Origin of the sequence: Paenibacillus sp. FSL R7-0297 (assembly GCF_038009025.1) — a bacterium.
Taxonomy (GTDB): Bacteria; Bacillota; Bacilli; order Paenibacillales; family Paenibacillaceae; genus Paenibacillus_AQ.
Genome location: NZ_JBBPAQ010000001.1, coordinates 1,437,441 through 1,552,783, shown reverse-complemented (window position 1 = coordinate 1,552,783; position 115,343 = coordinate 1,437,441). Strand labels below are relative to the sequence as shown.

Sequence of the window (115,343 nt, the reverse complement as noted above, 5' to 3'; positions counted from 1 at the left end):
AGTGAGAACAGCGTCGTTTTACCGCCGCCGCTTGGGCCGACAATCGCTGTCACCTGGCCCGGCAGCATCGTGAAGCTTATCTTGTTCAGCACTTTCTCGCCCGTTTTGTATCCGAAGCTGAGGTCTTCCACATCGATTGGGCCTTCCCCGCTGCCAGCCTCTTCTACACCTTCATACACTTCTTCCTCTGCCGCAAGCGTCTCGATAATCCGCTCCGAGGCACCTTTGGCCTTCTGAAGCTGCGTGAAGAATTGAGTCAGCTGGGTCAGCGGCATAATAATCTGGATCAGATACAGAATGAAGGCCACCAGCTCACCGGCGGTCAGAACCCCCGAGGACACCTGCATTCCGCCATAGCCGATAATCACCACAAGCAGCATCATGAAGACGAAGGAGACCAACGGGCTGATCATCGCACTGATTTTGCCCTCACGGATGCCGAAGGACAGCAGGTTCATAATTCCTTTTCGTCCGGCCTCATACTCCTTCTGCTCGGCTCCGGAGGATTTAACCAGCCGGATTTCAGACAATACACCGCTAAGTGTGGCGGTGAAGGAGGCTGTCTCATCCTGTGTGCCTTTTGATATTTTGTACATCTGCCGGCCCAGCGGTACCAGAATCAGCGCCGACAGCGGGAGGACGGTGAACAGTACCAGCGTCATTTTCCAGTTCAGGAAGAGCAGGACAGAGATTGAACCGACAATGGAGATCACGCCGGTAAAGAGGCTGGCCAGATGCTCCGAGATCAGTGTCTTGAGAATTCCTGTATCATTGGTCATCCGGCTGACGCTTTCACCTGTCCGGTTCTCATTGTAATAGGACACAGGCAGCACAAGGAATTTGCGCCACAGCCGGTCCCTAAGTCCGGCGACAATCTTCTGCCCGACCGCATTCAGCAGATAAATCGAGACACCGCCGGCAAGGGTCTGTGCGATGAAAGCTCCGGCAATTCCGGCAATCTGCAGCTTGCTGACGGAAGCCAGCGAGAAGCCGTCGACCAGGTTCTTCGTGAACATTGGAATAACAAGACCCACCAGGGTCGAAATCATACTGAGGCCCAGAGCCAGTGCCAGCAGCATGTAGGAGGGTTTGGTTTCATGCAGCAGCTTCAGGAACGGCTTCATCGCTGCTCCCTGCTTCTGCGGTGCTTGAGTGTTCTTCATGGTTAATCCCCTTTTCCGGCGGATAGATGTCAGGAACAGCTGATGTCCCGCTTCCGCCTTCCAAACTAGAATAACTGTGCTTTGTAAACTGAAATTAAACTGTTAATTTTCCATTGATTTGTAATTCCCTATATAAGTTGGTTTGTATCCCTTTTCAACAAATGTTACAGTGATAGAAGCGGCAACTTCTGCCGTTCTAAGGATTCAAGGCATCTGGCGGGAAAGGAGTGCAAAGTTTGCGGGAGAACCTCGATAAGCAGCTGTCTTTCACCTCTCTTAAATGGTTCAACTTCTTCGTGTATGGAACGATTGTCCTGTTCACCAGCTTCTTTCCGCTATATCTTCAGATCATGGGAATGAATAAGCTGGAGATCGGGAGCCTGATGTCGGTAGGTGCGCTCGTCTCTATTATTGCCAATCCCTTCTGGGGTATCTGGAGTGACCGTTATCAGAATATCCGGCGGATTGTCCTGGTCATGCTGACCGGCACGCTGGTCTTGTCCCAGCTAGTCTTTCAGGCGAATACATACGAGATGATATATATTTCTATTCTGTTCTTCTACTTCTTCCAGGGGCCGCTGTTCGCCCAGAGCAATACCATGATCCTCAGCTATATCGACGGTACCAGCCAGCGGTTCAGCTCATACCGGCTCTGGGGATCGTTAGGCTGGGCGTTTACTGCCATACTGGCCGGACCCGTGATTGAATGGGCTGGTGTTTCTGTGCTGTCTTATCTCTTTGCAGCACTGCTGTGCGCGGCGATGATTGCTCTGATCGCTATGCCGAAGCTTGATCATTCTATCGGAATCGCTCCCTTGCCATTCAGGGGACTGCGTCAGATCTTCTATAATCCGTTCTTCCTGTGCTTCATCCTCTTCGGCATTCTGGTCTCTATCCCGAATACGATGAACAACACCTTTGTGTCACTGTACATCACAGAGCTGGGGGGAAGCAAGACCATGATTGGGCTGGCGGTGTTCCTCTCTTCCATTCTGGAGATGGGAGTGCTGCTCTTGTGCAATTATATTCTTAAACGTAAAATCTCTGTACTGCTGGCCTCCCTCACGTTCGTCAGCGCCCTGTTCTTCCTGCGCTGGTGGATGATGGCCGATGCAACCACTCCACTACAGGTTGCCTTCATTCAGGTGCTGCACTGTATTACCTTCGGCGGATTCTTCTATGTCGGCACCCAGCTTACTATGCTGCTCGTTCCAAGGGCTTACCGGTCCTCGGGACAAGCACTCTACACGCTTACATGGAGCGGAATATCCGGCATCCTCGGCGGCGTACTCGGCGGCTGGATGTATCAGAATCTCGGAGTGCAGACGATGTATCAGTCCGGTGCGCTCCTCGCCCTGTTCGGCACCATCGGCTTTGGTCTCATGTGGCTCTTCTTCATCCGCGGCGGCTACCGGCCTCCGGCAGATCCCGAAGACGGAGCGGCAGAGGAGTAGCGGCGGGACCCGAGGTAGGCGGGACCGTTCGATTCACAGCACACAGCAAACAGGCTTGGCTTCCCGTACGGGAGGCCAAGCCTGTATTCATTCATGGAGAGTCTAGCCTTGTTTGGGCTGGAAAGAGCTCTTCAGGGAAACCACCAGATTGAATACCAGATGCTCCGGTGATGAATACTTACTGTCTACATTAAAATAACCATGGCGGAAGAATTGGAACTTGTCCTGCGGCACACTGTCCTTCAGGCCCGGTTCGACGAAGCCCTGAATGATCTCGATCGATTTCGGGTTAAGCTGATCCAGGAAGGTAGGCTCCGGCTTGCCTTCAGCAGCTTCCAGACCTTCGATTTCGGCCTCGGTCTCAGCTTCTTCTGCGGAGATCAGCGGCTCATAGAGACGGAATTCTGCCGGTACCGCCTGGCTCGCATCTACCCAGTGCAGCGTTCCCTTGACCTTGCGTCCGGTGAATCCGCTGCCGCTCTTCGTTTCAGGATCATAGGTGCAGTGCAGCTCAATAACTTCTCCGTTCTCATCCTTGATGAACTCGTTGCACTTGATGAAGTAAGCATTCTTGAGCCGGACCTCGTTGCCGGGGAACAGGCGGAAATACTTATTCGGCGGAACCTCCATGAAGTCATCGCGTTCAATATAGATTTCACGGGAGAACGGAATTTGGCGGTTACCCATTTCCGGGTTCTCCACATTGTTCTCAATCTCGAAGTATTCGGTTTCGCCCTCAGGATAATTCGTAATAACTACTTTCAGCGGCCGCAGCACAGCCATGGTCCGGGGTACCGTCAGCTTAAGGTCTTCACGGATGAAATGCTCCAGCATCTGCAGGTCTACGAGGCCCTGGCTCTTGGAAATGCCGGTCTCATGCACGAAGCTGCGGATCGCTTCCGGGGTATACCCGCGGCGGCGCAGTCCTGATATCGTCGGCATGCGGGGATCATCCCAGCCGTCGACATGGCCTTCATCCACCAGCAGCTTCAGCTTACGCTTACTGGTAACGGTCTGGGCGAGGTTAAGGCGCCCGAATTCATATTGATGCGGCGCAGCCGGCATCTCGCATTCCGCTACAACCCAGTCATAGAACGGGCGCTGGTCCTCGAACTCCAGCGAACAGAGGGAATGGGTAACATGCTCAATGGCATCTTCGAGCGGATGCGCGAAGGTATACATCGGATAGATGCACCATTCATCGCCGGTATTGTGGTGATGAGAGTGAGAGATACGGTAAATGACCGGATCGCGCAAATTGATATTTGGAGAGGACATATCGATTTTGGCGCGCAGCACCTTCTCGCCGTCCTTGAATTCGCCTGCCCGCATGCGGTGGAACAAGTCCAGGTTCTCATCGATACCGCGTTCACGGTAAGGACTGTTCTGTCCCGGCTCCGTCAGCGTTCCGCGGAATTCACGGATCTGCTCTGCCGTGAGATCATCGACATAAGCTTTGCCCTTCTTGATCAGCAGTTCGGCCCGCTCGTACATTTCACCGAAATAATCCGAGGCGAAACGCAGCTCTTCCCATTCGTATCCGAGCCACTTCACATCTTCCTGAATGGAGTTCACATACTCCGTGTCTTCTTTGACCGGATTGGTGTCATCGAATCTCAGATGGGTCTTGCCGCCGAATTCATCAGCCAGTGTAAAGTTAATCCAGATCGCCTTGGCATGTCCGATATGTAAATAACCGTTCGGCTCCGGCGGAAAGCGGGTGACCACTTCCTTAACCTTGCCCGAGCGGAGATCTTCGGTAATGACGTTCTTAATGAAATTGGAGGGTGTACCCTGGTTCTCCACAATGATCAACCTTTCGTTCTGTATTATTACTACTTCCTTGTATAAACATGTTTCCTATTAATATACCCGTTAGACAGGGAATGTTCAATAAAAGTTAACCAGAAACGGCACTCCTGTCCCTGATGTACAACGTATCTGTCCCGGTGAAACTAAGCCGCCTTTAAGATCCAACAGCGATGAAACTGCATCTTTGACTTCTCTCCCGGCGATAGAGTAGCATGGATCATATAGGATTACCGAGAAGAGGAGGGTACCCATGAAACCGATCAAACTGCCCAAAGAGCAGCGGGAATTGATCACCGAGAATATCCGCGCATACTTCGAAGCCGAACGCGGGGAAACGATTGGCCATCTTGCAGCAGATAATCTGCTGGAGTTCTTCCTGAACGAGCTTGGGCCGGCTGTCTATAACGGGGCACTGAGTGACTGCCGGACACTGGCCTCACAGCGCATGCAGGCGCTGGAGGAAGATATCTACGCTCTGGAGTGGAAAAAGCGTTAGGGCAGAAGACTATACCTTACGCTGCAGAGGGGGAAGCCGCATGTTTAATTATGTCATTGATGAAGAGCTGAAGCTGAAGCTGCTTATGCCAGAGCATGCCCGCCATATGTACGCCCTGGTGGAGCGCTCACGCCACCGGCTCAGGCAGTGGCTGCCTTGGGTGGACGGCGTAGCCGAGCAGGCCCACCTGACTACTTTCATCAAGAATGCCGTGAAGCAGGGCAGTGACAATGGCGGCTTCACGGCCGGACTATGGGTCCGGGAGGAATTAGCAGGGATCATCGGGTATCACGAGATTGACTGGCACAACCGGTCTGTCGGTATTGGCTACTGGCTGGGTGAAGGTTATGAAGGCAACGGCTACATGACCAGCGCCTGCCGGGTATTCGTGGATTATGCCCTGCTGGAGCTGGAGCTCAACCGTGTAGAGATCCGCTGCGCCACGGGTAACACGGCAAGCAGGGCCATTCCCGAGCGGCTCGGATTCATCTTCGAAGGCGTGATCCGCGAAGCGGAGAAGCTGCCCGCAGGTTATGTGAACCACGCAGTCTACGGTCTGCTGCGCAGCGAATGGAAGCTGCTGGGCTGACAGCAGATTGTAGCTTCACGCTCTGCGGGAAACGGTGCCGTCCGGTTCAGGGACGGCTTCGTTTCAGCTAATGGGCAATAAGGGCAGCAGTTGGATAACCTTTCGTCTAACAAGGCTGAAACTAACTATTATAGTTGCTGTTTTTCCACTTGTTTCCGGTTATTTACTAGAAGTCGGCGAATTACGATACGTTTTTCTACTCGTTTACTTGCAGGGCAGGGTTGGTGGCTCAGCTCTACTCCCTGCTCCACCAGCTACACCCGCACCACTAGCTCTCCGCGCTATCCGCAGCACCCAGCCAGCCCCGGAATTTCTCCCGGATGCCGGCTGTGAGGCTGTCCAGCCGGGCTAGCTCGTCTAGTCCGGTCTTATCCTTGCGCCCGTGCTCCATTGAGTACAGCACCTGCTTCACAGGGAAACTCCCCGCTCCGCTCTCCCGCTTAATAATCCGGTCACCGGATGCAATCCTGCCTTCACGCAGCACGCGGAAATAGAACCCGCTGTAACCGGTGGACAGCACCCGAGCAGGCATATCCGCCGGTCCATGCTTCTGCGAGAGCTTGAAGCAGGGGAAACGCGGCTGGCTTACCTGCAGCAGTGCCGTACCAATCTCAAAGACATCCCCGATGCATACCTCGGTCTCTAGAAGTCCGCTCACTGTGATATTCTCACCGAATGCGGAGTAGTCCAGCTTCCGGCCAAGCAGCTCTTCCCAGTAGGCATAATGCTCAACCGGATAGACGCAGACAGCCTTGTCGGGGCCCCCGTGGTTTACCAGATCCGCTTGCCCGTCCCCGTCGAAGCCTTCCGCATGAAGCTCCAGCGGACCTGTGACCGGCAGCTTGTAGATTCCCGTTTCCAGCGGTTTGCCGCGGTAATCCACGGTCTTCGGCTTGCCTACATTAAGTGAGACGACTTCCATCTTCATTCCTCCTCGTCCAGCATGCAGCTCATGAATACCTCATCTACATATCTTCCGCCCAGATAGAACTCCTCCCGCAGCCGTCCCTCCTCCTCAAATCCGCATTTGCGGTAGAACGAGAGTGCCGGTGTATTGCAGGAGAGCACACGCAAGCGCAGCTTACGGATTCCATTCTCTGCGGCATGGCGCTTGATCTCTGCGATCAGCCGGCTGCCTACACCCAGGCGCTGGAAACGCGGATGTACGGCAATATTAACCTCGCATACATGGCGGTTGCTCTCCATTCCGCTAGGACAGCCGAAGCCGACATACCCGCATAGCTCCCCGTCCTGTAAGGCTACAAGCTGGGATCCGGGCGGTGCATGCAGCAGATAATCCTCCCGGGAGCGCCACATCAGCGGACCGGGTGTTGTCTCCTCTGTCCAGATCATATTATCGAGAATGATCAGCTCACGGGCATCCCTGATTTCAGAGGGACGGATAGTGAAAGCCGAATCCCTGTTTAGTTGTTGCATAACCTTTACACCCCTTGCCTTGCTAAGCAGATAATAAAAGGATTAGTTACAGCGCAGCCGTTTATGCAGTATTGCTCCGGGTCTTCACAGTCCCGCGGTTAACGTAGGCATGGACCGCGAAGAATCCCACGGACAGAACCGCCATCCCGCAGGCCAGCCAGCCTGTCGGCGCAAGGCCCCCTCTGTCGAATTGAATCCCCATCAAATACGGGCCGATAACCCGGCCGACCGCGCCGATACCGCCGCTAAGCCCGAGATAGAAGGGCGCACTGCGCTGGGCATGCTCCGAGATGAAGGATGGCATGGCCGGTGAGATCAGCATCTCACCCAGTGTAGCCAGCACCATCGCCAGCAGCATGCCCGGGTAGCTCGGCATGAACAGTATGACCGCATACCCGCCCAGATAGAATACGGCGCTTGCTGTCATCTGCGCAGTAGAAGTCCCTGCGAACCAGCGTTTGATCAGACTGACCAGCGGCTGCGCGGCAAAGATAAGTACGCCGTTTAGCGTCCAGAGGAAGCCGTATAACTGCTTCGACCAGCCCTCTGAAATAATAAACGGCGATACTCCGGTATTCCAGATCGAATTGCCGATCAGCAGAAACATCGAGCCAATAGCCATGTAAAGATAAATCCGCGTATACCCCAGCAGCTTCCAGCCTGATGCTTCCCCCTGCGGGTGTTTCTTCTGTATTTTCTCGTGAGACGGCGGTGGCGCTGCCCCCACCCTGCGCAGATAGACAAAGAAGAATCCGGCAAACACCGCCGAAGTCACGCCGTTCAGCACAAAGCTCAGCATATAATTGCCTAGGAATCCGCTAAGTGCGGTACCCAGTGCTACCCCGATATTATTCGAGACATAGACGATATTGAACAGCTCTCCGCGCTGCTCCGCGAACCTAAAGCCGATAAAGGCCTGAATAGCCGGGAGAGACAGGGAGTTGAACAAACCCATCAGGCCCATAACTATAATGAATATACTCCAGCTGCCGCTTGCCCATGGAAGAGCAAACAGGGTCAGCGCGTTCATAGCCAGTGCTCCGACAATCAGGCGGTTTACCCCTACCTTGTGATACAAAGATCCGCCCAGCAATTGCCCGGCAATTCCCCCGAGGGATTGGACCAGCAGAACAATTCCCGCATCTTTCATACTGCGTCCCAGCTCATCAAATACATACATCGTAACCAGAGGCCACATCAGCGCACTGCCGGTTGCATTAATGAGACTGGCAATCAAGAATACTTTGACTTCCTTCGGATAGGCCTGCAAAAATCTCATAACTTGTCTTTCATCCCCTGTAACATAGGTGTCATTAATCCATCCAGTATCATCTGAAAACAGGAGGAAGGGCAAGTTCCTGCGTTAATGCTTTATCACATAGAATCACTGAATTCACTGTCGCGATATTCCTAATCACTTCACGACTGAAGTGCTGTTTATATTCTATAACCTCATCTTCTGCACGTAAAGAAAATAGGTCGATATGACCTGATTCGTTCCCCGCAGGCCGGGGTAATAGTGCATATGAAACACTCCCTATTTATTCGCCGTGAATCCGATTTCGTTCCCCCGAGTCGGATATGCACGGCGAATTTTGTTGTGCCCTGAAGTTATTCCAGGCAGAGTCCGGGTTACAAGTAGAAACGGCTGCGCCGTCCCTAAGAGGACGGTATCCGTTTCAGCGAGAAATAGAAGGATAAGTTATCGTGTGAAACATACAAATTCTTATATTTACACAAAAAACACTTCCTGTCTCTCTGCGATTCCCATAAAACAGGGTGCCGAGAAGCCAGGAAGTGCTTGGGCCAAACTATTGAACATGCCGGTCATCACCGGCGGATTATGAATTAAGCGTGTTTCTTCACACCTGCAGCGGAGATTCCTTCAACAGCCGTTACAGCTACCGGCTCCTTACGCAGGTAAGCCATCCAGTAAGCCGCTGCGACGAAGATCGCGCCGCCCGTAAGATTGCCCAGCCATACCGGGGCAAAGTTGGCGAAATACTGCGCCCACGTGAAATGTCCTTCGAAGATGGCAGCAGGGATAAGGAACATGTTAGCTACAACGTGCTGGAAGCCGATGGCAACAAACGCCATTGTCGGGAACCAGATACCGAGGATTTTGCCGCTGAAATTATCTGCTCCATAGGAGAGCCACACTGCCAGCGCCACGAGCCAGTTACAGCCGATCCCGGAAATAAAGGCCTGCAGGAAGGTCGCATCAATCTTGTGCTCAGCCATACTCACCAGCTTCTCCAGATACACCCCGTCCGATGTAAGGCCAACGACATGACCGAAGAAATAAGCAACGAACAGGGCACCTGCCAGGTTGCTGAGTGTAATCAGCACCAGGTTCTTAATCACTTCCCAGAACGAAATCTTCTTCGCAATAAAAGCAAGCGGCACCGCCATCATGTTGCCTGTCAGCAGCTCTCCTCCGGCAAGCAGCACCAGTATAAGCCCTACCGGGAATACTGCAGCTCCGATGAAGTTAGCGATAGACCCCCACTCGGCAGGCGCACCTGCAATGACACGAATATCCAGCAAAAATCCAAGCGCAATAAACGCTCCTCCCAGGAAACCGAGAATAAGTACAGTGCTGAGCGGATTGTGCGCTTTCTTGACTCCGTTCTCTACCGTTACTTCGGCGATCCCCTGCGGTTTGTTATAAGCCATGATTCCTATCCCCTTCTAATTACTTAAAATTTGTTCCTTTATGCCATTGTAACGTGATCACAATCACATTAACGTGATAAAAATCACTCTCGGAAAACCTAAGTGAAAGTTTTCACTGACATGTCAAATTTACCATAAAAGCTTAGGCGGCGGAATATTTTTCTCGTTCGGACCCGGAATTAATAGTTAAAAACACAAAAAAAAGGAGCCCTTAACGGGCCCCGCAATATCAGGGGGTTTAGACATGTACTGGTTCTTTAACGGCAACTGTCTTGGGCAGTGCCTGAAGTCCTGCAGTGTTCAGGAAGTTCCAAGGCTTGTTGTAGTGCGGCTGGAAGAAGAAATCAATGAAGGCCAGCTGGTCCACGGTCATTTTATTCTGAATACAAACCGATACGGTATTGATCGACTGCGTCAGATCCATCTTGGACATAATCTGTGCCCCAAGAATGCGGCGGGTCGCACGTTCAAATACGACTTTTACCTGAACCTGCTCGAATGTCGGCATAAACTCCGGACGGTAGTTGTCAATTAGCATTACACTTTCAGCATCCATACCCTCGGCTTTGGCGGCATCCTCGGTAAGTCCTGTACCGGCAATATTGTCTTCATAAATCTTGATGCCTGATGTTCCCTGCGTGCCCATATAAGGAATCGTGTTCGAGACCAGATTGCGGGCTACCAGGGTCCCCATGCGTACAGCGTTCGTGGCGAGCGGAATATAAGCATGTTTGCCGGTCGGGTTGTAATGAATCGCACAGCTGTCACCAGCGGCATATACATCCGGCAGGCTGGTCTGCATGTAATCGTTGACCATAATCGCGCCGTTCGGAAGCATATCAACTTGACCCTTGAGCAGCTCTGTATTCGGACGGAAGCCGATGCAGAGAATGACCAGATCGGTTTCATGCTCTCCCTTGCTTGTAATGACCTTAGTCACTTTGCCGTTCTCTCCGGCGAATGCTGCAACCTTCTCTCCAAGCGCAAGCTTGATGCCGTGCTCTTCAAGAGATTGTTGAATCGGAGCCGTAAATTCCTCATCCAGATATTTGCTCAGAATGCGGTCTTCCCCGTCGATCAGGGTAACTTCCTTGCCGTTCATCTGAAAAGCTTCAACCAGCTCAACGCCGATATAACCGGCTCCGACTACTGTAATTCTTTTCACCTTCTGCGCTTGTTCAATAATGGTGTTGGAGTGATTATAATTCTTCGAGAGCAGAATCCCCTCCAGCTCTATACCTTCCAGCTTAGGCACAATCGGCCATGAGCCTGTTGTCATAATCAGCTTGTCGTACGTATCTTCAAATTCTTCGCCTGTAGCGAGGTTGCGGGCCTTCAAGGTTTTGCGGGCGGTATCCACATTCGTCACTTCATGGCGCATCTTCGTTTGCACACCCAGTGCTGCAAGCTGTTCCGGGGAAGAATAGAACAATCCCTGCGGGTCCTTGACGACTCCCCCTACGTAAAGCGCAATGCCGCAAGACAAGAACGATATGTTATCGTTGCGCTCATAAACCGTAATCTGGGCATCCGGGTACAGCTGTGCGGTATTAACAATGGCGGCGGTTCCGGCGTGTGTGCATCCAATGACTGCTACTTTCATGATTTCTTCCTCCTCCAATTTACAAGCCTGTTTCTCTGTTGTTGTGATTAATTTCACTTTATATACTGATTATATTGTGATATTTATCACATTACAAGTACTTTTGTGAATTTTCTCACATTGTTCACAATTTCAATTTTTAATTATCTGCACGGGTTTTCTTTTCGCCTTGCATTAGTTTCCCCCGCCAGTAGGACATTATGTCTGTCAGCAGCAGGAAGCAGCAGGAAGCAGCAGGAAGCAGAGTTAGGGTGCGGAACTGTAGACATTTAAATCTGTGTAGCAAAAAAAGCCCCACTTCACCGCAACCTTCTGCGGACCAAGTGAGGCTCTATCTAATGGATGGATGGCTGCCGCCTGCCTGCGGCCAAAAAACCTTTTATTCTAAACCGGAAATCACACCATCTTCATCAACCTGCAACCCTTCTGCGGCTGGTTTGGCGGGAAGTCCCGGCATTGTGACAATGTTCCCTGTGATGACTACAGCAAAACCTGCGCCAAGGGACAGCGTAATATCCCGGACACCCATGGTGAAGCCTTCCGGTGCACCAAGCAGCCTCGGCTGATCAGAGAAGGAATATGGCGTTTTGGCCATACAGACCTGAAGCTGGTGCAGGCCCAGCCTGTCAATCACAGCCAGACTGCGTTTGGCTGCCGGAGAAAAGGCCACTTCTGCGCCATGGTAGATTTCGGTGACGATTTTATTGATTTTGGACGGGATATCCAGGTTGTCTTCATACAGCGGCGCGAACTTTACGGCCTCTTCCCGGTCCAGCAGCTTCTTCAGCTCCTGCGCCAGTTCCAGCCCGCCTGCGCTTCCCTCGGCCCATACCTTGGAGATAGCCGCAGGCACACCCAGCCGGCGGCAGGCCTCCAGCACATCGTTAATCTCCGCCGGGGCATCTCCTTCAAAGTGATTGAGGGCAACGAGTACAGGCACACCGAATTTGCCAAGATTCTCAATATGGCGCTCCATATTGGACAATCCGGAGAGCAGCGCCGCCCGGTTGCCGGCATACAGCTCTTCCTTGCGGACGCCTCCGTTATATTTCAGTGATTTCACTGTAACCACCAGCACTGCGGCAGAAGGGGTCAGGCCGGCCTGGCGGCATTTAATATCCATGAACTTCTCGGCACCAAGATCTGCGCCAAAGCCCGCTTCAGTCACTACCACGTCTGCGAGCTTCAGGGCATAGCGGGTTCCGATTACACTGCTGCAGCCGTGGGCAATATTAGCGAAGGGTCCGCCATGCACAATCACGGGCGTGCCTTCAATCGTCTGCACCAGATTAGGCTTGACCGCTTCCTTGAGCAGTGCAGTCATCGCCTCTACAGCTCCTATATCCTTGGCGGTTATTGGCTGTCCCAACGTATCATAACCGATCAGCATCCGGCTCAGCCGTGTTTTGAGATCCGCGAGGTCATTGCAGAGACACAGCACAGCCATAATCTCTGAAGCCGTCGTGATCTGGAAGCCGCTCTCCCGCACCGTCCCGTTGCCGTCGCCAAGACCGGTCACAATATTCCGCAGGCTGCGGTCATTCATATCCATCACACGTTTCCATACTATCCGTTGCGGGTCCAGGTTCAAGGCGTTGCCCTGAAAAATATGATTATCGATCATCGCGGAGAGCAGGTTATGCGCAGAGGTCACCGCATGGATATCCCCGGTGAAATGCAGATTGATCTCATCTGCCGGAACAATCTGCGCCTTGCCTCCGCCGGTTGCGCCGCCCTTCATGCCCAGGCAGGGTCCAAGCGAAGGTTCACGTAGTGCCGCTACCGTCTTGATTCCCGCCACATTCAGCGCCTGGGATAATCCGATGGTCGTCAAGGTTTTGCCTTCACCCGCCGGTGTAGGGTTAACTGCCGTAACCAGGACCAGCTTGCCGTCCGGTTTGTGCTTCAGCTCTGCCCACAGGGACGGCGACAGTTTGCTTTTATACTTACCATACAACTCCAGATGCTCTTCATTGATTCCTGCTGCCGATGCTACCTCTGTTATTAACCTCATGCCTTTATGAAACCCTCCTGCCGTTATTATCCTGCACCCCATAATTCTTTATGCAATCTCCGTAGATGAGTGAAACATTCCTCTTCAAAGGATACAGGGTCTCTGAAAAGATTCAAGGATAATTTTCATACGGGGGATACTTCCGTCTATACAGCCAAGCAGAAACGGCTTGCTTAGATATCAAAAAAAACCCCGGACAGGGTGCGCGTGCACCAAATCCGGGAGCGGACTATTTTGTGACAAGCCATACTTATTTCAGCAGAGATTCAATAAGGTCCTTCATACTCTCCGGTGATTCCTTCGGCTCCACACGCGCCACCACATTACCGCTGCGGTCTACCAGAAACTTCGTGAAGTTCCACTGGATATCGCTGCTCTCCCCGTCACCCGGCTGCTGGCCCTTCAAATATTGGAACAGCAGGCTTGCCTCCGGCCCATTCACATCTACCTTGGCAAACACCGGGAAAGTAACGCCGTAATTGATCTGACAAAAGGCTTCTGCTTCCTCACTGGTACCCGGCTCCTGTCCGGCAAACTGGTTGCAGGGGAACCCCAGCACAACAAGCCCTTGATCTCCGTATTGCTCGTACAGCTTCTGCAAATCTCCGTATTGCGGGGTAAGCCCGCACTTGCTGGCCGTATTGGCGATCAGCAGCACCTTGCCCTCATAGTCCTTAAACGGCACTTCTGTACCCGAAGGTGTGACTCCGGCAAAACTATAGATCGACATCCTGCTTCGCTTCCTTTCGGCTGTATGTTCGTATTTACCCTGGCGGCTTATAGAGTTCATGCCCTTATGCGGCTTATGCAGCTCATGCATCACTAAGGGCATTCCTCTTTATTTTATCCTATTGGCAGCGTGATACAAAATTTCAGGCTCCGATTGCGTTGCGGATGGCAGCAGCAAGGATAATCGTTAAGTGAGCAGCCCACTTTGGGCCGCATTGTACTCGGTTTTTCAAGTACATTCGGTGCGACCCCCTTATCCCGGAGTCCTCCGTATAAAATCGGTACTTGTCGTAGCCTTGCTCTTTATTTCGCTTTTTCTCTCGGCCAGAAGAAGCAGGACTGGTCTTCTAGGGTCAGCACCCACTCCGCAAAGGTAGCTGGCGGCATGTTGCGAAGACTCGTATGCATTCTGCGGTTATTGTAAAAGTCCATGTACCGGTCCACGGCTTCATAGGCCTCTTCGAACGTGTCGAAGGCCTCTTTGCGGAACAAATCCCGATCGATATTGCTGTGGAACGATTCAATAAAAGCATTTAAATCCGGCGTTCGAGGCGGAATGCGTTCATGGGTCATCTCCCAGCTTTCACACATGTCGCCAAACAGATGGCTGATGAACTGGGGGCCGTTGTCGGTGCGGATCACCGGGCGCGCGCTGCCAGGGGCGCAGTGTTGCTCCATGGCGCGTCCCAGCGTCTGGCAGGCGTGCTTGGCCTCACACGACGATCCTCGGTGATACCCGACGATAACCCGGGTAAACACATCGATAATGCTCAGGACGAAGAAATGCCGGTCCCGGCCCGCCACATACCCGTATTTAATGTCCATCTGCCAGAGCTGGCCCGCTCCGGTAATGACTCGGTTCTCCGGCAGCTTCCGGGGATGCTTAAAGCGCTTCTGACGCTGGGGCTGCAGGATCTCCAGCGCCTGACACAGCCGGTAGCTTTTCTTGTGGTTGAGCCTCAGCCCGTGCTGGTTCCACAAGCACTTGGCCAGCAGTTTGTACCCGTACACGTGCTCTTCTCCAGCGACCAGTTCCAGGAGCATTTCCTGGATCTGCTCGTCGCTAATCTTCTCTCCCGACTCGGTCAGGGAGTAGCCGGGTAGGGGTCTTCCACGCCCCTGGGGGACGGCCTGCGCCTCCTGCTTCTTGCGTTTCTTACGGTCGTAGTACGTAGACTCTGCTAGCCCCACGAGACGGAGCACCAAGGCTGCGGTATTCCCCTGCTTAATGAACATATCGGCTACCTCGATTTTTTCGGATAAGCAGGGGTTGGCTTTTTTAGCAGTTCACGCAGAATCTCAATCTCTAACTCCTTTTCACCGAGCATCTTGACGGCCTTCTCATATTTCTGCTCGACGTCCAGCAGGCGCTTCCGTTCCTCCACCTGGTCCTGGGGATACGGATGATCTTGCTCCCCATGGGCTTCCCGGTAATCCCTCACCCACTGATTCACCGTTGATGGAGTCACCCCATACTTTCGGGCAACCACCGCCGCCTTAATGCCAGACAACACCTCTTGCGCTGCCTTCTCTCTTGTTCCTGTTAAGTGTCCCATTCCGTTCATCCTCCTCCTGTATCTAGTCTACATTTTTGTGGGGGAGGACTCCAACTTCTTTAGGGGGCTGTGGAGCATTGGGCTGGTTCACCCCGCAGTAACACATTGTATTCGGTTTTTCGCATACATTGAGCTCGTTTACCTTTGCAGTGACGCATTGTACTCGGTTTTCCGCATACATTGGGCTCGTTTACCCCGCAGTGACACATTGTACTCGGTTTTTCAAGTACATTGGGCTCATTTACCTTCGCTGTGACACATTGTACTCGGTTTTTCAAGTACATTGGGCTCGTTTACCTTCGCAGTGACAGATTGTACTCGGTTTTTCAAGTACATTGGGCTCGTTTACCTTCGCAGTGACAGATTGTACTCGGTTTTCCGCATACATTGGGCTCGTTTACCCCGCATTGACACATTGTACTCGGTTTTTCAAGTACATTGGGCTCGTTTACCCCGCATTGACACATTGTACTCGGTTTTCCGCATACATTGGGCTCTCGTTTACCTTCACAGCCAGCCCACTTTCAGCGGATTTAGGGTACAATTATGCTCTTCAGCTTCATATCCAGCGGCCCTGGAAAGCTACACCCTTCGCGTCAGCCCGCAGGCTTCGGCAATAAGCCGGAGGGATGCCAGCTTATCCTCAAAGCTGTGAATATGCGATGAAATCATCAGCTCCCCGCATTGATATTCTTCCGCCAGCGCCTGCAATTGCTCCCTGACTTCCCTCGGCGACCCTACGACCATCCGCTTACGGTTATCCTTAATGGAGAACCTGTCATAAGGTGTATATGTATAATTCATAGCAGTTTCTACAGAAGGAGTGGCGGTGGAGAGATGCTCTTTCTCCAGCAGTACCAGCGACAGATCCATGCTGGCGGCCAGGCGGTCGGCTTCCTCAGAGGTTCTGGCACAGACAGCAAAAACTGCCACCAGCGATTGTGGCGTTGCAGCAGCACGGGATGGAGCGAAGCTATCCGCATACTCCCGCACCGCTTCCGCACCCCCGTTCCCGTTGATAAACCGGGCAAAGGCATATCCGGTCCCCAGCCGGGCGGAGAGCGCCGCACTGGCACTGCTTGAACCCAGCAGCCAGATTTCCGGTGCTGTACTCACGGCAGGTGTAGCCTGCAGTCCGGCATAGCGGTGTGGAGGTTCCACAGCCCCTGTCTCATCAGACTCATGCAGAAAAGCAATGAGCTCCTTAAGCTGCTGCTCATAACGGTCTATATCCTCAGGATTCACACGGTTATCCTGCAGCGCCCTGGCGGACAGCGCACTGCCGCCTGCTGCTCTGCCCACACCCAGATCGATCCGCCCGGGATACAAGGCTTCCATGACGCGGAAGTTCTCGGCGACCTTGTAAGCACTGTAATGCGGGAGCAGCACAGCTCCTGAGCCGATGCGGATCTCCGAAGTTACAGCAGCCAGATGAGCCATCAGCACCTCCGGACTGGAGCCGGCCAGTCCGGGCGCCGCGTGATGCTCAGCAACCCAGAAGCGGTGATACCCGAGACGCTCTGCTTCGCGGGCCAGCAATGCTGTCTGGGCCAGTGCCTCCGCAGGCGAGCTCCCTTCAGACACCGGCGATTGATCCAGAATGCTTAATTTCATATAGGATCAGCTCCAATGGGTTGGATTTTGTCTTCGGCTTTAAATATATCTTGGAGTTTTGCGGCAGTAATCATCATATTCCTGTCCGAATACAAGTCTTAGATGTTTCTCTTCCTGCAGTATCAACAGGTGAATAGCTAGAACGTTAAGCACCAGAATGATCAGGGTCAAGAAATTGGGATACATCAAATACAAACCCGAGAACATAAGATCAAAGCCGACAAAAGCAACGTTCCGGCTATATCTATACACCCCCCGGGTGATAAGCTTAGTCGTTGCAGACTTATCTATCCCGACTCTCCATGAGGTACGCATTGATGTCATAGCGAGAATGAACACTGCACATCCTAAACTAACTATACCCACACCGGCGAAGTTAACAACCGGAAGATTATAATGCCGGCCTATAAAATCGACAAAATAAGGTTCAGCTAATGACATAGAGAACCATGTAGCCCCCCAAATGAATGTAGCTATTTTAACTAATCGTTCTGTTAATTTTATTCCGGAGCTTTTCTTGCCTTTGGCCAGCACATTGGCCTTAATGCTGTTCTTTCTGTACAGAATCACAAGCTTTAACACATAAGAAACCAGGAAAATACAGAATACAATCAGGGATAAAATATTAAGAGTACCCATTATAAATTCACTCCCTCAAACATATGAATAGTTGATCATATATTAAATTAATTGTATCCCCTAACCATTTACTTGTCAAAAGCCTTCCGCGCAGATGAAAAGGCGGTCCCGTTACCGTCACGGAACCGCCTAAGCTGAAGCGGGATAGCTGATAAGCCGCTGGTGTTCATCATTTAAGAATATACTGGCTGCCTCTTAATGCTGTACCATCTTCACCAGCATATGCGCCAGCCGGTGGCGCTCTTCTTTGTTTCCGGCCTTCCACAGCTCCAGCAGCAGCTTCTCCTCCCTGTTGCGGGGCTCTTCGTACGCCGCCAGATAATCGGCGATTTTCTCGGCAGCCACAGCCATCTGCTCATCGCTGAGCCCGATTTTCTGCGCTAGGTGGATGCGCTTTCCCAAGTAGCTTTTGAAATCCTCGAAATTGTTCAGGATCATTTCCTTCTGCCCCGGCTCAATCCGGTCCAGCGCATCGTTCACCCGGTGCATCGTCACACTTCCGTCCTTGCTCACCACATGATTATGTTCAGACATACAGAACACCTCCCATTTATTAGTGTGCGGTTTCCCACTAATTAACCAGAGGCCCCGCGGGTGAACCAAACGAAGCCCGCCGAAGGATATAGTAGGATTGATCATCATCCCGTGACACACCGCCTTCCTGCGCAGACTGGAACTTGTCAGTACTCTCCTGGCACGGGCTGCTAGTGACGCGGACTGAGAATCGCTTATTCGGACAGAACGGCCGTATTTACAGATCAAGCGGACTCAGAATCCCTTATATATCCGCAGATCCTCATTTCAGACAAAAACACATATGATAACGGAATCTCAGTCCGCTTCGGCGCCAATATGATGATTAATGGAGAAATAAGCGCTTCTCAGTCCGCTTGCGTCAGGTTCAGCTATTCAACTATATAAACCCCATTTAGCAACAACCTTACAAGAATAAACCGCAATGCAGCAACAACCCTACAACTACCGTTCAGCTGCTGTGTGGGACTGGAGGAATACATCAATTCCATAAGCTTGATTCGTTGCCGGCAGAATGAGACTCTTTAGGAAGCACTGTAGACATTAATGTTGTACGTTCTGCAACTTTGATTCCTTGATAGCAGGGCGTTCGGGCGGATTGTTGTATAAACTACAAGAATAATCCTGATAAACCCCTTGAACACAGTGAAATACTTCCTTTTATACAACATTTTGGACTTGCGCCGATAGGATGAGGGAAATGTTGTATTTTGGGCAGGATTTTGTATAAAGTTACTCTATTTCTGCCCCAGATAGCTGATGATTCGGTGAATTCCAACGACAACTACAGCAACCACGGTAAATACGTAAATATGGCATTACGGCAATAGCAGACGCCCGGAAGTCCAACTATTCAGAGGGTGAAGGATAGAATATAGAATAAAACCACAAAAAGACCCCTTGAACCATGGGGTCGGCTGTACATCGATTTCACATTAATTCGACACCGGAACGGCATCATAATATTCTTCGAGGGTAATCCCTCTCTCCGATACGGACGCGGCAATCTCCTTCCCTACATAACGGACATGCCAAGGCTCATAAATATATCCGGTGATCGCCTGCTTGCCTTCGAGGAACCGTATAATATATCCGTATTCAGCGGCATGATCCGCAAGCCATTCAGCTTCCTTCGTACCGGCAAAGCAGCTTTCGGCCGCACATTTGCCATCACTGCCGGACAGGTCTATCGCCAGACCCGTCTGATGCTCGCTGTGTCCGGGCAACGCACTGTAGGTACGGGCTTTCTCTTCACCATCCCGGGCTACATAGTTATTGAACAGCCTTCTCTGGGTCGCTTCCGAACGGTAGCCGGATACGCCGGCCAGATAAATACCGTCCTTCTTCGCTCCGGCAAACATCTCCTCCAGCGCCGTGGCAGCTTCACGCCGCAGCATCCGCTTCTCGATCTTCTCCGAGAAAATAAAAGGCACATCAGGATAGACCAGATCGGCCGGCTTATATTTGTCAGGCAATCTGTACTGCTTATTAACCATAACCGCGATGCTCTCCGGTTCGGCGGCAACCATCTCTGCGTCACCATTACTGCCCGAATCCGTAGCCGCCGGCTTATCCGTAGGGGCAGGCTTGTCCGTAGGGGCAGGCCTGTCCGTTGGTTCCGGAGCCCCGGCCGCATTATTCTCCCCGCTCGTTGAATCCGCCGGGGCTTCAGTTACAGCCGGCTCTGGCTCAGCCCCTGTATTATTGCCGGAGCCCTGCTCCTGGCTGTCCGGATCTGCGTTTGGCAGTGCTGAAGTCTCCGGCGCCGTACCCGGCCCTGCCCCGAGATCGGTACCTGTATTTATATTCGTTCCGTCTTCCCGGGAAGCGGATGGGCTAGTATACTTCCCGATTCCCCAGCCGACAGCAATGACAACGATGAACATGATGACAATCTTGGTAGTTCTGGACATATGCGGTTTCGTTCCTCCTAAAAATCTGTATTCTTCCCAAAAGCCTAGTCTGGTAAACATGAATGCTAAGCTATGCCAGCTTCCCGTACAGATCTTCTTCTGATGTGAAGCGGAGCTGTTCATGCATTTATTAGACAGGCTGAAGGGCCGAAATGTTTCAGTCCGGGCTGATAAATGTGCAGTAGCCCCTTAAAACAAATATTACCATAGAACAATTAGCCGATACGCTAACCGCCCTATGGTAACAAGTTTCACTTATGAATGTAAAGCGCCTTTATCTGGATGAGCCGCGTCCGCCGCGTGAACCGCCGCCGGAGCCGCCACTGCGTCCGCCGCGCGATGAGGTTCCGCCGCTGCTGCGTCCGCCCGAGCTGAAGCCGCCTTTGCCGCCCTTGGAGCCGCCGCCGGCACTATAACCGCCGCGTGAGCCGCCGCCCTTGGTAGCGGGCGCGCCTGAGCCGCCGCCTTCATTGCTGCGGGCTACATGCGCCCGGAATTTCGGGCTCGACTTCGCTCCGCCCGGGTTGTACCCGGCACCGGAGCCGGCGCCCTTCGAAGCACCATAGCTGAATCCGCCGGCATCCGCGCCTCTGGATACATTGGTGCTGTAGCCGCTGCTCGGGCCGCCGCTTCTGGCACCGCCACCCTTATTGCCGCCGCGTCCGCCTGCGGCATTCGCTCCAGCGGCATAACCCGGAGCCGGGCTGCTGTCGCCGCCGCTGGCGAAGGCGCCGTAGCCGCCGCCCGGTCTTGGCTTCGCCGCGCTCTTGCCGGCGGAGTCGCCGCCCCGCGGAGCCGCAGCCGCGCTGTACGCGCTGCGCTTGCCGCCACCGCCTGCCGCGTCCTTACGGCTGCGGCTTCCGCCTTCCGCAGGCGCACCCCAGCCGCCTGCTTCCTTGCCGCCGCGTCCGCGTCCGCCCGGACGCCCTGCGGCTTCCGCGCGCGGAGCACCGCCGCTGCGGCCCTGCCCGCGGCCGCCGCGTCCAGCGCGCGCCGCTTCAGGCGCTGCGCTCTGCCGCCCGCCGCGCGGCGAGCCGCCGCCTTGCACAGAGGTGAATTCGCCAACGCCGAATTCATCCTTCTCGTACCGGCGGCGGTCCAGCCGCTGGGAAATGCCGTGCTCGATCAGTTCGAGCCCGGCGCGTTCACGCGGCGAAGAGAACGTGATCGCAAGGCCCTTGCCTCCGGCGCGGCCCGTGCGGCCGATCCGGTGAATATAGCTGTCCGCATCCAGCGGAAGATCGTAGTTGAAGATGTGGGTGATGCCTTCCACATCAAGCCCGCGGGCTGCTACATCCGTAGCAACCAGCAGCTGCAGCTTGGCATCGCGGAACCGCTTCATGACGGCTTCGCGTTTGCCCTGGGACAAGTCGCCGTGCAATTCGTCGCAGTCATACCCGGCTGCCTGCAGCGCTTCGTTCAGCTTGATGGCCCGGCGTTTGGTCCGGCAGAAAATAATAGCCAGATACGGACGGTCCCGCTCAATCAGGGCAATAAGCGCTTCTTCCTTATTGCGGTCAGAGCATTCCACCACCTGCTGGCGGATATTGTCCAGCGGAATTGGAGACCCGCTCTTGATAATGATATCGAGCGGTTCTTTCATATAATTCGCAGCCAGCCGTTTGATCGGGTCCGGCATTGTCGCAGAGAACAGCATCGTCTGGCGGCGGTAAGGCACAGCCGTAATGATCGTCTCTACATCCTCCAGGAAGCCCATGTGGAGCATCTGGTCCGCTTCATCCAGCACCAGCATCTTCACGCCGCCAAGGTCCAGCGTCTCCCGGCGCAGGTGATCCAGCAGCCGTCCCGGCGTTCCGATAATCAGATGTCTGCCGCCTTCCAGCTTGCGGAGCTGCTTCTCCACATCCTGTCCGCCATAGACTGCCAGAATCTTCACTCCCGTATGCCGCGCCAGCTTGCGCGCTTCTTCGGTAATCTGCAGTGCGAGTTCACGCGTCGGCGCAAGAATAAGCGCCTGCGGATAAGCCGCCTCTACCCGGATCTTGTCCATAATCGGCAGCAGGAAAGCCAGCGTCTTCCCTGTTCCCGTCTTAGCACGGGCGATAACGTCCAGACCCTCTACGAGCGGCGGGATCGCTTCTTCCTGCACCGGCGTCGGTTTCACGATTCCCTGCCCCTTGAGCAGATCGTTTAGTACTTCAGAAACTCCTAATTCTTTAAAACCCGGCAATTGCTCCACCTCACTATTTTCCCTAAGTTTTCACTTCATAACTTATATTCATCCATTTATCGGAGTAATGTACGCATTCACAAGGCTTGGCCTGCGGCATAAGCCCGTTATCAGGCGGCAACGGCTGCACCGTCCTGCATAGTGTGCTGTGCCAGGACAGCCAGTCCAGTTATCGCTCTCAGGTATCCGTATCAAACAAAAGCGGAAGAACCCCGTTGCCGGAGCCCTTCCGTTCCACTGGCCCGCAAGGCTGCAGTCGAAGTTCGGTTTCTGGGGCAGCAGCGATCCACCGGACATTCAGACGGCACTCCATTTGCGTTCCATTACACTTTAATTTTGGGCAAGTTATCTTAATATATTGTACTTGATTTCGCGCAGCTTGTGTGCATCTGGGGAAGAATAATTATTTCCCGGGCTTATCCCGCTAGAATCTTCCTGATTTGAATATCGAGAACAGCAGCCATACAATCATCAGCATAGCGATGACGGAGCCGATCTCCACGATGGGGAAATCCCAGAGCAGCGAAGGCTCGCCGCGCAGAGAGGAAGCCACAATCAGACCGGCCATAATAATGCTGAAGGCCAGCAGCACGATACTGAAGGAGAGCCGGTTGCCGACCCGGCTGAACTTGTGCTCCAGATTCTGGAGCTCAGGGACCCCAATCTCCACCTTGAGCTTCCCCTTGCTGAGCAGCGCGGAGAGCTGCCGGGCCTGGGCAGGAAGCTCCACCAGACTCTCGGCAAGATCGGCTACTCCGCCGAGCAGCTTGCGCTGAAGCCGGCTTCCGCTGAATCGCTGCTTCACCAGCTGCCTGCCGAACGGCTCGGCCATCTGCACTATGCTGAAGGCCGGATCGAGGCTGGCGACCATGCCCTCCAGCGTCAGCATCGTCTTACCCAGCATCGCGAGATCGGGCGGAATAACCAGCTGGTGCTTGCGGGCAATGCTGAACAGATCATTCAGCGCCTTGCCGATGCTGACCTGCTTGAACGGGATATCATAATACTGCTCCCGCAGCCGGTCCATATCATCGTGCAGTGCCATACGGTCGGCATCCTCCGGAATCACACCCAGCCGCAGAATGGCACGTACCATCGAATCGGTATTCTTGCGCATCAGTGCGATCACGAGCGCGGACAGCCCATCCTTCATTTCCTCGCTCAGCCGCCCGACCATCCCGAAATCAATCAAAGCCAGCTTGCCGTCCTCCAGCACCATGACATTGCCCGGATGCGGATCGGCATGAAAGAAGCCATGGATAAAAATCTGGTTCAGCATCATCTCTACAAGCTGCTGGGCAATAGTCTTGAGCTTGACGCCCTTGTTCAGTAGCTCATCCCGGCGGTTCAGCGTAATTCCGTCCACGTATTCCATCGTCAGCACCCGTGTGGAGCTGAAATCCCAATAGATGGCCGGTATATATACATTATCCTGGGCAGACAGATGCCCGGCTATACGTTCGGCGTTGCGCCCTTCCTGGGCATAATCAAGCTCGGCCATCAGGGCACGGGAGAACTCCTCGACCATCCGGGTTAATCCGTATTGTTTGGCCCAGTCCATCTTCCGCTCAGCCAGGACGCTTAAATCCAGCAGAATTTCAAGATCCCGGCTCATGGTCCGCATGACACCGGGACGCTGAATCTTGACCGCGACACTCTGGCCGCCGTGCAGGACGGCCCGGTGCACCTGACCGATGGAAGCTGCAGCAAGCGGATTGTTCTCGAAGTACTCAAAGACCGCATCCATATGCTGATCGAGTTCCTGCTCGATAATATTGCGGGCCGTCTCCGCCGAGAACGGCGGCACATTGTCCTGCAGCTTAATAAGCTCTTGTATAATTGAATCCGGCAGCAGATCGGAACGTGTACTGGCGAGCTGGCCCAATTTGACAAACGTCGGCCCCAGATCCTCCAGCACCCGGCGGATCCGCTCCCCGAGTGTTACACTTTCGTGAACCTCCTGCGTAATAATCCGGCGCGGAAGGGACAGAAGATGATAAAGGCCCAGTTCCTCCACCATATAGCCGAAGCCATGACGCATAAGCGCCATGGCTATTGCCCGGTACCGGCCGGCATGTCTTATGCGGACTGCCATTTATTCCGTGTGCGTTTCCGGCACGACATCCTCCTGGGTGCGGGGAGCCGTATGGCCCTCCAGCTCGGCCACGCGGCGCTCAAGCACAGCGATGCGCGATTCCAGTCCGGCAATGTCTCCTTGAACAGGCACCTTGAGCTCCCTTAGCACCTTCTGAACCTGCTCATGTACAGCGGATTTGAAGGTACCGCGTTCTTCTTCACCGCGCTCCACCAGCCGGTCAACCAGTGCCTTGGATTCCGATGGCGCAAGCTCGCCCCGCTTGACGAGTTCATCTACGACCTTTTCAACCTTTTCCTTGCTGACAATGGTGAGGCCCACTCCTAAAGAGATTGCTTTCTTGAACAAATCACTCATGGTACTTCCCTCCCAAAGATTCCAGTTATGGTTAGAGTATACCCCTTAGCGGGCCAATTCACAAAATAACCCCACAAAGTGGGGCCAAATCTTCGATGATTACTCAGGTACTTTGCGGGGACACCGAAAATATATACTGTCTTTCATAAAAGTCCGGGTTATCTGGGAATCCGTGCCGCCCAGGTGGCTGCGCGCAGAATCAGCTGGCGGACTGCCGGATGTCGGAACGACGGCTCATGATGGCCGGGCATCAGATAGACAACCCGTCCCTGACCGTAGCTGTGGCACCAGGCCGCAGGCAGCAATTCCCCGTCCGCTTCATATTCAAGCAGAATCTTCTTATCGGTGAAGGGGTCGAACTCGAAACGGTACGGCTCTTCATCGAGCTGGAAATCCTCAATGCCTTCGGTGATATCATGTTCCCGCACCTTGAAATTCAGCGGTGTATAGGGAGGATGTCCGGTGAATCTGCCGCCGATCAGATGTGCCAGCTCATACCGCTTCGCCAGCGAAACACCGGTATGCAGGACAATCAGGCCGCCGCCGCCGCTTACATAACTCAGCAAACCCGCCGTCTGCTGGGGAGATACGGTTTCGTTCCATAATTCGTTATATGCAATGCAGAGATCATATCCTGCCAAATGTTCGCTTAACAGCAGCTTTTTATTCTCCGAGCACTGTACGGTCAGAAGATCATTCAGAATCTCGCTGACCTGCTTGTCTACGCCTTGCAGCGGGTGAAACCTCGGGTGGGTATAATCGCCAAGTAACAGGCATTTTCTCTTATCCATGGGTCTCCTCCTCCTTATTTCTTTATCTTTGTAGTGGAACGTTGCCTATTCCTGTGCCGCCCGGCCGGGTGCTACCGGTTACCGGGAAGCCGCGATATACCGGCCCAGCTCTACGAACATGCTGCCCATCCGTTCATGCTCCGGCATAATGATCCGCTTCACGCCCTCTTCCTTGAGGGCTTCAGAGGTAAGACGGCCGACAGATACAGCCAGCACCTTATCCTCGAATGCCTGAACGAGTTCTTCCAGCCTGCCCTGGTCCCGCGCATACTGCGCCAGGAAACGGAATTGCGGAGCACTTGTGAAGGCTACCGCATTCACCCGGCCTTCTGTAATATCCGCCAGCAGCAGGGCCAACGCTCCTGGCTCCGGCTGCGTGTACCGGTACGGCTGTACCCAGCTGACCTCTGCTCCCGCATGCTCCAACCACTGGACCAGATGCGGGGCGGACTCTCCGTGCAGCTGCAGTCTGACCCGCTTGCCCTGTAAATCCCAATCCTGCAAACCGCGGATCAGCCCTTTGGTGCTGCCGTCATCGTCGCGCACCACGGGCTCCAGCCCCCGCTTCTTCAAGGCATTGACTGTCTTATAGCCGCGCGCAGCAATAGGTGAAGCGGAGAGAACTTCCAGGAAGCGGTCCGCAAGCTCCAGCTTCGCGGCCATCTCGAACAATGCGTCGAGTCCCATTCCGGTCGTCAGAACTGCCAGGTCCGGCGGCTGGTCTGTCCAGGCGGTCAGCCCGTCACGCAGTGCAGCATCATCCAGAAATGACGTCCCCTGGGCGGGACGGTGCAGCGCAGTCCCACCCATATTCTGTATCAGCTTTGCCATTTCTTCCGCCTTGCGCGGACCCGCCAGGGCAATGGTAATGCCCTTCAATTGCTCTGCCATGAATGCTTCTCTCCTTCGTCACCCCATATTATTGCTTATCAGTATACTTGCAAAAGGAGGTAAAAGGGAAGACCGCAGCGCATTTTTAGCTTCAGGAACTCCGCTGGTCTCCGGAACCACCGCTACCTTGCCGGACGGTATCCGCTGCACCCGGAGCCTGATTTCCCGGATATAATTTGAATTTGCCGACCAGCCGCTGCAGTTCATCGGCAAGATGGCTCAGATCTGCCGAGGAAGACGCGATCTCTTCCACTGATGCCAGCTGCTGCTGGGCAGCAGCGGAGATAGTTTCGGTATTGCCTGCCGCCTCCTCGGTGATCCCGCGGATCTCTCCGATGGCCTTCTCCATACTATCCGCTTCTTCCGTCAGCGTATGCACAGCTCCATTCATCGCTTCAATTTTCTCCGCCGCCCCTTTAACCGCCCTGCGGATCCGTGAGAAGGAGCGTCCGGTCGTATCGACCGCCATAATGCCTTCGGATACCCGGTTCTTCGCATACTCCATGGTAGCTGTAGCCTGGATCATCTCCGCATTAATGGAAGTAATCTGTTCGGAGATCATCCTTGCCGACTTCTCTGATTCTTCAGCCAGCTTGCGCACCTCTGAAGCCACAACCGCGAAGCCGCGGCCCTGCTCGCCTGCTCTGGCCGCTTCAATGGAAGCATTCAGGGCCAGCAGGTTGGTCTGCCGCGAGATCCCGGTAATTACACCGACAATCCCCTGGATCTGTCCGGTCCGCTCATTAAGCTTATCAATGACCCCGCCCAGCTCCTCTACCGTTTCATGAATCCCGTTGATCTTATCGACTACGCTGATTACAGATTCATTCCCCTCCGAAGCAGAGAGCGAGGTCTTGTCCATCATCGCCGATACTTGCTCCATAAACCCCGAAATATGCTCTACTTCGCTTGTAGTGGCAGCCGTACTTATCATTCCTTTATTGACACTGTTAACCTGGCGTTCTGTTCCGGCCGCTACCTCCTGAATCGCTATCGTAACATGCTCTATCGCTTTGGTAGTCTGCTCGGCCCCCGCTGTCAGTTCCTCTGCGGATGAGGAGACATTGTCGGTCATCTCCTGTACACCGATAATCATCTGCCGCAGATTGCCGACCATCAGGCGGAAATTCTCAGCCAGCAGGCCAATCTCATCTCTGCGGAAGTCCCCGATATCCTGCGACAGATCGCCCCCGGCGATTAGCTCTGTCGCTCTGCGCAGCCGCACCAGCGGCTTCAGGATCGATGAGACATTGAGGTAGATAAGGACCAGCGCCAGCAGTACAGAAACAGAGATTACAATGAATACCGTCTCCCGGATATCACTCGTCGCACGGGTAATCTCATTCTTGCTGATCGTCCCCCCGATTCTCCAGCCGGTCAGCTCATTCACCATGAAGGTCATCTTCTTGGATGAATCTTTATAGTCATAATCAAAGCTGCCGCTCTCACCTTCGAACATTTGCTTCACGAAATCAAGCGAGGACTCCTCGCCAATAGTCTCAGTCGGGTGAACCAGGAATTTCTTGCTGCTGTCGATAATTAGTATATAGCCTTCTTCGCCTACCTTGATATCTGTCAGATCAGCCAGCGAAGACAGGTTCAGATCCAGACCCACTACCCCGTTCCCGCCTTCGAGCACTGCTGAAATAGCAATGGCCGACTCTTTATTCACGGTCTGAAATACCGGAGAGATCACAATCCCGCTGCCATGCTTAAGGGCATTGATATAAGCGTTCTCCTTGCGCGGGTCATAGCCGTCCGGCAGCTGGATATCGGCCGCACGGATACCCTTGCCTTTACTGGTTCCGGCATAAATATCAAGTACATCGGAATGCAGTTTGGCATACTCCTTAAGTCTGGCCTCCAGTACAGGCGCGGCCGCCCCCGCCGCTTCATTGTTAATAGAGTCCGCCGTGAGCTGTGCAGCAAAGTAGTTAATATCAGCAATTTTGGATTGAATGTTTGCATCGATAATCTCGTTAACCGCCACTACACTTTCCGTGGCATTTTGGGTGAGCTGCTCCCCGACTTCACTGCTGGCAGATTGATAGGTCAGCCAGCCTATAATGATGCTAGGTACAAGCAAAACAAGCAAATATGTAAGAATTAGCTTCGTGCGGATGGTCAGACGCGCCTTTTTATTCATATGATGGGCTCACACTCTCTTTCTTTATGGGTCTTAAGCACGATAAATCTGCAGACTCAATATATAATTAAATATCGCCGCTGGAAATCCTCTTTTCTTCAAGAATTCATTATTATTCTCATATGTTGCTTAATAATTTTCATAGATACACAGCAAAAAACCGTTTTTATGAAAACGGTCTTTTGTTATATTTATTCTTTTCACTAGTGCGAATTCTTATTCCGGCAGGCTGGACATACGCCTCCAAATACAACATGTGTATGGGTGATTGAATACCCCGTATCCTCCGCTACCGTGTCGATCCACGCCTGCGGAACCTGACTCATCACTTCATCCACGGCACCGCAGATTTCACAGATAATATGCTGATGGTCGTCCAGACGGGCATCATATCTGCTGGCTGCCTCTCCGAGCTTCAGTTCACGGATCATTTGTTTATCCGAAAGATACCGCAATGAATTATAGACGGTCCCATAGGCCAGGTTATGCCCCTGCTCTACAAGCCGGTTCATTACCTCGGCAGCAGTAGGATGGTCATGGGAATTACGGACGATATCATACACGGCCTGACGTTGAGAGGTTAAGTTCAGCGTTCTCATCTTTATCATCCTCTAACTTGTTTTTAGATCAAGTATAAGTCCTGATGCTGGAAGCGTCAATGCACGGGACACTATTTGATCATTCCCGAGTATTTCACTTCCACGTCGGCTTTCACCTCGAATTTCAGACGGGGATACAGGCTCTCCCATACCGCCATTTCCGTGTCATTATTCCAGTGCCGTGCCCCGTAATGCAGCCCCCAGCCCAAGGGATCCATTCCGCTGTCCCGGATTTTCAGGAGCAATGCAGTAACAGCCTGGCTAAGCTCCGTCCCTCCGGCGGCGGCAATCTTCTGCAGCATATGATGAGTGATCATCTGCACCGTACTGTTCTCTTCCAGGATCGCACGGATTTTAATTTGGTAGCGAATGGCCGGTTCCCCATCCTGCCTCGTCACAATCCGGTAGCTGGAAGAACTGCTCTCCGTATAGTACTGATACATTCCGTCGCCTAAACGGGCGGGAAAGTTCGTGCGCAGATTGGAACGGGACAGCAGATTGAACAGCCGGGTCTCATCAGGTGAGAGGACAAGCTTGATCTTACTCTTATCCAGCAGAGCAATCTTGTCGATCAGGAACTGCTCCTTCCCCTGTGCCTCGATAATCGGCAGTATGGGATCTATACCCTTCTCATAAATACTCCGCATCAGCTGATAGGAGTATACACTCGAGATAAAAGGCGACTCTGTGCCTTGTCCGCTCATAGCCAGAATCAGCGAGTTGGACGGAATACGCTCAGAGGGCGGCTTGACCTGCAGCACTTCAAGCGCTCCCGGCTTTCCTACCGCAAAATTAAGAATCGACTGGATATCTCTGCGCCTCATCGCCCAGTCTGTCACATGCCGGATATCTTTGGCGGCGATTTGCTCGCCCAGAATCAGCGTCTTGCAGTGGACATAGTCCAGCTCCTTCTCTACTTTGGACTTCATTCTCCGCAGCGCTTCAGAGATGCTCTCTGATTCTTCAGTGACGATCAGCATCTTCTCATCAATCTTGGTAACATCCCCTTGAGGGATAGCCAGCTTCAGGCTTACCTTGAACGTCCCCTCCTCCTTACCGGGGTCTATCCCGATGGCTACTACAAATATTCTCCGGTCAATATCTTTGAAATTGCAGCCTGTCAATACCATACACACCAGCAGCAGGAGAAGGATGACTCTGCCACGCATGCTTCTCATGCTCTCCGCCCCCTCACAACCCAGTAGCACCAGAACAGCAATCCAACCATCAGCAGCTCTCCGTACCAGCGGATATGCAGCAGGAATACACCAAGCATATTAAGGTTGTATTGATCCAGACGCAAGAGGGCAACCGCTCCTGCAGCAAACAGGCTCAGGATAACAATTTCCTGCCAGAGCTTTGTCTTAGGCTTCCCGGATGTGGAGGGAAGCAGGCTAAGGAACAGCTCTTTGCCGACATGCCACTGGATAATGGCACTGACCAGCGATAAGGTACTGTAGGCGAAATAGAAGATATACAGCATGCGTTCGATCAAAAAAGCTTCAACACGGATACTGTCCGCCGTCGTGAACCAGGTATACACATGCCGCTCGATACCGATTGTCCCATGATACCCTATAGGCACGAAAAAAGTGACCAGCAGCATCAGGAAACCTTCCAGACTGAGGATCCATATATGCTTAAGCTTCAGCCCATGAAATACCCGGTTGAATACCGCCATATTAATGTAGCCGCTGAACGTAAAGGTCGCTGCTGCCAGGCTGTTCATATCCGGAGCATGCAAGGAATGGGTCATTACCTGGAGCACAGCGTCCCAGCTGAAATCCGGATTAATCACTGCCTTGACCATCGTATACAGGATTAAGGGCAAGGTGATGGCAAGCGTAACCTCCAGTCCATAGAGAAGTGACAGTGAATCTATCCGGGAACACAGGCAGACGAGCGCCAGGAACCCAAACATTACCGCATAAGGACCTGTATCCGGACTGATAAACCGCAGTGTAATATCCACGAAGGACAGCAGGATAAGCGCCCCCGCCATATACCAGAGCACCGCATATACCAAAATCAGCGGAGAAGCCAGCAGCTTTGGCAACGCAGATCCGAAGATTTCCGGCAGTCCCTGCCCAGGAAATTTATTAATGACTTTGGTGAACAGGTAGATGAATAAAGTGCCCACAGCCACTGCAACGAGAATGGAGGACTGTGCACCGTCGAAGCGGGCATCGATCAGCTCCCGGGGGGTGAAATTAACGATATTGATCAGGGTATTCATGAGAAAAAGGCAATAGAAATAGCGGCTCTTGGCCCTCATTGTCTACCGCCTTTCTTCCTCAATGCAGTTCCCAGCGTATCGAGAAAAAACAACTTGAAATACGGCTGGCCGAAGCTGCGCTGGCTGCATAAATACATGGTAAAGCCTACGAGGCAGACGACAACACCAACGAGTCCCAGCACCGCTGCCGCCATGACAAAGAAATATTTCAGGACGCGGATGGAGAAGCTCATCATATTGAGGGGAATCAGGAAATTCGATATCGCCACTACGGATACGAGAATAATCATAATATTGCCGATCAGCCCTGCTGCAGTGGCGGCTTGTCCCAGAATCAGACCTCCAACCGTTGTGGCCGTCGGGCCAATGGCTCTGGGCAGCCGCAAACTCGCTTCCGTCAGAAATTCCATCATGATCATCATAAGAATGACTTCGACAAAAGAAGGATACGGCACAGTAGCCCGGCTCCCCCCGATTAAGAGGGCAATCTGCACACGAACAATCTCTGGATTGTAGGAGGTAAAGGCAATATACAGGGCCGGCAGCCACAGCGTCATGGCCACACCGAGAATACGCAGCATTTTTAAGAAACGCCCTACAAAAGGCAGTTGAATCTTGTCATCCATGGCCGTGAAGAAATCATTGAAGATCGAAGGAAGCACAATCGCATACCCTGTGGTATCCAGCAGCACCGCTACTTTGCCTTCAGCTAAATTGAATACCACCCGGTCGGGCCGCTCTGTAACAATCGTTTTGGGAAAAATGCGCAGCTTATCGCTGCTGATATATTTCTCCAGCTCACCGGCAGCCTGCAGAACATCCAGCTTCAGCGTGTCCAGCTTCTCTTTTAATTCGGCCAGAACATCGTGATTCACTCTGCTTTCGTCATAGAGTATAGCCACTTTGGTCTTGGACACGTTGCCGATAATGGTGAATTCCATCTTCAGTTCGGAAGACTGATAACGCCGCCGGATCAGGTTCAGACTAACCGCCAGACTCTCACTGAGCGCATCGGAAGGTCCCTGGCTGATACTCTCCGTAATAGTCTCCTTGACACTGCTGACCTCAATCTTGAGCGCATCGAAGAAGCAGAGCTTGCCAGAGCTGCCTATACAGGCATAACCGCTTAGCAGAAGATCCAGCGCGCGCGTCCCCTCCGTAACTTCCTCACTCCCGGGATAGTCCGCGATGTAATTATAGTACGCTGACGGATTGCCCATCTCGTAGAACGGCTTCACGATATTCCGGCTGACCGTCAGTCCATCCGTAATACTCTTGATATACAGCAGGCTGACCTCTCCCGAGGGAACAGCCATGATATTGTCCTCAAGGTCACCGAAACCGCTCAGCTGTCCCCTGATCCATTCCAGGGTCACTCCCTGCTTATGCACTTGTCCTGACATGGATCATTCTCCCTCCAGGCCCGAATTGCCGGGAACTTCCCCTTATTTTGGCACTGTCGCCCTCATTTCATACACCCGCTGCCGGATCGAGGCGTTTCTTTTGCCGGGAGTGTGGTAATAAATGAAATGAATAATGACTAATGGAGGGATCACTTCATGAATTCACAGGATCACCGCTCGCAAGGTCTTCCGCAATTTCCGGAATCATTATGGAGGGGCAGTACAGAACTGCCCTCTTTTCCGGAGCTTGCGGAAGATCATGTCACAGATGTAGCCATTGTCGGAGCAGGCATTACGGGTATTACGACAGCTTATTTGCTGTCCAAGGCAGGGTATAAGGTCACTCTGCTCGAAGCGGGAGAGATCCTTGGCGGCACCACCGGCTTCACCAGCGCCAAAATCACCGCCCAGCACGGAATGATCTACAGTGATCTGCTGAAGCACTTTGGGGAGGAACAGGCCCGGCTCTATTTCCAGTCAAACAGTGAAGCGCTGGAGTGGATGATCGCTACGGCTGAAGAAGTGGGGCTGTCCTGCGGGTTGACGCGGGAAGCTGCGTATCTGTATGCCGATAGGGGAGATGAGAAGACGCTCAAGCAGCTGGCTGCTGAATTCGAGGCATACAGTAAGCTTGGACTGCCGGGAGAATGGCTGGACCAGGTTTCGCTGCCACTGAGAGCAGGCGGTGCGATCAAGCTGCCTGGACAAGCCCGTTTTCATCCGCTGGAGTACCTGAAGGGGCTGCTGCAGGTCGTGCTGGACAAGGGCGGCAAGGTATATGAGCATACGATGATCGGGGAAAAGGTCGATACGGACGGGCATCTCACCCTCTATACCGAAGGGGAGAAGTTCAAAATTAAATGCCGCCATGCCGTGTCCGCCTCCCATTTCCCATTCTATGATGGAGGCTCCCTCTATTTCTCGCGGCTGCACGCGGAGCGGTCCTATTGTCTGGCTATTGAGCCGGAAGCTGATTATGAGGGCGGCATGTACCTGAGTGCCAGTGAACCTACCCGCTCGCTGCGCGCGGTGGAATGGGACGGGCGGAAGCTCGTAATCGTCGGCGGTAATAACCACAAGACCGGACAAGGCATCTGTACCTTCGGCCACTATGAGAATCTGGAGAAGTTTGCGGGAGAATTGCTCGGCATTCGCAGCATTCCCTTCCGCTGGTCGGCGCAGGATCTCATCACTCTGGACCGGGTCCCCTACATCGGCAAGCGGGCGGAGGATGAAGAAATCTATATTGCCACAGGCTTCGCCAAGTGGGGAATGACCAGCGGGACGCTGGCTGCACGCCTAATTGCAGATGGGATCCTGGGAAGCAGCAACCCTTATACAGAGCTGTACGATCCGACACGCTTCAAAGCTAATCCGGGCATCAAAAATTTCATCGTGCAGAACTTCTCGGTCGCCAAAGAGCTTGTAGCCGGAAAAGTGGAGATTATCCATAAAAAAACAGAAGATCTTGCACCGGATGAAGGGGCCGTTGTTTTCCATGACGGCAAACGGGTTGGCGGCTACCGCGACCCTGAGGGCAAGCTGCATCTCGTGGACAGAACCTGCACACATATGGGCTGTGAATGCGAGTGGAATAACGGGGAACGCTCCTGGGATTGCCCGTGCCACGGCTCCCGCTTCTCTTATGAGGGCGATGTGATCGAAGGACCGGCCACAGTCCCGCTTAAGAACCTCACAGCCAAGCAGTAAGCCTGCTTCATATACAGTAGTGTACAGAGCATACAATTAGAATGGACTGTCTTGTCCCTCTTCGCCTGTCCCGGCGTGATTGTCTCTGTCCGCTCAGGTATAATAGGCTTATGTTCATCCAATATATAGAATTTTCTATCTTAAGGAGCGTGACGACAGGTTATGGATTTAAGAGGAACCAGTATTGTAATTACAGGTGCAGGTAAAGGGATCGGCAAAGCTCTCGCGATGGCACTCGCTAAAGAAGGCGCTAACCTGGGGCTTATCTCCAGAACTTCAGCAGATCTGGAGGCACTGAAGTCGGCATTGACTGAGGTATATGACATCAAGGTCAGCATTGCTGTAGCTGATATTGCGGTGCGTGAGGAAGCAGAGCGGGCGGTTGTGGCCCTGCAGAATGACCTTGGCCCGTTCGACGCACTTATCAACAATGCCGGGATTGCCCAGTTTGGCACCTTCCTGGAGATGGACCCTGCTGACTGGGAGCGCCATATGCAGATCAATCTGTTCGGCACTTATTATGTAACCCGTGCGGCACTGCCTGCTATGATTGAACGTTCCAGCGGTAACATCATCAATATCTCTTCTACGGCAGGAGAACGCGGCTTCGCTACAGGCTCAGCCTATTGTGCTTCCAAATTCGCTTTGATGGGTATGACGGAAGCGCTGGCGATGGAGGTCCGCAAGCATAATATCCGTGTCGTGGCACTAACCCCCAGCACCGTCAACACAGGTCTGGCCACCGGTGCCGGCCTGAAGATCGGTGATGAAGACCGGATGATGCAGCCCGAGGATGTGGCCGAGCTGACGCTCGCTGCCTTGAAGCTTCCAGACCGCGTCTTCCTGAAGACCGCTGGCATCTGGACGACTAATCCGCAATAACAATGGCAGATTACACCCACACCCTATGAGGAGGACTTGGCATGCTGGTAGTAACCAACACGATTAAGATCAAAGAAGGACATGGCGAAGCACTGGCCTCGCGTTTTGGGGCAGACAATGGGGTGCAGAGCATGCCCGGATTTATCCGCATGGAGGTCTGGCAGGGCGCGCCCAAAGAAGGCGTGGAGGAGCTGAAGATCTGTACTGTCTGGGAGAGCGAGGAAGCCCTAAGCGGCTGGACGTCCAGTCCCGCCTTCCGCGATTCGCACCGCGGGGCCGGCCGGAATGAAGCCATTGTCGGCGCCTCACTCGACAAGTATGAGCTGCTACTCAGCCGAACTCCCGGTAACTGAATCCAGCCGTTATACGCATATACACAACAGGGATGCCCCGCAGCCTTTAAGGCTTGACGGGGCATCCCTGTTATTGCTTCTGTAGTTCACAACCCGGTTATTCGCGGCCTGTTGCCGGAGACTCGCCCACGTCCTGATGCTTGCCCGGCCAGAAGGCCCGGCGGCCCAGAAGCACGGTGATGGCCGGAACCAGGAACGGCCGGACCACGAAGGTATCGAGCAGCACACCAATCGCGGTGATGATACCGAATTGCACCAGCACCTGAATCGGCAGACTCGCCAATACAGCGAAGGTACCTGCCAGAATGAGTCCGGCGGAGGTGATTACCGATCCGGTTTCGTTCACGCCTTCGGCGATGGCCTGCTTCAGCGGCATAGCTTTACGCTTTTTCCAGATATTCGAGATCATGAAGATGTTATAATCCTCGCCCAGCGCTACCAGGAAGACGAAGGAATAGAGCGGAATTGCGCCTTGAATTGCATCTGCACCGAGCAGATAATGAATAATAATCCAGCCCAGACCGAGTGCCGAGAAGAAGGAGAGAATTACCGTAGCTACCAGATAAATGGTCGCCACTACAGATCGGAGATAGATCAGCAGCAGCACTGTAATCATCCCGATAACCACCGGTATAATCAGATCAGTATCCCGTTCCCCGAGCTCCTTGGTATCATACTGGGTAGCGGTCTGTCCGCTAATCCATACCTTATCTTGCGCGTTCTCTATTCCCGACTCCGCCAGGGCCTGCTCTACAGTAGCCTGGAGTGCCGGAATGTGATTCATCGCCTCGATGGAATACGGATTAGCCTTGAATTCAATATCATAGGCAGTGATGTTCTTATTAACGGCCCCCTGCTGCGGATCAGATACCACGTCCACATAGGACAGGCCGCCCAGGATGACCTTCAGATCTTCTCCGCCGCGCAGGCCCTCTGTATCCACCATCAGCTTGGCCGGTGCCAGCTCTCCGGGAGAGAACTGCTTGCCGATCTGGTCGAACCCTTCACGCGATTCCATATCTTTCGGGAAGGAGGATAGGATATCATAGGTGAATTTAATTCCGCTGGAGAACGAGGCCAGGATGCCCAATACCACCACGGTTACTCCCACGATCGCCCATGGCCGGGAAATGACAAGATACCCGATTCCTTTTTTGGGTGAACTCTTCGGCTGCGGTACCGGCTTCCCCTTGGCCTTGGCCCGCTCAATCTCCATTTGCGGAGTGCGCGGAACGAACGGGAAGAACGAGGTTCGACCAAAGATAGCCAATAGTGCCGGAACCAGCGTCAGACTGGCAATCCCCATAATGAGAATAGAGACACTGAACGGAACCGCAAAGCGGTGGTACGCCCCGTATTTGGCCAGCAGCAGCGCGAAGAGCGCAAGCACAACTGTGAATCCGCTCATGGCGATCGCTCCGGAGGAATGGGTGATTGCACTCAGCAGTGCACGCCCCTTGTTCTCCTCAACCTTCAGCATCTGGCGGAACCGGGAAATCATAAACAGGCAGTAGTCTGTCCCCGCCCCGAAGAGCAGCACCGTCATAATAGATACGGCCTGCGAATCCACCGTAATCCAGCCTTCCTCTGCCATCTTGCCAAGCAGCGGGCTGGTTACACCGTAAGCAAAGCCGACTGCAACCAGCGGAATCAATGCCAGAATCGGCGAACGGTAGATCAGCAGCAGGAAGACCAGCACCAGTATTACGGTTGCGATCAGCAGTGCAACATCAGCATTCTTGAATAAGCCTGTTGCATCTACCGATATCCCGACTGGACCGGAAACCCTAAGGCTTAAATCGCCGCTGTCTTGCTTGGCTGCAGAAGGGTCTGTGCCAGTTTCAGCGCCGATCAGCGTCTTCATCTCGGTCAGTGATTCGCCGAGCTGTTCACTGTCTGCCTTCTTGTCAAACAGCACTGGTGTGACGATTGTACTTCTATCCTCCGACAGTGAAGCCTGCAGCGCCTGTGGCGGCAGCTGACCAAGCGGCGGAACGAAGTTCTGATGCGCGAGCGGCTGCTGCTCAAGCTTGGAGTATACAGCAGTTATATGTAGGAGATCTTCCTCTGACAATCCGCCTTCACGATGCCATACCAGCAAGGCCGGTACGCCGCTTCCGGCAGGGAATTCTGCCTCCGCAAGCGCTGCTGCGCGGACAGATTGCGAATCCTCCGGCAGGTTGGGCGCGTTATTGACAACCTGCGAGTTCACCGAAGGCCAGATCATAGTCAAAGCCCCTACAACTGCAATCCACACCAGAAGGGTAATCCATTTTGTTTTGCCTCCTGCTACCCATTTACCGTAGCCTGACATTCCTTTCATCCTCTCTCCCATCCGCAAGCCCAAAATGAGCCGCGGGTCATTTTACTATCCTTATCATATATACCTTAAAAATTTTAAGCAAACCTTTTTTCTAAAGCAATAGATAGTAAGAGTTACAGTAGACGACATTGCCTCAAGAAACCCCTGATTCATTACGTCTAGAACGGGTGAGCACCGTTGTCTCTATTTCTATTATTATCTGGAAACTAGTATATGATACCCAAGGGAAAATAGATGGCTCTACTTAAGCCGCGCGGCATGATTCTGCCCGAAATGTTGCCTTTTGTACAACAATTTTGATTTTAGACCGATTTAACGAGGGGATTGTTGTATTTTATGCAGGATTTTTAAGCGAATAGTCCATTTACCGCCACCTAACTCCAGCTCAACTGACCGTATCTAGTAAAAGCCCCGGCGTTCACGCAGACTGCCTGCAGTGAACGCCGGGGCTATGAGCTAAGCTGAGGGATACAGCCGATTGTTAAAATACATCTTCACAGTACATTTTAGAAGAGATGTTTGGAGTAATCTCTACAGTTTACCCGCGGTCATATACCGTTTAGCCCACGTCCGGAAGATCATCCCCGGAGAACTGGCTGTTGTAGAGGTCGGCGTAGAAGCCGCCTGCTTCGAGCAGCTCCAGGTGGGTGCCCTTCTCAATCACGCTGCCCTGATTCATAACCAGAATCAGATCCGCATCACGGATGGTGGACAGGCGGTGAGCGATGACGAAGCTGGTTCTGCCGTTCATCAGCGTATTCATAGCCTTCTGGATCTGCACCTCCGTGCGGGTATCGACGCTGCTGGTGGCTTCATCCAGAATCAGGATTGAAGGATCAGCCAGGATTGCCCGGGCAATGGTAAGCAGCTGCTTTTGCCCTTGGGAGATGTTCGAGGCTTCCTCGTTCAGGATCGTGTTATAGCCTAGCGGCAGCGTGCGGATGAAGTGGTCGGCATGCGCAGCCTTGGCTGCCCGGACCACATCAGCTTCCGTAGCCCCTTCGCGGCCATAAGCGATATTGTCACGGATGGTGCCGTTGAACAGCCAGGTATCCTGGAGCACCATACCGAACTTGCTGCGCAGCTCGCTGCGCTTCATATTGGTGATGTTGACACCATCGATCACAATCTCCCCGCCGCTGATCTCATAGAAGCGCATCAGCAGGTTGATCAGGGTCGTTTTGCCGGCTCCGGTTGGACCTACAATGGCAATGGTCTGTCCTGGGCTGACCTCGATATTCATGTCTTCAATGAGGATAGCATCCTCTTTGTAGCCGAACTTCACGTGGCGGAATTCCACGGAGCCCTCTTCGGCATCCACTGGACGTTTCGCAAGTGAAGTCCCCACTTCAGGAACTTCCTCTTCTTCATCCAGCAGTTCAAATACACGTTCCGCCGAAGCGATGGTGGACTGGATGATGTTGGCGATATTGGCCGTCTGCGTAATCGGCATTGTGAACTGGCGCGAATACTGGATGAAGGCCTGGATGTCCCCGACATCAATTGCTTTTTTGGTTACGAAGATCCCGCCGACCACACAGACGAGCACATAGCCAAGGTTCCCGATAAACATCATCAGCGGCATAATAATCCCGGAGATGAACTGGGATCTCCAGCCGGAATTGTACAGGTCATCATTAATTTTGTTGAAGTCCTTCAAAGAGTTCTTCTCACGTCCGAACGCTTTGATAATACGGTGTCCGGTATACATTTCCTCAACATGACCATTCAGCTGTCCCAGCGACTTCTGCTGGCCGATGAAATAGGTCTGTGAGCGTTTGGTGATCAGCATAATGACCACGAAGCTCAGCGGCAGTGTTACTATGGTAATCAACGTTAGCCACGGGCTGATGGTCAGCATCATTACTATGACACCAATAATCGTCACAATGGACGTAATAAGCTGGGTCAAACTCTGCTGCAGGGTAGTACTGATATTGTCTACATCATTGGTCGCCCTGCTTAATATTTCCCCGTGTGTCCGGGAATCGAAGTACTTCAGCGGCAGCCGTTCAAGCTTGCTGTTGATCTGTTCACGCATATCATAGACGACCTTCTGCGCCACACCGGCCATTACATACTGCTGTATATAACTGAACAATGCGCTTAACAGATACAGTCCGGCCAGGAGAATCAGAATATCATTAATATAGCCAAAATCAATCTCCGCTCCAGGTACACCCATCAGCTTGCCATAGGCGCCTTCAAACAATTTGGTGGTAGCTCTACCCATTACTTTAGGGCTGAAAATGCTGAATATGGTACTGGCAATCGCCATCACAAACACAATAATCAGCTGAACCTGGCGCGGGCGCAAATACCGGGTCAGGCGCCGCAGCGTTCCTTTGAAATCCTTGGCTTTCTCAGCCGGCATTCTCATGCCCGGACCGCCGGGTCCTCCGCCTGGTCCGAAGCCCCCACCTGAACGCTGCGGCGGTTTCATGTTTTTATTCTGCTCACTCATGCTATTTCCTCCTCTGACAACTGCGAGGATACGATCTCGCGGTACACCTCATTGTTATCCAGCAGCTCACGGTGTGTGCCCATTCCAACAATCTCACCGTCATCCAGTACGATAATCCGGTCTGCATCCATAACCGTACTGACACGCTGTGCAACAATAAGGACTGTAGATTCTGTAGTCTCGCCTTTAAGGGCAGCACGCAGCTTGGCATCGGTCTTGAAGTCAAGCGCCGAGAAGCTGTCATCAAACAGATACACTTCCGGTTTCCGTACCAGTGCACGGGCTATGGACAAACGCTGTTTCTGGCCGCCGGAGACATTGCCTCCACCCTGGGAGATTTCCGAATTGAAACCGTCCTTCATGGCCGTTACGAAATCATAGGCCTGGGCCACCTTGGCGGCATGAAGGATTTCATCGTCAGTAGCGTCCTCTTTCCCGTAACGGATATTCTCGTTAATGGTACCGGTGAACAGCACGGCTTTTTGCGGGATATAACCGATCTTACTCCGCAGATCCTCCTGCGTCATCTGGCGTACATCCACTCCATCGACGCGGATCGAACCTTCAATAGCATCATAGAATCTTGGAATCATGTTTAGCAGCGTTGATTTACCTGACCCTGTTCCGCCGATAATAGCTGTAATCTCGCCGGGGCGTGCACTGAAGGTAATCCCGGACAGTGCAGGCTGTTCAGCCCCCGGATAAGAGAAGGTTACATTGTCGAACTCCACAAAACCACGCATTCCGTCACGGCCGTCCGCATGGGTAGCCGTAGCTGTAGTCTTCAGGTCTGCAGTTGTCGGATCTGTAATTTCAGGCTGCATATCGAGGACTTCATTGATACGCAGTGCAGAGGCAGAGGCTCTTGGAATCAGGACAAACATCATTGAAACCATGATGAGGGAGAACATAATCTGCATTGCATATTGAATGAAGGCCATCAGTGAACCTACCTGGAGATCACCGTCTCCAATCCGGATTCCACCATAATAGAGGATGGCGATCATGGAGAAGTTCATTACGATCATCATCAGCGGCATCAGTCCGGCCATAACTTTATTCACTTTGATTGCAGTATCCGTCAGATCTGCATTGGCCAGACTAAACCGCTTATTCTCATGCTCAATCCGGTTGAACGAGCGGATGACGCGGATACCGGTCAAATGCTCTCGCAGCACAAGGTTTAATTTGTCCAGCTTGATCTGGATGGCTTTAAACAGCGGAAGTCCCTTCATTCCAATGAAGAAGATCGCTCCAACCAGCAGCGGAATCACCACTACAAAGATCAGCGAGAGCTTGGCATCTTCAGACACCGCCATAATAATCCCGCCGATCATCATCATCGGAGCACCAATCATCATGCGAAGCATCATTGTTAATACGGTCTGGACTTGTGTAATATCGTTGGTAGTACGTGTAATCAACGAAGCCGTACCCAGCTTGTCGAATTCATGCAGCGTGAAATTCTCGACATGGTTGAACATCCGTGACCGGGTGTTCTTACCGAAGCCCGCTGCTATCTTAGCCGACAGATAGCTGGCAACAATGGAGCAGGCTGCACCGCCGGCCGCTACGAGCAGCATGAAGCCGCCGATTCTCCAGATGTAATTCTGGTCGCCGTTCACAATCCCCCTATCAATAATGTCACTCATCAGGGTCGGAAGATACAAATCTCCCATGGACTGCAGGAATACGAGAATCAGTACTGCGGCTATTGCCAATCGGAAGGGTCTCAAATGCTTTAGTAATTTAATCAAGTTTCTCATCTCCGTTCATTTGTAACCGGTCTAGATTTGGCGGAGGATTGTCTTTCATGAAGGCATGTACTTTAAGCAGCAGCTCTGCCAGCTGATCGGACTCTTCCTCACCCAGATACTCCACCATTTTGTTAAGCGTGGCGTCCATATGCTTCTTGGCCTTGCGGGTAATAATTTTCCCCTGTTCCGTCAACTTGATGCGTACCACTCTCCGGTCGGAGACGTCGGCTTGCCGTTCCACCATGTGCTTAGCCTCCAGACTGTTGATCAGCTGTGTGACCGTAGGCGGAGTCAGCCCCAGAAAGCGGCTGATTTCAGAAACCTTGAGTCCTACATCAGATGAATGGGACGCCCGTGCAATACATATCAATAAAGTCATCTCACTTGGCTTATGACCCTCCACGGAATGATACAGGTGGCCTTTGCGCAGCTGCCGGAGTGCGGAGAAAAGCTTGTGTCCGACTGAATTTTCATCTTCTCTATTTATCCCAATGTTCCCACCTCTTTTTTAGTTAGGTATACAAATAATTAAACAATATATTAATTAGGCTACCTAATTATATTTTCCGGGCAATACTTTGTCAATTCCTGAATTCGCTATCAATTATTACAGATTGAAGAACGCAGGTTGACGGATGTTTGTGCTTTTTTCACATAATTACGCATAAATGCTCCCGCGACACGGATGGCCGGGGAGTGATCCTTAGATAAGGCAATGATAAAGTTAAACTACGCCAAAACGGGGGCTCTCATGATCAGTAATTTCCTCACGCTGTCTTACCTCCCGTAGCAGCTCCCTGTAAGCGGTCTGCTGGGTGTCGGAGGAGGCGTCCCTGTTCAATTCGAACAGGGTCACACAATTAATGAAGTCCTTTCCGCTATTCAGCCTGACGGTTAGCCGCAGACATTGAATAATATAGTCAATTCCTTTGGAGTACTGTTTACGGGAGATATAATACATGGCTATCTGGTAATAGAGACGGTACACACGGTCTACATTAATCGGGTCCTGAAATTGTTCAAAACGCAGCATCTCCCTGGAAAAGCGTGACAGCACAGCGTCTGCAGAGAATCCGAAACGGTTGGCCGACTCCAGAATAATGACCATGCCGGATAGAATTTCACCGGGATGCTCTGCCAGAAAAGCTATATATGCCGGCAGCTCCGAAGTATTGCCCATTAATATCTCAAGGGTAAAGCTATTGGCTACAGCAAACAGCCGGAAGCTATCCACGGCACTGCGCCCTTCATCATCCAGCAGCTCAAACCATCCCAGATCTGCATACCCGGCGGTGTATTTCTTGGCCTGCTCATATTCTCCCTGCTTAGTAAGCGCCGAAGCCTTCAATAGATAGCCATGGCCATAATAGACTACCAGCGGGCGTTCCGCCTGGAAAGCCTCCACCCGTTTCCCCTTGCTTCTGCGCAATTCCTCCCGGTAGATCCCATGGGTTAATGCTCTCAGCTCATCGGCATATTTCTCTACATCCTTCCAGCGGTGCAATGCAAAGCATACCTTCGCCAGCTTAAGCAGCCCGTCCAGCTGCATGTCCTCGGGAAGCAGACCGCGGAACGGCTCAAAGCGGATTACAGCGCGCAGCTTCTGTTCCATGTCCACATCAGGTGTAGACTGCAGGGATTTGAACATACGATACTGGCTGATGGCCATCCGTTCCGAGTAGCTATCCGGCTCATTCTCTACAATAAGCCTGTAGAACACGACCGATTCCTGTGTCTTGCCGCTGCAGAACAGCCTCTCCGCTACCGTATAGATGATATCCAGCGGTTTAGGATATTCCATAATCCTGCTCAAGACTTCATCAATACACTGCTGCTTGCCAATTTCGGCACAGCGGACCAAAAAAGGCTCCATACGGCGGCGTGAAATTCTGTCCTCACTAAAGCACTCTTCCACAAATAGCGGATACAGCCAGCCCTCCGGGAATCCGAAGGCCCGGGTCATCGAATCCAATTGTCTCAGAGAAACCGGCTTAGGCGGATTACCATGAAGGATCGCACTGAGACTGCCGCGGTTCAGTCCGGATATTTTGGCAAATGAGGCAAGATTATGGCCCGAGCGGGATAAATTTTTCTCAATTTCTGTTCGTAGCGTAGTCAGTTTCGCCTCCACCCGGCACCTCCTCAAGGATTCACTTGTACCCCTTCTATTTATTGCCATTATAGGTGATGACTATTGAAAGCACAACAAAATGGCCCCACATAGTGAGACCTCAACATCCAGACGCTAACTGGAGTTATTGTATAAATTCAGACTACTGCTGCAAGGCAGCTTTATTTCTGATCCGCTGGTTTATGGTGTTCTTGGTGTACCCTGCTGCCCCGTTCTTGCGGCTGCGCAGACTCTCCATCATCAGATTCTGGGCCAGTACAATATATCCGTCCAGCCGCTGGCTGAGTTCCAGAACCGCATGATCACTCAGACTCCGCTCCTGGGCCACCTCCAGCAATTCACTTCTTAAGTTCTCTATAGTAAGAAACAGCTCATCTTCTCTGTAATCCCTGCTCTGGTTATCGTAAGAATTCTGGTAAAGGTTCACGGTTACTCACCTTCTCTCTATCAACTTCTCCCTTATCATAATTCATGATGCCAAAAAACATATTTTGAAAAAAAAGAAAAAAACGTCGTTTACAGTTCCCCGAGCACTTTCATCGCGAAGGCGATCCACTCCCGAGCGGCGAAGGACAGATAACGGTCTCTGCGCCAGATCATCCCCAGCTGCCAGGGAATCACAGGCTCGGTCATTGGGATGACAGCGATCCGTGAACGGTCCATATCCCGGCATATGGTCTCCGGCAGTAGCGCAATGCCCATTCCTGCAGCTACCATCCGGCTGATCAGATCCCACTGCGAGCTCTCATAGACTACCTTAGGCTGGAAGCCTGCTTTGACACATTCCGAAATAATCCGGTCATGCAGGGCGAAGTCCTCCCGGAACAGCACGAATTCCTCTTCTGCCAGCTCTTTCAGTTGCACATTCTGCACCCCGTCCAAACGGTGTCCTGCGGGAACCAGCAATTGCAGTTTCTCCTCCACAAAGGTGAAGCAGTGAAACTTGGCTTTGTTGACAGGCAATACAATCGCCCCGATATCAATCAGGCCGGCCTCCACATCATCCTCTACCTTTTTGGCGCCGTCTTCATGCAGCCTTATCGTCACCTCCGGGTAACGGCGGTGAAATTCCCCGATGACAGCAGGGAAGAAACTGGCACCTACCATAGGAGGCAGTCCAATGCGGATATGACCCTGCTTCAGATTGCGCAGACTATCCAGTTCCGAGGAGAGGCTCGTGAAGGACTCTACAATATTCTGCGCCTTAACCAGCAGTAGCTCGCCTGCATCTGTCAGACGGATGCTTTTGCCTTCCCTGTAAAATAGATCCGCCCCCAGTTCAATCTCCAGATTGCGGATCATCTTGCTGATCGTGGGCTGGGTAATGTACAGCGATTCCGCCGCTCTGGAGAAGCTATTCAGCCTGGCCGCCTGTACGAAATACTCCAGTTGTCTGATGTCCATACCGGTAACCTCCATATATAGATGAAAAGAATGTGAGATATTCAATCTATTCATTGTACCTATGAAAGAAAAGGATGTAAACTTTCAGTAAGACGAAAGGAAGTAATCGCTATGAAAAAGATCGCCTTAGGCTTACTGCAGGTAGCCGGACTTACCGTCTTCTCCCTGCTGGTGAATACGTTAACCTCATTTCTGCATATTCCGCTTCCCGGAAGCATTATCGGGATGATTCTCTTATTTCTGCTGCTGGAATCCGGTGTGATCCGGCTGAACTGGGTAGAGGTTGGCGCCTCTTGGCTGCTTGCTGAGCTGCTGCTGTTCTTCATCCCTTCCGCTATAGGTGTTATGAAATATTCGAAGCTGCTCGAGGCAGACGGTCTGCAGGTGCTGGCGGTTGTACTCGTAGGTACGTTTGCTGTAATGGCCGGCTCCGGGGTACTCACGGGTGCAATTTATAGAATAAAGGAGCGTAGAAGCTCATGATAACCGGATTATTATTTCTTGGACTCACCGTCGCTGTCTACCTCCTGGCCAAACGCATCTATGCCTCCAGCGGCAAAATGTACACTTCCCCGCTGATTATTACACCGCTGCTGATCATCGCCTTTCTGCTGATGACGGGCAGCTCCTATGAATCTTACAATGCGGGAGGCAAATGGCTATCGGACCTGCTTCAACCGGCGACTATCGCCTTTGCGATCCCACTCCATAAAAACTTCAAGGTACTCAAAAAGCACGCCGCCGAAATTGCGGCAGGCGTGCTGTCAGGAACGGTTATTGCCGTGATCTCATCCATGCTGCTGGCCAAATGGCTGCATCTTAGCGGTGATCTGGCAACCAGTCTGGTGCCTCGCTCGGTGACCACACCGATCGCCATGAGCATCTCACAAAGCATCGGCGGTGTTCCCAGCATTACAGCGGTCTTCGTCATTCTGACCGGTGTACTGGGAACGATGATGGGACCGTCCGTGCTCCGCCTTTTCCGCATTGACAATGAAATTGCGCGCGGGGTATCGCTGGGAACCGCAGCGCATGGTACCGGCACGTCCAAAGCCTTCGAGCTGAGTTCGCTGACCGGCACCATCTCCAGTATCGCGATGATTCTGACGGCGCTGTTCTCTATCGGGCTTGCGCCGGCACTGCTCGCGGTTTTCCTCCACTAGGCCGCCCCGGCTTGGGCCATAGACCGGCAGCAACGGCGAAAGCCATGCTGCCGGTCTTTTTTCTACATAGTAACCATACATGCCTCCTACAGCTTCACCGGCAATCCGCTCTGTGCGGAGGCATAAGCTGCGCAGGTCACCTTCAAGGTCTTATATCCGTCCTCATAATCGCTGAGAATGCGGGAACGGTCTCCGGTCCGCACAGCATGCAGGAATGCTTCGCTCTCCACCGCGTAGGGGTTACCAGTGTTCTTGAATTCCTTGCTGGCTCCGCTGCGGACTTCCAGCAGACGTTCCGGGTTCCAGTCGAGCATTCCGTTATCATTGTAGAAGCTGATGCCCGCTTTACCTACTTCTCCAGGCAGCACGCAGGTGTTGGAGATGCTGGCAATGATGCCGCTCTCCAGCTTCAGGGACACTGTACCCACATCGGACACAGTCACCCCTTCATGCTTCTCATGCATAATCCGGTTGCCGAACATCCCATAGACCTCCGTTACCTCACCGGCCAGATAACGCAGCAGGTCGACGATATGCGTAGTCTGCTCCGTGAATTGTCCGCCGGACTGCTCCTGGTTGCGCCACCAGGCCACGCCCGGCATACCGCCCATCCATTCTCCGACGATCATCCCTACCTTATCCGAACTAAGCGATTGCTTGAGCCGCTGGATGTTCTCCTGATACCGGAAATGATAGCCGACGGAAGTCAGCAGCTGATGCTCCTTAATATCCTGCAGCAGGCTGGCCGGAATGGCCGTGCTTGAGCCCAGCGGCTTCTCAACAAAGAAAGGGATATCCCTTCGAATCAGCGTCCGTTCAATCGCCCCGTGTGACTGTGGAGGCACACAGATATAGACGGCATCCAGCTTGTGCGCATCCAGCATCTCGATAATATCCCCATAGCCCTCGGCTCCGTAAGGACGGGCCATGTCCTCACCCTTTGGCTTGCTGCTGCCGCAGACGGCCTTCAATGATACATCCTCCATCCCTGCCAGCAAATCCGCATGCACCTTGGAGAACCACCCTGTTCCGACTATTCCGATATTTAGCGTCATGTCCTTACCTCCTGTTGTCTATGAATGCCTTTTCATTCGATTATACCCGCTTATGCCATGACAAAGTAGTCCCGCCACTCCTCGGGGAGCAGTTGCCGGTAAGAACTCTGGAGAAAACGGTCATCCGCCAGCACAATAATGCCGCTGTCGTTCTCGCTGCGGATCAGCCGGCCCCCTGCCTGCTGCACCTTGCACATGCCCGGGTAGACATAGGCGTAATCGAATCCGTTCTTCCCCTGCGCTTGAAAGTAGCTCCGCAGCAGATTGCGCTCCAGCCCTACCTGCGGCAGGCCGACCCCGACCACCATCACACCATTCAGCCGGTCACCCGGCAAATCCACCCCTTCGGAGAAAATCCCGCCCAGCACAGCAAAGCCGAGCAGGGTATCCGGATTGTCCGGGCGGAACGCCGCAAGGAAGTTCTCCCGCTCGGTCTCGCTCATCCCGCTGCCCTGCAGCAGGGTAGCGACTTCAGGGTATTTCTCAGTGAACACTTCATATACATTCTTCAAATAGAGATAAGAGGGGAAGAAGACCAGGTAATTCCCTTTCCTTGAGACCATCCCTTTCAGTGCATCGCTAAGCGGCTGTAAGGAGGCGTCCCGGTCATGGTAGCGGGTGGATACCGGAAGCACAGATACCTGCCACTGCTCTTTATGAAAAGGCGAGGACAGGCTCAGGCTATAGTCCTCCTCATCTGCGCCGATCATATCCCTGTAATAGGAGAGCGGCGAGAGCGTGGCAGAGAACAGGATTTGGCTGCGGAAGCTCCCACCCATCTGCTGCAGCAAATGCGACGGATCGAGATTGAACAGCTTCAGGTACACATCACCGCTGCGCACTTCCGCATAGGTCATGTAACGCTCATCATAGGTCTTGAACGTACGCAGCATCCCCTGCACCGCATAGTACGTATCCAGCAGGCTGCCGGCTTCCCCCTCCGCCGGCGGAGTGATCAGTGAGGAAGAATGCAGCAGCTCCAGTTCGGCTTCGGAAGCGAAAAGCTCGAGCAGCTCCGGCAGCTCTGCGTGATACTCCTTCCATTCTCCAGCCCCCTTGTCCCCGCAGCTTTTACGCAGCGCAATGAAGAAGGCATTTACGGCCTTCGCCGCGCTGCTTAGCCGCGGATTCACTGTTTTGTACTGCCGCTGAAGTGCCAGGAACGGCGCCTTGGTCAGCGAGGCGGAGTACATCTCCCGCCCCCGGTCTACCAGATTGTGCGCTTCATCCACAAGCAGCACAGTTTTTTTCTTCCGCTCCTCGGACAGCCGCTTCAGGCTGATCCGGGGATCATAGATATAATTATAATCGCAGATAACAATGTCGCAGGCGTAGGCGGCATCCAGAGAGAATTCGAACGGGCACACCTCATGCTTTCGGGCATACGCGGCAATGATCTCGCGCGTCATCAGCATTTCGTGCTCCAGCATATCGAGCATGGCGGCATTGATCCGGTCATAGTAGCCTTCGGCAAAAGGACAGGAATCCGCGCCGCAGCTTCCATCCTCACGGAAACACGCCTTCTCCTTGGCCGTAAGCGTAATCACATGCAGATGCAGCCCCCGGCTGTTCAGCATCATCACCGCCTCCTGTGCCGCAATCCGTGTAACTGTCTTGGCGGTCAGATAGAAGATGCCGGACACCTTGTCCTCTCCAAGGGCTTTGACCGCCGGGAAAAGGGTGGACATCGTTTTGCCGATGCCTGTGGGTGCCTGCGCGAAGAGATTGGCCCCCTCTGCAATCGAAGTGTAGACTGCAGCAGCGAAATGACGCTGGCCGGGCCGGTAACCCGAGAACGGAAACGACAAGCTATGGATGCTCTCTCCCCTCTTCGCCTTGTAGCGGACCATCATTTCAGCATATGGCGCATACTTGGCTACCGTCTCTTCAGCAAAGGCTGTCAGCTCTTCGCGGGTCATTTCCCTGTATAGGCTGTACTGCTCCTCACTTCCCCGCTGCACATAGGTTAACTTAACCTGTATTGCCTGGAGATCCAGATCCTGCGTGAGGATATAGGCATACATGAAAGCCTGTGCCCAGTGTACCTCCCGTCCTTCCAAGGCGGAATCCGGCGTTCCGGCGATGGATTTGATCTCCTCCACAGTCAGGCTGCCGTCCCCGGCTGCAAGCAGGCCGTCGCAACGCCCGTCGATGATGAACAGCAGATCCCCATGCGGAATCTCCGTTTTTAAATATACCTCTTTGCGGTCCGCTTCCTTATATTGCTTCTGAATCAGCTGATGGCTGCGCGTACCCTCCACCATAGCCGTACCGCTGCGGAATCCCGGCTCCAGACTGCCGCTGCTGAAGGCATATTCCACCAGTGCCCTCACGGACAACGCGATTTCTGCATAGCTCATCATGCAACACCTCCATTAATTCCCGGTTTATTCTTTTGACTCAGATGTCATTTTCGTCCGTTATCAAGGATTTAAGCCTGCCTGAGGGCGTTACCGGCCCTTGGATTCATTCAGGATTGATTTTACGCTTTCCCCAAAGGGTATACGGCGGTTTCTGATTTTTGACATTCCTTGCCTGGCGCTGCATAATAGGCTTTATTAATAATGGTATTCTTTTGTCCTCATGCTGCTGTTTCCTCCCAGCCGGGAAACATGTTTATTCTTAAGAAAGAAGGCGAAGCTGTGTCATCCGTAACGATCAAACGATGGTTGCTCAAGCCATTTGTGTTCTTCTCTATTATTTTCGTCCTTAAAAGCCTTTTAGCCTGGGGTGTCATTTTTGAAGACCTGCAGTTCTGGAAATCGGTACTGACTGAAATCCCTTTTGTCTGGGCACTTTTCTTCCTGATTGAGCGTTTTGCCTCCAAACGGAAACTCGGATATTACATGACGGTTAATCTGCTGGTTACCGCCATCTTTTTTGCCGCTATTATGTACTTCAAATATTACGGGGTTATTGTCACTTACCATGCGGCAGAGCAGGTGAACCAGGTCACTGCGGTGCGCAACAGTGTATTCTCACTCATGGACCCTTATTATCTGCTGATCTTCACCGACATTATCGTCCTTGGCTTCTACTTCTTCATTAACAAGAACGGACGCAATTACAAGAAGGATACCATCAACCGCCACAACGGAAGAATGCTGCATGTCGTCCTGTTCGCTGTTTCACTCGGACTCTGCCTGTTCAATATTCTTCCCAACAAAGCAAGCATGAACGAGATCAAGAAGGCCCAGGAAATGGGTATCCTTAATTATGAAGCATATACTATCTTTGCTCAAGATAAACCAGAGCTTGTAAATGCCAGCGAGATTACGCAGGACACCATTAATCAGCTTAAGGGAATTGATTCTTCAGCAGTATCCCCGTATGCCGGGGCTGCCAAGGGCAAGAATCTGATTATTATCCAACTGGAGTCCTTTCAGACTTTCCTGATGGGCCTTAAGATAGACGGACAGGAAATCACACCTAATCTGAACCGCCTGATGGAAGACAGCCTGTATTTCAACAACTTCTATCAGATGGTCGGCCAGGGCAATACTTCAGATGCAGAATTCGTAGTTAACTCATCCTTCTACATTCCTCCGCAGGGTGCAGCTACAATGTCTTATGTGGATAAGGAAGTGCCAAGTCTGCCGCGTCTGCTGCAGGCCAACGGATATCAGACAGCCACCTTCCATACGAATGATGTGGAATTCTGGAACCGCGGCGAGCTATACAGCTCACTGGGCTGGGAGCATTATTACGATCACAAGTTCTTCGGGGACGAGGACACCTTCTTCTTCGGGGCTTCCGATGAAATGCTCTACAGCAAAACTGCTGATAAGCTGAAGGAAATGAAAGACGGGGGACAGCCATTCTACGCACAGGTGATCTCCATGTCTGCGCATCATCCGTTCACTATCCCTGCAGAAAAGTACAAAATGAAGCTGCCTGAACGTTATGAAGGCACGTTCGTCGGAGACTATATCCGGTCGCAGAATTATGCTGATTATGCCTTCGGGCAATTCGTAGATGAACTGAAGGCGGACGGAATATGGGATAACAGCCTGATTATGGTCTACGGCGACCATATGGGACTGCCCATCTACTCGCTTGATCACGACGATAAGGAATTAATGAAGGAAATCTACGGTTATGATTATGCCTATGCGAATATGCTGAATATCCCGCTGCTCGTTCACGGCAAGGGATTGGCGGCGCAGACACTTGAGCAGGTGGGCGGAGAAGTGGATATTATGCCTACTGCTGCCAGCCTGCTGGGTGTATCGATGGATAACAATATTCATTTCGGCCAGGATTTGCTCAGCCAGTCTTACAATCTGCTGCCTCAGCGGTATTATCTGCCTACTGGCTCGTTTATCGCCAGCTCCGGCCTGCTGATTCCGGGCAACAGCTTTGAGGATAATACACAATATCCGCTTGCGAGCGGCGGTCATGCTCCGGCCGGCACCGAGGATGAATATACCCGTGCCTTACGGCTGCGCCAGTTGTCGGACAGCTATGTTACACAGCTGCCGGACAAAGAACCGGCTGAAGAATAGTTCTGAGTCTGTCATAGAACCTACAGAAATAAGCCAGCCTCCCGAAATTAGGGGGCTGGCTTATTGTATATACTCCATGGCTGCTATCACTGTTCAAGGATTATCGTTCCTGCTTCTCCAGCAGCAAATAATAGTGTGCGAAATTCTCGAGCTCTTCTGGCTCAAGTATGGATAAATGCTCTTCCAGCAGCAGCATCGACCGGTGTTGCGCTTCTTCCAGAACTCCTTGCCCCTTACCCGTTATCGTCACGATTACCGCCCGGCGGTCGTTCTCATCGGGAACGCGCGCAATCAGCTCCAGCAGTTCCAGACGGTCCAGCATTACCGTGACCGCACTGGATTTCACCTCCATTTTATCGGCCAGCTGAATAACCCGTGCCTGTTTCTCCTGAGCGATCATATGCAACAGTCCAAATTGCGGAACCGTTAACCCTAATTCCTTATGCAGGGACATCTGCGACATTATTTTGCGTTGCACCTTCCACATGGATATGCCCACGCGTTCGATCAACGGATTGATATCTTGCGTCATCCCTTCAGCTCCCAGTCCGTTTGTCTTATTCCAAGCGTACCATTATCTTGGCTACAGATTCAATGCTTTTCGTTTACACAAATCATCATTCTCCGACACAAAAATACTTTATTCTGGCTGATGCCTTGGCATCAGCGATGCGCTATAATCGTAGCAGTGATAAGAACTCACTTAATATACTTAGAGTCAGGGCTGGTGATCATTTTTATGAAATTGGCAACAAAATTAACGTGGATGATGCTGATTGTACTGCTTCTGGTCGGATCATCCATTGGCTTTTTCGGTTATAATGCTGCTTACAAGCAAATCGATGAAGCCGCAGGAATTGAACTGGTAGGCTGCGCCAATATAACTACCGGCCTCATTGATCCCGCCGATATAGCCGCTCTGGCTGCAGGCGATACTAGCAAGTTAAGTGCCATTGAGGACCGCATAGGCTGGATTAATGAACATAAACCTATTTTTAAAGAAGCGTTCATCCTCTCGCTCGACGGCAAAGTGCTGGCCGCTGATGCCCGGTTCAAAGAACGAGGTTATAAAGCCGGAGATCCCTTCTATTTCTCCGATGAAGATAAAGAAATGATTACCACCATGAAGCATTCCGCATACTCCAAAGTATATACATATCAAGGAACCTCGCTTAAAACCGGCTACGGCCCCATTTATCAGGACCATGACCCTACCAAACCAATCATTGCCTTGATGGCTATTAACTTTGACGGCCCGCTGATTCAGACGCGGACAATGGATATTATTACTCAGCCCTTCATTATCGGGAGCTCGATTCTCATTGTGGCCATATTTGCCGCATATCTGATGATTCGCCGGATGGTGAACCCGCTCACCAAACTGTCCGCTTCCGTAAACACCGTAGCCAAAGGTGATCTTAGCCGGGAACCTCTACTCCTCAAGAGCAGAGATGAGATCGGGAAGCTGTCGGGCGATTTCAATGAAATGACCCTGAATCTGCGTAATCTGATTACACAGGTTAATGATACCTCGATGCTGGTCGCCTCCTCCTCCCAGGAGCTCTCCGCCAGCGCGCAGGAGACCAACCGCGCCGGGGAACACAGCGTCAATGTTACCCTCGAATTGGCAGACGGTGCACATACGCAACTGCAGAATCTCGAAGGCAGCTACAAAGCCGTACAGGAAATGTCGCATTTCATTACCGAAATCGCCGACAATGCGGATAGCGCGATGAACAATGCCGCCGTTAATGCCCAGAAAGCCCGGACAGGCCGGGAGTCTATGGATTTGACCACATCCCAGATGGAGATTGTGAGCGTAAGCATCTCCGATCTTTCCGGCATTATTCAAACGCTTGGCAGCCATTCCAAGGAGATCGAGAATATTGTAGGTACGATTGCCAGTATTGCCGAAGAAACAAATCTGTTATCCCTGAATGCAGCCATTGAAGCGGCCCGTGCCGGGGAGGAAGGCCGGGGATTCGCCGTTGTGGCAGGCTCTGTCCGCAAGCTGGCTGAACGTTCGGCGAAGTCTGCCGGTCAGATCGGTGAACTGGTCAGTCTCATTGTGAATCAGATGGACAAAGCCGGAGAGACTATGAAACGTTCCACGGAAGAGATGCATCAAGGCAAAGAGATGATCATCGCTGCCGGACATTCCTTCTCAGAGATCGAGACCTCCGTCTCCGATATGTCTTCGCAGAGCCAGCAGATCTCGGCAACCGTCCGTGAGCTTGCGCTGATCTCCGACGGCCTTGTAACTGCTATCCAGAAGATTGTAGACGTCTCTAACCAGACTGCTGAAGGTGCAGAGACCTTATCGGCCACTTCCCAGGAACAGCTTGCCGCCATGGAGGAAGTAGAATCCTCCGCAGCGTTCCTCTCCTCCCTCGCCGAGAAGCTGCAGGTATTGGTCGAGAACTTCAAAATCGCCCCATGAAGCGGGACCTTGGCTTCCGAGATTATTCAGGTACTATCCGGGGACCCGGGCATATAAATTCTTCTCTTTCAAAAAAAGGCTGTCCCGAACGTGGAATTCTCCACGGCCGGGACAGCCTTTTATTTCGAATGAATCGGCATACATTATGCTGTATTCTCTATGAACCATTGGCCCAGTTCATTGACCGGCATCGGCCGGCCGTAGTAGAAGCCCTGCATCACTCTACAGCCCAGGGATTGCAGCAGTTCAATCTGCTCTGTAGTCTCTACGCCTTCGGCAACAACCTCCATATTAAGATTGCTGGCTATGGCAATGATATTACTGATAATTGCTTTCTTGGAGTGCATCTTGCTCTTACGGATGAATACCTGATCAATCTTCAGTGTATTGACCGGAATCTCATCCAGATTGCCCAGGGAAGAGAAGCCTGTTCCGAAATCATCCAGCGAGACTCTTACTCCGAGATTACGCAGCTTAGAGAGCTGGGCAACCGTTTCTTCCATGTTGTTCATCGCAATGGACTCTGTAATCTCAAGTTCAAGGAAATGCGGCTCCAGACCAGCACGCGACAGTGCTTCTTCCACCACATCGTACAGACTGCCGTTCTCAAACATCCGGGCTGACATGTTGATCGAAACCGCTACATTCGCCACCTTCGCCTTATGCCAGAGCATATTCTGTCCGCATACATCATGGAGCATCCAGTAGGTAATCGGCACAATCAGGCCCGTCTCCTCGGCAATTGGAATGAATTCAGCCGGAGAGATAATTCCATGCTCCGGATGTCTCCAGCGCAGCAGGGCTTCAAGACCTACGGTAACATTCATCAGTGAATCCCACTTCGGCTGGTAGACAACCATGAACTCCGATCGGGCCAGCGCCTTACGCAGATCCTTCTCCAGCGACATCCGCCGTACCTGATGACGGTTCATTTCCGGATCGAACACACTGAACTTGTTCTTGCCCGAGTCCTTGGAAGTATACAGGGCTGTATCTGCAGCCTTCATTAGCGCCGAACGGTCCGTTCCATGCGCGGGAGTCATGCTGATCCCTAAGCTGGCGGTTACATACAGTTCATTGCCTTCGATGCTATAAGACTTCTTAAGCTCCTGCAGAATATGCTGCGCTTCTTCCTCCGCTGCTCCAATCGTACAATCGGGCAGGGCAATCAGGAATTCATCGCCGCCGAGCCGGAAGACCTTGCCTTTCCCGCCCACACAGCAGGTCAGCCGTTCGGATACTTCCCGCAGCAGCAGGTCGCCGATATCATGTCCGAGCGTATCATTAATGGATTTGAAGCGGTCCAAGTCAACGAAGAACACGGCTCCCGAGATCTCTCCGAAGAAATCATCCTTGAAATAACGCTCCAGTCCGTGCCGGTTCGGCAGTTCAGTAAGCGGATCATGGTAAGCCATACGCTCCAGGACATGCCTGTCCAGAAAAACAGCTCCGCCGGAGAGTGCCAGCATAAGCAGGGTAACCAGCGAAATACCGGTCAGCAGAATGACATCTGCCTCCATGAGTGCAGGCTTCGTGCCCAGCCAGTTATCATACTGCAGATGGCTGGTTGACAGACTGGTATAATGCATTCCGGTAACCGCAAGGGCGATGATCAACGCTGAATACAGCTTCCAGCAGCTAAATCCTCTATAATCCTTGAATTTGCGAAACATAAATACTCCGATGTAGGAGGCCAGCAGAGCAATCAGAACAGACAAGGCCTGTTCCTTAATTTCGTAATGAACCTTTACCTCCATTTCCATGGAGGACATTCCGATATAATGCATGATTGAGATACCGCCGCCCAGTATTACACCCCCAATAAGAAACCGCCACAATCTCTTGCGGGAAGCCGTCGCTATCTGGAGTGCCGCATAACAGGACAACATACTGACGAGCAGGGACAGAACAGCTGTACCTGGATGGTAGCTGACCTTGAAAGGGAGATGGCTGGCCATAATGCCTACAAAATGCATGGCCCAGATTCCGCTTCCCAGCACGCAGGCACCAGAGAGCAGCCAAAGGCGCCTGACTCGGCCAGTAGAATGGGAAACCTGCGAAATCAGATTAAGCGCAGAGTATGCCGCAGTTGCAGCAAGCGCAAAAGATAGTAAAACAATCCAAATATTATAGTGGATTCCCATTTGATCCATAGTTGACCTCTTCACCGGTTTTATTATCATCGTCGTTTTCAGTGTTAATCTCAAGTTAAAAATCAATATACGAATAGTAGATAAATGGAAGAGTGCATAAAGATTATAGGCGATCCCTGAAATATAACTTTAGCTGTATTTTACCTTTTATTTGGCAGACTGTCTAAGTAAATACTGGAACTTAGACCCTTTTTTTAGTGTCGGCAAAAAATGTCCATATTTGGCTTCAGCCCCCCGCCCGAAGGGTTGGAAGCCGGCCGCTGCGCGAATCCTCCGGCAGGAAGGCCCGGTGCCATATCCAGGCGTTTGCAGCTGCCAGAATTACCAGATAGATGTATATTCCCGCAGGAATTAAAGTGAATACATAATGTATCCCGGCCAGTCCTGCCAGAACGAACAGCTGCACAAAAGCACTGCCGGTGAATTCCTTCCGCCGCGCTGCTTCATACTTCTCCGAGAACGGCAGCGCCCTGGGGAACAGAAGAAAGCAGAGCACCGAATACAGCAGCAACGCAAGCAGTACGGCTGCCATATCAGCAATAATCCTGGACCCGAACAAGCCGATGAACACAGCTGCCTCCAGAGTAAACAAAGGCACCAGCAGCTTAAGCACCACTGCCTTCAGCATCCCGCGGTACACCATAGCGGTTCCCGGCAGGGGGATTACTTTATAGATCCATGCGCCTTTATAGCTGGTGGAGTAGCGGAGCATTTGTACCGCCGTCATCATCAGGAGAGCACTGTAATAGATAAACAGGAACGATCTGGAGCCTCTGATGGCTGCCAGATCCCCGCTCCACACCTGATTGAAGATAAAGATAAAAGGCAGCACGAGGGACAAGCCTACAGTTGGATATACCCTAAGCTTGAATTCGCGCTCGTGCTTCATCATCGACCAGGTGAAGCGGAAGAACATCGCCTCTACCTTGTTCCGGCATGTTATCTCTGATAGCCTGCGGGATATCCGCCCGTTGCCCTGCCCTGAAGCGCCTTGTTCAGCCAGCTTCTGGAGACTGCGTTCAAACAGCGGCATCAGCCGGATATAGGCTGCAAACAACACGATAGGAGCTGCGAGAGCGAGTACGGCCAGGATAGTTAGATGCCTGCCCTCCGCTCCCCCAACCAGCAGCTCAAACGGAGCCCCGAACCAGACGGGAGGCAGCGCGAAGTGCCACCACGCAGGAGTGAAGCTGAGGCCGAACTCTGTGATATTAAACAGGCGAGATACGAGCTGAGCACCGACAGTTACACCAACGGACAGAATAATCTGCACATAATTGATGATGTCCTTAAGCTTTTCACCGTCAAAAAACCTTAAAATCAGCAGATAAACCAGTGCGGTAAACACCAGAATGAAGCCGTCCATCAGAATGATCTCCGCAGCATACAGGAAGAAGAACAGTGCCCCGTGCCGGAATAACGAGAACAGAAGCGAGGGGCCGGTGAAGGTCAGGGTTAACGTGAGCAGATAGATCAGAATATGGATGCTTTTGGCCATGTTTAGCGTCCGGCGGTCCACCGGCTTGGAGAAGAGGATGTTTTTGTCCCGCAAATCCAGCATGACTGTCGAGAAATCAGATATCAGCGTCGTTGTGATCATGAACATCACTATGCTGAACATCAGGCTCATGGTCAGAATATAATTGTCTGCAGGTACAACCAGCGCGATCAGCATCAGCCCGAGCAGCAGATACAGCCACTGTACCCGGAACGGAGAGCCTTCCATATTCAGCTTGGGTTCCTGCGATCCGGAGAATATCGTTGGTGTCCGCCGGCCGTCCATCGTAAGCTTAACCTGAAGAATGCGGCGCAGTACGGCATAATCGACTCCGAGGACCTTAAATATCCACTGCATCCGGTCCAGCAGCTTCAGTACAAAGAAATCACGCATGCGGCGCACCCTCTCCAATCACAGCAACGAACTCACTGGCGATATCCCTGTACTTGTCAAATCCGGTCAGCTGATTGAAAATCTCCTCAAGCGAGCCCTCCCGGCTCTGCTCCCGCAGCTGCGCGAAGGTTCCGTCCGCAACGATATCTCCCCCGTCCAGCAGAATAATCCGGCTGCTGATCTTCTCCACCACGTCCATAATATGCGACGAATAAAAGATTGTTTTGCCCCTTGCCGCAAGTGTTGCAAAAATCTCCTTCACCACCATTACACTGTTGGCATCCAGACCGCTGAGCGGCTCATCCAGGAACAGAATATCCGGGTCATGCAGCATGCTGGCAATCAGCAGCACCTTCTGCTTCATCCCTTTGGAGTAGGAGGCAATCCGCATGTCGTAGGCCTTATCCAGGTTCAGCAGGCCCATCAGTCTCTCCGCCTTGAGCTCAGCATCCGCCTTCTTCATGCCATACAGCTCTCCGATAAAAGTAAGATATTCCCGGGCAGACAGGCTGTCATATAGCTCCGCCACCTCCGGCACATAGCCGATTCTTCTTTTGTAGGCCGTGTCCCCGTCTGAGATATCTCTGCCAAAAATGCGCACCGTCCCGCTATAGCCCTCCACGAGCCCCAGCATGATTTTGACCGTGGTACTTTTGCCGGCGCCATTGGGGCCGATGTATCCGATAATCTGTCCCCGGTATACCTCCAGGTCAATTCCCCGCAGCACCATTCTGTCACTGTAATTCATCCATAGACCTTCAATTGAAATGACCGGTTCTTCTGTATAACCCACTACCCTCTCTCCCTTCGGCATGCACATCCATCATCTTCAAATTATGTTTTAGCTGTTGTCCCTATTTTAGCAAATTTTAACACCTACTACCTATGAGTTATCGCAACACACATGACTGCATAGGCAGAAATGTTGTACGAATTGCAGCTTTGATTGGGTGTTACCGTGGTGTTCCGGAGGATTGTTGTATAAAATACATGAATTGGCCTGCTTATGTAATTATATAAATACGCAAAAAAGGGATACTGCTTCCTGCGGCGGTATCCCTTTTTCTTGAGGAAAAATGATTATTCCTGATTGCAAATGGCAAGCGCTGATTCCTGCCGGCTACACCAAGCTGATTCTTTCCCGTTTCCGGGCAGATTCCAGGCAGCTCTCAATCAGCTTCATATTAAGCACCGGGTCCTCTTCGGCGATCCAGGGCTTGCCGCTGAAGACCGCTGTGGCGAAATGATCCGCCTGCTGCACGTACGGATTGGCTCCGAAGGCTTCCACCAGCCGAGGCTCTCCGCTGCTGCCATACACGAAGAACTGTGCATCGTCGAACCTGGCGTTGAACGGCATCGGGATTTCGATCCGGCCTTCTGTGCCAAGCACCTCCAGCAGCTGGCGGTTATACGCCCACATGCCGCAATCGAAGATCAGGCTCCGCCCGCCGGGGAACTCAACCAGGCCGGAGGCCATCATGTCTACATTATCATGCTCCGGTGAGAAGAGCGCCTGCACAGTTACGGCCTCCGGCTCTGCACCGAACAGCAGCCGCGCCGCTGTGAGCGGATAGCAGCCGACATCATACAGCGATCCTCCTCCCCAGGCAGACTTGAAGCGGATATTGGAAGTATCCGTTACACCGTTATAGGTAAACGTGCCGCGGATGGAACGCAGTTCCCCGATCTCACCGCCCGCTATGATCTCCTGCAGCTCAGTGATCCGCGGATGATGGCGGTACATATAAGCCTCCGCCAAGTGAACTCCCGCCTTCCGGCAAGCCTCCACCATCCCGGTTGCCTCACGGCTGTCCAGGGCAATCGGCTTCTCGCACAGGACATGCTTGCCTGCCTCTGCCGCGCGGATCACCCATTCATAGTGCAGATGATTCGGTAGCGGAATATAGACCGCATCGACATCCGGATCGGCCAGCAGTTCTTCATAGCTGCCATAAGCCTTCCCAATACCGAACTCGGCCGCAGCAGCGCTGCTCTTCTCAAGCCCCCGGCTGGCGATCGCCGTAATCACTCCGGTCTCTGACTCCTGGATGGCCGGCATTACTGATCCTGTGGCGATCTGCGCGCAGCCCATAATTCCCCAACGAAGCTTCTGTGTCATAGTTATACACCTTCCTTATATAAGTTCTTCCGCGTATCCCCTATAAACACAATATCATAGAATCGGGTATACCTCTAAGCAGGCCATATGGAGACCCATATAACAGCTATACCCAGCACTATGATTCTTGCCGCGCTCATGAGCATGAAATTCTTGACGGACAGAATGAAGGTCGTACCTTTATGCTGCTCCTGCTGGAACCGCGCGATATTGCGGCGCAGCGGAATCAGTGTCAGCAGGAGCAGAAGCACCAGTACCGGATGCACACCAAGCAGGACCAGCACGATCAGATCAATAAAAGAAACATAGTAGAGCAGCTCGAACAGCAACAGCGCATTTTTGCGTCCGATATACACAGGCAGCGTATATCTGCGGTTATCCATATCATCCTCAATATCGCAGATGTTGTTAGCCAGCATGATGCCGGCAATTCCGAGGATGGCCGGTACCGAGAACCAGAACAGATACAGTACCTCAAGGAAATTAATGTGCAGACTGATCCAGTTCCCCTGAAGCAGGAGGGTTACCACAGCCTGATCCGAGTGAATGTATGCCGAGATGAAGATAATGACGAAACCCATGAACAGGCCGGAGAACAATTCCCCCAGCGGCATCCGCGAGATTGGAATCGGCCCGAAGGAATACAGGATGCCGATTAGGAAGGACAATCCGCCGAGCAGAAATACAATCAGTCCCGTCTGGGAGACCAGAGCGATCCCGCCGCCCGCCGCAAGTACAAGGAGGGTGACGATCGTCGCCACCACCGTGCTTTCCTTCAGCTTGTAATGGACGATGGGATTATGGGTTTCATACCCGTAGCCGTGGGTTTTTGCCGCTTTTTTGAAATCATAGTAGTTATTGATCGCCGTTGTTGCCATATCGAAGCTGAGGAGCGATACAAACATCATCGCGAAGCGCAGGATATAGAAGTCCTCGAACCGGTATAAGGCATAGAGTGTTCCCAGCAGCAGCGGCAGCATACTGGCTACCTTCGTTGGCAGCTCGACAAACTTGAAGAAAATTTTTATATTCACGGCCAATCATCCTTATCTGTTAGATGCGCACTGTTACTTTGCAGAGGTTGTAACGGTCACCGGTGACCATTCTGCAATTACCGTCTGCCCGTGTGCGGATACGCTGCCCTCCGGCGTCAGATCCTTCTCGGTCATAATGCCCAAAGCGATAGTGAAGCTGTTGAATTTAACCGGCACATTCTGCTCGCGGCGCACCTCTTGACCGTTCACAAAGAATACAGCCTCGTTTTTACCCCGGTGGTAAGTGATTTTGTAAGTATTGAATTCACGCGCCTTGAAGCCGGTATCCTCTGTGAAAATGCAGAAGTATTTGGTTCCTCCGGTCTCGGGTACTGTTACACCCGGAAACGGCAGAATTCCATACACACTGGCATATTTATCGTTGCCGGCGAAGAAATCAAGCGCGGCACCTGTCGTGAAATCAAGTAAATTCAGCGAAACATAGCCGTCATACAGATCGCCCGGCGCTGTCCCCTGCGTACGGGCACGGATCTGCAGCTCGAAGCTGATTTCCCCCTCTTCAGGCACTTCTACCGGCTGGGCCGAATAATACATATGCTTGGCGTTATCAAGAATCTGCACATGGTCGTTCTGGCGGCTCAGCTGAGCCCGCACATACAGATATCCATTACGTACAATCACTACAGCTTCCGGTTCACGGTAAGCCCAGAACGAGCCGTCAGGCAGCGTGAAGCCGCCGGTTCTCCAGACCTTACCCTCAGTCAGAATGGTATGAAAATCTCCGATTACAGTTTGTTTAACCTCAGCCGGTTGCACTTCTTCACTAATTGGTTTGTTCTTGTCCATGGGTTCTCCCGCTTTCTGTAATGTAGTAAATTCCCGGTTCAGACCAGTCCCTGAATGAGCAGTGCCACCGCCATGATTAACCCGCAGCGCACAGAGGCCCGCTGTGAGGCGCCCATGAGCGGCAGATAAGCGGCAGATGCATTCTGCGGCTGCAGGTTGCGGTAGACATGCACCGGTGTAATGGCCGTCAGCAAGGCGAGCAGCGCATACACCGGCAGTACATCAAGCAGTACACAAACAATAAGGGATGCATATGAGGTATAGAGCAGCACATGAGAGAAAATCAATGCTCTGCGTTCGCCCCATACTACAACAAGCGTACGCTTGCCGGCCTGCTGGTCGGCTCTCCAGTGCAGGAAGTGGTGGTTGAACAGCAGCAGCGTTGTCAGAAGCCCGATCGGCAGAGACAGCAGGACAGGCTTCAGGCTGAATTCCCCGGTCTGAACGAAATAGGCGCCCAGAACAGGCATCAATCCGAACGCAAGGAAGATCGCAAGCTCACTGTAGCCCTTGCCGCGGTAGCCGAAGCGCAGCGGCGGCGCGACGTAGAAATAAGCGATCAGTGCACCGCCGGCGACAAACCATAGTATCTCCCAGCCGCTGTACAAGCTAAGCAGTAATCCGCAGGCGACTGCAACGGCCAGCAGACCCCAGGTCAGAAGCGCAAATAGCGACTCCCGCATCATTCCTCCGGACAAGAAACCGGAATTCGTAGAAATGGCCTCAGGTGTATTATGCGCCTCCGTGTCGGTTCCGTTGCGGAAGTCCCATAAATCATTCACCATGTTGGAGAATAAGTGTGCCGCAGCCGCTCCGACAAAGGTTATAACAAACAAAAACGGATGGAATACTCCCTGCCATACATATGCCCCGACTGTTCCCAGGACAACCGGTATGAGCATAACGGGAATAACTCCAAACCGTGAGGCTTTCTTAAAAATTGTCCATTTTTCCATCATGCCAAGGATTATCTCCTTTAATTATTATTTGATAATAATTATCATTAAATTATTATACATCAAATTTCGACACTTTGGGGAGATTTACGCTGCAAAATATTCCCTAATCGTGGTACACTATTATAGATGGTACTTATTTCCTATTAAGTCTAAAATATTAAAGGGGAACACCATGAAACTCCGCAAAAAAATAATGATCTTCATTGGCTTTGTAGCCGTACTCGGAATAGGCACTACCTACCTGCTTCTTCACATGATTCTGCTTAACCGTTTCGAGAAGCTGGACGAGGCGCAGTTGCAGCGCAACTTGAACAAAGCTGTGGCTTCCTATAATGAAGAACTGCAGGACATGAAGACCGGACTACTAAATTACTCCGTGGGGGAAGAAACCTACAGGTTCATGGAATCCGTAAGAAATAACGGCCCGGCCTTATCCGGCAGTATTGCCCCCACCCCCAGCAGCTTAGACCAGACCACCTATGAAATCAACCGTTTCGATATGATCGCCCTGCTGGATTTGAACGGCAGTCCAATATACGGCGGCTCCTACGATCTGGCATTAGGAAGTGTTACCCCCTTGACACAGGAACAGCTCACTCTTTTCAAGCTGATCCACAGCCGTCTGCCTGCTTTCACCGGAACCGAAGAGAGCAGGAGCGGCGTTGTTATTCTGGATAAGGGTCCTATGCTGATTACGCTCACGCCCATTGCCGGCAGCAGCAGTGACAAGGCAGTGATTGGAACGGCCGTTGCCGGAAGAATGCTACACCCGGAAGAGAATACGCATATCTGGAAGGACACCCTCTCAACTATTCATGTGTCCCGCGCCACCTCTGCGATGCTTGCGGAGAGCGGAGGCCAGCCGACCTGGACCCGCCTGGTCTCGGACGATATGATGTCGATTCATACGGCGGTGAATGATTTGTTCGGTGATCCGGGCCTGATCATCTCGCTGAAGGAGCCCCGGCAGCTCTACAATAGCGGACTGAAGTCCATAGGCACCTTCTGCAGGCTCTATTTCATCTCCATGCTGCTGCTGCTTGCCGCAAGCATGCTATTCGTCAACCGGTTTATTCTGAACCGGATGTCATCGCTGATAAGAAATATCCGCGCTATCGGCAGCAGCAAGGATCTGTCTATCCGGATTCCCAGCACCGGGCGGGATGAATTCGGCGAAGTGGAGGTTGAATTCAACCGGATGATCGATTCACTTGAACAGGTGCAGGACGAGCTGCGGCAGCAATCCCTGCTGGACCCGTTGACCCAGTTGCCTAACCGCTCACTCTTTTTTGCCAAGCTGAATGAAGCCATCGCCGCGGCCAAAGCAATCAACCGGCAGATTGCCCTGGTATTTATTGATCTGGATCATTTCAAGACGGTGAACGACACTCTGGGCCATGATTTCGGGGATGCCATCCTGAAGGAGACGGCCTTCCGGATCTCACAGGTTGTCGGCAAACACGATGTGGTCTCCCGGCTTGGCGGGGACGAATTCACCATACTGCTCTCCGATATCGCCGATGCCGGGAGCATTCATACGCAGCTGTCGCAGATTCAGGCGGCCCTCTCCATGCCGCACCATATTAAGGGACATCTTCTATATAATACGGCCAGTATCGGTATCAGCATTTATCCGCAGAACGGTGAAGATGCCGATTATCTGGTCAAACAGGCTGATCTGGCCATGTTCCATGTCAAGGAGACAGGCCGCAATAACATCTTTCTGTATTCAGAGGGTCTTGAGGCAGGGATCCGGCGCAAGAAGGTCCTGGCCCAGCAGTTGCTCTCAGCCGCAGTGGCGAACGAGTTCGAGGTGCATTATCAGCCTATCCTGGGTGCAGGCACTTTACAGGTATCGAAGGTTGAGGCGCTGCTGCGCTGGACCAGTCCGAGCTACGGAAGTATTTCACCGGCCGAGTTCATCCCGCTGGCGGAGAGCAGCGGATCGATTGTCGGCATTGGCGGCTGGGTCCTGCGGCAGGTCTGCTCCGATATGCGTGAATTCCGCAGCCGGGGGCTGGAAGTTACCGCTGCGGTCAATATCTCTGCCCTGCAGCTGATGCAGCCCGGCCTTCTTGAACTGCTGCTCGATCTGCTCCATGAATATGAACTGCCTGCTTCAAGTCTGGAGCTGGAGATCACAGAGAGCGTGCTGGTCTCCGGGGACAGCATCTTCCGGTCGCTGCAGCAGCTTCGAGCCCACGGCTTCCGGATCTCGCTTGATGATTTCGGCACAGGCTTCTCTTCCTTAAGCTATCTGCGCCGCTTCCCTGTCGATGTAATTAAGATTGACCGTTCCTTCGTGTCCGAGATGTCTCCGGCCCCGCCGGGTGATGTGCTCGTCAAGGCGATTATTGAGCTAAGCCATAACCTCGGGCTGCAGGTCGTCTCCGAAGGCATAGAGCATAAGGAGCAGTTCGACATGCTACGCGCGCTGGGCAGTGATGAGCTGCAGGGATACTACATCAGCAGGCCTCTCCAGGTCACGGCACTTTATTCTTTTTTAGCGCAGAAAATTTACTTTCCGGAGTCAAAATAAGCAGTAATTTTATAGGCAAGCTACCGGGTATATGATATGATAGGCAAGCTGATAACAGCACCCGCTCAGGGTGCTGTTATCCTATGCGAACAATTATGTAAATTGGAGGCTTTAATTGTTATGTCAGCGCAACCGCAAACAACTCAATCCGTCAAAATCGTCACCGCCGACCCCAGCGCCATCGGCTTATTCGGATTGGCTATCGTCACCTTGGTCGCTTCTTCACAAAAGCTCGAAATCACAACAGGTCTAAGCTACGCTATTCCATGGGCTATCTTCCTCGGAGCCTTCGCCCAGCTGTTCGCATCCATTCAGGATGCCAAGCACAACAACACCTTTGGCATGACCGCTTTTGGTGCCTATGCATTCTTCTGGTTCGGCATGGGCGCAAGCTGGCTGATCAAGCTCGGGGTATTCGGTACGGTGCTGGCAGAAGGCGTTGATCCCAAGCAGCTCGGATTTGTTTTTGTAGGATATCTTGTGTTCACCCTATTCATGACGCTCGGCGCCGTTGAAGCGAACCGCGTTCTGCTGGTCATCTTCATTCTCATTGACTTCCTGTTCCTCGGCCTCGCTATGGATGCCTTCGGAGTCGCTGCGGAATTCTTCCACAAGCTGGCTGCCGTTGCGGAAATGGCCATCGGAATTGTATCGCTCTATGGCTGCGGCGCATCTGTGCTCAATGCTCATTTCGGACGTACTTTCCTGCCGGTCGGCGCACCACTGGGCATCTTCAAGAAATAATTACAGGTTCAAGCTCAAGCAGCTTGGGCTCCAATCTTAAGAGCAACGGATAAATACTTGCTGCCTTCGGGGCAGAAGGTGTTTATCCGTTTTGAATTTACACGGCTGTTTGTTAGGTTTTTCCTTGCGCAAAGACGATAAAAATGACATGCTATAGAGACACCTACGACATATCTCGACATTTTTCTGCGGTGCAAGAACCGCTTTTATGAATAGCAAATCTACTGCTTTAATCTTTCGGGTATCGGAGGCAATCTATGGCTTTCATTAATAAAAAGCCTTTAACAATTATTGTCGGCTTTCTAGTCGTCTTGCAGCTCTCGCTGTTCTATTATTATTCCTTGTCCGTAAACCGGGAATACAGGGCGGAGAAGGCCGATCTGTCCTCACAGGCAGTCATGCTGACCTCAAATATTGAGGAGAGAGTGGCAATTGTCAAAGGCGTAAGTTCCTTTATTCAAACGGTCGGCTTCAATGCTGATCCCGCACTCATTAATAACTATCTGGTAACGGCACACAACAACTACTCAAGCAATGTCACGAACATTATGATCGCTCCTGACGGTCTTATCCGCTACCTCTACCCTCTTGAAGGCAACACAGCGATTCTGGGCAAAAGCCTGCTGCTGGATGCCTCTCTGGCCTCCCCCGGCATGATCCAAGAAACGATACGCTCCCGCGGCATTACGGTAGACGGGCCCCGTACACTAGCCCAAGGCGGCTATGGCATGGTAATCCGGCAAGCTATTTACAAAGACAACTCTTTCGAGGGCATCGTCTCGGTTACTGTGAAGATCGATAACATTGTGAATCAGCTTGCGCTCAAGGACAGTAATATATATGTTACAGCCGAGGACCACACGTTCCTCTTCGGCAATGAATCCCAAGCCAATGACCTGCAGCTTACTGTTCCTGTTCAGGCCTATAATCAGCATTGGCTGATGGGGATTTCCCTGCCCACCTACAAGAAATGGCAAGTGTTCCGCAGCGTACTGTGGATCGATATTGCCTTCCTGCTTGTGATTGCCTTCATTCTCTATATCTTCTGGCATCAGAGCCGGTTCAACCGTGAGCTGGAGCGGGTAGTCAGCATCCGGACCCGTGATTTGCGTATTTCCAAGCGTCTGTATGAAAAGCTGGCGCATTACGACAGTCTGACAGAGATACCGAACCGGCGGTTTTTCATGGATGAATTCGAGCGGCTGCTGCAATGTTCTGACCCGACTCAGACTTATAGCTTATTCTTTTTCGACTTGAACCGGTTTAAGGAGATCAATGATACGCTTGGGCACTCTACAGGAGATCAGGTGATTAAGACACTGGCCGGCCGGTTGAAATCCGGTGATCTGCCCTTCAAGCTGTTCGCGCGTACCGGCGGAGATGAATTCGTCATGATCTTCCCTGACCTGCCGCATGAGCAAATCCCTGTAGTTGCCGAACAGATTAGCTTAATAATCTCGCAGACGCTGCTGATCTCCGGAGCACATCTCAGCTTGTCCACCAGCATCGGCATCTCCCTGTACCCTGAGCATTCGAAGAATAAAGATGATCTGCTCAAATTCGCGGATATGTCCATGTACCAGGCCAAGATACAGGAAGACGCCAACTTCTTCATCTTCGACTGGGAGCTGCGTGAGAAGCTGGAGCAGAAGACGATGATCGCTAAGTATTTGCATTCTGCACTGGAGCGTGAGGAATTCGTGCTGTATTATCAGCCGCAGATCAATGCAGTCACAGGTAAAATGATCGGTATGGAGGCGCTAATCCGCTGGAACCATCCCGAGAAGGGTCTGATCGGACCGGGCACCTTCATCGCCGCCGTGGAAGAAGCCGGACTGATGATCCAGCTGACCGACTGGGTGCTGCGCGAGGTATGCCGCCAGCTCTGCGAATGGAGAAAACTGGGGATTCCGTTGCTGCGGACATCCATTAATATCTCCAACAGCTGGTTCTACAACCGCAATCTGATCGAGAATCTGCTCTCCGTGCTTGACCAGTACGGACTGGATACCAATGTGCTGGAATTCGAGATTACAGAGAGCACCGCATTGCTGGAAGAACACTATCCGCTGCTGCAGCAGATGCGCGATCACGGAATCATCGTTTCCATTGACGATTTCGGCACGAAATATTCCTCACTGAATTACCTGAAGCATTTTCCCGTGAACAAAATCAAAATTGACCGTACCTTCATCACCGGCATCGGTGTCAGTTCCATTGACGAGACCATCATCAAATCCATCGTCTTTGTCGCCTCGCAGCTTGGCTATGACCTGATTGCCGAAGGGGTAGAGACACCGGAGCAGCTCGCCTTCCTGGTGAAGCATGATTGCCCGCATATTCAGGGATTCCTGTTCTTCCCTCCGCTGCCTGCCGACGAAATCCGCAAGCTGGCTTCATAAACGGGGGATCGTTATAATAAAGGTAAGACTGAAGTTAACCCGAAAGACGAAAGGATTATGAGAACATGAATGGATTGACTACCGGCGAAATTGCCGGAACTGTTATATTTGCGCTGATCCTGGCTATACTTGCCTACCGCATTATCCGCGGCATGCCGAAGATGGCCGGAGAACTTACAGCTTTCCGCAAACGCACACTCGTCTGGACCCAGGTCGCATTGGTACTTACGGTCCTCCAGTTGAACTTCAAAGCAGGAGACTGGCGTTTCGGAATTATTCTTGGACTGATCGTGCTCTTTACCGGAAGCATCTGGCTGTCCGCCCGCCGTTATGATAACGCCCGTCAGGCTGAGTCCGCAGCAGAGCAGCAGGACAACACCAGAGAATAACATACTAATCTTTCAAGTGGAAACGGCCTTGCCGTCCTTTTGAAGGACGGTATCCGTTTCAGTGAGAAATAGAAGGATAATTAATAGCGTGTAACATATAAATTCTTATATTTGAATTTGAAGCTCCCGCGTGGGGGCTTTTTTTAAAAAGGAGGAGGAGCTGTGAGCAATACAAACGAACTGGGCATCTACGGCTTCCGCTTCAGTGAGCCGGACCGGCTGCCGCTGCTGAATCTCTTTGCAGCCGGGCATTCGGTTGAGCTGAACCCGGAGTATCACTGGAACGGCCTGGAGCGCAGCGATGGTCCGCTGCTGCTCTTCCAGTACACCGTTTCGGGAAACGGGATCTATGAGCTTGACGGGGAGAGCTTCAGCATCGGCCCCGGACAGGCCTTCATGGCTGAGATTCCCGGCAGCCACCGGTATTATCATCCCGGCGGCACGGAGCCGTGGGAGTTCTATTTCCTGCTCTTCCGGCCGGAGCCGCTGCTGCCGCTCTGGAATGATATCAAATCCAGAATCGGGGCAACCCCGGCCCTGGATTCCGGAAGCCCGCCGGTCCGCATGCTGCGCGATATCGTCCGTGAAGCCCACGCCGGACGGATTACCGATCCCTACTCGGCTTCCTCGCTGCTTCATCAATTCATGATGGAGCTCGGCAGGCATACCTCCGGCGGTCCGCGCGACGCGGCCGGCTGGCCGCCCGCCATCCGGGAATGCGTCCGGTTCATCGAAGCGAATTACTGCTCTATGATCGGCCAGGAGCAGCTCGCCGGGAAGCTGGGCCTCTCGAAATTCCATCTGCTGCGGACCTTCAGCAAGGCAGTGGGTGTTACCCCCAATGACTATTTGAACCGGGTCCGCACTCAGCATGCCGTGGAGCTGCTGAGAACAACAGACTGCAGCATCGAAGCCATTGCGGGTCAGGTCGGCTATTCCTCTGGCAGTTACTTCATTAAGGTATTCCATAAGCTTACCGGCCAGACACCAGGTGCCTTCCGCTCAGGGAACAGCAGCCTGAATTACAGCCGTCTGTTCTTCAGCTGAGTGTTGCTGATACACGCATAACAAGCCCAAGAAGCATCTGCTGCGGATGCTTCTTGGGCTCTTTTCCCCATTTATAAATACTTCCGGCAGCTCCCCCCGCTGTTGCCAGGCGATCCTACACATCACTCTTGAGTCTAGCCTTATGCTCATACATTGCCCGGTCAGCATAAGTGAATACTGTATGAATATCCTCCCGGCCCCTTGTATGAAAAACGGAGTAGCCGTACGCAAGCACAAGAGGAAATCTCCGGTTCCGGTTGATATCCTTTGCTGCGTGATCCATTTGATATAAAGCTTTGTCCACGGCCTCCACCGGCATGTCCTTGCACAGCACACAAAACTCATCACCGCCGATTCTGAAGGGTCTGCCGATTCCTTTGAAGCTCTGTTTAATCACGTTAGCACAATCCACAATGGCTTCATCTCCAGCAGTATGTCCAAAGCAGTCATTGATTGTCTTTAAGTGATTTAGATCAATCACTACGACCACCACTTGCTCGCTGGCCTTCCCGCTATGCTCCATATCCTTTTCAAAAGCAGAACGGTTCTTAATCAGCGTAGGTGCATCATAAGTAAACTGCAGCTCACGCAGATAGATATAGTACATCAACAGGGATATCGCGACACTCGCCCAGATAATGATGAAACCGGTATAAATAATCTGAATCACCATGCATAAGACGGGTACGAGCAAAATGAGCAGCAAAACCTTGTTATTCTCCCATTCGTATTCTGCATTGGTTCTCAGAATAGCTGCGATGAGGCCAATGATGTAATACATACTTACGATTGCCGGCAACAGAAAGAGGTCTCCTCGCGTATAATGGCCTGCAGCATCTACATAATAAACCCAACCCGTCCAGCAGCTCAGTACACAGACTACAGCATTGATAAGGAGCGGTATCCGCAACAGCAGAGCTTTAAGGGTGCTACTCTTGCCGATGCTATTCAAACACAGCAAAAAAAAGGGTACAAGGGGACTTAGTGAAAAGCCCAGGCTGTTGATCATCCGGTAGAGGATTACATAGCTTGCACTCCTGTTATTCTCCAGATAGACCGTTGCAGTCTCAAGCAGCAGCAAACAAATCGTCGTAACCGCCGCACACAAATAAAGGTTATTCTTCTGACGGTTAACGACGATGTTTTTTGTGGCAAAACTGATAGTCAAGCATAAGGAAAATATACCAAGGGTATTCCCAACAATAGTATCGGTCATATCTTTGCCCCCACCTGCCCGTCCGTATCCATATTCACTGAATTCCGTCTCCTGTTGCAGCTTTCCTTGATTATATCTCCATCTCCGGCAGTTTCCCATCATTTCCTTTCATTCTGGAATTGAACTATACACGTCACTGCTTTAAATTACATTAATTACCACTTTACGTTCAACAGGCATACTTTACCTCCGTACAACCATACTAATGACATTCTATGAATACTAATGGAGGGTTAACGTATGGGTAAAAAATTAAATCTGCTGATGTTCAGCGGAGAATATGACAAAGCCATGGCGGGACTGATTCTGGCGAATGCCGCTAGGGATATTGAGGTAGAGGTTACGATGTTCTTCTCATTCTGGGGGCTGTTCCTCATCCGGGACCCGGAGACAATGACGCTGGAGGACAAGAGTATCTACGAGAAGCTGATGGATGTTATTACGCCCAAAGGGCCGGAGCAGCTGCCGCTCTCGCGGATGAACTTCAGCGGCCTAGGCAAGCTGATGCTGGAGGAGATGATTGAGGATCAAGGGGCACCGAAGCTGATTCACTTCCTTAAGGGGGCGCGCAAAAAGAACATCAAGTTCTATGCCTGCAAGCTCTCGGTGGAAATTATGGGCTTCAAGCCCGAGGAGCTTCTGCCTGAGGTGGAGATTATCGATGCTGCCGCGTACCTGAAGGACGCGCTGGAAAGTGATATCCAGCTTTTCATCTAAGCAGCATTAGGTCCAGCATGGGCTTTAACCTAATTCCGGGCACGGGCATATACTGAGGGCAAGCGGAAACGGATTTGCCGTCGTTATATTAGGGCGGTACCGCCATCCCTCCAAGGACGGTCCCCTTCCGTATCCGCGACCACAGATTCATTGTCTGGAGGGATTATCCGTGCTGAGTATCCGTCACGCCGGTGCAGCAGAGGCGCCGCCATCATTGCAGGAGCATTTCGCGGCTTTTCGCGAGCATACCATAGGAAACCGTCATATGATTACTACCCCGTACGGCCGCCAGCCGCTGCTGTATGCCGACTGGACGGCCAGCGGTCGGCTCTACGAGCCGATCGAGCGCAGAATGCAGGAGAGCTTCGGCCCCTATGTCAGCAATCCGCATACCGATTCCAATACTACAGGGCTAACGATGACCCTGGCTTATAATGAAGCCCGGCAGATCATCCGGCAGCATGTGAATGCCGGTCCCGGAGATGTGCTGCTCTTCTGCGGCAACGGCACTACCGGAGCGGTGAACAAGCTGCAGCGGCTCATGGGCCTGAGGCTGCCGGAATGGCTGCAGCAGAACTACGTCTGCCCGCCGGAGGAACGCCCGGTTATCTTCGTCAGTCATATGGAGCATCATTCCAATCTGCTGCCCTGGCAGGAAGGCATCGGCGATGTGGTCACCGTTCCATCCGGGCCGGGCGGGCAGGTTGACCTTCAGCAGTTAGAGGAGCTGCTGCTCCGCTACCGGAACCGCCGCTTCAAAATCGGCTCTTTCACCGCCTGCTCCAATGTGACCGGCATCCAGACACCCTACCATCAGCTTGCCGCGCTCATGCACCGGCATGGCGGGGTTTGCTTTGTCGATTTTGCCGCGAGCGCACCTTATGAACGGATTGACATGCATCCCGTATCTCCTCAGGAGAAGCTGGATGCCATCTTCTTCTCTCCGCACAAATTCCTCGGCGGCCCCGGAACAGGCGGAGTGTTGCTGTTTGATGCCGCACTTAGCACCGGCAGTGTGCCGGATGAACCCGGCGGTGGCACCGTGGTATGGGTCAACCGCTGGGGCGGGCGGCGCTATATTGCTGACGTGGAGGTGCGCGAGGACGGAGGCACCCCCGGTTTCCTTCAGGCTATCCGCACAGCGCTGTGCATCAGACTGAAGGATCAGATGAATGGACCCGGACAATATATGGTCGTCCGGGAGCAGGAGCTATGCCGGAAGCTGCTCGCGGAGCTTGCGCAGATTCCTGGCTGCTCTGTACTAGCAGGCGCGCAAGCTGAGCGCCACGGGATCATCTCCTTCACGCTGAAGGAGATCCACTACAATCTCGCCGTCCGCCTGCTGAATGACCGCTTCGGTATTCAAGCGCGCGGAGGCTGCTCCTGCGCCGGCCCGTACGGCCATCAGCTGCTCGGGCTGGACCCTGCGGATTCGCAGGCGTTCATCCAGGCGATCCTCGCCGGTGACCAGTCACTGAAGCCGGGCTGGGTCCGCCTGTCCCTGCACCCGGTCATGACTGACCGGGAGGTGGAGCATATGGCCTTCGCCGTCCGTTCCATCGTCAGCCGCATCGGCGAATGGAGCAGCGACTACCGCTATAATCCTGCCACCAACAGCTGGCTTCACTCCGGGGATACCAGGGAACCTGGCGGCGAGATCCGCGAATTATTCTCTCTGTAGCGGTTTGCTGCTTGATTCCCGTTCCCGGGCCATCCGGGCGAATCTGGACTCAATCGCCTTAACCCCCCACAGCGACACCCCGATAAACAGCAGCACGTAGACCATCTCTCCCGGATGACGGATGAACCGGTCCACATCATTGCCGATGTAGGAGACCGCGAATACCATAATGGCTTTGCCGGCGCAGAGGGCAATCAGATAGGAGCGAAGACGCATGGCAGCAAGCCCGGCAGCCATATTGATGACTACGAATGGCCCTACCGGAAACAGACTGAGCAGAAAAACATAGCTGAACCCGCTCTGGCGGACCCAGGTCATGCTTTTGGCGACCTTGGGCCGCTCGGCCCATTTGCGCAGGTAGCGGTGGCTGCCGATTTTACGGATAATCAGGAAGGTAGTTACACACCCCGCTACAAGACCGATCCAGGAATACAGGAACCCGAGCCATAAGCCGTATACTGCTCCGTTAAGCCCCACAATCGCGATGGTCGGCAGCGGCGGCACGAATGATTTCATGAAGGTAAGACCCACTCCGGGCAGCGGCCCGAGCGAGCGGTACTGCTCCAGCAGAGTCCGCAGCCGCTCCTCGGTCAGCCATGACATTATATCTAAAAAGAACATTTACTCAGCTCTCCTCATTACATTCTGGAATAGTTGCAAGTTATACATAGCATTGAGTTTCAATTATACAATACTTCTGTCCGCCTGACGCTAAAACGTCAACTGACTAGACAAGCATAAGCTGCCGGGGATATGATGAAATCAACTAGTAACAGAGTCGGCATGAACCTGGATATACTCTTATCCTGTCGAATTATCAGTCAGCCCGAAGTGAGGTCTTCATGAAACCATTTGATTATAGTCTGCTGGCCAAAAGAACGCTCGCCCTGCTGTGCATCTGCCTGCTTGCCGCATCTGCCCTGGTACCCTTGCTCGACAACTCCGCTTCTGAATGTACTAGCCGGAATCCCGGTTATATAGATTTGTCCACATGTACCTTCGATGATTCTGCTGTCTTCCCGCTGGATGGAGAATGGGAATTCTACTGGCAACAACTGCTGGACCCGCAGGAGAACCTCTCCAGGACTGCGGAAGCGCCAGCTTATTTGACCGTGCCCGGGACTTGGACCCCGCGTACTGAAGCTAGCGGATTCTCCCGTTATGGGTATGCCACTTACCGTCTGCTGGTCCAGCTCCCGCCGGATATCCCCGCCTTTGCGCTCAAGGTAACCAGCATCCGCTTTGCCAGTCTGGTATTTGTGAACGGCAACCTTCTGGAGGGAAGTGGAATACCGGGCATATCCCGTCAGAACACTGAACCGCGGAATAACCCGTATTCTCTTACCTTCAGCGCCAAGAACAATAAGGCTGAGATTCTGATTCACGTGTCCAACTTCACTTATACCAACGGAGGAATTGCCGAGTCTATCCGGATTGGCACTCCTGCTGCTATAGGAGCCATGGACCAGCGCAACAGCACCTACGATATATTTCTGGTGGCAGGTTTTGCTTTTATCGGACTCTACTTCTTCGGACAGGGGTTGCAGCGTAAGGAGGATAACTCTTCCCTACAATTGGCCATGTATTGCTTCACTATTGCCCTCTACATGATGACACACAGCGAGAAGCTGCTTTTTGAATACTTCCCTTCGATCTCTTACGAGGGATTCAGCAAGCTGCAGGCGATGTCTAGTGTGATCGGATTCTATTTCGTATCCAGCTATACCTATTCCCTGTTTCCTTCTCTCTATTCCCGGCTTTTCCGGTGGATTACCCTTATTTATTCACTAGGCTTCTGCCTGATTGTCCTTACAAGTACAATTACTGTTTACTCCCGCGTCGCAAGTATACTGCTGATTTTCAGCCTCATCTCCGCCTGCTATACCTTCTATGTTATGGCGAAGGCTGCCTGGCGGCGGGAGACCGGTTCTTATTATTTGCTCATCGGTGTAGTCGCTGCGATCATGTTCACCTCCTCGCTCTCCGCCAACCTGTTTCTGGGCACAGGACTATATGCTATCCCTCCGGTGTCCGGCCCCATCTTCGTTCTTGCCGAGGGTTTGTTTCTGTCTGCACGGCATGCACATGCCTATCAGACGATCAAGCAGCTCTCCCTTCAGCTCGAACGCAAGGACAGGGACAAGGATGAGTTCCTGCTCAAGACTTCGACCCAGCTGCGTACACCGCTGAATGCTATCATCAATATCTCACTGTCTATGTATGAGGGCGCCGGCGGGCCGCTTACCCCTTCACAGCGTGAGGATATGCGGCTGATCCTCGGAACCGGAAGACGGCTGGCCTTCCTGGTCAGGGATATCCTAGATTATGAACAGATCAAGCGGCAGCGCATCACCCTGCACTGGGGTGCTGTTGGATATTCAGGGCGTTGCGGAAATTGTAATTGAAGTCTTCCAGTTTCTAAATAAAAACGGTGAGATCCGTATCAAGAACCGCATTCCGCCGGGTGCGTTCCTGGTCCAGGCCGATGAACAGCGGCTGATGCAGATCCTCTACAACCTGATGGATAATGCGCTGAAATTCACCGATCGCGGCAGCGTGATTATTGAGGCCGCTCAGCTGGATGATTCCATATCGGTTACGGTCACCGATACCGGCCGGGGCATTCCCCAGGAACAGCTGGAGAGCATCTTCCGTGATTATGAGCAGGTTAACGAAGCCGATTCGCTGGAGACTGGTGGACTGGGCCTGGGTCTGGCCATTACCCGTAAGCTTGTAGAATTGCACGGGGGAAAGATTACCGTGTCCTCCACGCTTGGCCGCGGAAGCAGCTTCACCTTCACACTCCCCGCCAGGCAGGCTGACGCTGCCGTTAAGGAGGAGCCGGAAGACCGTCAGCTACTGCTTAGACCGGTGCAGTCGCCTCCGGAAGCTGTCGATGAAGAGTGGAAGTACAGAACCACCCTAGTAACACACTCCACCGGACAGGCTGGCCCCTACGCTCCCCGCATTCTGATTGTGGATGACGATTATGCCAATCTGAAGGCGCTGACCAACCTGCTGTCGCTGGAGAATTATACGATCTCCAGTATGGGCAGCGGCAATGACGCACTGGCACTGCTTGCAGAGGACCGTGATTTCGACCTCTGCATCATCGATGTCATGATGCCGGGAATGTCGGGCCTAGAGCTGTGCAGGAGGATCCGCCAGACTTACACGCCTCTGGATCTGCCGATCCTGATGGCCACTGCCGGACAGCAGCTTCACTTCAATGAGGCGGCCTTCCGTGCCGGAGCTAACGACTTCATCCATAAGCCTTATGCCTGGAGCGATCTCAAGGGGCGCGTCAATACCCTGGTACAGCTGAGACGATCGGTATCCGACCGGCTAAGTTCGGAGATCGCGATGCTGCGCGCGCAGATCAAACCGCATTTTCTCTACAATGCCATTAATACGATCATCTGGATGAGCACACGCAACAATGAGAAAACCCGGCATTTGTTGTACGATTTGAGCCACTTTCTGCGCGGCAGCTTTGATTTCAGCAATCAGGAAACGGCGATTCCGTTTGAGAAGGAGCTTGAACTGATTGAGGCTTATCTGTCACTGGAGCAGGCCCGTTTCGGGAAACGGCTGAATGCCCAATATAATATTGAAGTCAGTGAATTCTCATTGCCGCCGCTGATTGTGCAGCCGATCGTGGAGAATGCCGTACGCCACGGACTGATGGAGAGAATTGATGGCGGAACCGTAATCCTCTCCACCAGACAGGAAGGCAATTCCATCCTCATTACTGTCGCCGATAACGGTAAGGGAATGAGCGATGAGCAGCTCTCCTCCTGGATGAACGAGGGCTACCGTTCTCCACATGGAGAAGGCACCGGAATCGGCCTGCGGAATATCAACCGCCGGCTGCTGACACAGTTCGGCTATCCGCTTGTCATTTCACGTGGGAGCAACGGGGGTATTGAGGTACTTATAACAATCCCATGGAAGGATGAGGTCTCCTGAGTATATCTGTAATGGTTATTGACGACGAATGGCCAGCGCTGGAGCAGATGCGTGAGCTGCTGCTTCAGTGTGACGGCATTCCCTCTGTTATTGTGTATGATAATCCGCGCGAAGCTTTTACGGCTGCTGTAGAACATAAACCTGACATTCTATTTCTGGACATCCAGATGCCTGAGCTGTCCGGCTTGGCTTTTGCCGAGAAGCTGCTGCCCTTCTCACCGGACACGGATATCGTATTCGTGACAGCGTACCGGAATTATGCCGTCGAAGCCTTTGAGCTGTCGGCGGTGGATTATCTGCTGAAGCCCGTAGACCCCTCCCGCCTGCTCAAGACGTGGAACAAGATACTCTCCAAGCGTATGCTTCCCGTCGCCACCGGGACAAGAAGTGCCGAAACGGCCTTCCGCCTTCTTGGCGGTTATGAGCTGACCGGTCCACAGGGAGCCGTGAAATGGAGCACTCATAAGGCGGAGGAGTTATTCGCCTATCTATGGATTCACAGACAGGGCAGCGTAAGCGTAATTCTGAATGATGTGTTTCCGCAATGGAACTATGAGAAGGGCAAGCAATATCTGCACACCACTGTCTATCAGATCCGCAAAACCTTAAAGAAGGCTGCACTGGAGGACAGTATTGAGCTGACCTTCGACAGGGAAAACTACCGGCTGGAATCCAGGGGGATCGAAGGCGATACCGAAAGATTCATGGAGGCAGCCACGCTCGCACTGCAGAACAATCAGCTGGAGGAGATGCGCGAGGCTGCCGCCCAGTACAAAGGGGACCTGCTGCAATCGCTGGACAGCCTCTGGGTCTATTCCTCCCGCGACAAATACCGCCGTCTCTACCTCAAGCTGCTGGAGCAGCTTACCCTGGAGCTGATACAGGCCGGGCGTCATTATGAAGCGGAAGATTATGCCGTGCGCCTGACCGAGCTGGAGCCGCTGGATGAGAGCTATGCCCTGCAATTGATCTCCATTTATTATGAAATCGGCAAGCCTCTGAGGGCGCAGCGAAAATTCACCCAATTCAGAGACTCCTACCAAGCCGAGACGGGCGATGACCTGCCGGAATGGTTCATGGAGGTCTACCAGCGGCTGGGCAAATAAATGCTGAAGCATGTTCATAGATAAATAGATTAAAGCACACTAAAAAAGCAGCTCCGGCCTCCTGCCCAGGCTGCTTTTTAGCGAAAATATGTATATTTTGTGCTCATAGTTTCGATATTTTACGTCATCATTCGACGTTTATCAGTGTTTTATCAGTGACAATTGTTACCATAGCCTTACACAAGTTAATTCAGACACAGGACCCATGATTAGAGCTATGGAGGTTATATAATGAATAAATGGACCGGATTCAAAAAAGTTGTCAAAAACACCCGATTGCTTCCACTTATGATGTCGATCATTCATGATGTTACTGTAGATAGTACAACTCCTGCGATGTCTGTAGAGGTTGCCACGGATAAAAGCTCTTATTTACCCGGGGAAGAAGTAACCGTGCTGTTGCTGTTGCGGGATTTCGCTCCTAATGACCATGGCTACAGCTATTTCAACTTCATTGTGCAATATGACAGCCAGGTATTCGACAACTCCGAATACACGCAGCAGTCAGTCTATACTGAAAGGAACTTTACCCCAGGTGACGAAGTGAATAATATGTTCCAGTTCAATTTCCAGAACCCGGTTGACGGAAGCATCTATATCGGAATGAATACCACTATGCGCGGAATTGATATTCAAGTCGAAGCTGCCAATAAGCTAAGCTTCATTCCGGCTGTAGACCAGACGCTGATAACCTTCAAGCTGCGGGTCAGAGAACAGACGCTTGCGTCCTCCTCGACCATCAGCCTTGCGAATGAATTCACCAGAATCCGAACTTCTGAGGCGGGCAACAGCTTTTATCTCTACTCACCCGATGTTAACGAAATCGCTCCCGTGCCTGTTGAAATCACCCAATCCCCGTCCGTTTCCGTCTTCTCACTGGAGTCAACCAACCGTCTGGCGTAGCGAAGTACCCATCAAAACCAGATCCAGCTTCAGATACACTTCAAATTGGCAGCCGGCTCTCCTTCCTGTACTATAGCTGTATACATACTCAGGAAGCAGGTGGATTGTTATGCTGCATTCAGAAATTATAATGTTACGGGCAACAACCCTGGAAGATCTCGACTTTGTCCTGGATGCCGAAGGGGCTGAGCTAAACCGCCGGTTCATCGGCCAGTGGAGTAGGGATCAGCACACAGCAGCTTTGGATGACGGAGATATTATGCACCTGATTGTTCAAGACTCAGCCGGGGAACCGGCAGGTTACGTGATCCTTACAGGAATTCAGGACCGTAACCTCACGATCTGTATCCAGCGGATTGTCATTGAGACCAAGGGCTGCGGCTATGGAACAATGACACTGAAGCTGCTGACCCACTGGGTCTTCACCCATACAGATACTCACCGGCTGTGGCTGGACGTCAAAGATTATAACGCCAGAGCACAGCATGTCTATGAAGGGGCCGGCTTCAAACCGGAAGGCATCTTGCGCGAATGTGTACGAACTGAGGAAGGCTTCGAATCGCTGCAGATCATGTCTATCCTGCGGCAGGAATACAGACACGAATAATTACTGCAAAGACAGCCGGTCAGCCCATGTTCAGGGGCGATCCGGCTGTCTTTATTATAGAATGCAGGAACTGCAGTCACGATAATATTGGCAAAAAGCCGCGATCCCAGGATCGCAGCCCCTCTATCCGATATGTTGATTTACGTGTGGGTTTCAATCGGAGCCGCTGGCTTGCTGCCGCCAAAGATCAGCGTCGTCACATGCTTGCGTGCATCTGCTGTAAGCAGCAGCAGCTCTACCGGTTCTCCGGCCGGCTCCCTGCGGATAAATCGGACCTTCGCCCCGTCCAGATCCTCGAAGATGCCGGTAACCGTATATCCTTGCAGCAGGAGGCTGTCAATCGCCTGCCGCTCTTGGTCGAACTCCTCGAATGCCGACATCTCAGATCACTCCTCCGCTGATTTCCGCCTGGACCGGACGGGACGCTTCAGCCTCGAAACGCTTGCGGTGCAAATACTTGCCCGCACCGGCCGTACCGACGAACGCCTTGTCGCGGATAACGAATTCTCCGCGGCTGAGCACAGACACCGGCTCGCCCTGAACCTGCATACCTTCAAAAGCATTATAATCCACATTCATATGATGGGTTTCTGCGGACAGTGTTCTTTCTACAGCCGGATCGAAGATGACGATATCTGCGTCACTGCCTACAGCGATTGTGCCTTTTTGCGGGAACAGGCCGAACAGCTTGGCACTGGAGGTGGAGATAATATCCACGAACTTGTTAAGTGAAATGCGGCCCTTCTGCACACCTTCAGAGTAGAGTACGCTGAACCGGTCTTCGATGGTTGGCCCGCCGTTCGGAATCTTCGAGAAATCACCCAGTCCCAGATCCTTCTGTCCCTTGAAGTTAAAAGAGCACTGATCAGAACCTATCGTCTGCAGCGTGCCGCTCCACAGCGCATCCCATAATACGTCCTGATTCCACTGCTCGCGCAGCGGAGGAGACCAGACATACTTCGCACCCTCGAAGTCCGGCTTCTCAAGCGCTGACTGGTCCAGCACCAGATACTGAGGGCAGGTCTCGCCGTAGACGCGCAGCCCTTTCTTGCGGGCTTCCGCGATCTTCCAGGCGGCTTCGGCGCAGGTCACATGCACTACATAGAGCTGCGAATCCGTCAGCCCCGTTAAATATGCCGCCCGGCCGGTGGCCTCGCCCTCCAGCTCAGGAGGCCGGGTCAGCGCGTGATAGATCGGATCGGTGTTGCCGGCAGCCAGCGCCTGGTCGACCAGATACTCGATCACATCGCCGTTCTCGGCATGCACCATAACGAGTGCGCCTTCGCGCCTCGCCGCCTGCAGCGTCTTGTACAGCACGCCATCATCGGCCTGGAACGTGTTCTTATAAGCCATGAACACCTTCAGCGAAGTGATGCCTTCCTTCTCAATAATCTGCGGCAGCTCGCCGAGCACCTTGTCGTTAAGCTCTGAGACCATCAGGTGAAAGCTGTAGTCAATGACTGCTTTATCCTGCGACTTGTTATGCCAGGTGTCTACCGCCTGCTGCAGCGGCTGGCCCTTGGTGGTCAGGCAGAAGTCGATAACCGTTGTGGTTCCGCCATAGGCGGCGGCAATCGTGCCGGTCTCGAAATCATCAGCAGTGACGGTACCGCCAAAAGGCATATCCAGATGCGTATGCGGGTCAATCCCCCCCGGAAATACGTAACAGCCGGAAGCGTCGACAATCTCTGCTCCAGACGCTTCAAGATTCAGGCCAATTCCGGTGATGATCCCATCTTCAATCAGGACATCCCCTGTATAAGTATCCGCTGCTGTGACGATAATGCCGTTCTTGATGATCTTCTTCATCTTAACCCACCTCCACTTCCGAATAAGAACCGTTTAATCCGCTAATGACCTGATTACGCTGATTCCAGGTCATCGGGGCCGCTCCGCTATCCAGTGCAACCATATCAATCGCACCCTCTGCCGGGCAGACAATCGAACACAGATTACAGCCTACACAATCTTCCTCACGCACCTGCAGAATCGCCTTGCCTTCGGCATTCGTAAGCATGTCGATACATTGATGCGAAGCGTCCTCGCAGGCGATATGGCATTTATTGCAGTTAATGCAGTTATCCTCGTTAATCCGCGCAACCACTTTATAGTTAAGGTCGAGATCGCCCCAGTTGGAATACTTGGGCACCGATTTGCCGATCAGCTCCATCACAGAGGCCAGGCCCTTCTCATCCAGGTAATTATTCAGGCCGTCGATCATCTCCTCCACAATCCGGAAGCCATGATGCATAACCGCCGTACACACCTGAATGCCGGTGGAGCCCATCAGCATGAACTCTACGACATCCTGCCAGGTGGAGATGCCGCCGATTCCTGAAATCGGAACACCGACTGCGCGGTCGCGGGCGCATTCCGCCACCATGCTGAGGGCAATCGGCTTCACTGCCGGACCGCAGTAGCCGCCGTGTGCACCCTGTCCGCCGACATTCGGGATCGTGTTCCAGCTGTGAATATCCACTCCGGCCAGACTGTTGATCGTATTGATCAGGCTGATTGCATCCGCGCCGCCCTTGACGGCATGCCGGGCTACGACCGTAATGTCGGTGATATTCGGCGTCAGCTTCACAATGACCGGTGTTGTCGCCACTTCCTTGACCCAGGCGGTCTGCGCCTGCACCAGATCGGGCTGCTGGCCGGAGGCTGCGCCCATTCCACGCTCGGCCATCCCATGCGGACAGCCGAAGTTGAGCTCAAGGCCGTCTACGCCGACCGCTTCGACGCGCTTGACGATTTCATGCCATTTCTCCTGCTTGGGCTCGACCATCAGCGAAGCGATAATCGTATTGTTCGGGAATCTCTTCTTCGTCTCATAGATTTCCTTGAGGTTAACCTCCAGCGGACGGTCGGTAATGAGCTCGATATTGTTGAAGCCAGCTACACGCTGCCCGTTAAAATGAACGGCAGCAAACCGCGAGGAGGTGTTAATGACCGGCTCGCCCAGCGTTTTCCACACCGCACCGCCCCAGCCCGCTTCGAAGGCACGCTGCACCTGATAACCTGTATTGGTAGGCGGCGCAGAGGCCAGCCAGAACGGATTCGGTGACTTGATTCCTGCAAAATCAATACTGAGATCTGCCATTGATATTCCCTCCCTGTCTTATGAAATCTATACCGCAGAGCCAACCACACTGTCCTGATGGCCCGACATTTGCTTCACAATCGCATAGGCGGCATCCTTGCCCTGCTGGGCGGCGGAGACAACCATCGCTTCACCTGCACCGGAACCGAAGACGATATCACCGGCAGCATAGATCTGCGGATCAGAGGTACGCCCGGTTGCCCCGTCAATCTTCACTACACCCCGGTGATGCTCCAAGCCCAGCGCTTCAATGAGGTCAATCCGCCGCTTCTGCCCGATCGCCACAACTACAGCGTCCACGGGCAGGATGAATTCTGAGCCCTCCACCGGCATCGGAGCAAGGCGGCCATCCGGACCTGTCTCACCCGTCAGCTTCATCTGCACACATTCCAGCCCGGTAACATTCCCAAGCCCGTCCCCGACAATCCGCTTCGGCAGGGTCAGCCAGCTGAACTCCACGCCTTCCTGCTTAGCGAATTCATATTCGAAGTCATAGGCCGTCATCTCCGTACGGGTCCGGCGGTAGACCATCTTCACGTTCGCTGCGCCAAGCCGCACGGAGCAGGTAGCCGCATCAATTGCCGTGTTGCCTGCACCAATGACAGCAACGCGCCGGCCCATCAGCTCCAGGGTAGGAATCCCGGTCTTCGTGGTTTCCACCAGCTCTATCGCATCATAGACACCGGACAGCTTCTCGCCCTCGATGCCCAGCGGAGGGACATAGCCCATGCCTGCAGCCAGCACAATAGCATCATACCCGGCCTGCAGCTCTTCTACAGAGATATCCACTCCGACCTTCATTCCGGTGCGGATCTCTACACCCAGCTTCTCTACCTGCTCTACTTCCCACAGGGAGATAGACTGCGGTAGCCGGAAGGATACGATCCCGTGCGTATCGAGGCCTCCTGCCAGCTGCTTCGCTTCATAGATCACCACCTGGAAGCCTTCCCGCGCCAGCTCTCTGGCTGCAGACAGCCCGGCCGGTCCGCCGCCGATCACGGCGACTTTTTTACCGTTGGGGACACCTGCCTTGAATAATTGAACGCCGCTGCTGATCGCCCAGTCAGTAGCGTAACGCTGCAGCAGGCCAATCTGAATCGGCGCCGAAGCGTCATTCAGGACACAGGCACCCTCGCACAGCTCTTCAGTAGGGCATACGCGGGCGCAGCTGGCACCTACCGGATTGGAATCCATAATCGTCTGCGCCGACCCCTTCAGGTTATCGGTGGCGATTCTTTTGATGAAGGAAGGGATATTAATGCTGGTCGGACAGGCCTTGATACAAGGGGCATCATAACAATACAGGCAGCGGTTGGATTCCTCGATTGCACCTTTGCGGGTAAGTCCCGGCTCAGCCTCGGCAAAATTACGTATGAATAGTTCAGGTGTGAATGTTAACGGTGAAGCCTGCTCCATCGGTTATCCCTCCTTCTGTATGATAGCTTCCGTATTCGAATCAGGTTTGTGTTATATAATATAACATTATTACGATGATTGCCTTAATATTTTACTTACTTATCAGGATTATTGTAGTAAAATAAACTCTAAGCCAACATCAACACCGTAAAATTAAATATTGAGTCATATTTCCTGACATATTATATTAAAACTATAGTCAATTCGATTTTTCGTTACATTAGACACATTGTCTAATTTCAAAACTCTATTTTTTACCTGTGAGAATGTGCTGAGAATGAGGAAGCCGCGCAGGCGGGCTGCAAGATATACGTTCAAGCGAGGGGGAAGCTTATGGATTGGGAACTTGTATTTACGATCCGCGATGCACTGAAGAGACCGCTGTTTGCGGAAGCCGAGCTGATTGGAGGAAGAAACGGCCTGAACCGGGCGGTCCGCTGGGTGCATGTGCTGGAGAGCTCAAGCTTCGACAGCCTGATTCACGGAGAAGAGATGATTCTGACCACCGGGATGAGTGCAAGCACTGATTTAGCCGCTTCATTATCTTTTATGCAGAATTTGATCGATAAGAACGCTGCCTGTTTATGCATTGAGCTTGGAGCGTATTTCAGCTCGATCCCGCAGGAAATGATTGATCTGGCGGGCCGTCACGACTTCCCGCTGATCCAGTTTACCCGCACTGTACGTTTTGTAGATATCACGCTCGATCTGCATTCCCTCATCATCAACCGCCATCACCGCATGCTGCAGGAGCTGGAGAGCATCTCCCGCGAATTCCACCGTCTGACGCTGACCTCCCAGGGGACCCTTAAGGTATTGCAGTTACTATGCAAAAGCACCCGCACGCAGATTGTCTATATGCAGATTCAAGGTAAACCCCTCTTCTTCCCGGCCCTGCCGCCCGAGGAGCAACAGCCGCTGCTGAATTTCTTCGAGACCTTCAGCGAAGAAATGGAGGGCGTTCAACCGGATGCCGCACCGCATATCCGTGAGTACGGCCATAAGACCATTGCCCTGAAGCCAGTCGGAGCCTTAGACCAGACCTGGGCCTATATCCTGATGGTCTGCAATCACAAGCCGCAGGAATTCGACTGCCTGCTGCTCGATTCGGCCTCCCTGTCGATCGCCCAGGAGCTGCTGCGCACGCGGTATATGGAGGAACGGAAGCTTTTCTCCGAGAATCTATGGGTGGATGAGCTCGTTAGCGGCCGCGGCCAGGATGATAACCGGATCAAAGGGCTGGTCGGACCCGATTTCAACGTGGTTAACGAGCTGCCGTACCGCGTATGCCTGATCGAGATTGAGAACCCGCGTGACGTCAAATGGAACAGCTCGGAGAATGACTGGGAATCGATCACCTTCCATCTCTCGCTCATTCTGCGCTCGATCTTCGAGAAGTACTCCCTCCGTCCGCTGATTACACTGAAGAATAACCGGCTGACCGTCATCGCCCTGGACATCCAATCCAAGCTGCCCGGCAAGCTGCGGCTGCAGCAGGCGCTCGACTCCCTGCAGCATATCCGCTCGGACGAGAAGCTGAAGGACCTGCAGCTCGTTACCGGAGTCAGCAAGTCCCACAGAGGTCTGAAGCATGCCCATGCCGGATACCAGGAAGCCGTACAAGCGCTGTCTCTCTATTCTTGTTACCAGAAGTCCATTCTGTTCTATGAAGAACTCGGCGTCTTCCAGCTGCTGCTGAGCCTGAACGACGGCAAGACGCTGGAGAATTTCATCCGCAGCTATCTCGGCCCGCTGATCGACCACGATGAGGCCAAGGGCAGCGAACTGATGCTGACACTGCGCGTCTACCTCGACCATGACGGCTCCAAGCAGATTGCCGCGCGGAATCTGTTCATTGTACGGCAATCCCTCTACTACCGGCTGGACAAAATCACCGAGCTGCTCGGCGAGGACTTCATGCTTCCGGAGAACCGAATCTCCATTCAGGTGGCCCTGCGGGCTTACCAGTTCCTGTACCCGGAGAAGTTCAGTTTGCCCAGCTCCCGTTCAGCACAGCTTTGAAGGTGTCGATAATGAACTGAATATCCTCATCGGTGGAGGATAAAGGAGGAGCGAACGTGAGGACATTATTGAAGCCCGCTACCGTATCCCCGTTCTTGCCGATGATCAGCCCCTTGGATTTGCATTCCGCGATAATACCCTTGACGATGCTGAGGTCAACAGGCTGTTTGGTGGCTTTATCCGCAACCAGCTCGATGCCTATCACCAGCCCGAAGCTGCGGATGTCACCTACCAGCTTGTGATCCTGGAGACTAGCGAATTCATCGGACAGCCTTTTGCCCAGAATGGCGGCGCGCTCCACCAGATTCTCCTGCTCCAGAATCTCCAGGTTACGCAGCGCGAGCGCACAGGCAGCCGGATTGCCGCCGAAGGTATTCACATGACGGAAGTGGCCGTAGTCATCGCTGCTATCCTTGAAGGCCTCATAGATCTCCTTGCGTACCGCCGTGGCCGACAAAGGCAGGTAGGCGCTTGTCAGCCCCTTGGCCATCGTGACAATATCCGGCTTGATTCCGAAGTTGTGGTGGCCGAACTTACGGCCGGACCGTCCGAAGCCGCAGATCACTTCATCGATGATCAGCAGCACACCGTGGGTACGGCAAATCTCCTGCACCCTGTCCAGGTAGACCTGATGCGGCACAATCACGCCGCCGCCGGTAATGACCGGCTCCATAATCACCGCCGCGACCGACTCTACGCCCTCCCAGATGATCATATCCTCAATAGCCTGTGCATTCTGAAGGTTGAACGCTTCCTCGGTCATCCCCTCAGGACGGCGGTAGCTGTCAGGCGGAGCCACATGCAGGAATCCGCCGCTGAGCGGCTCATATTTGTATTTGCGCTGTGCCTGGCCGGTGGCCGACAGGGAGCCCATCGAGCTTCCGTGATATCCGCGGTAACGGGCAATGAATTTATGACGGTAATGCTGGCCAATCTGCTGCTGGTACTGGCGGGCGATTTTGAAGGCAGCTTCATTGGCTTCCGAGCCGCTGTTGGAGAAGAAGATGACATAATCATCCTCCAGCCATTCGTTCAGCTTCTCCGCCAGAGCGATCGCCGGCATATGGCTCTGTGTCAGCGGGAAATACGGCAGCGTCAGCAGCTGATTATAGGCCGCTTCCGCCAGCTCCTTACGCCCGTACCCGACATTCACACACCATAGCCCGGACATCCCGTCCAGAAATTTGTTGCCATCGATATCGGTAACCCATGAACCGCTTGCGGATGCGGCAATCATCGGCGGGTTCTTCTCGCTGTATGGCGTAATATTATGCCATAGATACTGCTGATCCTTCTTGAGCAACTGCTCGCTTTCTTTGCCCAGGCTCTGCACGGCACTCTCTCCTCTCGAAAATCCCATTTGATATTTGAACGAATCAACTAATAACGCGCGGTGACCATTTTCTTGCGGGTGTAGAATTCAACGCCGTCCCGGCCGTTAGCATGCAGATCTCCATAGAACGACTTCTTATAGCCTGAGAACGGGAAGAACGCCATCGGGGCAGGTACGCCCAGATTGACCCCCAGCATCCCGGCATCAATTTCTTCGCGGAACTCACGGATCGCCTTGGCACTATCGGTATAGATGCAGGCTCCATTGGCAAAAGGCGACTCGTTCGTGACGGCTATCGCCTCCGCCAGATCCTTAACCCGCACTACAGACAGCAGGGGCGCGAAGATTTCATCACGCCATATCGTCATGCCCGTCTGCACATGATCAAAGATCGTCGGGCCGATGAAATAGCCGCCGCCTGTTGCTGCAGCGTCCTTCCGGCCGTCCCGCACCAGTTCAGCCTGCTCGGCAAGCCCGGTCTCGATGTAGGCTATCGTCCGGTCCTTGTTCGACTGCCGGATAACCGGCCCCAGGAACACGCCGTCTTCCTTGCCGTCCCCGATCTTTAGCCCGTCGGCCGCCTCCTTCAGACGGATCACCAGTTCGTCCGCGATTGCCTCATGCACCGTGACCACCGAACAGGCCATACAGCGCTCACCCGCCGAGCCGAAGGCTGCGGAAATGATGTTCTTTACCGCATTGTCGAGATCCGCATCGGGCAGCACAATCGAATGATTCTTGGCCCCGGCCAGCGCCTGGACCCGCTTGCCGTGGGCTGTGCCATGCTTATATACATATTCCGCCACCGGCTGCGAGCCGACGAAGGAAATTGCCTTCACCTCTTCATGCTCCAGCAGGCCGTTCACCACCTCATGTGTACCATGCACGACATTCAGTACGCCCGGCGGAAATCCCGCCTCAGCGAACAGCTCTGTCAGCCGGCCCACAAGGAGCGGCGTCCGCTCGGAGGGCTTCAGCACAAAGGTATTGCCGCAGGCAATGGCCAGCGGGAACATCCAGCAGGGCACCATCATCGGGAAGTTGAACGGGGCAATGCCGCCGATTACCCCCAGCGGGTAGCGGTACATCCCGGATTCCACGCCCGTGGCGATATCCGGCAGCTGGCTGCCCATCATCAGTGTGGGAATGCCTGCAGCAAATTCCACACATTCGATGCCGCGCTGCACTTCGCCCAGCGCCTCCTCCAGGCTTTTGCCGTTCTCCAGCGTGATCAGCTCCGCCAGCTCTTTCCAGTGCTGTACCAGCAGCTGCTGGTACTGGAAGAAATAGCGGGCCCGGCGAGGAACAGCTACTCTTTTCCACGATGCATAGGCCACTGAAGCTGCCTGCACAGCAACGTTCAGCTCTGTACGGCTGGAGATCGGCACATAAGCAATCACTTCGCCCGTTGCCGGATTGAATACTTCCTCTTCCTGCCCGGATGAGGATTCCACCCAAGCACCATTCACATAGTTCTTCACTTTACCGGCCTGCCCCACGAGCAGAGACATAGTCTGCACCTCTTTCCATATTCTGGGCTGCTTATTATAATAGATGACCGCCGTGCCCGGGCGGCCATCTATTATAGCTATATAAGCTGAACTTAAGAATGATGCCCTGCTGATTCTTAAACTCACTATATATAGGAAGGAATTTGGTTATTTTGCCGCCATCTCAACAATTTCGTTCGTATAGGCTGCATTCACATCAGATGCTGTCTTGATTACACCGAATTTGAGCGCAATATCAGCTGTCTGCTGGAATGCCGCTGCATCCGTATACCCCATCTTGGAAGCATCGAAGCCCTCCGGCTGAATCAGCTTGGCAACTTCAGTCATCATGGTCAGCTGATGCTCGCGGGACGTACTGCCTTCTTCCGCAAGCTTCATTACACTGTCCACAGCCGCTTCTGGATCGGCTATCGCATCTGCCCAGCCTTTGAGAGAAGCACGGACGAACTTGGCTGCCGTCTCCTTATTGGCTTCCAGCCAGTCCTTGTTGGCGAACAGGTTGTCTTCGAGCATCGCCACACCCTCGTCATTCATGTCGATTACACTCAGGTCCTCTGCCTTAATACCTGATTCCAGCACCACCTGATATTCGTTGTAGGTCATGGCCGAAGCTGCATCAATCTCACCGCCGAGGAATTGGTCCATGGTGAAGCCCTGCTTGGTGAAGTTCAGATCTTTATTAGAATCCAGTTTGTATTTATCAAAGAGTGCCAGAATCTCAAATTCATTGCCGCCCATCCAGTTGCCGACCTTCTTGCCTTTCAGGTCAGCCGGTGTAGCGATACCCGCGTCCTTCTTGGATACCAGCACCAGGCCGCTCTTCTGGAAGATCTGGGCGATCTGCACCAGCGGCATTTCCTGCTCCTGGCTGGTCAGCAGACTCGCCACCCAGTCTACGCCGATGTCCGCCGAACCGCCGGCCACCTGCTGCTCCGGCACGATATCCGGACCGCCGGGCAGAATCTCGACATTCAGCCCTTCTTCTGCATAATAGCCTTTGTCCTGAGCTAAGAAGTAACCGGCGAACTGTGCCTGTGGTACCCACTTGAGCTGCAGCTTCACGGTAACCGGATCCGCCGCCGGTTCTGTAGTTGCCGCCGCTTCCGGTGAAGCCGCAGCCGCATTGCCCGCTGTCGCCTCTGCCGCCGGGGCAGTATTGTTATTGCCGCCGCAGCCTGCCAGCAGTGAAATCATCATAATAACCGCCGCCATCATTAACCCGCCACGAAATTTGCTTTTTTTACCGTTCATCTCAGCAACTCCCCCTACCAAATTGAGTTTTGTAATCCGGCCAAACACAGCATGGTTGCCATCGTGGTGCTCTATGCATACGGTCATGCGTTGACAGCTTCTCTATATCCCGTCAGCGCAGAAGCCGGATGTAACAGGTACAGGGTGTTACGGTTGTTGCAGGTGTTACGCACGCTGGGAGGGATGCCACTTGATGAATACCTTCTCCAGCCGTTCAACGGCCAGGTAAAAGATCACTCCGGCAATGGCTGCCAGCACAATGCAGGACCAGCCCAGCGGCATTTTGGCCACCTTAATGGAGTTGGAGAGCAGATAGCCGAGTCCCCGCGAGGAGAAGAAGAACTCCCCGACAATGGCTCCAATCATACTCGCCGTAGCGTTGATCTTCAGCGCCGTGAATACATAGGGCAGGCTGTTCTGAATCCGCAGATAGCGGAATACCGCCGGTTTGTCCGCTGCATAAGAATGCATCAGATCAAGAGCCAGTGGATCAACAGCCGCCATGCCTTTGTAGGCATTAATGGCCATAGCCGCCATCGTGGTCGCAGTAACAATAGCGGCCCGTGAGCCGATGCCGTCACCGAACCACAGGTTCATGATCGGGGCAAGCGCCACGATCGGCACGGCATTCAGCGCAGCTACCATTGTCAGGCTGCCCCCGCCCCAGCGGGGCCAGGCCGTTGCGGCCAGTGCAATGAGGAAGCCGCAGGCTGAACCAATCAGCATGCCAAGGACGGCTTCTGCGAGAGTGTATCCGGTGTAAGAGAGCAGCAGGCTGAAGTTATCCCGCATAGCTTCAGCTATGGCCGAGGGCAGCGGCAGCTGATATTTCTTCAAATCGAAGATTCGGTGAAACACTTGATATTCCCACAACACCAGGAATATCACCCCGGCCAGGAGGGGAAGGATGATTCCGGGATTCAGCCGCCGCAAGGGACGGCGGGAATTCTTATGCTTCCCTGGTTCTGATGAAGTTCCGTTGTTAGACGCCGAATTCGGAGCAGAACCCGCCTCCGCGCCGGCAGAAGTAATGAATGGGATATCGCGTACAGAATTGCTTGCCATCAGCGGCTCCCTCCTTTGGGACGGAATTCCGGCTGCCATGGCGCCACCAGACGCTCGGCCAGGCTCATCAGCCAGTAGCTTGCCATGCCGAGCAGGGCGCCGACCAGTACCGTGGACCAGAACATATACGTATGAGAAGGGCCGTAGTAGAGATTGCGGAGCATAATTACACCGATGCCGTGCTGCGCACCCATCAGCTCAACGAGAATAGCTCCCGTTACAGCCAGCGGTGCAGCAATCTTCAGGCCGCTGAACAGACCCGGCAGCGCTGCGGGGAAACGCAGCTTCCAATAGACCGCCCAAGGCTTAGCGGCATAGGAATGCATCAGCTCCAGTGCGGATAGATCCACACTGCGCAGTCCGCGCAGCATGTTAAGCGCCACTGGGAAAAAGGTGATATACCCGGATATAATAATCCGCGACACCTGCTCGTCGCGTACAATGCCGTAGATAATCGGCGCCAGGCCAAGGATTGGAATCATCTGCGAAGCAATGGCATAAGGGAAGGCAAGCTGTTCTATTGTCTTCGACAGGCTCATCAGCACTGCCAGAATGACCCCGGCCAGCGCTCCGATCAGAAATCCGACACCAGCGTTGCCGAAGGTGGCCCCGCCCTCTTTCAGGAGCGTCCCGCTATACTTCCAGAGGGTTGCGGCCACTTCATGAACATAAGGCAGCTTGGACTGGGCCAGCGGCGTCTTCGCTACGTTCAGCAGCCACCATGAGACAGCCTCCCAGACCACCAGCAAACCAAAGATCCAGACGAACAGCGGCAGCACGCGCTCCCGCATAAACGCACTGTTCTGCTTCATGCCTACACCCCTTCGAAGCTGTCGCGGATGCGGGCGATCAGTTCAAAAAACTCAGGACTGTTTCTCATCTCCGCCGTCCGCGGGCGCGGCAGCGGAATATCAACAATCGCAGACAGTCTTCCCGGATGCGGGGATAGCACGAATACTCTGTCTGACAGGAAGATGGATTCAGGGATGCTATGAGTGACGAATACAATCGTGCTCTGGACCTTGCTCCAGACGGAGAGAAGCTCTTCATTCAGGCGTTCGCGGGTAAATTCGTCCAGCGCAGAGAAGGGTTCATCCATGAGCAGAATTTCCGGCTCCATCGAGAGTGCTCTGGCGATGGCTACGCGCTGCTGCATCCCTCCGCTCAGCTGCCAGGGATATTTATCAGCGAACCCCTGCAATCCCACGAGATCCAGCAGTTCCAGCGCTTTATCCTCGCGGACCGATTTCTTAACGCCCATCAGCTCCAGCGGCAGCGTAATATTATGTTTGACCTTCCGCCAGTCATACAGCACCGGACTCTGAAAGACAATCCCATACTTTTGTGCCAGCCGTGCTTCCTTCGCCGTCTTCCCGGCCACCATGATATTTCCGGCTGTTGGTGTTATAAGATCTGCCATCAGTCTCAGCAGTGTGGTTTTACCGCATCCGGAAGGCCCCAGCAGGGACACGAACTCTCCTTTGGCAATATCAAGACTTACCTGATGCAGCGCAAGCACGTCAGCCGCTTCCGTCCGATACCGCATCTCGACGCTCTCCAGCTGTATTTCAGGAATTTTCGTCGCTACTAATGACATTCCCAGCTCCCCCTTCATCCCTGAATCTATTGTATGTTAAATAACATAACACATATGTTTTGAAAAAACGCCTTTTTTCTTATTCCGTGTTCGATTAACTAACATCTTACACTTTGCTCTGCAGACCCACATTAGACAAATCGTAAAATGGACTCTGAGAAATTCCGTCATTTTGTCCAGGAGCCCGTTTGTATTGTTAATAATCTAGAATTGTGCCGATAAAGTTAGTATGTATTCTCACCCTCTGTTGCCGGATTCCTGCCAACTGTTATCTATGCAGTTGTGTGATATCATTTAACTATATCTACTCTTATAGAGGAGACCTTGAGCCAATGTTCAAAGCCTATTCCTACACATGGAGGCGCTACCCATGGAATCCATGATTTCCAACTATATAGTCATCGTCTCGATCTCAGGTGTGCTGAGCGCATTGCTGGCGCTGTTTGCCTATTATAGGAAGACAGATTTCTCCGGTCTAAAAGCTTTCATTGTAAGCTCAGCTGCTTCGGCGATATATACCTTCGGGTTCGCGCTGGAACTCTCCGGCAGCACCATGCAGGAAATTGCGTTGTGGGTTAAGCTGGAGTACCTCGGTATGCCCTATATCGCCCCCTCCAGTTTGCTGATGATTATGCACTTCGTAGGTCTGGAGCGGCTGATTTCCAAAAAACTGCTGACCGTCCTGTATTCGGTGCCCGTGATCTCTACTATGCTCGTATGGACCAACGAGTCCCATCACCTGTTCTATCAATCCATGCATTTCCGGGAAGGTGCCCCTACGCCGCTAATCGATATCGTTATGGGGCCCTGGTATATCGTGCAAGGCAGTCTGACCTTCGGCTGCATGCTGGCCGGCATGTGCCTTATTCTCTGGCGCTGGAACCGGATGAAGCGGGCTTACCTGCGGCAGATGGTGATCATCTTCATCGGGCAGTTTCTGCCTGCGCTGGGCGCATTCCTCTACCTGATAGATGCGACCCCGTATGGAATGGACCCCGTGCCCGTAATCATGAGTGTAACGTCCACCCTGTATATATGGGCTATTCTCTCCCGGGGTATGCTTACCGCCGCGCCCATTGCCCGCGAGAATCTGTTCGAGAGCATGCGGGACGGCGTGCTGGTCATGGACCTCTCGGACAAGCTTGTCGATTACAACCGGGCCGCAGCCGGGATGCTGCAGGATCTCGATGCCTCCGCAATCGGCAGGCCACTGGCACAGCTGTTTCTTCCCGCCGGCAAGGAAGCTGTCGATTATGTGATGAATTCCAATCCCGGGGACAGCGAGGAGCAGGAGCTTGTCTGGAATATGGGGGAGGATGTCCGTTATTACCAGATTCGCTCCTCCCCGGTGCAGAAGCATGACGGGCATCTGGCCGGACGGATGATTATGCTGATCGATGTCACTGAACGGACACTGCTCCAGGAGAAGCTCCTGCAGCTGGCCACCATCGACAGTCTTACCGGTATTTATAATAGGACGCATTTCATGGAACTGAGCCGGGGCTTGCTGGAGGAAGCGGCCGAACGCTCCGCCCCCTTTTCGATCATTCTGCTGGATATCGATTTCTTCAAAAGCATCAATGACCGTTACGGACACCAATATGGCGATATGGCATTGCAGCATGTAGTGGGTATATGCAGCCGGCATGTGCGGGAAAAGGATATCTTCGGACGTTATGGAGGCGAGGAATTCGTCTTATGTCTGCCGGATACTCCCTTGAAGCAGGCGGCGGTCATCTCAGAGCAAATCCGCGGGGATATCGAGCGCAGCGCTTTCTACACGCTGTCCGGGTCCATCAATGTAACGGCAAGCTTCGGTGTAGTGGAAGCCTTCCGCAGTAATATATCGCTGGAGGAGCTGCTCTCCGAAGCCGATCATGCGCTCTACACCTCCAAGCGTAACGGCCGCAATGCCGTTCACTTGTCCAGTGGTTCTGCGATCACGCATTTCAAACCCGTATAAATTCATAACAATATAACTACCCTCATGCCCGGAGAGAATCCTCAGCACGGGGGTAGTGTTATTGTTGAGGAAATTCTTTTTGGGTACCAGAGAGGATGGAATGTCGTGGATAAGTAAACAGAAATATTAGAGGCCAAGCAAGTGGAGTTTGAAATCCTCCATCATGAAAGACAGATTCGTACAGCGCTAAGCCTAAAGAGGTTGAGCAGATAACCGGCTCTACCGTTGGCAATGTTTCCATGGTACTTCCCCTGCCCTATATTCTGGACAGAGGGCTTTTCCGTTACCCGTTTATTTACGGAGGCACAGGCGTGCCGGTATCCACACTCAAGCTTAATCCGCATGACTTGGAGAAGCTGAATCAAGTGGTTGCTTTTGGGGATTAGTCTCGGCTTCGGCTGCGGAGTATCACCTTGCGCCCTCCAGGAAATATTCCACACTCCGTAATAAACCCGGCGGCAGCTCCTCCAGCTGAAGATACGCCTTAAGCTCCAGCAGCACCCGTTCACGGTTATCCCCGAAGACATCTACAATCCGGGCAAGACGTTCCCAAGGTACCAGGTCTGCGCGGAATTCCTCTTCTGTCATTGGTACTCCATGTGATTCTACAAGCAGGGCGGCCTTATAGCCGTAGATACGCTCCAGCAGCTTGAGGAATCCGGTGCTGCTGTATCGGCGCGGCCCGCCATATACGGATGGTCCCAGTGCATCTCCCAGGAAAAGAACTTTATCTTCTATAACATGCAGCACGCAGCAATCGTCTGAATGATCACCGCCTACATGGTTTAGCTCACAAGTGACTCCGCCCAGATCTACAGTAATGCTTCCGTTAAATATAAGATCCGGCGTACACACGGTAATTACCCGCGGGGAGCCATATTCCAGGCGGATATGCTCTGCACTTCCCTCACTGATGGTCCCCTCCTGCACCAGGCGCTCCAGCTCTTCATCACTTCCGCTCAGCCCTGCGAGCCGGTTAAGTACCCGCGCCGTTTCTTCATGCGCAATCACAGGGACGTTCCCGGCTGTCATCCCGAAGGTGTGGTCCCAATGCCAGTGCGTCAAGGCCAGCAGATCCGGCTGACGCCAGCCCCTTCTTGCCAGCTCTTCCCGGAACAGCTCCGCATGGGCGGGGGAATTCCCCGCATCCATCAGCAATGTCCGGCGTGAGCCGGTGATGGCCGCCAGGATCGGGCGGTCCGTGTCATGCTCCGCATGCATGATAAGAATATGCGGACTTAGCTCCTGAAACTTATGTTCCATACACAACTTCCTTTCCATAGCTATACCTTAAGGGGTAGGGTAAGCAGAATAAAAGGCATTCTGCCGAAGTATATCCTCTTCCTCTTTTGGTGATAACAGCACCATTAGGGGTTTTTCATTCACGGTAATTTTTCTCCAATTCCTGTCTTCAGGTTGCCTGAGTTTCAGGCATTAATCAATGCCCTTGTTTGCTTTGACGGGTTTTCAGTTTAATAAGAGATAGCCAGTGTTGAAACTGGCATAGAGTAGACTGATACAAGGAGGGCGTTCTATGATTAAGATCGGGCTTACCGGCTTCGGAGACCACGAGGAGCTGTATGGCAAAATCAAACCCGCCGACCGGCTTTCTGCATATAGCGCTTATTTTTCCATCGTTGAGATCGATAGTTCTTTCTATGCCGTACAACCGGTCAAAAATTACGTGAAGTGGGTTAACCAGACGCCGGAGCAGTTCAAGTTCATCGTGAAGGCTTACCAGGGAATGACCGGACATCTCGCTAATAAAAAAAATTATTACGATACGCCGGAGGAGATGTACCGTGCTTTCCATACCTCCATCGCTCCTGTGCGTTCGGCAGGCAAGCTGGCTATGACGCTATTCCAGTTCCCGCCCTGGTTCGACTGCACCAAGGACAATGTGGAATTCTTGCGCGAGATTAAGGAGAGAATGCTGGATGTACCCTCCGCCATCGAATTCCGCAACGATTCCTGGTACAGTCCTGAGCTGCGCAGCAGAACCCTGCAGTTCCTGGAGCAGGAGGGCTGGATTCATACGGTAGCCGATGAGCCGCAGGCTGGTTCAGGCTCAATCCCGATTGTACCAGTCGCTACTACGCCGGATATCACCTATGTGCGGCTGCACGGCCGCAATACCGGAGGCTGGAACCAGAGCAGTCACCCTGATTGGCGCAAGCTGCGCTATCTGTACCGTTACAGCACCGAAGAATTGATAGAGTGGCAGAGCCGTCTGATTGAACTTGAGCAAACCTGCCGTGAAATCTACGTAGTCTTCAATAATAATTCCGCCGGCGATGCTACCCCCAATGCGCAGGAGCTGCAGTCCCTGCTTGGGATTGACGGCGGTTTGGCCCCGCGCCAGCTGGACTTATTCACCTGAGGTTCGGAGGTCTACATAAATCTCTTCTACTCCTTGCTGAAGCAACAGACCCAAGTATTATTCCATTCGTTTCACAACCCTTAAGGAGGCTAATCAGGAATGAAGAGAAATCATACAATGATGCAATTTTTTGAATGGCATGTTGCCGCAGACGGAGAGCACTGGAAACGCCTCGCCCAAATGGCCCCTGAACTGAAGGCTGCCGGAATTGATTCCGTATGGGTCCCACCTGTAACCAAGGGTGTCTCCGCCGAAGATACCGGTTACGGCGTATACGATTTATATGATCTGGGCGAATTTGATCAAAAGGGTACCGTGCGCACGAAATACGGTACGAAGCAGGAACTGGTCGATGCGATTGCCGAGTGTCTGAAGAACGGCATCGCCGTCTACGTGGATCTGGTCATGAATCATAAGGCCGGAGCGGATGAGACTGAGGTCTTTGAGGTCATCGAAGTTGATCCTAACGACCGTAATAAGGATATTTCCCAGCCGTTTGAGATTGAAGGCTGGACCAAATTTGATTTTCCGGGGCGCGGGGATGAGTACTCCAGCTTCAAATGGAACCACACCCACTTCAACGGCACCGATTTCGATGCCAAGGCAAGTCGGAACGGCGTATTCCGGATTGATGGGACGAACAAAGGCTGGAATCAGAATGTGGATGACGAATTCGGCAATTACGACTATCTGATGTTCGCCAACATTGATTACAGCAATGAAGACGTGAAGAACGAAATGCTGAACTGGGGCAAATGGCTGGTCGACACCCTGCAGTGCAGCGGCTACCGCCTGGATGCTATTAAGCATATCAACCATGAATTTATCAAGGAATTTGCGGCGGAGATGAAAAAGAAACGCGGCGAAGACTTCTACATTGTTGGCGAATTCTGGAACTCCAATCTGGAAGCCTGCCGCGAATTCCTGAACACAGTGGATTACCAGATTGATCTGTTCGATGTGTCGCTGCACTACAAGCTCTACTCGGCTGCGCTTGCGGGCAGGGAATTCGATCTGACGCATATCTTCGACGATACGCTGGTCCAGACGCATCCGGAGAATGCCGTCACCTTCGTCGACAACCATGATTCCCAGCCGCATGAGGCGCTGGAATCATGGGTCGGCGACTGGTTCAAGCAGAGTGCCTACGCCCTGATTCTGCTACGGAGGGACGGATACCCCGTTGTCTTCTATGGCGATTATTACGGTATCGGCGGCCCGGCGCCAATGCAGGGCAAGAAGGACGCCATCGATCCTCTGCTCTGTGCCCGTTACAACAAAGCCTACGGCGACCAGGATGACTATTTCGACCATCCCAACACCATCGGCTGGGTGCGGCGCGGCGTTCCGGAGATCGAAGGCTCCGGCTGCGCCGTAGTAATCTCGAACGGGGACAACGGAGAGAAGCGGATGTTCGCCGGCGAAGAGCGCGGCGGGGAAGTATGGGAGGATCTGACCGGCAACCGCCAGGAGACTGTCAGCATCGGAGAGGACGGCTGGGCGGTATTCCCGGTGAATGGCGGAAGCGTCTCCGTCTGGGCTCTGCCTGATCCCGAGCCGGAGGACGTCTGCGTGAAAGAGTGAGCATTGGAGTCTTGGCGGGCGGTGCATAGCCGGGGCGGGCAATGGACTGGCGAGGACAGGCGGCGAAATCAGGGGCACTTTTGCCCCTCATTCCCACTTTTGCCCCGCATCCGGCCAAATCAGGGGCACTTTTGCCCCTCATTTCCTCCTTTTGCCCGCATTCGGTGAAATCAGGGGCACTTTTGCCCCTCATTCCCACTTTTGCCCCGCATCCGGCCAAATCAGGGGCACTTTTGCCCCTCATTTCCTCCTTTTGCCCGCATTCGGTGAAATCAGGGGCACTTTTGCCCCTCATTTCCTCCTTTTGCCCGCATTCGGTGAAATCAGGGGCACTTTTGCCCCTCATTTCCTCCTTTTGCCCGCATTCGGTGAAATCAGGGGCACTTTTGCCCCTCATTTCCTCCTTTTACCCGCGTCCAGCCAAATCAGGGGCACTTTTGCTCTTCATTTCCTCCTTTGGTCAACGTCCGGGTGTTGATTAGAGGGATTTATCCCTTTGATTTCACCGTGCTGCCGACTCCCGGGGGATTCGGTGAAGTTTCCTGATATAAGAACAAATTTGTCCTTCAAGCGGATTGGCTCCAAGCTCCAAAGAAGCGTAACCAGGACATCTTGCACGTTTTATCGACTACAGACGGACATCATAATTTTCTAAATAACAATAAAAGAGGCGACTCCCTGCCATACGGCAGCGAAATCGCCTCTTTGCTCCGTGCAGCCAGCCATTAGCCAGCCTCATCCAGCCGTTCACCACCTCAGCCAGCCGTTCGCCAGCCTCAGTCAGCTGTTCGCCATCTCAGTCAGCTGTTCGCCATCTCAGCCAGCCGTTCGCCAGCCTCAGCCAGTTGTTCGCCACCTCAGCCAGCCGTTCGCCAGCCTCAGTCAGCTGTTCGCCATCTCAGCCAGCCGTTCGCCACCTCAGCCAGCTATTCGCCACCTCAGCCAGCTATTCGCCACCCTCAGCCAGCCGTTCGCCATCTCAGCCAGCCAATTAGCAGCCTCAACCAGCCACAGCGGCTAACGAATGACGGTTGACTTCTCCCCGTCTGCCCAGACACCGGAATCACTGTTTAAAATACGGTCGATCGGATACACCTTCCACACAGCCGTCACTACGGCAGAGCATAGTACTGCCTTGGTCAAGTCGCCCGGAATGAACGGCCACATGCCTGCAGTTAACGCCTTGGAGAGCGAGTCCATGCCGGTAGAGTGGGCCAGCCACCATACGCCGCCAGGATAGACAAGCAGCGCACCAAATATAAAGTTAGCCGCAAGCAACTTCACGAAAGTATATTTATCCTGCTTAATACGCTGGGCGAAGAAGCCGATCAGCCAGGCTACGAACGGCCAGGAGAAAATATAACCAGCAGTCGGGCCAACCAGCACCGCGAGTCCGCCGCTTCCGCCCATCACCGGGAAGCCCGCAGCAGCAAGTCCGATCACGATCAGTACGGCGAGGGTGCCGTAGCGTGCTCCCAGAATAGAACCGGCCAGCATGACAGCCAGGGTCTGCATAGTAATAGGTACAGTAGAAAAAGGCAGAGAGATCTTTAAAAAACTCAGAGCAATCATTACTGCGCCGAATAATGCACTGAATATCAGGCCGCGGGTCGTCCATTTCTTCATTGCCGGGAGTACCCCCTTTTTTAGGATCACTATATCATCCCCCTCCGGATACATCAATCCTTAAATCTTTGTTATAATGGGGAGCGATTGTTGACTAGAGCTGTAAGGAAAGCGGGCATGAGGATGATCAGGGCGCATAATTTGACCTTGTCTTTACGGGATGGCCAGCACAGGCGCCCGGTTCTGCAAGGGATTAGTATCCATATTGGACGGGGAGAATGGGTTGCGCTCACAGGAGCCAACGGCTGCGGTAAAACATCGCTGGTCCGCACCTTCAACGGGCTGATCCCCCCGTCAGGAGGCAGTCTGTCCGTCGCCGGGCTGGATCTGCGCTCGCCTCAGAACCGCGCGGACGTGAAGCAGCAGGTCCAGCTTGTATTTCAGAATCCAGAAGCACAGACGGTGGGCTCTACGCCCTTTGAGGACATCGCTTTCGGGCTGGAGAACCGCGGACTGGACCGGAATCTGATGATTACGCGAATCTATGATATTCTGCAGCAGGTAGGACTGGCCCACAAAGCCGATGCAGATGTCGCCAGTCTATCCGGCGGAGAACGCCAGCGCCTGGCTGTCGGCTGCTGCCTTGCCCTGGAAGCCGGCATGATCATCTTCGATGAGGCCACTTCCATGCTGGACCCGGTGGGAAGGCAGGATATTCTAGAGCTGGCCCGGCGGTTGTGGAGGAGCGGCACAACTGTGCTCTGGGTCACGCAGCGGATGGAGGAACTGGCCGAGAGCCCGCGCATTGCCGTTATGGGCGAGGGCCGGCTGCTCTATGACGGCGATCCGCGCACCCTGTTCTACGCCTCCGGCCTGCCGGATGCGCTCGGATGGGCTCCATCGCCCGTGGTCCGCATCGGGAGACTGCTGCAGAGACAGAACTGGCCGCTTCATCTGCTCCCGCTGACCGAGCCGCAGCTGGAGGCGATGCTATGAGGATTCGGGCAGAGCATCTCTCCTTACATTACGACGGCAAGTACGCCGTGCAGGATATCTCCCTGAATATCTCCACAGGCACACTGACCGTGCTCTGCGGAGTTAACGGAAGCGGCAAGTCCACTCTGCTGCGCCTGCTCGCCGGGCTGGAGCAGCCGGCATCCGGCAATATCATTCATGAGGATACGAAGCCTGCGGACCGCAAGGCCGGGGAGGCTGTTGCTATGGTATTTCAGCAGCCGGAGACCCAGCTGTTCGCGGACAGCGTCCATAAGGATATCGAATACGGCCTGACGCAGCGCGGCGTGCCTAAGGTACAGCGGACGGACATCATCCGCAGCGCCCTCGCGCGCACCGGGCTGCCTTATGAGGTGTTCGCCGAACGTTCCCCTTTCCTGCTTAGCGGAGGCGAGAAGCGGCGGGTCTGCATTGCCGGAGCCATAGCCTCCCGGCCCGGGCTTCTCATTCTCGATGAGCCGACCGCAGGACTGGACCCGCTGGCGGCACAGTCGCTGCTGGAAATGGTGCAGGAGCTGCGGCAGAGCGGCCTGACTCTGATCATCGGCACACATGATCTGGACAGCTTTCTGCCGATTGCCGACGGGGTGATCGTGATGAAGCAGGGCGCAGTCCATTATGATGGCCCTGCTGCGGCACTGACAGCAGATCCCGGCCTGCTTAGAGGTGCCGGACTTACGCCTCCGGCTTATGCCTCGATAGGCCGCAGGCTTGTTGAACGCGGCTGGCTTGAAGCATTGCCGGACAATCTGGAGGAGCTGCTCGCCGGACTGGATAAGCAGCCTCTGCCCGTTCCGCAGGATGTCAGCCCCCCGGCGAACATCCCTGCAGCTCCTGTGCCGGACGGCCAGGATAACCGTCAGAGGGATCACGGTGAAGGGACACAGGACCAGAGTGCCCCTCCCCTGCAAATCGTCGCAGAGACGGTGTTATCTGCATCAACATCATTCAAACAAGCCCCTGGCCGGATACGCTGGCAGGGACTGGATCCCCGGGTCAAATGGCTGGGGATGATTACCGGATCACTGACCGTGCTGGGGATGGACACCTTCCTCCCGCTGCTGCTGGCTGCATGCCTGCTGGCCGGACTCACGGTTTCGGCCGGAATTTCCTGGCGGAGAGCCTTCCGTTTCTTCCGCCCGTTCCTCCTCATGTTCCTGTTCCTCTGGCTGCTGTCCGGGCTCAGCTGGAACTCACCCGGCTTCAGCATGGGTCCGCTCAGCTTCAGTTCTGCCGGACTTCAGCGCGGAGGAATCAGCGTGCTGCGGTTTCTGCTGCTGATCGTCCTCGGGTTCCTGTTCACGGAGACCACTACCGGCACTCCGCTGCGCGAAGGGCTGGAATGGGGAATTGCTCCGCTGAGACATCTTGGAATCCGGACCCGCAACTGGTCGCTGGCTGTGTCCGTGACGCTGCAGTTCGTGCCCTGGATTCTCGGCAAGCTGACACAGCTGCAGCTGGCGCTGAGCTCGCGCGGCAGACGGGCCCGCGGACTGGCGCGCTGGTCCCCGCAGCAGATTGCCCTGATCATCGTGCCCCTGCTGATCCTTGTCCTGGGCATGGGCGACGAGCTGGCTACAGCCGTTGAATCGCGCGGGTATGATCCCGTCAAGCAGCGAACTCCTGTCTATCAGCTGGCCTGGAACAAGCGTGATACATTGGTTGCGCTATGTATCCTGACGGCAGCGGGCCTGCTGTGGTGGGTCTCCCGGATCAGCTAAGTGTATAGCTGAGCATGTATTCCGTATTCGGACTTCCGGTTTCTATACCTGGATCATTAATGGTCCAGGTGCCTGGGATATCCAGCTCCCGGCAGGCCAGTTCGAAATTGCAGGCGGCAATGCCGATATCAATCCGCTGCATCTGGAACCCGAGCTTATTGCCGCTGTAATTAGGCGTATGCTCCAAGTAGAAATGTAACTGCTGCCGGTCTGGAGACAAGACAAGTCTCCAGGGCTGCTTGTTGGAGGCTGACGGGCCGATCCGGACCATCTCGATGGGGACGGCCAGCTTCCCCGCGGCTTCCGGTGTCAGCCGTTTGCTGAAATCACCGTCACAGAAGAGCTCCTGCCAAGGCTTCTTATTGTCGGCTCTGACCACATACCGCATCGTGGTATCCAGCAGGCGCTGCTTCTCCCGCGCGTAGCCTAGCGGCGTAATGCAGGGAATAATCTCCCCTTCGGCAAGCTCCAGCTCACGCGTAAAGGATTTGCGGTTAAAGGTTCCGCCAATCCAGCAGGTTCCAAGACCCAGCCCTGTCGCAAAAAGAATCAGCTTCTGGAAGGTATATCCGAACTCCAGCAGTTCCAGCTTCCCGTTACGCACGGAGCCTACCAGATAAGCCTGCGGATTCACAATGATCCCGTAAGCGCCCAGCTTCATGCCCTTGCCTTCCCCCGCCCCGCCTTTGGCCCAGATCCATTCAATCCCTGATATCCCGCCAAAAGGACCGCGCAAATTCTCTTCCTTATCCAGATACTCCATAATGGAGGCATGGGCTGCTGTATCAATTGGTGTGGTTTCATAAGTCCGCACAGACTTGCGTTTCTCCATAATTTCCATTACTGCATTCCCCATAACAGCCGCCTCCTCAAATTATCCCGCAACCCTGGCTTGCCCTGCCCTGTCCTTACTGGCTGACTTAGCCTCCTTGTTACAGCTTCAAGCCCAAGAAAGAGGGCTCCGCTAAGAACAGGAGCCCTCCCGAAATGATCTATACTCTATAGTTGCCTGTTCTGCAGTCCGGTTGCTGGTAAAATTAGTATCCTCCATTTCAGGAGAATCGTCCAGCTCTTATTCCTTATCCTCCGGACCCGGATGGCGCGAAACCAGTCTCACCAGATCGAGGGTTAAAGGGTACAGGGTAAGCGATGCAGGATAGGCCAGATACCGCGGCTCCCACTGCGGCCCGAATTGCTCCTTATACCGTCGCAGGCCGGAGAATCCGTACCAGTGCCCGCCGCGTTCAAAGACCAGGCGGGCCACCTTCTCCTCGCGCAGCGCTCCGGTATTCCTGCCGGCACCAGGCAGTGGGGCATGACCCAGATGAAAGCTGCGGAACCCCCGCGACTTCGCCCACTCCAGCAGACACAGGAATACGTACTCCATAATCCCGTTTGGGGTATCCTTGCGGTGGCGCATGAGATCAATGGACACGGACTTGTGTCCGTAGCAGCAGATGACCCGTATAACGGTTGTATGTTCACCAGAGTTAGACAGCCGGCAAAGTGCAAATCACTGCAGAGTAGCAATAATCAGAGGAATAGCTTGAGTTTCAGCGGAAAACCGAAGGTTGATTGATCCTGGGATACAAAATAATGGGATACAAAAAATAGACACCCGGACTGCGATCAGTCCGGATGCCTATTTCTTGTTGCACCCTGGCAATTGCGGTCCTCTTCTCAGGCATGCTGGTTAGCCGGGGTTATACCCGAATGTCAAATCTGCCTTCGCGATCTGTAGTTGCCGTCGCAATTTCCTGCGCAGATGCCGCCATCAGCTTACTGCTGTCAGCAGGTTTCTCTGGCGGTACAGCTGCACTTCCGGCCGAAGAGGAGCTGCTTGTCCCCTGTGACTTTTGGGCAATTTGCGCTTCGATCTGCTTGATCTGCTGCTCAAGCTGTTTGGTCTTGGTTTCTTTGGTCTTCTCGTCGTCTTTACTTGAACTTACCTTCTCAAGATCAGCTTCCAGCTTTGCCTTTTGCTTCTCTAGCGCCGCTGTGTCCGTTGCACTGGAGGACGAATACGAGGTGGACGTTGATGCGGATACGGATGAAATATTCATGCCTATCCCTCCCTTCACCTCTTCAATATAGCCCTCTCACCCCAGAAGAACGTTAAAATGCGCTGAAAGTTTGCTGAATGTCTGTTGTCCTAAGACCTGCGCAGCTTCCGGTTAACCAGTGTTACGCTCAGCAGGATGATAACCAGTCCGGCAAGGGTATTGGCATAGACCGGCTCATGCAGGAAGATGGCTCCCCACATCAGGCCGAATACAGGCACGAGAAATGTGACGCTGACGGTCTTGACCGGACCGATGCTCGCGATCAGGCGGAAGTACAGCAGGTAAGCCACCGAGGTACAAATCAGCGACAAACCTAGTACGGAGTATACAGCAGCGGCCGAGGGCAGATGATCCGGGGCAAAAATCACCGCCAGCGGCAGCAGCACCACGCTTGCACCCAGCTGTTGTCCGGCAGCAAGCGCCAGCGGCGTGAGGCCGGAACCCACACGTGAAGCATACAATCCTCCGAATGCATAGCACAATGCGGCGCAGAGCGAGTACCCCACTGACAAGAGAACTGTACTTGTGAGCGGTACCGGACTCCAGCCGACCAGAACAGCTACGCCAATTAGACCAATGACCAGGCCGGCCGACTTGGCCAGGCCGGGCTTCTCCTGCCGGGTTCCCCAGGCGGCCAGGGCCGCAAACATCGGGGTCGTGGCATTAAGGATTGCCGCCAGCGAAGCACTCAGATGCAACTCAGCCATGCAAATCAAGGTGAACGGTAGCGCGGCATTAATGGCCCCGAGCAGCAGGAACTGCTTCCAGTGCTTCAGGATGCCCATCTTGCGCCGGGTCACTAACGCATAGAGCAGCAGGGCTGCTCCGGCAAGCGTAACACGCAGCTCGGTCGTGAAGACCGGCCCCAATTCGGGAGAGGCGATCCGCATGAACAGGAAGGAAGCTCCCCAGGCAAAGGCAAGCAGCAGCAGGGTGGTGAGATCCTTGCGGCTCATGGCTTGTCCGCCCTTTTGCAGAGCAGCAGGTAAGATAAAATGGACAGAATTCCTGCGCCTGCGATGACCAGCGCCATCGGCAATGCAGAATCACTGCCGCCAAGTCCGACTAACGGAGCCGCACAGCTGCCCAGCAGCAAGGGAAGCAGACCCAGGAGTGCAGAGGCGCTGCCTGCCGTTTCCCCCTGATCCTGCATGGCAAGTGAGAAGCTGGTTGTACTCACCAGACCCACACTGGAGACCACGGCGAACAGGCAGACCAGAATCGGCAGCAGCCCGCCTCCGGCAAGGAGGGTAACCAGCAGCAGGACACCGCCGAAAGTACAGAGCAGAAGGCCGCTAATCAGCAGCTTGCGCTCCCCTACTCTTGCGGACAACCGGCCGGCAATCTGCCCGGAGATAATAATGCCGAGCCCGTTAACTGCGAAGATCAGGCTGTACATTTGCGGGGATACCCCATAAATAATCTGCAATACGAAGGAAGAACCGGAAATGTAGGCGAACATAGCCGCTGTAACGAAGCCCTGGGAGAGGGCATAGCCCATAAACTTGGCATTGCCGAGCAGGATACGGAAGGTGAGCAGGGTCCCTTTGAGCCCGCTTTTGATCCGGCGTTCTTTGGGCAATGTCTCCGGCAGGCGCAGCAGAATAATGGCCGCAAAAAGCAGTCCGAACACAAACAAGACTATAAACACACCCTGCCAGGTGGTTACTCTCAGCAGCTGTCCCCCGATGACAGGAGCAAAGATCGGCCCCAGCCCGTTGACAATCATCAGCAGCGAGAAGAACTTCGTTAATTCCGAGCCGCTGTACATATCGCGGACCGCCGCCCGGGAGATAACCACACCTACCGAGCCGGCCAGCCCCTGGATGAACCGCAGAAACACCAGCAGCCCGATTGAAGGACTGAACGCACAGAGCAGTGAAGATACCGCATAAATCACCATACCGATAAAGAGCGGAACACGGCGTCCATGGACATCGCTGAGCGGTCCGGCCACCAGCTGGCCCGAGGCCAGCCCCAGCAGGAAGAAGGTCAGGCTGAGCTGCACCATGGCCGGACTGGTGGTGAAATGGATGCTTAGTGCAGGCAGAGCCGGCAGATACATATCAATGGACAGGGGGCCAATCGTGGCGATAGCCCCCAGAATGACTGCAAGCTGCAGCCGCTGTTTCTTGGACGGCCCACCCTCCGCCAGGCCTGAAATATGATTTTGCTTAATCATGAATAGTGACGCAACCTTTCTCTTGGCACCCCTTTAAAAGACAGCAAATCCGTTTTTGCTCAGGTCCGTTTTTTATTCTTCATACTACCCGATCACAGCCTGAAAGTTCAATGCTTTTATGCATTAACGGGGAATAGAAGGGGAGCAAATGTATCGGGCCTATACCTTTATATCGCAAATAACCGCCTGCAGGAGCCGGCCAGCCGATTATGTCACTGATCAGCAGCCCCCGCAGGCGGTGCACATACTATTATATTTATTCTCCGGAAGCTGTGAGACCGGCCAGCCAGTCCCTGGCCGCTTCAGCCTCGGCGGAGCTCAGGCGGTGTCCCTGATTGCCCCAGTGCGAGGTGACCTCGGCTCCCGCGCCGCTCAGCAGGGATTCCAGCTCACGTGTCTCTTCAGAGCGGATGATCGGATCATTGGTTCCTGCCCCGATAAAGACCGGAACCCCCTGCAGCGACGGGATTGCAAGGCCGCGCAGCGGAACCATCGGATGCAGCAGCACTGCCGCGCGGAAGAGGCCTCCGTAATGGAAGAGCAGGCTGCCGGCGATGTTCGCACCGTTGGAGTAACCCACCGCAACCAGATTGCCGGCATCGAATCCGTACTTCGCTGCAGCCTCATCCAGGAATTGCTTCACCTCATGGGTGCGGAAGATCAAATCTTCCTCGTCGAAAATCCCTTCAGCCAACCGCCGGAAGAAGCGCGGCATGCCGTTCTCGAGTACATTTCCGCGGATGCCCAGCACGGATGCGCCGGGAGCCAGCAGTTCGGCCAGCGGCAGCAGGTCATGCTCGTTGCCGCCTGTGCCGTGGAATAATACCAGCGTCGGCTGAGTTACATCCGTACCTTGATGGAATACATGCGTCATATTCATTTCTGCTTCACCCCGATTTCGCGGATTTCAAATGGGCTTAAGTTCTGTTCTATCACCGCACGCTGCGGCTCAAACCATGCCGGAAGCATCAGCTCCTGTCCCAGCGCGTCCGGCGCTTCATCACGGGCAAAGCCGGGAGGATCGGTCGCAATCTCGAACAGGATTCCACCTTCTTCACGGAAGTAGATGGCATTGAAGTACTGGCGGTCCTGCACCGGAGTCGGCTGGTAGCCGTGGCTCTGTACGCGGCGGCCCCATTCCAGCTGCTCGGCATCATCTTTGGCACGCCAGGCGATGTGGTGGACGGTACCTGTGCCGCCAGCCCCCTGCGGAACCGGAGTAGTCTTCAGATCGATGATATTCCCGATATCACCAGCAGCTCTGTACCGGATGTAGCCGTCACCTTCAGTAATCCGCTCCATTCCCAGCGTACGGGAGAGAGTATCTGCTGTTTTGTCCGGGGCAGCGCTGTAGAGAACAGCACCTCCGAAGCCTTTGATCGCATGTTCTACAGGTACTCCGGCGAAGGACCAGGTACTCAAGGAACCCTCTTCACGTTCCACCAGCTCAATCCGCAAACCGTCGTAGTCCGCGAAGGAGAGATAAGACTCGCCGATCCGGCTTACCTTGGTAACCGGAATCTGATAAGCGGCCAGCCGCTGCTCCCAGAACCCGATGGAGCCTGCCGGCACAGCATAAGTGGTTACGCCCACCTGACCGCCGCCGATTCTGCCCTTGCGTCCGGTAGACCAGGGGAAGAAGGTAATAATGGTGCCCGGTGCACCCTGCTCATTGCCGAAGTAGAGATGATAGACGTCGGGTGCGTCGAAGTTTATGGTTTTTTTGACAAGGCGCAATCCGAGAATTCCGGCATAGAAATCAGCGTTGCGCTGAGCGTCTCCTACAAAAGCGGTGATATGATGAATTCCTGCAGTTTGCATAGTCATGATTATTACCTCCTGAAATTGGGTGTGTTGTACCATCTGTTCTTTCGTAAAATGAGAATGCTATCTTGACGTCCGCCCTGGGCAGCCGCCCGCTGTCTGTGGAGCAGGCTGCCTGGCGTACCGGCTATTATTTAAAGAAAAGTGCATCAAGTGAAATCGAACCCGGACCCGCCAGGGCCACCCCGACCGCCACCACAAGCACCGTCAATGGAAACTCGATCCCGTTAGCCGTAGACCAGAACCCGTTAGGAGCATGGACTTTGACAATCGCACCAAGCATGGTTGCGGCAATCAGCACAGCAGCCACCGGGGTCAGCAGACCTAGTGTGAACAGCAGTCCTCCGACCAGCTCCATCAGTCCTGCCAGCACCGCCATGCGTACGCCGGGCTTAATGCCGATCGACTCCATCCAGCCGCCTGTACCTTTGGGGCCGTAGCCGCCGAACCAACCGAACAGCTTCTGTGCACCATGCCCGATAAACGCTACACCAATTACCAATCTCATCAACAATAAACCTACACTAACCATTTTAAACACTCTCCATTCTCTCGATTTTAATTATCTTAACGTTAAGATATTAGGTAAAAAATTTTGGGTCCTGCTGATCTATATATAATTTGCCCGCATCCGGGGACTTAGCTTGATCATCAATGCCTCATCCCGCTGCTAAAGCTGACTGTCATCTATTGGGCTCCGGCCAGTTCTTCAACTTGCTGCGCTGTCCGTCTTCTATACACCCTTGCCCAGCTTCTTCAGCAGCTGAGTGGCCTGAGCCTTCTCTTCACTGTCCAGCCCGCCCATCAGGCTGTGTATGGAACTGACATGACGGGGAAAAATATCATCGAACAGCTCGCGCCCCGCTTCCGTAATCTCGGCATAAGTTACACGGCGGTCGTCCTCGCATGGAACGCGCTTCAGAAGTCCGCGCTTCTCCAGCTTATCGATGTTGTAGGTGATGCTCCCGCTGGTGACCAGAATCTTCTCGCCAATCTGCTGCAGTGGAATCCGCGTTCTATGATACAGGACTTCCAGCACCATGAACTCCGCCGATGCCAGCCCGTGGCTCTTCATATCCTTCACCGCCTGATCCATCAGGCTCTTGTAAGCCTTGGACAGAACAACGAATAGTTTCAGTGATGCCGCCTGCTCCTGATCGATGCTTCCTTCAGCTGCTGTACCTGCTGTGTTTGTTGTGTCATTAGTTCCGCTCATAATGTGCACCTCCTTCGTGTTTGCGTTTATCTTTAAGTTAATTATCTTTAAGTTAAGATAAATATACAGCATACTGTAGAATCTGTCAACAGTATAGGGTGTACAAAAATTTAGACCCCATTACGTATAGAAACGCCCCCTTTACTCATTTACTTGCTTCTGGAGAAAAATATCCAGCTTTTTTCTAAAAGCTGTAGAATTACTCTGTGACAACGGAATAATATCCCCGTTCGTAATATAGATATTGTACCCCTTTACATAATTAACATAGTTCAGATTAATTACAAAACTCTTATGCGGAACCACAAAATCATATAGACTCATTTTCTTCGAAATATTAGATATCTTTTCTTTATGGATTATGTATTCTTTATCCCTTAGTGTCTGTAGATGTATGTCACGGTTCATATACTCAAAGTATAATATTTCCTTGAGGTGAAACGACTTCACACCTTCCTTGAACAAAAATTTAACCTGTTGAGTGTCTTTTTTTCTCGGCGAAATGTACTTAACGGTATCTCGGAGTATAGCAGAAAGAATATCACGATTAACCGGTTTAACCAGATAGCCAAAAGCATGAACTGAGAACGCATAATCTTTGTAGATTGAGTAATTGGTTATAAATACTATCTTCACTTCTGTATCAAGCTCCCGGATTTCCTGTGCCAGCTCATATCCGTTCATGCCCGACATATCTAAATCTAGAATCACCAGATCAAAAATTTCTCTGTCCTTTAGCATGGCCATTCCGAAATTGTATTCCTTGATGCTGTATTCTATTTCATTGTTTAAAGCTTCTTGAATACAACAGCTAATTTGATTAAGGACGTTTTGTTCATCCTCACATATTCCTATCTTGAGCATCTATGTCATCTCCATACATTTTTCTATGAGACCTTCACAATACAATTTTGATCTGTAGGTGGTCTCCAGATAACTCAGCACTGATCGTTCCGCGTATTTTATCAATTAGAATTTTGACGATCGACAATCCTAGCCCTGTGCTCCCTACACTTCGCGATACATCTGAAGTATAGAAGCGGTCGAACAGCCGTGCCGGATCAACCTCTTTCGGACTTGATATCGTATTCGTCATCATCAATTCTGTCTTACTATTCTTCAGCAGGGTGATCCTGATCTCGCCTGTGGCATACTTTGCTGCATTATCAAGCAAGTTCTGTAGGATACGCCGCAGCATATCCTCATCCGTCCAGACAAACACGCTATCTTCCGGGAGCGTTATCTGCGGATGCAGCCCCCGCTCTTCAAACATGGCGGCGTTCTCCACAACGCTATCCATAATCACATTAGAGTAATTCACATTCTTGAACTTCGGCTGAATTTCTTCTGAATCCAATACAGCCAGTTCATAAAATGATTTAATTAATGTCTGCAGATGATGGCCCTTGCGCAAAACAATTCCTATTTGCTCACGCTGCTCTGGTGTTATAGCCCCTTTTTGCAACAGCTGGAGGTAGCCAATCATCGAGGTCAGCGGTGTGCGCAGGTCATGGGAGATGTTAGCTATGGATTCTTTCAGATGATTGCCGCTTCGTGCCATGTTAATACGGAGCTCACGCTGCTTCGTCAGGTTCTTGTTTATTTCTGCAGTGAGCACATTCAAATTCTTATCTATTAATGAAATATTCAACTTCTTTTCAATAGTCCCGGATGACAGTTCAACCATCTGTTTAGTGACATTGCGTATTTGCCTTTTCAACGAAAAGAGGCGAAACATAAGCACCGCAAGCATTACCGTGAGCAGAACAACAATATACATCATGGATTATTACGCCTCCTTCCCCGTCCCTATTTGAGTTCACAAGTATTGAACCTCTGAAATGAAAGTGCGATGAACAACAGCAGGTACACTATCCCGGAAAGTGCAATCTCTGTCGCCTGGACCAGGGAGAGAGAATAGGCTAAAGATGCTCTAATTTGATTCATCGGCAGAAACCGCAGCCACGGTACAACATCATACCAGCCCATCGGCCCGGCATAGGCGATACACATAGCGCTGATAAACAGAACAATCATCGATACAGATACCGTTTTAGCAGAATCCTTGAATATGAAGGCAAAAAATATACAGACTGAAAATACCGCGCTGTTCAGCAATAACGAAAACAGGATTACCCGCAGGATATACAAAGCATCATGATTCCATGAATCTCCCCAGCCCAGCTGAAAAGACATTCTTATGCTACCCACCACCGGACCCAGCAGCATTAAGAGGTTAAACACGGCTAAATAGATAAGACATTTGCTGAAGAAGATTTTTATTCTGGAATGACCTGCTACAACCTCCAGGTGAATCGTGCGGTTAGTGAAATCATGACCGATCATCAGAGCCACGATAGCAGAGAACAATACAAGCCAGACAGTGGAGTCATAAACCATGGCATAGAAGATCCCTATAGCGTCTTTATGTGTGGTCAAATCGGCAATATAGCTTTTGCTGGCAAATAGTCCGTAAATGATACTCAGCAGCGCACAGCCGACAAAAAATTTATTGTACTTTATGCGGTACCATTCCATCTGCATAAGATTATTCATGGCATCCCCCCCTTTAATAAAGTTCCGAATGGTTAAAAATCCTGCCGGTCGCTACGCAGAAGCAGCCTAAAAAAATTATTCCGACCAGCAGAGCCGCTCCTGTCGATGAAGAATCCCCGATTAACAGTCTCAGCTGCCCCAGGGGAATAAACCGCGCAATTTCTTTCGCGTTCGGGCCGTTTAACAGGAATATGGTCAAAAAATAAAACAGCGCTGGAATGGATAAGGTTTTACCAACATCTTTACATATGAATGCCGCCAGTAGGGAGATTCCGCACATAGCCGCGTTCAATACAGCTGTTGTAAGAAATAATTTTATTATCTCCTTCAGATCTGACCCGAAAGATTGGTGCCCCCACCCGTAAATACCGGCATTAAGAGCGATACTAAGGATCGGCTGAAGGAGTAAAATCATGTTCGACCCCGCTACAAATAGGATCGTTTTGCTAAGAAATACATGGTTCCGTGAATGCCCAGCGCAAATCATGTGATGCAGCGTGTGGTCTGCAAAATCCTTTCCAATGTAGAGCGCCCCAAATACACATGTCAGCAGCATTAATATAGGTGCATT

At 52.9% G+C, this 115,343-nt stretch carries 96 protein-coding genes and 2 pseudogenes (2 of these 98 cut by a window edge); 29 read left to right on the top strand and 69 right to left on the bottom strand.

Features of this window, described 5'->3' with window-relative positions:
* Positions 1–1,163 carry the 5' portion of an ABC transporter ATP-binding protein gene (locus MKZ24_RS06765; RefSeq protein WP_340781787.1) on the bottom strand. The gene continues 703 nt to the left of window position 1, outside the view, so the window shows 1,163 of its 1,866 coding nt (coding positions 1–1,163); it begins with the start codon at positions 1,161–1,163; the stop codon falls past the left edge of the window.
* Positions 1,164–1,399: 236 nt separating this feature from the next.
* On the opposite strand from MKZ24_RS06765, the gene MKZ24_RS06760 reads away from it, so the two are divergent.
* Positions 1,400–2,617 carry an MFS transporter gene (locus MKZ24_RS06760; RefSeq protein WP_042240373.1) on the top strand — a complete coding sequence of 406 codons (1,218 nt, stop codon included), beginning with the start codon at positions 1,400–1,402 and terminating at the stop codon, positions 2,615–2,617.
* Positions 2,618–2,719: 102 nt separating this feature from the next.
* Here MKZ24_RS06760 and MKZ24_RS06755 read toward each other — a convergent pair whose 3' ends face one another.
* Complete coding sequence (locus MKZ24_RS06755; protein ID WP_081956730.1) at positions 2,720–4,432, bottom strand: glutamine--tRNA ligase/YqeY domain fusion protein; 1,713 nt, start codon at positions 4,430–4,432, stop codon at positions 2,720–2,722.
* A 247-nt stretch (positions 4,433–4,679) separates the two neighbouring features.
* Between MKZ24_RS06755 and MKZ24_RS06750 the strand changes: the two genes are divergently transcribed.
* Together MKZ24_RS06750 and MKZ24_RS06745 are read left to right on the top strand one after the other, a co-directional pair.
* Complete coding sequence (locus MKZ24_RS06750; RefSeq protein WP_042240376.1) at positions 4,680–4,925, top strand: DUF2164 domain-containing protein; 246 nt, start codon at positions 4,680–4,682, stop codon at positions 4,923–4,925.
* 40 nt (positions 4,926–4,965) lie between these two features.
* Positions 4,966–5,514 (top strand): GNAT family N-acetyltransferase, encoded by a 549-nt coding sequence (locus MKZ24_RS06745; protein WP_039309141.1) that lies wholly within the window; start codon positions 4,966–4,968, stop codon positions 5,512–5,514.
* 268 nt (positions 5,515–5,782) lie between these two features.
* Here the strand turns inward: MKZ24_RS06745 and MKZ24_RS06740 are convergent, their stop codons facing one another.
* The 23 genes from MKZ24_RS06740 to MKZ24_RS06630 all read right to left on the bottom strand — a co-directional run bounded on the left by MKZ24_RS06740 (position 5,783) and on the right by MKZ24_RS06630 (position 32,938).
* Complete coding sequence (locus MKZ24_RS06740; protein WP_042240379.1) at positions 5,783–6,442, bottom strand: MOSC domain-containing protein; 660 nt, start codon at positions 6,440–6,442, stop codon at positions 5,783–5,785.
* A complete protein-coding gene (locus tag MKZ24_RS06735; RefSeq protein WP_042240382.1) occupies positions 6,439–6,951 on the bottom strand; it encodes a GNAT family N-acetyltransferase in 513 nt (170 codons plus the stop codon). Before MKZ24_RS06735 ends, MKZ24_RS06740 begins: the two co-directional genes overlap by 4 nt.
* Before the next feature lie 61 nt (positions 6,952–7,012).
* Positions 7,013–8,230, bottom strand: coding sequence for an MFS transporter (locus MKZ24_RS06730; protein ID WP_042240385.1), 1,218 nt, complete (start codon positions 8,228–8,230; stop codon positions 7,013–7,015).
* A gap of 569 nt (positions 8,231–8,799) precedes the next feature.
* Positions 8,800–9,627, bottom strand: a complete 828-nt coding sequence (locus tag MKZ24_RS06725; RefSeq protein ID WP_042240388.1) for a formate/nitrite transporter family protein — start codon at positions 9,625–9,627, stop codon at positions 8,800–8,802.
* Positions 9,628–9,865: 238 nt separating this feature from the next.
* A complete protein-coding gene (locus MKZ24_RS06720) occupies positions 9,866–11,230 on the bottom strand; it encodes an FAD-dependent oxidoreductase (protein WP_042140284.1) in 1,365 nt (454 codons plus the stop codon).
* A 379-nt stretch (positions 11,231–11,609) separates the two neighbouring features.
* Complete coding sequence (locus tag MKZ24_RS06715) at positions 11,610–13,244, bottom strand: formate--tetrahydrofolate ligase (RefSeq protein ID WP_340781785.1); 1,635 nt, start codon at positions 13,242–13,244, stop codon at positions 11,610–11,612.
* A 250-nt stretch (positions 13,245–13,494) separates the two neighbouring features.
* A complete protein-coding gene (locus MKZ24_RS06710; RefSeq protein WP_039309160.1) occupies positions 13,495–13,974 on the bottom strand; it encodes a glutathione peroxidase in 480 nt (159 codons plus the stop codon).
* A 302-nt stretch (positions 13,975–14,276) separates the two neighbouring features.
* Positions 14,277–15,209 (bottom strand): IS3 family transposase, encoded by a 933-nt coding sequence (locus tag MKZ24_RS06705; protein ID WP_081956614.1) that lies wholly within the window; start codon positions 15,207–15,209, stop codon positions 14,277–14,279.
* Between the two features lie 5 nt (positions 15,210–15,214).
* Positions 15,215–15,529, bottom strand: coding sequence for a helix-turn-helix domain-containing protein (locus MKZ24_RS06700; protein ID WP_052415919.1), 315 nt, complete (start codon positions 15,527–15,529; stop codon positions 15,215–15,217).
* Between the two features lie 582 nt (positions 15,530–16,111).
* Positions 16,112–17,143, bottom strand: a complete 1,032-nt coding sequence (locus MKZ24_RS06695; RefSeq protein WP_340781784.1) for an LLM class flavin-dependent oxidoreductase — start codon at positions 17,141–17,143, stop codon at positions 16,112–16,114.
* A gap of 39 nt (positions 17,144–17,182) precedes the next feature.
* Positions 17,183–17,782 (bottom strand): methyltransferase family protein, encoded by a 600-nt coding sequence (locus MKZ24_RS06690; RefSeq protein WP_340781783.1) that lies wholly within the window; start codon positions 17,780–17,782, stop codon positions 17,183–17,185.
* A 195-nt stretch (positions 17,783–17,977) separates the two neighbouring features.
* Positions 17,978–18,316 (bottom strand): DUF3243 domain-containing protein, encoded by a 339-nt coding sequence (locus MKZ24_RS06685; protein ID WP_340781782.1) that lies wholly within the window; start codon positions 18,314–18,316, stop codon positions 17,978–17,980.
* A gap of 935 nt (positions 18,317–19,251) precedes the next feature.
* Positions 19,252–20,229, bottom strand: coding sequence for a D-alanyl-D-alanine carboxypeptidase family protein (locus tag MKZ24_RS06680; protein ID WP_052416773.1), 978 nt, complete (start codon positions 20,227–20,229; stop codon positions 19,252–19,254).
* Between the two features lie 274 nt (positions 20,230–20,503).
* Positions 20,504–22,420 (bottom strand): DEAD/DEAH box helicase, encoded by a 1,917-nt coding sequence (locus MKZ24_RS06675; protein ID WP_340781781.1) that lies wholly within the window; start codon positions 22,418–22,420, stop codon positions 20,504–20,506.
* Between the two features lie 424 nt (positions 22,421–22,844).
* Complete coding sequence (locus MKZ24_RS06670) at positions 22,845–24,515, bottom strand: ABC1 kinase family protein (protein WP_042240406.1); 1,671 nt, start codon at positions 24,513–24,515, stop codon at positions 22,845–22,847.
* Entirely contained in the window at positions 24,516–24,872 is a 357-nt protein-coding gene (locus tag MKZ24_RS06665) for a phasin family protein (RefSeq protein WP_042240409.1), read from the bottom strand.
* A 158-nt stretch (positions 24,873–25,030) separates the two neighbouring features.
* A complete protein-coding gene (locus MKZ24_RS06660; RefSeq protein WP_042240413.1) occupies positions 25,031–25,663 on the bottom strand; it encodes a ThuA domain-containing protein in 633 nt (210 codons plus the stop codon).
* Between the two features lie 78 nt (positions 25,664–25,741).
* Entirely contained in the window at positions 25,742–26,554 is an 813-nt protein-coding gene (locus MKZ24_RS06655; RefSeq protein WP_042240415.1) for a uroporphyrinogen-III synthase, read from the bottom strand.
* Between the two features lie 91 nt (positions 26,555–26,645).
* Positions 26,646–28,700: a methyl-accepting chemotaxis protein gene (locus tag MKZ24_RS06650; protein WP_340781780.1), complete on the bottom strand. Its 2,055-nt coding sequence runs from the start codon at positions 28,698–28,700 to the stop codon at positions 26,646–26,648.
* Between the two features lie 203 nt (positions 28,701–28,903).
* On the bottom strand, positions 28,904–29,299 hold the full coding sequence (locus MKZ24_RS06645) for a Fur family transcriptional regulator (protein WP_039305505.1): 396 nt from the start codon (positions 29,297–29,299) through the stop codon (positions 28,904–28,906).
* Between the two features lie 71 nt (positions 29,300–29,370).
* Positions 29,371–30,477, bottom strand: a complete 1,107-nt coding sequence (locus MKZ24_RS06640; RefSeq protein ID WP_052416775.1) for a Ger(x)C family spore germination protein — start codon at positions 30,475–30,477, stop codon at positions 29,371–29,373.
* Positions 30,474–31,574 carry a GerAB/ArcD/ProY family transporter gene (locus MKZ24_RS06635; protein ID WP_042240417.1) on the bottom strand — a complete coding sequence of 367 codons (1,101 nt, stop codon included), beginning with the start codon at positions 31,572–31,574 and terminating at the stop codon, positions 30,474–30,476. The genes MKZ24_RS06640 and MKZ24_RS06635 overlap by 4 nt, the downstream gene beginning before the upstream one ends.
* Complete coding sequence (locus MKZ24_RS06630; protein ID WP_042240419.1) at positions 31,571–32,938, bottom strand: spore germination protein; 1,368 nt, start codon at positions 32,936–32,938, stop codon at positions 31,571–31,573. The genes MKZ24_RS06635 and MKZ24_RS06630 overlap by 4 nt, the downstream gene beginning before the upstream one ends.
* A 156-nt stretch (positions 32,939–33,094) precedes the next feature.
* Between MKZ24_RS06630 and MKZ24_RS06625 the strand changes: the two genes are divergently transcribed.
* The 3 genes from MKZ24_RS06625 to MKZ24_RS06615 all read left to right on the top strand — a co-directional run bounded on the left by MKZ24_RS06625 (position 33,095) and on the right by MKZ24_RS06615 (position 35,883).
* Positions 33,095–34,648, top strand: a complete 1,554-nt coding sequence (locus MKZ24_RS06625; protein ID WP_042240423.1) for an FAD-dependent oxidoreductase — start codon at positions 33,095–33,097, stop codon at positions 34,646–34,648.
* A gap of 162 nt (positions 34,649–34,810) precedes the next feature.
* Positions 34,811–35,530 carry a 3-ketoacyl-ACP reductase gene (locus MKZ24_RS06620; RefSeq protein WP_039305517.1) on the top strand — a complete coding sequence of 240 codons (720 nt, stop codon included), beginning with the start codon at positions 34,811–34,813 and terminating at the stop codon, positions 35,528–35,530.
* Between the two features lie 41 nt (positions 35,531–35,571).
* Complete coding sequence (locus MKZ24_RS06615) at positions 35,572–35,883, top strand: antibiotic biosynthesis monooxygenase (protein WP_042240425.1); 312 nt, start codon at positions 35,572–35,574, stop codon at positions 35,881–35,883.
* 97 nt (positions 35,884–35,980) lie between these two features.
* On the opposite strand, the gene MKZ24_RS06610 is transcribed toward MKZ24_RS06615, so the two are convergent.
* From MKZ24_RS06610 to cidR, 7 genes are all read right to left on the bottom strand, one after another.
* Positions 35,981–38,206: an MMPL family transporter gene (locus tag MKZ24_RS06610; protein ID WP_042240427.1), complete on the bottom strand. Its 2,226-nt coding sequence runs from the start codon at positions 38,204–38,206 to the stop codon at positions 35,981–35,983.
* Positions 38,207–38,765: 559 nt separating this feature from the next.
* Positions 38,766–40,670, bottom strand: a complete 1,905-nt coding sequence (locus MKZ24_RS06605) for an ABC transporter ATP-binding protein (RefSeq protein ID WP_042240430.1) — start codon at positions 40,668–40,670, stop codon at positions 38,766–38,768.
* Positions 40,667–42,427: an ABC transporter ATP-binding protein gene (locus MKZ24_RS06600; RefSeq protein ID WP_042240435.1), complete on the bottom strand. Its 1,761-nt coding sequence runs from the start codon at positions 42,425–42,427 to the stop codon at positions 40,667–40,669. Before MKZ24_RS06600 ends, MKZ24_RS06605 begins: the two co-directional genes overlap by 4 nt.
* Entirely contained in the window at positions 42,420–42,806 is a 387-nt protein-coding gene (locus MKZ24_RS06595) for a MarR family winged helix-turn-helix transcriptional regulator (protein ID WP_052416776.1), read from the bottom strand. Before MKZ24_RS06595 ends, MKZ24_RS06600 begins: the two co-directional genes overlap by 8 nt.
* A 345-nt stretch (positions 42,807–43,151) precedes the next feature.
* Positions 43,152–44,558: a DNA-binding protein gene (locus MKZ24_RS06590; protein ID WP_340781774.1), complete on the bottom strand. Its 1,407-nt coding sequence runs from the start codon at positions 44,556–44,558 to the stop codon at positions 43,152–43,154.
* Between the two features lie 142 nt (positions 44,559–44,700).
* Positions 44,701–44,985 (bottom strand): aspartyl-phosphate phosphatase Spo0E family protein, encoded by a 285-nt coding sequence (locus MKZ24_RS06585; RefSeq protein ID WP_340781773.1) that lies wholly within the window; start codon positions 44,983–44,985, stop codon positions 44,701–44,703.
* 89 nt (positions 44,986–45,074) lie between these two features.
* Complete coding sequence (gene cidR, locus MKZ24_RS06580; protein WP_042240446.1) at positions 45,075–45,962, bottom strand: cidABC operon transcriptional activator CidR; 888 nt, start codon at positions 45,960–45,962, stop codon at positions 45,075–45,077.
* Between the two features lie 111 nt (positions 45,963–46,073).
* On the opposite strand from cidR, the gene MKZ24_RS06575 reads away from it, so the two are divergent.
* Both MKZ24_RS06575 and MKZ24_RS06570 read left to right on the top strand, forming a co-directional pair.
* Positions 46,074–46,445 carry a CidA/LrgA family protein gene (locus tag MKZ24_RS06575; protein ID WP_039305543.1) on the top strand — a complete coding sequence of 124 codons (372 nt, stop codon included), beginning with the start codon at positions 46,074–46,076 and terminating at the stop codon, positions 46,443–46,445.
* Entirely contained in the window at positions 46,442–47,125 is a 684-nt protein-coding gene (locus MKZ24_RS06570; protein ID WP_081956731.1) for a CidB/LrgB family autolysis modulator, read from the top strand. Before MKZ24_RS06575 ends, MKZ24_RS06570 begins: the two co-directional genes overlap by 4 nt.
* An 86-nt stretch (positions 47,126–47,211) precedes the next feature.
* Here the strand turns inward: MKZ24_RS06570 and MKZ24_RS06565 are convergent, their stop codons facing one another.
* Together MKZ24_RS06565 and MKZ24_RS06560 are read right to left on the bottom strand one after the other, a co-directional pair.
* Positions 47,212–48,180 carry a Gfo/Idh/MocA family protein gene (locus MKZ24_RS06565; RefSeq protein ID WP_340781772.1) on the bottom strand — a complete coding sequence of 323 codons (969 nt, stop codon included), beginning with the start codon at positions 48,178–48,180 and terminating at the stop codon, positions 47,212–47,214.
* Positions 48,181–48,230: 50 nt separating this feature from the next.
* Positions 48,231–50,540, bottom strand: a complete 2,310-nt coding sequence (locus MKZ24_RS06560; protein WP_340790078.1) for an ATP-dependent DNA helicase — start codon at positions 50,538–50,540, stop codon at positions 48,231–48,233.
* 252 nt (positions 50,541–50,792) lie between these two features.
* Between MKZ24_RS06560 and MKZ24_RS06555 the strand changes: the two genes are divergently transcribed.
* Complete coding sequence (locus tag MKZ24_RS06555; protein ID WP_042240455.1) at positions 50,793–52,685, top strand: LTA synthase family protein; 1,893 nt, start codon at positions 50,793–50,795, stop codon at positions 52,683–52,685.
* Between the two features lie 100 nt (positions 52,686–52,785).
* On the opposite strand, the gene MKZ24_RS06550 is transcribed toward MKZ24_RS06555, so the two are convergent.
* Positions 52,786–53,217 carry a MarR family winged helix-turn-helix transcriptional regulator gene (locus MKZ24_RS06550; protein ID WP_042240457.1) on the bottom strand — a complete coding sequence of 144 codons (432 nt, stop codon included), beginning with the start codon at positions 53,215–53,217 and terminating at the stop codon, positions 52,786–52,788.
* A gap of 207 nt (positions 53,218–53,424) precedes the next feature.
* Here MKZ24_RS06550 and MKZ24_RS06545 point away from each other — a divergent pair, with 207 nt between their 5' ends.
* A complete protein-coding gene (locus tag MKZ24_RS06545) occupies positions 53,425–55,125 on the top strand; it encodes a methyl-accepting chemotaxis protein (RefSeq protein WP_042240459.1) in 1,701 nt (566 codons plus the stop codon).
* A 143-nt stretch (positions 55,126–55,268) separates the two neighbouring features.
* Here the strand turns inward: MKZ24_RS06545 and MKZ24_RS06540 are convergent, their stop codons facing one another.
* From MKZ24_RS06540 to MKZ24_RS06510, 7 genes are all read right to left on the bottom strand, one after another.
* On the bottom strand, positions 55,269–57,278 hold the full coding sequence (locus MKZ24_RS06540) for a bifunctional diguanylate cyclase/phosphodiesterase (protein ID WP_340781771.1): 2,010 nt from the start codon (positions 57,276–57,278) through the stop codon (positions 55,269–55,271).
* A 226-nt stretch (positions 57,279–57,504) separates the two neighbouring features.
* The gene (locus MKZ24_RS06535) at positions 57,505–59,169 is read right to left on the bottom strand and encodes a hypothetical protein (RefSeq protein ID WP_042240464.1); all 1,665 of its coding nucleotides are present in this window, start codon (positions 59,167–59,169) and stop codon (positions 57,505–57,507) included.
* On the bottom strand, positions 59,162–59,917 hold the full coding sequence (locus MKZ24_RS06530) for an ABC transporter ATP-binding protein (RefSeq protein ID WP_231637931.1): 756 nt from the start codon (positions 59,915–59,917) through the stop codon (positions 59,162–59,164). Before MKZ24_RS06530 ends, MKZ24_RS06535 begins: the two co-directional genes overlap by 8 nt.
* 372 nt (positions 59,918–60,289) lie before the next feature.
* Complete coding sequence (locus tag MKZ24_RS06525) at positions 60,290–61,288, bottom strand: Gfo/Idh/MocA family protein (RefSeq protein ID WP_042240470.1); 999 nt, start codon at positions 61,286–61,288, stop codon at positions 60,290–60,292.
* Between the two features lie 74 nt (positions 61,289–61,362).
* Complete coding sequence (locus MKZ24_RS06520; protein WP_042240474.1) at positions 61,363–62,322, bottom strand: 1,4-dihydroxy-2-naphthoate polyprenyltransferase; 960 nt, start codon at positions 62,320–62,322, stop codon at positions 61,363–61,365.
* A gap of 33 nt (positions 62,323–62,355) precedes the next feature.
* Positions 62,356–63,129 carry a DUF6081 family protein gene (locus tag MKZ24_RS06515; RefSeq protein ID WP_042140312.1) on the bottom strand — a complete coding sequence of 258 codons (774 nt, stop codon included), beginning with the start codon at positions 63,127–63,129 and terminating at the stop codon, positions 62,356–62,358.
* A 38-nt stretch (positions 63,130–63,167) separates the two neighbouring features.
* The gene (locus MKZ24_RS06510; RefSeq protein ID WP_231637741.1) at positions 63,168–64,088 is read right to left on the bottom strand and encodes a prenyltransferase; all 921 of its coding nucleotides are present in this window, start codon (positions 64,086–64,088) and stop codon (positions 63,168–63,170) included.
* Between the two features lie 172 nt (positions 64,089–64,260).
* On the opposite strand from MKZ24_RS06510, the gene MKZ24_RS06505 reads away from it, so the two are divergent.
* The 5 genes from MKZ24_RS06505 (at position 64,261) to MKZ24_RS06485 (ending at position 71,209) form a co-directional block, all read left to right on the top strand.
* On the top strand, positions 64,261–66,627 hold the full coding sequence (locus MKZ24_RS06505) for a bifunctional diguanylate cyclase/phosphodiesterase (RefSeq protein ID WP_340781770.1): 2,367 nt from the start codon (positions 64,261–64,263) through the stop codon (positions 66,625–66,627).
* Between the two features lie 120 nt (positions 66,628–66,747).
* A complete protein-coding gene (locus MKZ24_RS06500) occupies positions 66,748–67,371 on the top strand; it encodes an acetate uptake transporter (RefSeq protein ID WP_340781769.1) in 624 nt (207 codons plus the stop codon).
* Between the two features lie 257 nt (positions 67,372–67,628).
* Positions 67,629–69,773 (top strand): putative bifunctional diguanylate cyclase/phosphodiesterase, encoded by a 2,145-nt coding sequence (locus MKZ24_RS06495; RefSeq protein ID WP_340781768.1) that lies wholly within the window; start codon positions 67,629–67,631, stop codon positions 69,771–69,773.
* A gap of 65 nt (positions 69,774–69,838) precedes the next feature.
* Complete coding sequence (locus MKZ24_RS06490; protein WP_340781767.1) at positions 69,839–70,162, top strand: hypothetical protein; 324 nt, start codon at positions 69,839–69,841, stop codon at positions 70,160–70,162.
* A gap of 162 nt (positions 70,163–70,324) precedes the next feature.
* Positions 70,325–71,209, top strand: coding sequence for an AraC family transcriptional regulator (locus MKZ24_RS06485; RefSeq protein WP_340781765.1), 885 nt, complete (start codon positions 70,325–70,327; stop codon positions 71,207–71,209).
* 115 nt (positions 71,210–71,324) lie between these two features.
* On the opposite strand, the gene MKZ24_RS06480 is transcribed toward MKZ24_RS06485, so the two are convergent.
* Positions 71,325–72,425: a GGDEF domain-containing protein gene (locus MKZ24_RS06480; protein ID WP_197073005.1), complete on the bottom strand. Its 1,101-nt coding sequence runs from the start codon at positions 72,423–72,425 to the stop codon at positions 71,325–71,327.
* A 240-nt stretch (positions 72,426–72,665) separates the two neighbouring features.
* Here MKZ24_RS06480 and MKZ24_RS06475 point away from each other — a divergent pair, with 240 nt between their 5' ends.
* Positions 72,666–73,142, top strand: a complete 477-nt coding sequence (locus tag MKZ24_RS06475; RefSeq protein WP_042140320.1) for a DsrE/DsrF/DrsH-like family protein — start codon at positions 72,666–72,668, stop codon at positions 73,140–73,142.
* Between the two features lie 169 nt (positions 73,143–73,311).
* On the top strand, positions 73,312–74,823 hold the full coding sequence (locus MKZ24_RS06470) for an aminotransferase class V-fold PLP-dependent enzyme (protein ID WP_042240486.1): 1,512 nt from the start codon (positions 73,312–73,314) through the stop codon (positions 74,821–74,823).
* Here the strand turns inward: MKZ24_RS06470 and MKZ24_RS06465 are convergent.
* Complete coding sequence (locus MKZ24_RS06465) at positions 74,809–75,444, bottom strand: TVP38/TMEM64 family protein (RefSeq protein ID WP_042240488.1); 636 nt, start codon at positions 75,442–75,444, stop codon at positions 74,809–74,811. The genes MKZ24_RS06470 and MKZ24_RS06465 overlap by 15 nt on opposite strands.
* Before the next feature lie 221 nt (positions 75,445–75,665).
* On the opposite strand from MKZ24_RS06465, the gene MKZ24_RS06460 reads away from it, so the two are divergent.
* The 5 genes from MKZ24_RS06460 to MKZ24_RS06440 all read left to right on the top strand — a co-directional run bounded on the left by MKZ24_RS06460 (position 75,666) and on the right by MKZ24_RS06440 (position 81,408).
* Entirely contained in the window at positions 75,666–77,228 is a 1,563-nt protein-coding gene (locus MKZ24_RS06460; RefSeq protein WP_340781763.1) for a sensor histidine kinase, read from the top strand.
* Positions 77,149–78,792, top strand: coding sequence for an ATP-binding protein (locus tag MKZ24_RS06455; RefSeq protein ID WP_340781762.1), 1,644 nt, complete (start codon positions 77,149–77,151; stop codon positions 78,790–78,792). The genes MKZ24_RS06460 and MKZ24_RS06455 overlap by 80 nt, the downstream gene beginning before the upstream one ends.
* A gap of 11 nt (positions 78,793–78,803) precedes the next feature.
* Positions 78,804–79,898, top strand: a complete 1,095-nt coding sequence (locus MKZ24_RS06450) for a response regulator (protein WP_052416781.1) — start codon at positions 78,804–78,806, stop codon at positions 79,896–79,898.
* A 231-nt stretch (positions 79,899–80,129) separates the two neighbouring features.
* The gene (locus MKZ24_RS06445) at positions 80,130–80,801 is read left to right on the top strand and encodes a hypothetical protein (protein WP_042240494.1); all 672 of its coding nucleotides are present in this window, start codon (positions 80,130–80,132) and stop codon (positions 80,799–80,801) included.
* 109 nt (positions 80,802–80,910) lie between these two features.
* A complete protein-coding gene (locus tag MKZ24_RS06440) occupies positions 80,911–81,408 on the top strand; it encodes a GNAT family N-acetyltransferase (protein ID WP_340781760.1) in 498 nt (165 codons plus the stop codon).
* Positions 81,409–81,548: 140 nt separating this feature from the next.
* Here MKZ24_RS06440 and MKZ24_RS06435 read toward each other — a convergent pair whose 3' ends face one another.
* Genes MKZ24_RS06435 through MKZ24_RS06420 form a run of 4 tightly spaced genes read right to left on the bottom strand, consistent with a single transcriptional unit; the run spans position 81,549 to position 85,924 of the window.
* Complete coding sequence (locus tag MKZ24_RS06435) at positions 81,549–81,788, bottom strand: hypothetical protein (protein WP_042240499.1); 240 nt, start codon at positions 81,786–81,788, stop codon at positions 81,549–81,551.
* Position 81,789: 1 nt separating this feature from the next.
* Positions 81,790–83,217 carry a dihydropyrimidinase gene (gene hydA, locus MKZ24_RS06430; protein WP_340781759.1) on the bottom strand — a complete coding sequence of 476 codons (1,428 nt, stop codon included), beginning with the start codon at positions 83,215–83,217 and terminating at the stop codon, positions 81,790–81,792.
* A 1-nt stretch (position 83,218) separates the two neighbouring features.
* Positions 83,219–84,508 carry an NAD-dependent dihydropyrimidine dehydrogenase subunit PreA gene (gene preA, locus MKZ24_RS06425; RefSeq protein ID WP_042240504.1) on the bottom strand — a complete coding sequence of 430 codons (1,290 nt, stop codon included), beginning with the start codon at positions 84,506–84,508 and terminating at the stop codon, positions 83,219–83,221.
* A gap of 27 nt (positions 84,509–84,535) precedes the next feature.
* Positions 84,536–85,924, bottom strand: a complete 1,389-nt coding sequence (locus tag MKZ24_RS06420; RefSeq protein WP_340781758.1) for an NAD(P)-dependent oxidoreductase — start codon at positions 85,922–85,924, stop codon at positions 84,536–84,538.
* A 333-nt stretch (positions 85,925–86,257) separates the two neighbouring features.
* Between MKZ24_RS06420 and MKZ24_RS06415 the strand changes: the two genes are divergently transcribed.
* Positions 86,258–87,946 (top strand): PucR family transcriptional regulator, encoded by a 1,689-nt coding sequence (locus tag MKZ24_RS06415; RefSeq protein WP_042240511.1) that lies wholly within the window; start codon positions 86,258–86,260, stop codon positions 87,944–87,946.
* On the opposite strand, the gene MKZ24_RS06410 is transcribed toward MKZ24_RS06415, so the two are convergent.
* From MKZ24_RS06410 to MKZ24_RS06385, 6 genes are all read right to left on the bottom strand, one after another.
* The gene (locus MKZ24_RS06410; protein WP_231637743.1) at positions 87,912–89,279 is read right to left on the bottom strand and encodes an aspartate aminotransferase family protein; all 1,368 of its coding nucleotides are present in this window, start codon (positions 89,277–89,279) and stop codon (positions 87,912–87,914) included. The two genes, MKZ24_RS06415 and MKZ24_RS06410, sit on opposite strands and share 35 nt — an antisense overlap.
* A 47-nt stretch (positions 89,280–89,326) precedes the next feature.
* On the bottom strand, positions 89,327–90,790 hold the full coding sequence (locus MKZ24_RS06405) for a CoA-acylating methylmalonate-semialdehyde dehydrogenase (protein ID WP_340781757.1): 1,464 nt from the start codon (positions 90,788–90,790) through the stop codon (positions 89,327–89,329).
* Between the two features lie 147 nt (positions 90,791–90,937).
* Complete coding sequence (locus MKZ24_RS06400; protein WP_340781756.1) at positions 90,938–92,041, bottom strand: ABC transporter substrate-binding protein; 1,104 nt, start codon at positions 92,039–92,041, stop codon at positions 90,938–90,940.
* A 165-nt stretch (positions 92,042–92,206) separates the two neighbouring features.
* The gene (locus MKZ24_RS06395; RefSeq protein WP_340781755.1) at positions 92,207–93,106 is read right to left on the bottom strand and encodes an ABC transporter permease; all 900 of its coding nucleotides are present in this window, start codon (positions 93,104–93,106) and stop codon (positions 92,207–92,209) included.
* Positions 93,106–93,918, bottom strand: coding sequence for an ABC transporter permease (locus tag MKZ24_RS06390; RefSeq protein WP_042240520.1), 813 nt, complete (start codon positions 93,916–93,918; stop codon positions 93,106–93,108). Before MKZ24_RS06390 ends, MKZ24_RS06395 begins: the two co-directional genes overlap by 1 nt.
* A gap of 2 nt (positions 93,919–93,920) precedes the next feature.
* The gene (locus MKZ24_RS06385; RefSeq protein WP_340781754.1) at positions 93,921–94,703 is read right to left on the bottom strand and encodes an ABC transporter ATP-binding protein; all 783 of its coding nucleotides are present in this window, start codon (positions 94,701–94,703) and stop codon (positions 93,921–93,923) included.
* A 370-nt stretch (positions 94,704–95,073) separates the two neighbouring features.
* Here MKZ24_RS06385 and MKZ24_RS06380 point away from each other — a divergent pair, with 370 nt between their 5' ends.
* Both MKZ24_RS06380 and MKZ24_RS06375 read left to right on the top strand, forming a co-directional pair.
* Complete coding sequence (locus MKZ24_RS06380; RefSeq protein ID WP_042240527.1) at positions 95,074–96,666, top strand: histidine kinase N-terminal 7TM domain-containing diguanylate cyclase; 1,593 nt, start codon at positions 95,074–95,076, stop codon at positions 96,664–96,666.
* A 197-nt stretch (positions 96,667–96,863) separates the two neighbouring features.
* A pseudogene (locus MKZ24_RS06375) lies at positions 96,864–97,052 on the top strand (hypothetical protein); the annotation flags it as partial.
* A gap of 22 nt (positions 97,053–97,074) precedes the next feature.
* Here MKZ24_RS06375 and MKZ24_RS06370 read toward each other — a convergent pair.
* Positions 97,075–97,929 carry an MBL fold metallo-hydrolase gene (locus MKZ24_RS06370; RefSeq protein ID WP_340781753.1) on the bottom strand — a complete coding sequence of 285 codons (855 nt, stop codon included), beginning with the start codon at positions 97,927–97,929 and terminating at the stop codon, positions 97,075–97,077.
* A 271-nt stretch (positions 97,930–98,200) separates the two neighbouring features.
* Between MKZ24_RS06370 and MKZ24_RS06365 the strand changes: the two genes are divergently transcribed.
* A complete protein-coding gene (locus tag MKZ24_RS06365) occupies positions 98,201–99,046 on the top strand; it encodes a DUF72 domain-containing protein (RefSeq protein ID WP_340781752.1) in 846 nt (281 codons plus the stop codon).
* Positions 99,047–99,145: 99 nt separating this feature from the next.
* Positions 99,146–100,630, top strand: coding sequence for an alpha-amylase (locus MKZ24_RS06360; protein ID WP_340781751.1), 1,485 nt, complete (start codon positions 99,146–99,148; stop codon positions 100,628–100,630).
* 1,017 nt (positions 100,631–101,647) lie between these two features.
* On the opposite strand, the gene MKZ24_RS06355 is transcribed toward MKZ24_RS06360, so the two are convergent.
* A complete protein-coding gene (locus tag MKZ24_RS06355; RefSeq protein ID WP_042240539.1) occupies positions 101,648–102,256 on the bottom strand; it encodes a biotin transporter BioY in 609 nt (202 codons plus the stop codon).
* Positions 102,257–102,373: 117 nt separating this feature from the next.
* On the opposite strand from MKZ24_RS06355, the gene MKZ24_RS06350 reads away from it, so the two are divergent.
* On the top strand, positions 102,374–103,192 hold the full coding sequence (locus tag MKZ24_RS06350) for an energy-coupling factor ABC transporter ATP-binding protein (protein ID WP_042240543.1): 819 nt from the start codon (positions 102,374–102,376) through the stop codon (positions 103,190–103,192).
* The gene (locus MKZ24_RS06345) at positions 103,189–104,931 is read left to right on the top strand and encodes an ATP-binding cassette domain-containing protein (RefSeq protein WP_340781748.1); all 1,743 of its coding nucleotides are present in this window, start codon (positions 103,189–103,191) and stop codon (positions 104,929–104,931) included. Before MKZ24_RS06350 ends, MKZ24_RS06345 begins: the two co-directional genes overlap by 4 nt.
* Here MKZ24_RS06345 and MKZ24_RS06340 read toward each other — a convergent pair.
* From MKZ24_RS06340 to MKZ24_RS06280, 13 genes and pseudogenes are all read right to left on the bottom strand, one after another.
* Complete coding sequence (locus MKZ24_RS06340) at positions 104,924–105,787, bottom strand: nitroreductase family protein (protein ID WP_340781747.1); 864 nt, start codon at positions 105,785–105,787, stop codon at positions 104,924–104,926. The two genes, MKZ24_RS06345 and MKZ24_RS06340, sit on opposite strands and share 8 nt — an antisense overlap.
* 216 nt (positions 105,788–106,003) lie before the next feature.
* Positions 106,004–106,381, bottom strand: a pseudogene (locus MKZ24_RS06335) (phosphatidylglycerol lysyltransferase domain-containing protein); the annotation flags it as partial.
* A gap of 253 nt (positions 106,382–106,634) precedes the next feature.
* Positions 106,635–106,994, bottom strand: a complete 360-nt coding sequence (locus tag MKZ24_RS06330; protein ID WP_042240553.1) for a FlxA-like family protein — start codon at positions 106,992–106,994, stop codon at positions 106,635–106,637.
* 89 nt (positions 106,995–107,083) lie between these two features.
* Positions 107,084–107,950 carry a DMT family transporter gene (locus tag MKZ24_RS06325; RefSeq protein ID WP_042240557.1) on the bottom strand — a complete coding sequence of 289 codons (867 nt, stop codon included), beginning with the start codon at positions 107,948–107,950 and terminating at the stop codon, positions 107,084–107,086.
* On the bottom strand, positions 107,947–109,176 hold the full coding sequence (locus MKZ24_RS06320) for a multidrug effflux MFS transporter (RefSeq protein ID WP_340781745.1): 1,230 nt from the start codon (positions 109,174–109,176) through the stop codon (positions 107,947–107,949). The genes MKZ24_RS06325 and MKZ24_RS06320 overlap by 4 nt, the downstream gene beginning before the upstream one ends.
* A gap of 256 nt (positions 109,177–109,432) precedes the next feature.
* Positions 109,433–110,050 carry an alpha/beta hydrolase gene (locus MKZ24_RS06315; RefSeq protein WP_340790076.1) on the bottom strand — a complete coding sequence of 206 codons (618 nt, stop codon included), beginning with the start codon at positions 110,048–110,050 and terminating at the stop codon, positions 109,433–109,435.
* Between the two features lie 2 nt (positions 110,051–110,052).
* Positions 110,053–111,003, bottom strand: coding sequence for a ring-cleaving dioxygenase (locus tag MKZ24_RS06310; protein WP_340781744.1), 951 nt, complete (start codon positions 111,001–111,003; stop codon positions 110,053–110,055).
* 127 nt (positions 111,004–111,130) lie between these two features.
* Positions 111,131–111,532, bottom strand: a complete 402-nt coding sequence (locus tag MKZ24_RS06305) for a DoxX family protein (RefSeq protein WP_039308226.1) — start codon at positions 111,530–111,532, stop codon at positions 111,131–111,133.
* 201 nt (positions 111,533–111,733) lie between these two features.
* The gene (locus MKZ24_RS06300) at positions 111,734–112,216 is read right to left on the bottom strand and encodes a MarR family winged helix-turn-helix transcriptional regulator (protein WP_042240572.1); all 483 of its coding nucleotides are present in this window, start codon (positions 112,214–112,216) and stop codon (positions 111,734–111,736) included.
* A 141-nt stretch (positions 112,217–112,357) separates the two neighbouring features.
* Positions 112,358–113,080, bottom strand: a complete 723-nt coding sequence (locus MKZ24_RS06295; protein ID WP_340781743.1) for a LytR/AlgR family response regulator transcription factor — start codon at positions 113,078–113,080, stop codon at positions 112,358–112,360.
* A gap of 34 nt (positions 113,081–113,114) precedes the next feature.
* Positions 113,115–113,999 (bottom strand): sensor histidine kinase, encoded by an 885-nt coding sequence (locus MKZ24_RS06290; RefSeq protein WP_340781742.1) that lies wholly within the window; start codon positions 113,997–113,999, stop codon positions 113,115–113,117.
* A gap of 26 nt (positions 114,000–114,025) precedes the next feature.
* On the bottom strand, positions 114,026–114,772 hold the full coding sequence (locus MKZ24_RS06285) for an ABC transporter permease (protein WP_052416786.1): 747 nt from the start codon (positions 114,770–114,772) through the stop codon (positions 114,026–114,028).
* 13 nt (positions 114,773–114,785) lie between these two features.
* Positions 114,786–115,343, bottom strand: partial view of an ABC transporter permease gene (locus MKZ24_RS06280; protein ID WP_340781741.1) — the 3' portion only. Its footprint extends 150 nt past the window's final position; only the last 558 of its 708 coding nucleotides appear in the window; the start codon falls outside the window, past its right edge; it ends in the stop codon at positions 114,786–114,788.

Coding starts and splice junctions, on each gene's coding strand:
- MKZ24_RS06750 (WP_042240376.1), top strand. CDS start 4,680: ATGAAACCGATCAAACTGCCCAAAGAGCAGCGGGAATTGATCACCGAG.
- MKZ24_RS06745 (WP_039309141.1), top strand. CDS start 4,966: ATGTTTAATTATGTCATTGATGAAGAGCTGAAGCTGAAGCTGCTTATG.
- MKZ24_RS06740 (WP_042240379.1), bottom strand. CDS start 6,442: ATGAAGATGGAAGTCGTCTCACTTAATGTAGGCAAGCCGAAGACCGTG.
- MKZ24_RS06735 (WP_042240382.1), bottom strand. CDS start 6,951: ATGCAACAACTAAACAGGGATTCGGCTTTCACTATCCGTCCCTCTGAA.
- MKZ24_RS06730 (WP_042240385.1), bottom strand. CDS start 8,230: ATGAGATTTTTGCAGGCCTATCCGAAGGAAGTCAAAGTATTCTTGATT.
- MKZ24_RS06725 (WP_042240388.1), bottom strand. CDS start 9,627: ATGGCTTATAACAAACCGCAGGGGATCGCCGAAGTAACGGTAGAGAAC.
- MKZ24_RS06720 (WP_042140284.1), bottom strand. CDS start 11,230: ATGAAAGTAGCAGTCATTGGATGCACACACGCCGGAACCGCCGCCATT.
- MKZ24_RS06715 (WP_340781785.1), bottom strand. CDS start 13,244: ATGAGGTTAATAACAGAGGTAGCATCGGCAGCAGGAATCAATGAAGAG.
- MKZ24_RS06710 (WP_039309160.1), bottom strand. CDS start 13,974: ATGTCGATCTATAGTTTTGCCGGAGTCACACCTTCGGGTACAGAAGTG.
- MKZ24_RS06705 (WP_081956614.1), bottom strand. CDS start 15,209: ATGTTCATTAAGCAGGGGAATACCGCAGCCTTGGTGCTCCGTCTCGTG.
- MKZ24_RS06700 (WP_052415919.1), bottom strand. CDS start 15,529: ATGGGACACTTAACAGGAACAAGAGAGAAGGCAGCGCAAGAGGTGTTG.
- MKZ24_RS06695 (WP_340781784.1), bottom strand. CDS start 17,143: ATGAAATTAAGCATTCTGGATCAATCGCCGGTGTCTGAAGGGAGCTCG.
- MKZ24_RS06690 (WP_340781783.1), bottom strand. CDS start 17,782: ATGGGTACTCTTAATATTTTATCCCTGATTGTATTCTGTATTTTCCTG.
- MKZ24_RS06685 (WP_340781782.1), bottom strand. CDS start 18,316: ATGTCTGAACATAATCATGTGGTGAGCAAGGACGGAAGTGTGACGATG.
- MKZ24_RS06680 (WP_052416773.1), bottom strand. CDS start 20,229: ATGTCCAGAACTACCAAGATTGTCATCATGTTCATCGTTGTCATTGCT.
- MKZ24_RS06670 (WP_042240406.1), bottom strand. CDS start 24,515: ATGGCAGTCCGCATAAGACATGCCGGCCGGTACCGGGCAATAGCCATG.
- MKZ24_RS06665 (WP_042240409.1), bottom strand. CDS start 24,872: ATGAGTGATTTGTTCAAGAAAGCAATCTCTTTAGGAGTGGGCCTCACC.
- MKZ24_RS06660 (WP_042240413.1), bottom strand. CDS start 25,663: ATGGATAAGAGAAAATGCCTGTTACTTGGCGATTATACCCACCCGAGG.
- MKZ24_RS06655 (WP_042240415.1), bottom strand. CDS start 26,554: ATGGCAGAGCAATTGAAGGGCATTACCATTGCCCTGGCGGGTCCGCGC.
- MKZ24_RS06650 (WP_340781780.1), bottom strand. CDS start 28,700: ATGAATAAAAAGGCGCGTCTGACCATCCGCACGAAGCTAATTCTTACA.
- MKZ24_RS06645 (WP_039305505.1), bottom strand. CDS start 29,299: ATGAGAACGCTGAACTTAACCTCTCAACGTCAGGCCGTGTATGATATC.
- MKZ24_RS06640 (WP_052416775.1), bottom strand. CDS start 30,477: ATGAGAAGCATGCGTGGCAGAGTCATCCTTCTCCTGCTGCTGGTGTGT.
- MKZ24_RS06635 (WP_042240417.1), bottom strand. CDS start 31,574: ATGAGGGCCAAGAGCCGCTATTTCTATTGCCTTTTTCTCATGAATACC.
- MKZ24_RS06630 (WP_042240419.1), bottom strand. CDS start 32,938: ATGTCAGGACAAGTGCATAAGCAGGGAGTGACCCTGGAATGGATCAGG.
- MKZ24_RS06625 (WP_042240423.1), top strand. CDS start 33,095: ATGAATTCACAGGATCACCGCTCGCAAGGTCTTCCGCAATTTCCGGAA.
- MKZ24_RS06620 (WP_039305517.1), top strand. CDS start 34,811: ATGGATTTAAGAGGAACCAGTATTGTAATTACAGGTGCAGGTAAAGGG.
- MKZ24_RS06615 (WP_042240425.1), top strand. CDS start 35,572: ATGCTGGTAGTAACCAACACGATTAAGATCAAAGAAGGACATGGCGAA.
- MKZ24_RS06610 (WP_042240427.1), bottom strand. CDS start 38,206: ATGAAAGGAATGTCAGGCTACGGTAAATGGGTAGCAGGAGGCAAAACA.
- MKZ24_RS06605 (WP_042240430.1), bottom strand. CDS start 40,670: ATGAGTGAGCAGAATAAAAACATGAAACCGCCGCAGCGTTCAGGTGGG.
- MKZ24_RS06595 (WP_052416776.1), bottom strand. CDS start 42,806: ATGACTTTATTGATATGTATTGCACGGGCGTCCCATTCATCTGATGTA.
- cidR (WP_042240446.1), bottom strand. CDS start 45,962: ATGGACATCAGACAACTGGAGTATTTCGTACAGGCGGCCAGGCTGAAT.
- MKZ24_RS06575 (WP_039305543.1), top strand. CDS start 46,074: ATGAAAAAGATCGCCTTAGGCTTACTGCAGGTAGCCGGACTTACCGTC.
- MKZ24_RS06570 (WP_081956731.1), top strand. CDS start 46,442: ATGATAACCGGATTATTATTTCTTGGACTCACCGTCGCTGTCTACCTC.
- MKZ24_RS06565 (WP_340781772.1), bottom strand. CDS start 48,180: ATGACGCTAAATATCGGAATAGTCGGAACAGGGTGGTTCTCCAAGGTG.
- MKZ24_RS06560 (WP_340790078.1), bottom strand. CDS start 50,540: ATGAGCTATGCAGAAATCGCGTTGTCCGTGAGGGCACTGGTGGAATAT.
- MKZ24_RS06555 (WP_042240455.1), top strand. CDS start 50,793: ATGTTTATTCTTAAGAAAGAAGGCGAAGCTGTGTCATCCGTAACGATC.
- MKZ24_RS06550 (WP_042240457.1), bottom strand. CDS start 53,217: ATGACGCAAGATATCAATCCGTTGATCGAACGCGTGGGCATATCCATG.
- MKZ24_RS06545 (WP_042240459.1), top strand. CDS start 53,425: ATGAAATTGGCAACAAAATTAACGTGGATGATGCTGATTGTACTGCTT.
- MKZ24_RS06540 (WP_340781771.1), bottom strand. CDS start 57,278: ATGGATCAAATGGGAATCCACTATAATATTTGGATTGTTTTACTATCT.
- MKZ24_RS06535 (WP_042240464.1), bottom strand. CDS start 59,169: ATGCGTGATTTCTTTGTACTGAAGCTGCTGGACCGGATGCAGTGGATA.
- MKZ24_RS06530 (WP_231637931.1), bottom strand. CDS start 59,917: ATGAATTACAGTGACAGAATGGTGCTGCGGGGAATTGACCTGGAGGTA.
- MKZ24_RS06525 (WP_042240470.1), bottom strand. CDS start 61,288: ATGACACAGAAGCTTCGTTGGGGAATTATGGGCTGCGCGCAGATCGCC.
- MKZ24_RS06515 (WP_042140312.1), bottom strand. CDS start 63,129: ATGGACAAGAACAAACCAATTAGTGAAGAAGTGCAACCGGCTGAGGTT.
- MKZ24_RS06510 (WP_231637741.1), bottom strand. CDS start 64,088: ATGATGGAAAAATGGACAATTTTTAAGAAAGCCTCACGGTTTGGAGTT.
- MKZ24_RS06505 (WP_340781770.1), top strand. CDS start 64,261: ATGAAACTCCGCAAAAAAATAATGATCTTCATTGGCTTTGTAGCCGTA.
- MKZ24_RS06500 (WP_340781769.1), top strand. CDS start 66,748: ATGTCAGCGCAACCGCAAACAACTCAATCCGTCAAAATCGTCACCGCC.
- MKZ24_RS06495 (WP_340781768.1), top strand. CDS start 67,629: ATGGCTTTCATTAATAAAAAGCCTTTAACAATTATTGTCGGCTTTCTA.
- MKZ24_RS06490 (WP_340781767.1), top strand. CDS start 69,839: ATGAATGGATTGACTACCGGCGAAATTGCCGGAACTGTTATATTTGCG.
- MKZ24_RS06480 (WP_197073005.1), bottom strand. CDS start 72,425: ATGACCGATACTATTGTTGGGAATACCCTTGGTATATTTTCCTTATGC.
- MKZ24_RS06475 (WP_042140320.1), top strand. CDS start 72,666: ATGGGTAAAAAATTAAATCTGCTGATGTTCAGCGGAGAATATGACAAA.
- MKZ24_RS06465 (WP_042240488.1), bottom strand. CDS start 75,444: ATGTTCTTTTTAGATATAATGTCATGGCTGACCGAGGAGCGGCTGCGG.
- MKZ24_RS06460 (WP_340781763.1), top strand. CDS start 75,666: ATGAAACCATTTGATTATAGTCTGCTGGCCAAAAGAACGCTCGCCCTG.
- MKZ24_RS06455 (WP_340781762.1), top strand. CDS start 77,149: ATGAACAGATCAAGCGGCAGCGCATCACCCTGCACTGGGGTGCTGTTG.
- MKZ24_RS06450 (WP_052416781.1), top strand. CDS start 78,804: ATGGTTATTGACGACGAATGGCCAGCGCTGGAGCAGATGCGTGAGCTG.
- MKZ24_RS06445 (WP_042240494.1), top strand. CDS start 80,130: ATGAATAAATGGACCGGATTCAAAAAAGTTGTCAAAAACACCCGATTG.
- MKZ24_RS06440 (WP_340781760.1), top strand. CDS start 80,911: ATGCTGCATTCAGAAATTATAATGTTACGGGCAACAACCCTGGAAGAT.
- MKZ24_RS06435 (WP_042240499.1), bottom strand. CDS start 81,788: ATGTCGGCATTCGAGGAGTTCGACCAAGAGCGGCAGGCGATTGACAGC.
- hydA (WP_340781759.1), bottom strand. CDS start 83,217: ATGAAGAAGATCATCAAGAACGGCATTATCGTCACAGCAGCGGATACT.
- preA (WP_042240504.1), bottom strand. CDS start 84,508: ATGGCAGATCTCAGTATTGATTTTGCAGGAATCAAGTCACCGAATCCG.
- MKZ24_RS06420 (WP_340781758.1), bottom strand. CDS start 85,924: ATGGAGCAGGCTTCACCGTTAACATTCACACCTGAACTATTCATACGT.
- MKZ24_RS06415 (WP_042240511.1), top strand. CDS start 86,258: ATGGATTGGGAACTTGTATTTACGATCCGCGATGCACTGAAGAGACCG.
- MKZ24_RS06405 (WP_340781757.1), bottom strand. CDS start 90,790: ATGTCTCTGCTCGTGGGGCAGGCCGGTAAAGTGAAGAACTATGTGAAT.
- MKZ24_RS06400 (WP_340781756.1), bottom strand. CDS start 92,041: ATGAACGGTAAAAAAAGCAAATTTCGTGGCGGGTTAATGATGGCGGCG.
- MKZ24_RS06395 (WP_340781755.1), bottom strand. CDS start 93,106: ATGGCAAGCAATTCTGTACGCGATATCCCATTCATTACTTCTGCCGGC.
- MKZ24_RS06390 (WP_042240520.1), bottom strand. CDS start 93,918: ATGAAGCAGAACAGTGCGTTTATGCGGGAGCGCGTGCTGCCGCTGTTC.
- MKZ24_RS06385 (WP_340781754.1), bottom strand. CDS start 94,703: ATGTCATTAGTAGCGACGAAAATTCCTGAAATACAGCTGGAGAGCGTC.
- MKZ24_RS06380 (WP_042240527.1), top strand. CDS start 95,074: ATGGAATCCATGATTTCCAACTATATAGTCATCGTCTCGATCTCAGGT.
- MKZ24_RS06370 (WP_340781753.1), bottom strand. CDS start 97,929: ATGGAACATAAGTTTCAGGAGCTAAGTCCGCATATTCTTATCATGCAT.
- MKZ24_RS06365 (WP_340781752.1), top strand. CDS start 98,201: ATGATTAAGATCGGGCTTACCGGCTTCGGAGACCACGAGGAGCTGTAT.
- MKZ24_RS06360 (WP_340781751.1), top strand. CDS start 99,146: ATGAAGAGAAATCATACAATGATGCAATTTTTTGAATGGCATGTTGCC.
- MKZ24_RS06355 (WP_042240539.1), bottom strand. CDS start 102,256: ATGAAGAAATGGACGACCCGCGGCCTGATATTCAGTGCATTATTCGGC.
- MKZ24_RS06350 (WP_042240543.1), top strand. CDS start 102,374: ATGAGGATGATCAGGGCGCATAATTTGACCTTGTCTTTACGGGATGGC.
- MKZ24_RS06345 (WP_340781748.1), top strand. CDS start 103,189: ATGAGGATTCGGGCAGAGCATCTCTCCTTACATTACGACGGCAAGTAC.
- MKZ24_RS06340 (WP_340781747.1), bottom strand. CDS start 105,787: ATGGGGAATGCAGTAATGGAAATTATGGAGAAACGCAAGTCTGTGCGG.
- MKZ24_RS06330 (WP_042240553.1), bottom strand. CDS start 106,994: ATGAATATTTCATCCGTATCCGCATCAACGTCCACCTCGTATTCGTCC.
- MKZ24_RS06325 (WP_042240557.1), bottom strand. CDS start 107,950: ATGAGCCGCAAGGATCTCACCACCCTGCTGCTGCTTGCCTTTGCCTGG.
- MKZ24_RS06320 (WP_340781745.1), bottom strand. CDS start 109,176: ATGATTAAGCAAAATCATATTTCAGGCCTGGCGGAGGGTGGGCCGTCC.
- MKZ24_RS06315 (WP_340790076.1), bottom strand. CDS start 110,050: ATGACGCATGTATTCCATCAAGGTACGGATGTAACTCAGCCGACGCTG.
- MKZ24_RS06310 (WP_340781744.1), bottom strand. CDS start 111,003: ATGACTATGCAAACTGCAGGAATTCATCATATCACCGCTTTTGTAGGA.
- MKZ24_RS06305 (WP_039308226.1), bottom strand. CDS start 111,532: ATGGTTAGTGTAGGTTTATTGTTGATGAGATTGGTAATTGGTGTAGCG.
- MKZ24_RS06300 (WP_042240572.1), bottom strand. CDS start 112,216: ATGAGCGGAACTAATGACACAACAAACACAGCAGGTACAGCAGCTGAA.
- MKZ24_RS06295 (WP_340781743.1), bottom strand. CDS start 113,080: ATGCTCAAGATAGGAATATGTGAGGATGAACAAAACGTCCTTAATCAA.
- MKZ24_RS06290 (WP_340781742.1), bottom strand. CDS start 113,999: ATGATGTATATTGTTGTTCTGCTCACGGTAATGCTTGCGGTGCTTATG.
- MKZ24_RS06285 (WP_052416786.1), bottom strand. CDS start 114,772: ATGAATAATCTTATGCAGATGGAATGGTACCGCATAAAGTACAATAAA.